The following is a 115343-nucleotide window of genomic DNA, read 5'->3' on the forward strand; positions in this document are numbered from 1 at the left end:
CTGCAAATTTACGGAGATACATCCCGTATAGCTGCCCATCTGTGGGTCATCCTGAATGCTTGCCTCAAGGAAGCCTTGACCAATGCGGTGCGTCATTCCAAAGCCAAACACGTTGAAGTATCGTTGGACGTCAATGAACATATCGTGCGGTTAAGCGTCCAAAATGACGGCGTTTTGGATTCCTCCTCGCTGCCTGGAACCGGACTCCGCAACCTAAGGCAAAGAGCCCAGGCGGCAGGCGGGAGCATCTCCACCAATACATCCAGCGGCTTTCAATTGGTCTGCGTATTACCTATGGAAAAGGAGGGCATTCGATGAACATTCTCATTGTGGATGATGATCCATTGGTATGTCAGAGTCTCCGGCTGCTTCTATCCAGAGAAGCGGATATGGAAGTGACGGCGACTGCGAATGACGGCGCAGCAGCCATTCAATGCTGTGAAGAGGTCCTGCCGGACATCGTCCTCATGGATATTCGGATGCCTGGTATGGACGGAATCCAAGCGGCAAGGCAAATCAAGCAAAAATGGCCCCAAGTCCAGATAATGATGCTGACCACGTTTCAAGATGAGCATAGTATCCGCCTGGCGCTGCTAGCCGGAGCCGAAGGGTATATGCTGAAGTCGACGCAGGTCTCCAGTATGGCACAACAGCTTCGTGCTTTTGCCTCCGGCAGTTCCGTTGTGGATGCCAATGTGCTGAAGACCTTGATGCTGCCCGAAAAAGAGAATCGTTCCGACCTTACCCCGCGGGAAAACGATATTCTCGAGCTGGTTGCCTTAGGCTGCTCGAATCGGGAAATTGCCGAGCAATTGTTTATCAGCGAAGGAACCGTGCGCAATACCCTCTCGATCATTCTGGATAAGCTGGAGCTCCGGGACAGAACCCAATTGGCGATCTATTATTGGAGGCAGTCGTTGTGATGTCTTACCCATCCCCTTTTCATAGGGCTCCTTACGTACGTTTATTCTCGGCTAACCGTGCCAAAAGAAATCTTCATATTCGGCGCGTAAGTCAACCACGAATCGCTATCAAACTTCTGGAACAGCTTGAGTTCAGCGGCATATTGGGCTTGTGCTTCCTCCGCTGTTAAACCTCTCCGTACCAGCTGCTCCATTGTCATTGAAGGTTCATCGGGCTCTTGCCCAATCCCCTCTTCTCTTAGGGATTGATACAGCCGTTCTTTGCTGGCATCGTCCATATGCCGATCCAAAAAATTCACTTTATCGCTTACTCGACATTCAACATTCCGTAACCCCAGCTGACTTAGAAGAATAGGGAGCTTTATGCCGATGTTCCCGTCTTTGCCGCTGCGGCTGGCGTCCACCTCATACAGCTTCTGTAATACGCCCAGACGGATCACTTCGGAATGCAACAATCCATCATCGAAGCCAAAATTCGCCGCATTGGCGATCCAATGGGGCTCAAAACAAATGACCCGGCCGCCGTTCCGCACACTGCCGATCATTTTTTGAAGGATATCTCGGGGATTCTTCATATGTAATAGAAACGCGTGACAGAGCGCAATGTCGTACTGCCGATGCACCTGGATTTCTTCGATATCCCCTTGAATCAATTCAACGGAATATGGCAGCTTGTCAAAGATTCCCCTTGCTTCCTTGATCAAATCTTCACCTTTGTCTATACCTGTGTAGGTTGACCCATCGGGTAAAAGCGGGAGAAGCTTTAATGCTAGATACCCATAACCACAACCGTAATCCACCATGTTAATGGGCGTATTCATTTTCCAGACGTTCTTAACCAAAAACTCCAGATAGTCGTCATTGTAATATAACCATCTGGTATTCCTCAGGTATTCGATTTTGGAATCCCAGTAATATTCGGACATTCTCTTTACGTCCTCTCTGCATCAGGAGTCTAACTCTGTTCCAGCCTTGCCTTACGGATCACTTCACGAATGAAATCAGCCTTGCCGTTCGTATAGGCTACGCGGTCGTGTTTAAATTGATTTTCGAGTGCTTTTTTCAAAGCATAATATCGATCCTTTATTTCCGGATGTTTCTTTAAATACTCCCTGAATAAAATCTGGTCAATCCACTGTTGGCCCTGGTACTTGTAAATATGCAGATGATGCGTTCCTGCCCGCCATTGCCCTCTTCGAAAGAACAGCCGCTCCGGGAACTCCGGTTTAACAACATATTCGTAGCCGATCCCAGCCAGATTCTCAATGTAATACTCATCGACTTCCTCTAGGCTAAGAACGCCAGCCATCATATCGATGGTCGGTTTGGACCCTAAACCCGAAACGGACGTGCTCCCGATATGTTCCATGTGAACGTCGAGGCCTTTCAGTGCCGACTCAATTTTCGCTTTTTCCCGGTTGTACTCATCTTTCCAGTCCGGGTTGTATGGTGTGACAATCACTTCTTCCATGGGACGTTTCCTTTCGATAGCAGATAGCAAACCTCGAATGCCTATATATTCCGTCTCAGCTTAATTTCAAACTCCGGTTTCGTGATATATTCCATATAGACGAGGGCTCGGTTAAAATCCAAATAAGCCTGGAAACGCGTACGAATGGCCGGGGCCGTAATGTATTGAAGCACTTCATCCTTATGGATCCAACGACAGTCCGTCGTTTCTTCCGAAGTCCTCAGCTCGCCGCCCGTAGGCTTACACACGAAATCCATCATCACTTTCGTTGGAACCACGGCAACTCCGCTGTGTCCCGGATAGGTTGATGTATTGGAATAGACGCCGATCAGATGAGAGACGATGGTCTCGATCCCGCTCTCTTCTTTGATCTCCCTAATCAGCGCATCCATGAGATTCTCTCCGGCCTCCACCTGTCCCCCCGGAAACACCCATCCGTTACGATCCTTCACCAATAGAATTTCACCGCGTTCATTCTCAACCACGCCGCCTACGGCAACAATATGCGTTGGCGTCATCATGACAACAGCCTCCGATAGATAAGATATCCCACAAACTATGACAAGACCCGTTAGAATTCGTTAGCGTATCCTAGAAAGATAACTTCATTAATTTATACTGCTACTTCTTCACCGCGGGCATGAGCTTTACCTTTATCTTCCTCCAAATGGAAAAGGACTATTTTTCCCTGAACGCAAATCTGCCCGTTGTTATCCGATATTCATGATCGGCAGGAATAGATCGCAATCGGTAAGAAATCATGATCCGAGTGATTTGATACAATGACATTACATTCTAGTAACTGTGATGAAGGAGTTGGGATGATGAAGAATAGAGTCCAGAAGATATCCCCTAACTTGTGGTTTGATCACCAAGCCGAGGAGGCAGCGCAGCATTACGTTTCGATTTTCAAAAACTCGGGGATCGAACGATTTACGCGATACGGCGCAGAACGCAACAATCACTCGCCATTCGCCGAAGGTGCTATAATGACGGTGGAATTTCAATTAGAGGGACAACATTTTGTTGCGCTCAACGGCGGTCCGCATTTCAAATTCAACGAAGCTATTTCGTTTATTGTGCATTGCGATTCGCAAGAAGAAATTGACTACTATTGGGGGAAACTGGCCGAAGGCGGTGACGAAAAAAGCGCAAGTATGCGGTTGGCTGAAGGACAAGTTCGGCGTATCGTGGCAGATCGTTCCGGCTAACTTAAACGAAATGATAACCGATCCCGATCCGGCTAAATCGGAACGCGTGATGAAGGCCTTACTCCAGACGAAATCCAAAATCGATATGCAAACGCTACAGCAAGCCTATGAAGGATAGGGAAGGCTGCCTTCATGGCAGCCTTTTTTATGCTTGAATGTTCAATCCATATGAGACGGGGCATCCATGATTACATCATAGCACAAGTTCATGCGTGACCAATCCGCCATCGGCAATTTCCCGAAAACCTAGATTCTTATAAAATGCAGACGCCTTGGGATTGTCTGTTTTTAATACGAGTTTCGTATAATGGCTGCTCGCCATACGAATCACAGCTTCAACCAGCCTTCTCCCGACTCCTTGACTCCGGAATTCCTTTAGTACATATAATCTGCGGATCCTGCCTATGCTTCCGTTCGCATACGGATCCCGATTTAACCCGCAAATGCCGATGACTCTATGGCCAACTCGACATTCAAACAAGGCTTCATTTTCATGATGAAAGGTATTGATACCCTTATGATACTCATGCACTAATCTATGGATATTCCTGAATCCTTCTTCCTGGCTTTCAGTCAAGAGCTCGGTAAGGTCTACTGCACCCAGATCGGTAACTTTATGAATGACCATGTTGTTTAATCTCCCTCATGAGCCTTTCGACTGTATGTTCTATTCCAGTATTTACGCACGAAATTCCGTGTTGCTTTGACAACCACCTGTTATAATCTGCCTCATTCTCTTTAGATTCGGACTCAGTTACCAGAGTGAACTCTGAAACTCTACTAGTCGTCAACTCGTCACTTCAATCCATCTAGCAATAACGGCTTTTAACTGTTCCTTTTTTTGCTCCAAATCGTCCATATCAATGATTTTCACGATGGCCCGATCATGCGACGCCCATTCCAATAACCCCGCCGCATCCTCAGTCAGAGTTCCCTTTATATCCTGGTCCTTTACCTTGGCTCCACAATGAAAAATCAAGCGAATGAAACCCTTCCCCTGCAAATTCAAAGTGATCCGGTCTTCACCCTGAACGCAAAAGCTGGGTGCATTCCATTTGATATGCTCCGTGATTCGATCATCAACACTCAGAATGAAGCTTCGGACCTCCTCGATTTCTTTTTTCAAGGGATGCTCAAGTTGCTGAAGATACTCCTCGACTTGTTCTTGACCCCGCAATTGTGCCATTCTTAACTCCTCCTTTTATACTGGATTAACTCATCCCGCCTTATTGGCCTATGTCTATGCTCCTGGCTTCCTTGCCGTAACGATCGGCTGATAAAAGCCAGAATCTGAAGGCACGTGCCACTGGATATCGATGAATCCCGCTTCCGCCAGCAAACAGCTTAATTCTGATCGCATTAATGCTCTATAGGATGTGCTGTTGACTTGGGTATGCCATGCTCCATCGATTTCTTGCATAATAAATTGGTTCGTCACATAGTGATATCCACCTTCCGCCCAGTCCCAAACTTGAAAAACCATACGTTTTCCTTCATCCAAGATTCGTGGAACCGTTGCACACTGGCGGTTCTGAATAATAGCGTCGTAGTCCCGAATGGACACTACAAGCAGACCCTCGCTACGAAGTTTGGCATACAGGTTGCGGCATGCCTGTCTTAGCTCCTCATCTGACAATAAATGAGGGATCCCATTGTCAGCAGACAATACGACATCGAAATTGCCCAGCAATATCTTGCTCTAGAGACCGAAAATCGGCGATTCCAAAATCAATGGGAATCCCCAGCTTCTCGGCTTCCTTTTTGGCCCGCTCCACCGACTTGGGACTTAAATCCGTAGCCGTTACGACAAAATCATGACGTGCCAATCCCAAAGCCTGCGTCCCTATTCCGCATGATGCGTCCAGGAGATGGAACCGAGCCTCAGGGTTCTCGTCATATAACGAACGAATAAATCGATTGAAGAATTCACCCTGCCATCTTACCGCTTCATGCCAATCCTCAAAAATCAAATGATATGTATCTGCAAGATCTTCGTAAAAATCAAAGCTGGAATCCTTCAACCGTTATCCCTCCGATGCGTGTTTTTAGTTCACTACTTCCATATGCTCCTCGTACAACTGGATAACTTCCACATCTGGAAACCTCTCCTGCAGCTTCTGGGCGAGCGATCGAACGCCGAAAATTTCGGTAAACGTATGACTGCCCACGATGAGATTCAATCCGACGAACCTGGCGTATTGAACCGTATAGAGCGTTTTTTCCCCGGTAATGTAAACATCGCAGCCATGGTTCAAGGCCTCTTTCAATTGATTCGTGCCGTTACCTGCTCCGGTTATCATACCGATCCTTTGAATCGGTTTATTGCTATTCTGCTGATAAAACACGTGTTCGCCCAAAGCGGAGGACATAGTTTCTACAAGCTCTTCAATCGAGACCGGAGACTCCAGTTCTCCAATACCTATCGAACTATTCCCATCCATATGCCGGGATGATTGGATAATATGTTCCACCCCCAATTCACGCAGCAACGAATTGCAGGTTCCAAACTCGGCATAATCCAAGGGAAGATGGATATAGAAATGAGCGATGTCATGCTCCTGCAGCAACTCTAAACACCGCTCCTTCATCCCGTACACGAAGCTCCATGCATCATGATGCGTGATAATCAGATCGACCTTTTCGACAACCGCTTGTTGGACAACCTCCGGAGTCAGATTGGTGGCGTAGCCTATCCGTAGATAGTGGTTCGATGAAAAAAGATGGTAGCCATACTCGTCGTCTTCCTCAAAATCATTCAATAACGAGCCGAAAAGCTCATGGATATAGGATTTGAATTGTATCGTATCCATCTTTACTCCTCCCTCGGTAAGCTGGATCCACCTGGTAAACCTCAATCTAATGTTACCACCTTTAAAAAGTCAGCCATCAAAGTATTGGATACACGCAGCCCCTCCTCTCTGCTGCTAGCCGGTCCGGCAATCATCATCCCACGTGTGGCCTCCCACGACTTTGTATTTGTTTCTCCATTCTCGGTTACATGTTTGGCTATAGCTACGCTGCTAAAATCCTTATCGATAAAAATCAATCCGTATGAATTCAGTTTAGGAACTCCATTGGCTGTTTCATCATAGACCAGGACTCCTCCCCCACTTAGATTAAATACGATTTGGGTATAACTTTTCTCGTCTGTAAGTCGTTTGTCATCGCTAAATAGTTTGATTGAGCCGTCAAAACGCTTCTCTCCAGTGATGGACCGTGCCAGATGACCATCGATTTCGATACGAACTGGCATGATCGTCTGCTCCGCGTTCTTTCCTAATTGAAACTCTACTGCTTCTATGTTCTGAATAATTTGTCTGGGATGTGTATACCACTTATAAGACAAAATCAAAAAAATCGAGAAAACCATGATGGTTGGAACGATCCATTTTTTCAAACCATTCAGCACCTTCAAAATTTTTTCATTCTTCGAGTGTATGTACATTGATGCTCTCGTTAGCCTGCGTACGCCCATCCATGCCTAAAGCTTGAACAGATTCGCATGATTCCTCCCGCATATAACAACAAAACCCGCCTAAGATCATTCCAATCTGAGTCGGGTCATGTGGTGTGATAGATTTTATGCCAGGTTAATACCTAACCTGTTCTTCTAGATATTTCTTAAATAATTCGGCTCTTATCTCCTCGTTCGTTTCAACCATAGAACTTATCTCAACCGATGTGTGCTGCAGTAGTTTACCATCCTTATACGTACAATGATGTTCGTAACAATTCGGATCATTCAATATCAGCTCGAGCGACTTAGGGATATTGGCTGCGATTCCGGCATTTCCTGCAGTCAGAATCCATTGCGTGGATTTCCAATCCAAAATGCCCTCGTCCGTCTTTATTGGGGTCTCATAAATGTAGTCCTCAGGTACTTCGGCAAGATAAAGGTACATTCCTCCCAAGCTCTTGCCTTCCGATGTCCAAGTGACAAGGCCTTTGAAGGTTAATCGGCAATCCTTATCCCGAATGTTCGTCTCCTCATACAGCTCACGTATCATGGAGTCTCTGGGCGCCTCGTTATATTCAAGCTTGCCCCCCACTCCATTCCAACATCCCATCCATGGTGCTCTATCACGGTTTAATAATAAAATCTCATCACCGCGTCGAACGAAACAAATATTGTATTTCATCATCGATTGTTTTCTCCCATTCTGGTTACACCGCAATCCATCATATCATCGTAAATTTCTGATTTTCTCTTCGATCGGCTTCTGTCCATCTTCATCCCAGACAATGGAGATTTCAAAAGTCCCCTCTTCAAAGTAAAGGGGGAATCTTCGTTTGAACCAGGGCTGCATAGGTAAATCCATCGCTTCTTGAATCGGTACCCAAACGAGCTCCCCTTCTGGCGGATTCGCTAAGAGTTCACCTTCGTAAGAATCTGTCAAATAGTTAAATACCATGTAACGATAATTCGTCTGGGGAACCACATACTCATCTATGCCTTTATACTCCAGGTTGTTAACAATCAGCCCGGTTTCTTCATAAACCTCACGAATTGCACCTTCCGATAGGCTCTCCGGGAACTCCACTTTTCCTCCAGGCCCAAGGTAACCGGGAAAACCGAGCTGGTCCGGACGATTAATAAGCAAAACCTTGTCGTCATTCCGAATCATGCACATTGTATACATGCCATAGGTTATTTGCGGATTTGTCATTTCATTTCTCCTTGAGCGGATCAGCAATCCGTCACTATGTAAATTGGATACAAGAACGTCAGGTAATGGATCTCATTTATTCCCTCGAATACAAAAGCGCACCGCCAGACCCCAAAATAACGAAATGTTTGCCCGACGGTGAAAAACCACATTTTATTTTTCCGTCCAGCCGGTTCAAATCAATCATCGTGGCTTGCTTCAGATACTCATAATTAGGGACGAACACCTGGTCCAAAATAACGGAAGCCCTTGGCCACCAAGGATGAATGACTTCCAGCATCCAGCCATCGTTTGTTGCGTGAATCCCATCCCCCGACTCAAATCCAAAAATCGAAATGTCCTGTCTGCTGAGCGGAATACGAAAACTTAAGTGGTCTCCGCTCATATGATCTTCCGTTAGGTCGGAATCCCGGTCTCTGTGAATGACGGTTCCGGTTATGGCCTGCGTCAAACTGTAACCGGAGCTGCTGATCAGAACCAGATTCTCATCGGCATCCCAACCGCAAGCGATGCATCCGGAAGCCGGAATGATGACCTCAGCCGTCCAGGGGCGAGGCGGTTTTGTAGGTTCTTTCGCTTGGGCAAAGCGCAGCAAGTCGATCTCAAACGTTGTTCTGATTTCTTTTTTTGATTGATTAAAAGGGTTCATATCATACACCTGCCGTTTGATAGGTTATCGCTTGGATTCATCATTATTCATTTCATGTATTCTCATATTAAGCTCATCCAGAGAACGCTGCATGCGCTCCATTCTTCTCAGGGCAGAATATTGATTGCTGATAATCCCGGCCAAGCCGACAATCAAGATAATCACAATGAAACCGATCATAGATAGCGTGCATCCTTTCCATTTTATGATTGAACTAATAATCCCTGTTATCGGGTAACATCGATGTATTCACCCAGTCTTCGAAGCTGCTGAACAACAAGGTCTTCGGCCAATCAGCCGACTCTTCATGCTTCCAGGTTAAATGCACCTGCGCATACATACCCGGTTGTTCTATTAGAGAAAACAAAAAATCATCCCGATCGCATCTTCTTGCTAATGTCTTCACTTGTACTCCAAACAATATATGCTCGCTCGAAATTTCCTTAGATAACTCATCCGCGAATCGATCCGAAGTCTCGTCTTCCCAGGGCTCTAAGTAGGTGAAATCTTCCGGTATCGTCGTCACTATAACACCTCCGCTGCTTATCTTTTCTTATACTCAACGGTCGGCCTCCAGTTTCCCTATCCCTCAATCTCCCTGTATATGCTGAGCGCTTTCTCCATCTTCTGAGTATACTCCGCGGATTGGCTTGAATTTAGCAGCTTAACATCCTGACTCCCGCTGGAGCTGAGCAGATCCTGGCCGCTCAATACTTGGATGAGTCTGTTCACGGTACCTTCGCTGCCATCGATAATTCGGATATGATCCGGCAGCAGATCCGACAAAATCCTTTTGTAAAAAGGATAGTGCGTACAGCCCAAAACGATCGTTCCATACTCATTCAGATCAAAGGCTTCAAACTTCTTCGTGAAGTATGCGTTCATGATCTCGGGGTCGAAATTCAAAGCCTCACAGTGCTCGACCAGCTCCGGTAAAGGCAGGGAATCCACGATATGCATGCTATCGACTCGCCGGACCAGGTCCTTATACTTCGACTCCTTCAGGGTCAGCGGCGTGGCAAGCACCAGGATCCGCTTCCCGCTGGCACGGTTAATTTCAACAGCCGGCTTTACGGCAGGCTCCATCCCGATAACCGGAATCGGATAGGCCTTCCTTAAATCGGAGATCGCCATGCTTGTAGCCGTGTTGCACGCAACGACGATGGCTTTGACCCCTTCCTGCATGATGGTTTCCATCGCTTGATGTATGTAAGCTTTCACGTCTTCCTTAGCTTTGGTGCCATATGGCACATGGAGGGTGTCCGCAAAAAATAAAAAGTCTTCATGGGGCAGCTTTTTCATAGCCGCCCTTAACACGGTTAAACCGCCTAAACCTGAATCAAAAAAAGCTATTCTCATTGTTTTTCACCTGTCGTTATATGTTGGTCTGTCCGTATCATTGCAATCGATGTCCTTATACATTATACTCCACTTCCCGGAAACGCGCAGAGCCATCTGAGCATTAAGCGTTTCAAAATAAACAGACCCGGCCAAGTAAGGATCTCGGGAGGCCGGGTCTGACGTGTTGTTCTTTTGCATAGGGAAGAATGATTAACTTCCTTCATGATCATGAAAAAAACGCAATCCATTTACTCAAAGCATTTCAGCAAAGCCAAAGCCTCTTCATGATCGGGCTCCAGAACGAGCGCCTCGCGCGTATATTCCAGAGCCTCCTCGTCCAGGCCAAGCTCGTAACAACAGATCGCCAAACAGTATAATACCGTTGGCACCGGCTCGTCTTCATCCGTGTCCACGGATTCCTTCAGGAAGAACTTGGCCTCCTCGTACATATCCATCTCAAACAGCACCAGTCCCGCGTCCAGAGCCAGATCATAACGCTGTTCCATCACATAATACGATGACCACATCTTGAAGATGCCTGCACGGATATCCAGCATTTCTTCGTCATTGGCCTCCGGCAGCAGATTCGAGATGCGCTTCGCGCTCTGAATGAAGAACTCGGCGTCATACCCGCCCAATCGCCAGAAGGACAAAATTTGCTGCAAGCCCATGCTTTCAATATTCCGGTCGACCCATTCCTTCATACTGAAGAATTCATCCGGTCCGAAGCGTTCGATGAATTGACGGTAAGCGAGCCGGGTATTGGCATAACTAGCCGGTGCTTCCAGCATGAGAATGCAGCCGACGTTAATATTCTTATAATGCTGCGTAGGGAACATGGCCAGTGCGCCTCGCTGTTCGAACACATGCTGCAGCGCGTGATAATTAGCCGTTAGCGAAAAGCTGCCATGGTAAATTAATTGCGGCGGCTCGGCGAATTTCCAATTATCGATGCGATGATCTCCTTTATCCGCCGTGAGGAGCATGAAACCTGACGTGGATAACCGATTCAGACGTTCCAAGCAGGTCAAGCCCACCTCCGGAAACAGGATATGCGAATCCTCCAGTTCTTGCTGGTAATGAGCAATCACATCGCGATAAGGGTAAGTATCTTCTTCGTATCTTGGTGCCCGGCGGTGCTCGTAAGCCAGCTTCATGCGTTCCAGCGCTTCAGCGGGCTTGAGCTTATGGTGCTGCTCCGGAAATTCGATGACTACATCGCTCTCATAAATCTGGCCTTCCCCGACGTAGATCAATTCTTGCGGAATGCCGTCAAAAAAATAATTGGCGACGATCAGCAGCGGCTGCTTCAAATCTCCGGGACTTATCGTGGTCTTCGACACTACCAAGTTCAATTCCGTATCATGCACGGCATCGAACCTCCCGAAGTCCAGCAGTCCCTGCTCAATATACGATTGCATGGCAGGATGCTGCTGCCATGCCGTCACATTTTTCATCGGCAAATCCGTCATGACATAGCGGAAAGGAGGCAGCGCTATCCCCGTATCATCTCTCAGCTCGCACAGCTTGTGCAGCACATGGTAACCGAGGCGTCCGGCTCCGGCGCCCAATTCCAGAATCGTCACGGGTTCGATGATATCGCCCCGATCCGCGCGATCTCGAAGGAATCCGAATATCATTTCTGCGTAAGCCGTAGCAATCATGGGGTTGCTCGTAATATACTGCGGGACCTGATCATTATTCCACGCCTTCATCCCCAGTTCTTCATAATATGTCCGCTGTAGTTCCCAGATGGGTGCTTCACTGAAACGGAAGCGTTGTTGATTATTATCCGTCATTTCTATTTAACCCTGCCCTCTATGTATCTTATTAGTACAATCTGAAACCTCGAATGCTTTTACACGGTTAGACCAAAGACCAATCCATTGTCTATAGAATGGTACCATATAACTTGGTTCTTCCCAAACCTTCGAAGTCAGGAAATCCCGCGGACTCTCTTCGCTTGATAACCGTTTGACAAACCAACGGGCAATAGGCACCTTTCCTTCCTCTCCCTAATATAGTGTAGGAGAACAGAAGGGCGGGATGTACATGGGTGCGAGCACGGAGCAAGAACAATGGGCCATTTTCCTGGCGGCGATCTGCGGACAAACCTATACACAATTCACCAGCACGGACGGCTCATTTGTCCTTCCGCTAAACTTCTCGCTGTTCGACACCATTGAAGCGAATTCCTTGATCCGCGTGTCGGAACGCTTCGGGTTTATCCTTGAATCGCCGGAGGAGATTATAATCGCCTTTCGGGGTACCATGTCCTCCACGGATTGGATCACGGATGCCATAGCCTCCCAAAAGAACTTCAAATACATCAAAGATCCCGCGCTCACGCACCGCGGCTTCACCAGCATCTACGCTTCCGCCCGCGGGCAGATCATGTCGGCGCTTGCAAGATTGCCTGTCGATAAGACCTTGTTCATTACAGGCCACAGTCTCGGAGGGGCACTTGCTACCTTGTGCGCCGTGGATGTTGCCGCGAACACGGATCACCAATCCCCCCATGTTTTCACTTATGGATCACCGCGCGTAGGGGATCCCGATTTTGCCAAGGCCTTTGCCAAATATGTTCGAAGCAGCTTTCGTATAGCCAACCTGTTCGATGTCGTCACTCATGCACCGCCCAGTATCTACAAACTGCCGAAACGGGAAAAGAAATACTATTACAGTCACGTCCATACTCATTGGCCATTGAACTTCCAGAATGGGTCGGTTAGCGGCAATCATGTAATCAGCAGTTATTATGCGGAGCTTGCCAAGCTCCAGCCGCCATTTGCCGAGCTTTTAAATTCGGCGAATCCCGGATTCTGTCCCGTCACAGAATTACCAATAGAGAAGGTGTAAGCTTATCTGGAGGGTCATATAAAGAAAGCGGATTTCCCTGAAGAGGAAATCCGCTCTTTTATGGCTTAACCGAGAATCGATTACACGCGAGTACCCGTTAGCATCGGGAACAATACCTTCATTTCAGCGTCATTCGGTCTTCGGCCATAATCCGCAATTTCGAAAGGCTCGGCATATTGTACGCCGGCTGCATACTCTTGACCATACAGCTTGGTCAGCGTAGGCAGCATTTCGTCCGACACGCGCAGAAACCGATTCCAAAACTTCAGAATAAAATCCCGCTTCTCTTCCCACGTATCCGGTACGGCATGCAAGAAACCGCCCTGCCAAGGGGCAAACTCGTAAAACTGGGAAGCATGGGCATCGCAGGCCAGCAATTTCTTCTCGATGACGCCTCCGGCATCGATGACCATATCCGGTTGATATGACGCCCGTGCCGCGTAATCCGGCATAAGCAGATAGATCGGGGATTTTTTTAATGACGGTACTTCGGGCACGGCATTAGGTACATTCGCCACAAAATCTGCGGCATCCCGCACGACCTTCCCGGCATTTCGGTTATCCACATGGCCGGGACCGTCCGGATGGAACGTGATGACGATATCCGCCTCCCAGCCGCGGATTTGACGGATCACTTCCTTGCGTACGTCCGGTGTCGGCATCAATTCGCCATCGGGTATGGGCAAAACGACATATTCCAGAACCCCAAGATGCCGGGCAGCCTCATGGGCTTCCCGTATACGACGGTCGATCAGGTCCTGCCCGCTCATTTCATGATGACCGCAGCATCCATCGGTTAACGTAACGAACTTCACCCGATGGCCCATCTCTGCGTAGGCTGCGGAGATCGCTCCTGCATAGATTTCGGGTTCATCGGGATGCGCTGCAATGACAATCACATTGAGAATAGTGGACATCTATTGCTTCCTCCTTATCGTTTCTTCAATAAACGATCGATGTATCGATTACTTCAAACGTTTCATCAATGGATGATCTTCTTTCAGCTCCAGCAAATCCCACAGGTTCCCGTACAAATCCTTGAATACCGCTACCATGCCGTAATCCTGCTCTTTCGGCTCTCTTACAAACTCGATTCCCCGCGACACCATTTCGCGATAATCTCTCCAGAAATCATCGGTATTCAGGAATAGAAACACTCGGCCGCCCGACTGGTTGCCTATAAACGGCTCTTGTTCCGGCTTGGAGGCTTTGGCAAGCAATATCGTCGTGCCCACCGACCCGGGAGGAGCAACAACCACCCAGCGTTTGTCTTGTTCGGGCTGATATGTATCTTCGATCAAAGTAAAATTCAGCTTCTCGGTATAAAATCCAATGGCCTCGTCATAGTCCTTCACGACTAACGCGATATGAACAATGGATTGTATCATGTCCTTCCAACTCCTTAAGGTTGAGTATGCAGCTAGTCTTCAATCTTTGTTACTACTTATCCTCTTGTACGATCATCATGAGATTCCCGTCGGGATCTTGAATCGTAACAAACGAAATATCCGGAAACCGCTCAATCTCTCCGATGATCGTCACGTCAATGGATTTTAAATATTCGTAGGTTTGGTCAATGTCATCCGTTGGCAGTGCGAATAAAGCTTGCTCTGCAGGCGTAAACCGACCGGATCGGTGGCTGTCCAGCAGGATCAACAGATTGTCCAGCTGGATGCTGTACATCTCCTCATAGGGACCGGATCTGAAAGGCACACCCAGAAGTTTTGCATACCATTCTACCGCTTTTTCCATATCGTTAACATGAATAAATACAGACGCTATCCTTTTCTGAATGGGCATTGGGGTATGAGTCATTATTAAATCCCTCCATCTTATAGATATAGTTCCGTTTCATAATTCACAGCTTACCTAATCCCGTCTTCCTCGTCACCAAAAAACTCTTTTTCAAGAATGGAGTAATAAAACTGGTCCGTCCAGTTCCCATTCCAACATAGTTCTTCTTTAAAAACAGCTTCTTTGGTCATCCCGATATGCTCCATTAGCGCTGCTGAACGATTATTTAGCGAGTTGCACATGCCCACCACTTTATGAGCGCTCAACTGTTCGAAAGCAAACTTCAACAATAGCTTGGCCGCCTCACTCCCGTACCCTTGACCGCTTTGTTCCGGGAGAATAGCGAAGCCCAATTCCCAACTCTTCCTAAAGCCAATATAACTCCATACTTGAGCCAGTCCGATCGGTGCCCGCATCTCATCATCAGCTAATCTGACTATAAAATCATAGGCTGTTGCTTCGCCTCCCTCATTGATTCTGGCCATATATTTGCTGCGAACGACTTGTTGATCTGACTCAATCGATTCTTCAAAATGCCATAGATCCCGATCGCATTCCATTCCGCAGATAAAATCCAGATCATGTATAGTGATTTTTGATAAAATGACGTTCTCTCCAAAGATCTCCATAAAGGCACCTTTCTTATAAGTTTCAGAGTATCAATATATTCAAAAATGCGATATTTCCCCGCTCAACCTTCCAATATTATAACGAGCCCTTTAACTCTCTCAGTCGCAATAAAATTTCAGCAACATGTCCTTTCATGCATACGCTGAGGAATAACCCTTCATTGAATCGGTCACCGCGAACATAACTGGTCATCAATTTTCTAAGGGTTACCAGATCGGCGCTGCGAATGCTGCTCCCCACAGGGTTATCTAAATCTCGATAAGCCTCATTCTCCGCTAACCATTCGCTCCAGTTAAATACCATGAGGAAGCCGACGTCATCCAAAGCTTTACGAAAACTCCCGATTTCCTTGCTTTCACATCGATATCCATTAACGTCATGGCAAAAAACGGACCCGGGATTTTGGAAATACTCGAGGTATGGGAGCAACCGCTCCACATCTGAAGCAGTTAAGTCTGAGTCATACGGCATACCATCCACCTCATTGATTTTTATTCGTCATCGCGCAAGGTACCCATGGCACCACATATAAACGCCCTGATGCCTGTTAACGCCCCCTTGAAGCCTTCCTAGCCTCGTATGTAATCATCTGACCCGCGTTTACAGGTTGATTCATCCAGCGATAGTCAGCCGACTTCGTAATCTCATCGTATCCCTGCTTCTCTAACATGAGTTCAAACTCATGCATCCCATACCAGCTTAGAGGAAACCGCTGCAGCTCGGTCTGAACCAGATGGCCTTCCTTCCATTTTTCATATTTCAGGATCGATACGATGCGCTGGTCAAGCAGATTGCATTCCGTACGTCTTTCCTCCAAAACGATGACTTCGTTATCGGAAGTTTCCCAGCTTCTAGTCGAGGTGTGATTCGCGTCGAAATCCGTAGGAATATACAAATCCACGATCAACCTGCCCCCAGGCGTCAAATTGGAAGCATAGTGTTCCAGAGCCGATTCAGCCCGCTCGCGTCCTTCCACTAACTGAAAAGATCCTGCTGGAATGATAATGGCGTCAAAGGCAGCCGCCAACGAAAAGTTATGCATCTCGTCTTCAAACAGCTTCGCCTCAAGGCTCAATTCCGCTAATCTTCTTCTGCAGGAGTCCAGCATTGCAGCCGAATTATCCACGCCTTCGATGTTAATGCCTGCTTGGAGCAACGGGATTAATACCCGGCCCGATCCGCATCCAACTTCCAGCACCTTGCCTTTAACGTCTTTTAGGCGCTCTGTATAATATTCCACGTCGCCAAACGAGAAACCTAACGGTTTGCTCAGATCATACACTTCCGTACACAGCGCTCCGTACGAACTATACATTGTAATGGCCTCACTTTCTTTAAAATGTTTTTTGTTTCCCATCCACCCGGCTGATATGATAGCCCACTACACTTCCCGCTTCTCATCCGGCCGATAGAGGATTCTTTGGTAGTCCCAATCTTTAGAATCCATATCACCCAAGTACATCCGCTCATGCTCGGGCACCCGTTCATATTTCTCTCTTAAATGTTCCCTGTAAAACTCGGTGGGATTTTCTAGATATAAATAATAAGCGTCCCTGCATTCTTCATGCGCTGATTTCACCCCGTTCAATTTCCTGTGGATGTCGATAAGTTCCTTGAACTTCTCCTCCTTGTCTGCCGCATACAACGGTTCAGACAGCGTAACCTCGCCAAGTCCCGCTATGCTAAGAGGCAGCGCTCCATCGAATGTCGTGAACAGCGTCCCGTCCTGAAACCATTCGTTTAGCTCATCGAGATGGCTGCGGACGTCAAGGGGCAGGTCGTGTACCAAGACTTGACCGTCCTGGTACACATTCAAATAAACTAAATAATTCGCACCCTCATATTTCATGAAAATGTGGAAACCGTCGCCCTCCACCGTTTGATAGAACATTTCATCCTTCACATAAAAATCAGTGGGACGAGGGGAGTGGGCCACTCTTCTGGTCTCCCATTGCTTCTGCTCACGCTCTGAAACTTCATAGATATTCACGAATTCCGGATTCATCACGCGAATGGTCTGCTTAATATGTTCATAATAGCTGTCTGGATGGAATCTCCAGTTCGTTTCCTTGACTCGGAACGCACCCAGTCCATGGATCGACAGATTTTCGCCAAGCGGAACGACAGGCGTCAGCCAGTTCGAATCGATCTTGTTTTTTAGCCCTTTGAGGTCAACCAGCTCCCAGCAATTGATCATGCCGTCTTCATAGATATCTACGCCAATATAAAAGTACTGACCTCCGTTGCAGATTATTCCCGGTATGGAAGTACCTTCAACGATTTTGGATCTCCGAATCTTTTTCATATGAATCACCTTCCGATTATAGGCAGTATATGGCTTCGTGTTTTGGTATTCCTCGAATGTGTCAGCGATTCACCCGCGTCGCTCTATTGATTCTATGAATTTCTATAGCTATGAGGGCATTCCTTACATCATATAAGAGAGCCGCAGGAAGCTCTATACCAACGATATTTATAAACATTCTCTACCAAAACCGACTCCTCATCATCCCTCTTGTAAACCTGGCATTCTTATTCTATTTTACATCCTCTTTTCCGTTTGGTAAAAATAGCAAAAGAACTCCCTGGCTCATGTGATCATGGCAGCAGGAAGTCCCCTATGTGTGGTGCGTTTAAACTACACTCTTAAAAAAGCAATATAATCCGTTATGATTCCTTTGTGTCCCAAATGCCGAAGCATGGTCGTGATATTGCCTCTATGGTAGGTTCCATGATTTACGACCTGCTGGAGAATTTCCGAAATCGAATTCTGAAATGCCTCACCCGCAGTGTTGTGATAAGTCACAACCTTCCCCATATCGCCAACCGACGCCAAATATTCATGGTGCTCGGTTTGGAGCCGGCTCAGGTATTGACGAGCTGCTGCCATATTCGCGAACGGTCTCGCGGCAAGCGACGGAGGTCTTTCCTCCTTGATTCGGGCAAACCAAACTTCCTCCGCAGCTGCAAGGTGACCGAATACTTCGGCGATGGATGTAAAGCCCAGGTTCACTTCCTGGAGAAACACGCCTTCCGGCAAGGATTGCAAATGGTCCAATAATCTTTCGTTCGCCCAAATGTGATAATCGTACAATTGAAGATACGCTTCGTTCATGTTGCACTCTCCTCTCTTGATCGCTGTATCGGTAAGCCTGAATTGACGATGCTAGCCATAGCACCTAGCCCCTAGCAGCCCACTAGAAAATTATACCATATATAACGAAAAAGCACGGAGATCAAACGAAACACAACGCATATTTTCGGATTACTCTTTGACGCTGCCAAGCACGATGCCTTTGACGAAAAAACGCTGGAGGAAGGGATACAGCAGCAGAATCGGCAGCGAGCCGATGAATATTTGCGCGGCTTTAAACGTTCGGTTGGACACTTCGGAGAGTGCCGCGGCATCGTCTGCATTGATCGACGTCAGGTTGGTCTGCACGATAACGGTCTGAAGATAACTCGACAACGGGTATTTTTCCGGAGAATTCATCAGCAACAGTCCGTCAAACCATTCGTTCCATTGGCCGACGATCGTAAACAGCGTTACGGTAGCCATGGCCGGCAGCGACAGCGGCGCGTATATTTTCCACAGGCTGGTGATGTAGCTCCCGCCGTCAATGAAGCAGGATTCCTCCAGCTCCTTGGGCAGGCCGCGAAAAAAATTGAGCAGCAAAATCACGTTGAACACAGCTACCGCACCCGGGATGACCAATGCCCAAATCGTATCGATCAGTCCGGTATCCCTTATCGTCATATACCTTGGAATAAGGCCTCCGGAGAACAGGGTCGTGAACACGAAGAACCAGGCATATTGCGTGCGGAATTTAAAATCCCGCGATTCCTTCGACAGCGGATAAGCGATGAGCAGGGTCAGCAGCATGCTGATCCCGGTCCCAAGAACGACGCGCTGCACGGTGACCCACATCGCTACCATAAATTGCGGCTTGTTCAATACGTACTGATAGGAGCTGAGCGTAAAATCGACGGGCCACAGCTTCACGATCCCTGCCGTCGCCGCGCCTTTGGAGCTGAGAGAAACCGCCAGGATATGAACGATGGGAAGAAAGCAGAGCAGCCCCAGACCGATCAGAAAAGCGTAGTTGAAGCCAAGAAAAAATTTGCGGCTGAGTGACGGTTTATGCATACGGGACACCTTCCTTCCTAAAATATTCTGTAATTGGCGAACTTGGATGCCAGGGCGTAGGACGTCACGATAAAGACGAACGAGATCAAGGATTTGAACAGGCCGATCGCCGTGGCTACCCCATACTGGGCACCCTGCATGCCGATCCGGTATATAAACGTATCCAGAATGTCCCCGCTCTCATACACCTGCGGGCTGTACAAGTTGAACACCTGGTCAAAACCGGCATTCAGCACGTTCCCGAGCGAGAGGGTTGCCAGCAAAATGATGATCGGCATCATGCCGGGAAGCGTGATGTGCCAGGTCTGTTTCCAGCGGTTTGCGCCATCGACCGTAGCCGCCTCATACAGGGAAGGATTGATGGAGGTTAACGCGGCCAAATAGACGATGGTGCTAAAGCCGAATTCCTTCCAGATGTCCGTTATGACGAGGGTATAAGGAAACCATTGGTTGCTGCCCAGGAAAAAAATCGGCTCGATGCCGAACCAGCCCAATATTTGGTTCGCGATCCCGTTCGTCGGCGACAAAATGTCGATAAAGATTCCGCCGAGGATGACCCACGACAAAAAATGCGGCAAATAGACGAGCGTCTGCACGCCCCGTTTGATCAGCTCGTTCCTCAGCTCATTCAGCAGCAGCGAAACCAGGATCGGCACGACCAATCCCCCGATGATTTTCATGAAGGCGATAAACACCGTATTCCAAATGATTTGGCCGGTTTCCGGCAGATCGAACACATAGCGGAAATTGTCCAGCCCGATCCAGTCCGAGCCGAATAGGCCTTTGAACGGAACGAATTTCTGAAAGGCCATGGCGATGCCGATCATCGGCCAATAGCTGTAGATCAGTACGATGACGATGCCGGGCAAGATCATCAAATGAAGCGGCCACTGCCGCCGAAATTTTTTGCTTAACATGGCGATCCTCCTGTCTGTCAATGTGTATCCCATTCGCCTTCAGCAGGTGGTGAAATGAGAACAGGGGCGGGTGTCAGAAACCTCCCTCCCCTGTTCCCGTTAGCCGAACTTCTTATCTGGCGGCCTTCCATGCATTAACTTCTTCCGTAATCTTGTCGCCGCCGAGCTTCTTCCAATTAGCCACGAACTCATCAAAGGCGTCGATGCTCGCCTCGCCCAAAATGATTTTGATGAACGTTTCCTGTTCCAGCCGGTCGAGCGTCGCCTTTTTGTCGGCCATGGTCTCGGTCGGAGCGCCGACATAACCGTTCGAGATGACTTTGCCCGCATCGTTCAAATCGCGAAGCTGCTTCATGGAGCCTTCCGGCCCATTGGCGGCATAGCCGGACCAGCCCATCGGGTTGTTGCCTGCGAGATATTCCTGAAATTCCTTGAACATGATCTTCGTTTCGGCGCTGGTGATGTCCGCGTCGCTTTCGGATTCTAGCGCTTTGGCCAGCTCCTCCTGCCGGATCAGGTCTTTGTTCGGATTGACGACCTCGACCAGCGAATATTTGTTGACTCCGATGGATACGCCGTCTTCGATGATTTGTCCATACTTGTCAAATTCCGCATTGTCGCTGTACAGCTTCTCGTAGTACTGGTTAGCCAGCTTGACGATGACCTCGGGATGCTCGTACCCCTTTTTGACCACGTAATATTGGGATACGGCAAAAGGCATCTGCACCGTCGCCGGACCGCCCTCCAAAGACGGGATAGGGTAGGACTTCCAATTCACCGATTCATCTTCTTTCACCATGTCCCAGAAAGGCCATGCCGGATACCAGCTTGGTCCGATCAGCATGCCGATTTTGTGGGTGGTCACGGATTCAAAGACCTTGACGGTATCCTTTACGCCGAACTCGGGGTCGATCAGCTTGTTCTTGAACATGTCCTGCAGCTTGGCCAGCGCTTCCTTCATCTCCGGCTGAATGCTGCCGAACTGCAGTTGCCCCTCCGCGTCTTCGATCCAAATTTGCGGGAAACCGCCGAAGCCGTTAAAGAAACCTACCGAAGAGCTGTTTAATCCGATATCCTTGGTCAGCGCAAGTCCGTAGGTATCCGCCTTGCCGTTACCGTCCGGATCGTGCTGGGCAAACGCCTCCGCAATGGTCACAAGGTCATCCATCGTGTTCGGTTCAGGCAGATTCAGCTTCTCCATCCAATCCTCCCTGACCCACAGCAGGGGAGCCGAGCCGCCGATTACCGGCTGGGTGGACGGGATCGCCAACAGCTTGCCGTCAAACGTCGCGGAAGGGAGCGCGTTTTTCTCGATCTCCATGACCTTCTTCAGGTCATCGCTGGCGTAATTCTCGAAAGCCGGCGTCAAGTCCGCCAATTGCCCGGCATCCGCAAGCTGGCGCAGCTGCTCCGGCGTCACCTGCATGATATCCGGGAGGTCATTCGAAGCAATCGCGATATTCATTTTGGATTCATACTGCTCCTGGCCCGTTACCACCCATTTATAGTTGAGGTTGATGCCCATTTCCTTATATAGGTCGGTCCACACGTTGTTTTTAATATCCTGTCCGGACGGGAACTTCACTTCTTCTCCTACAAACCGGACGGCATCCAGCTGAATGGGAGGATCATACTTGCCGAACGGGTCGCCCGGCTCCATGGCCGAGGCTTCGCTATCGGCGGATGAACCCGCCGCGCTGCCTCCGCCTCCTTCCCCTTTGCTGCAAGCGCTTAAAATAAACACGAAAGCCAGCATACTGATCCACAATACGGACAAGATCTTATTTCTCTTCATGTTTGCGACCTCCTTGAATTCGATGTTTGTATAGAGTATAAGGGAACAAAAAAAGAGCTATCTACTTCAAGCTCTTTACTTTGATATCTTCTCTTTACATGTTGTGAAGTTCTCTGTATTCCTGCGGCGTCAAATGGGTCGTTTTTTTGAAAAAGCGGTAAAAATACGGCGGAGAACTGAAACCCACCGCAGCGGCGATGACATGGATTTTGTCCGTCGTCTCCTTCAGCAGCTGCTTCGCTTTGGCCAGCCGTGCCGCATTGATCGACTCGGACAGGCCCTCACCGGTCACTTGTTTGTACAATCTGGACAAATACGAAGGGTTGTGTCCCACGGCCTCCCCGATTTGCGTCAAGGACAGGTCGCCTCCCAGATTATCTTCGATATACCGTTGAACTTTGGCAATCACCTCATGCTGCTGATCCTGCTTCCCCTGCTCTTTCCGGTTGAAGATGATGTCCGCCAGCCTTTCGAAATATTCGGCCGCCTCCGTCCAGGAATCATGCTCCTCCAGATGAGTCAATGTGATATAATCCACCGCCCCTTCCCCTTCCACGTTCCGGCAGAGAGCTTCCATATCCACCAGGGACGGCATCATCACGGACACCAGGCCGTAATACACTTCCATTCTCAGCAAATATTCAACCTCCGGCGGGAAGGAAGAGGTATCGGTCACCTCATGGAACAGCTCCATGAATTCCTCCCGGTCCCCATTGTCCAAACAGCCGCGCAGCAGCTCCATCCGCTTCAGATGCGAGCGAGAGCGCCCCAGAAAATGCCCCGTACGATCCGGGCGGTTGCGCTCACGGGCTTCGGTCAACAAAGATTCGTGGCCGATCCCGAGGCCGCTGTCCAGCAGCTGCTTCAGTCCTTCGAACTTGTCCGGCAGCCGTTCCCAATCGACCCACTCGCCAGCCATGGCAAACGACGTCTTCAATTTCAGAAGCGTTTTGCAAACGTCCTGAATTTGTTCCAGCATCCCGTGGACAAAACGCTGGACCCGTTCCGCCGCCGGACTTCGAACCTCCTCCGGATGCTCCTCCCCCTCCTCTTTGTGCTGCAATATCCAGATCATCTTGGCCCTGCCGAACTCCACGGCCATGCCGTCGGTCATCGGGCCGAGCAGCTCGCCGATGATATTCTGGACTGCGTACAGCATCAGCGATTGGGCCGATGGACTTTCTTGCCTTTGCCAGCCGTCCAGCCTGCATAACAGCAGCAGGCATGGCTTGCCGGGATCCAGCTTCATCTCCAGCTCCGCAAAGCGCTGCTCCAGCTCCTCCCGCCGAATAGGACCAGGGGCTTTTTGCATCAGCTCCAGAACGTACTGCTGCTGTAAAAAAGGCAGCGCCATGCGCATATTGTCCCTCGCTTTGGCAAGCAGAATGTCTGCTTTCATCTCCTGGTCAAGCAGCTCCACGGTCTTCTCGATCGCGCTCAGCACGGCATCGTTTCCCTCGGCCTTGAGAACGTAATCGACGCTTCCTTGCCGGGTGGCCTCCTGGATATAAGAAAAGTCGTCGTATCCGGTCAAAAAAATCACTTTGCAATGGGGCCACTGCCTGGATATTTCCTTTTGCAGGGCAAGGCCGTTTAACCCCGGCATTTTGATATCCGACAAAACGATGTCCATTTTCGCCCGTTTAAGCCAGCCCAAGGCTTCCGAAGAGGAATAAGCCTTATATACCTCAAGCTCGAGAAACTCCGCGCCAAGGCACAATTCCGCAAGCCCGTTCACGATAAAAGGTTCGTCATCCACGATCAGTATTCTGAACCTGCTCTTCATCCGTCTCGCTCCTTTCTTGCTTTGGCAGTGTCATATCGATTCTCAAACCGCCCAGCCGGCTTCTCGAAAAGGTCAATCCGCCCGCAGGCCCGAATTTTAATCGAAGGCGTCGGTGCACGTTGGATAAACCGGTGATCTCTCCTTTCACGTCCGAATTCTCGATCATGGATTGCAGGTTCCGCAGCCTTTCGTCCGTCAACGTCTCCCCATTATCCTCCACGACGATATGCAGGACATGCCGCTCAGCGGCGATGGTAACCCGGATTTGCCCGTCCGCCTCCTTCTCCTCAAGTCCGTGCTCGTATGCATTTTCGATTAAGGGCTGAAGGATGAGCAGCGGAACGTCCAGTTGCTCCCAATCACCGGGGATGCCATCCCAATAAGCCGATATCCGGTTATGGAAACGGATGGACTGAATGTCCACGTAAGCTTTGGCATGCCCCACTTCTGTCTTCAACGAAACTTCGTCGGCAGCGTTGCGGGTGATGAACCTGAAATATTCCCCCAAATGCCTCGTAAAACGAACGATATTCTCGTAATCCTCCATCTCTCCCATCTGATGAAGCGTAAAGAAGCTGTTATATAAAAAATGGGGGTTGATTTGGGATTGGAGCTGCTTCAGCTCGGAACGCTGCGAGCGGATTTTCTGCTCAAACACTTCGTGGATCAGTACCTGCAGGCGCTTCACCATATGGTTAAACTGCTCGTACAGATAGTGGAACTCGTCATGATGCTTATGGCGCAGCTCCACCCGGGGACTGTCGAAATCGATGTTGCGGAATGCCCTCACCATCCGCTGAAGCGGCTGATGAATTCGGCTGTAGATCCAGCCCGAGAACAGAATAACCACCAGCAGGGAGAAGCCCGACAGCCCGAAAAAGATCATGCGGTATTTCCCCAGCGGGCCCAAGAATTCGGCTTCGGGCACATACACCACCAGGTCGGCATTCAAAAAGGCGGAGCGCTCCACGCTAACCCAATAGTTGGCCCCGTCCGCCTTTACCTTAGTGTTGTAGGGAAGCTTTGAAAACTCCGTGCTTGTTAGCGCTTCCAAGTCAATGCGTTCGGCCAACCGCGGACCGATGCCGCCTCCGTCCTCCTGAGTCAGGACCCAGCTATTGTCCACGCCGATGAGAACGGCGCCCCCGTCCCCCGTGGCCAGCTGCAGGAGCGCCGTTTGCATTTTCGGAACGGAGAGCTCCGCCGCAATCGCAAAATTAGGCGGATGGCCGTTTCGCAATCGTTCCGGGTATACCATACCCAGCAGAAGCTTGTTCTTCCATTCGAAAATGACCCGTTCGGGATGCTCCTCAAGCGCCTTCATCTGCTCTGGCGGCATGGCTCCTTCGTACGACACCTGCTCAATCGTTTTCTCAATCAACGGAATATACGTTTTGGCTTCCTGAACGTATTGATTGGAGCTTTGCAGCAGCCGCATTTTGCCCTGCAGGCGGTTGATCGCCTGAAAATATTCGGAACGGCTCATGGCAGGCGCGATGGTGCTTAGCTTTTGCAGGTCGGAGTCCTGCGACAAATCGTTCATCAGCAGCACCGTTGATCGCAGCTCCTGTTCCAGCGTGCGCATGAAAAAATTAGTCCTCGCATTCAAGGACTGGGTAATTTCCTGCTCCACGCTCGCAAGCCCGGACTCGTTCATGTAGAGGGCAGCGGCGTAAACCGGCATAATGGCCAACAAAAAGCCGGCCACGATTTTGGGATAAATCGATTTGAACCACAGCAGCTTCATCGTTTTCCTCCACTTCGTTACCATGATCGCTTCGCCTTACCGATATACAGGATGAAAACGGACCATAACGGTTAAACGATTGTTCACGACCGGTTAGCCCGGGTAAAGCAAGGACATCCGACAACTTCAGGATATCCGCTTTCGCCGGGTTGAACCTGTATCGTTAAGATTCATTATGTTTGGGAGGGACGGACCGGTTAGCCTTCCACCATCAAGCTTGCGACCTCTCCTCTCGTCGAGTCGGGACCGACCTGAATGCGGAACTCGCCCGGCTCCACCACCGGCTTCAGGTCAAGGCCGATCAATTCCAGCTGCTCGCTGCCGATGGTGAACGTTACTTCCTGCGTTTCCCCGGCCTTCAGGAACACCTTTCGGAACCCTTTCAGGGCCTTCTCGGGACGGGTAACGGAGGCGGCCAGATCCGAGACGTACAGCTGAACGACTTCCGCGCCGTCCCGTGCTCCCGCGTTGGTCACGTCGATCCGGACCGTGGCTTCGCCGCCTATGGGAACAACGGCCGGCTCGACCGTCAGACGGCCGTAACGGAATTCCGTATAGCTTAAGCCGAAGCCGAACGGATACCGCGGCGCAAGATCCGTCTCCAGGTAACGCTTGCCCCGGGTCCGTCTGGCATTATAAGAGACCGGCAGCTGGCCAACCTCCTTCGGAATGGACAGCGGCAGACGGCCGGACGGGTTGATATCGCCAAACAGCAGGTCCGCAATCGCGCTGCCTCCCTCTTGGCCGGGATACCAAGCTTCGACGATCGCCGGAATAAACTCGTCGATCCACGGCTCCGTAATCGGCCGTCCGTTGATATAGACAACAATCACCGGCTTGCCGAGCTTCTGGAGCTCCTGCAGCAGCTCCAGCTGCACGCCCATCAGCGTCAGGGTCGAGCGGTCAATCCCTTCCCCGCATTCCATATCGCTCTCGGCATGTCCGGTCACGACCGAGGCACCGGTTCTCAGATCGATGGTGCCCTCCCCGAAATCCCGTGCGCTGGAGCCGCCAAGCACCATCACGATGACGTCGGCTTGCTCGGCGCATGCCAGCGCCCGAGGAAACCCTTCCCTTGAATCGCCTTGTATGCGGCAGCCCGGCGCATACAGCACGCGGCTGTCTCCCAGCCGTCGGCGGATGCCGTCCAGCACCGTTACGATCTGCCCCGGCGGCTGGGGGGAGGTATAATCGCCAAGCTGATGGTACGGCGCATGGGCGTTGGGGCCAATGACGGCAATGGTTCCGCTGCTCGAATCCAGAGGCAGCAGGTTCCCCTCGTTTTTCAGGAGCACGATGCCTTCAGCCGCCGCCTGGTAGGCCAGAGCGATATGCTCCTTGCAGCCTATGATCTGCTCTGCCCAGGCTGGATCCACATAAGGCCGATCAAAGAGTCCCAGGCGAAACTTCAGCTCCAACACGCGTCCGGCTGCCATATTCAGATCGTCTTCAGTGACCAGCCCTTGCTCCAGCGCTTGCTGAAGATGTGCCCGGAACATGGTCCCGGACATCTCCATGTCGACACCGGCCTTCAGCGACTGGGCCGCCGCCTCCACGCCCGATCCGGCCGTATTGTGACCGCATGCCAACATATGGATCGCGCCGCAATCGGTAATGACGAAGCCGTCAAAGCCCCACGCCTCCCGAAGAACGTCTTGCAGCAGGTACCCGCTGGATGTGCAAGGGACTCCGTCGATTTCATTATAGGCCGTCATGACCGACAAGGCACCCGCTTCAACGGCCTTGCGGAACGGCAGCAAATCGACCTCGTGAAGCTCCCGAAGGCCCATGTGAACAGGGGCCCCATTGCGTCCCCCTTCGGAAGCGCCGTAGCCTACGAAATGCTTCAGCGTAGCCAGCAGGCTGGTATGCGAATCCAGGCGCTCGCCTTGCAGTCCCTGCACGGCGGCAACCGCGAATTCGGCCACCAAATGGGGATCCTCGCCAAAGGTTTCTTCGGTACGGCCCCAGCGGGGATCCCGTACCACGTCCAGCACCGGCGAATAGGTGGCCGCTCCCCCCTGAGCTCTTGTCTCGGCGGCAACGGCGCGGCTTATGCTGCGGAACAGCTCCGTGTTCCAGGTGCTGCCGATCGTAAGCGGTACGGGAAACACCGTCGCCCCGATCGCCATATGCCCGTGGGAGCATTCTTCCCCGAACAGAATCGGAATCCCCAGCCGCGAGTGCTCCATCGCATAACGCTGAATCGCATTAACCGCTTCCGCCCCTTCCCGCGGGGACAGACCGTTCGCCAGCGTCACCCCGGTCCAGGGATCGGCCCGCAGCGTTCCGTACAAGGAACCGATTCCTCCCTCCGCAAGCTGCGACTTGAACTCCTCGGTTAGCTTGATCGTACCGTCGTCGCTTCTTATGTAAGCTTTCCAGCCGAACGGCTGGATCAGCTGCCCGATTTTCTCCTCGACCGTCATCCGCTTCAGCAAGTCCTCGACCCGCCGCGAAACCGGCCATGCAGCGTCCTTGTAGTCCATGGCGCACACCCTTTCCTATTCCTGTTAGATTCGTTCTTATTGATCTCATGCAACCGTTTGTTGAATGTTCCAGCATCCTATGGGGTTTCGGTTTTATGCTCTTCCCCATCGGATTCAGCGCCACACCGCCTAAGCAGCAGCCCTGCCGAAATTCCCGATGGAGGAAAAAGGCTCTCCGGCACGATCCGCTCGGCCGAAGAACCTCCCACTATGCGTATCCTGCAGAATGGCTGCACCGCACCTGGACAAACCAGATCAACGGCTAGAACCGTCTTCCAACCTTTTCATGGGCGAGCACGCCTCAAGATGGTTGGATCTGCCGGATGCGAACCTCCTCCGGCCGGTAAACCGTCTGCACTTGTCCCCCGGCATCGGTCGTAAACATCACGGTCCGCTCCCGTTCCAATTCGAAGGCGTAGACCTTTCCGGTTGCCGGGTCCTTTACCTCGACCTCTGCGCTTGCCCCATGCTCGGAGACGAAGACGTACAAGCTTCCTTGCCCGAACGTCAGCTTGCGGCCGTAAATACCCGGAAGCTCGCCTCCCTTCGGCCATTCCAGCTCAGGCGAAACGGCTGCGGAGCGGATAGCTTCCGCGTACAGCGCCTGGATCGGCTCCCAGCGCTCATTCATCTCGACCGGGAGCGGGCACCAGATGAACCGTCCCGAGCCCAAGGTCACCGTGACGGGTGCCAGCGTCCCATCCAACCGGCCCGCCGGACGATCCACCGCCAGCGCGTTAATCTTCCGCTCCCCGAACGAAACGGCGAAATGCTCTCCCGCCAGCTCCAGCGTTTCTTCCCGAAGAACGTTGGCATGGACGGTTTCGCCGATCTCCTGCTGCAGACGATGCGGTGCCGGTCCCCAATACGCATCGGTGCGAAGCGGGCCGGTCCACAAGACCGTGCTCCCTTCCCTTACCAAGTCGAGGAGCTGGGCAAAAGCGCCATCGTCGAAATTATGCGCGCTCGGCACGATGATCAGCTTGGCCGGATAGCGCTTCAGGTCCTCCAGCTGATATTCGCCGATGCCCCGCGGATGGACGTTCATGCCGAACGTCAATGCGCGCATGGCTCTCGTCGTCGCTTCGTACGCCAGCTTGCGGCTGGAAAAATCATTCGAATACGGGTAAACGACGGCGATATCCTCCAGCTGCCGTTCATCGTCGAACAGGCCGGCTGCTTCCTTCATGAAGCGGCCGAAGTCATAGGACACATCAGCCTCCGGCTTCTGCGTTCCGTCCGCCCGAAGCGCCCCGATGTTGGATTCGTTGGCATTATCCATGAAGTAGTTAATATTCCAAATCCACTGGACGGCACCCGCGCCCCCGGTCGAAAACGAATACGCGTACTTCCGCTCCAGGATGCTGCGAAGCTCTTCCTCCGTCCGCTTGGCGATGCCGTCCGGACGCTGCACGTGCATGATGCCGGTCTCCTGGATCAGATTCGGCTTGTCCGGCGTTTTCGTAAATATGCCGTCCCAGGCCAGGTGATCGTTCTGCCACCAGGAGTGGACCGTCGTGTAATCGACCGCGGGGCCATAGAACGAAGGCGACGGACGCTGGGAGCAGATGCCCTCATCCTGACCGACCGTTACCAGCTGGCGGGGATCGGAGCGGCGAATGGTGCCGATGAGCTCGGACGCCCACCGATTATGCATGTCCATGGTGAACAGCGTGAAATCGATCCACGGTCCCCACTTCTTCGGCTGCAGCACGCTGTTGAACAGCTTGTCGTCCGGACTCGGCGCAGGCGCCGACTCGAATGAAGGCAGCTCGCCCGGCGTCATGTTCCAGCGCTCCTGAAGCAGCGCCAGATCATCCCCGTGGCGCTGCCGCAGCCACTCGGACCAGGCCTGCCGCTCGAACCGGTCCCCTATCGATACCGGCCCCTCGAAGATTCGCTTCGGATCGAACAGCGAAGGCTCGTTGATCAGGTCCCAATGCACGTTGGTCGTGCCCCTGTGACGTCCGACGATGGAGGCGACGAAGCGCTTTTGCGCCTCCACCGATCGCGGATCCAGGTAGGGGTTCACGCCTTCCCAGGCTTCGGGCGCAAACGAGAAGAACGTAAACGTCACTTCAAGCTCATGCCGCTTGGCCGTCAGGATAAAGCCATCGATCGCCCGCATGACGTCCTCGGCCGCATGGCCGTCGGCAAACATGATCATCCGGTACCCCGTCCATATGCCCGTCCGGATCAGGTTGATTCCTGCCCGCTTCATCTCCGCCATATCCGCATCCCAACGCTGCACGTTCGGCAGATGGAGGAATTTGCGCGCGACGTCGGAGGTCATGTACGTCATGCCAACGATCGGAACCGTCCGCCCGCCGCGGCGGAAGTAATCGCGCCCGCATTCCAGCCGCTCTCCCGCCTGCAGCAGCGGACGATCGACGCCCCATACCGCCTGGGTCAGGGTGCGGCGCTCCCCGGAATCGGACTCGGCTTCGCAAACGATCCGGTACAAGCCCGCTTCCAGCCGTACGGGTACGGACAAGCGAAGCTGCTGCAGATCCCGCTGTTCCATGCCGGCTTCCGACTTCTCTTGTCCGGTCCAGACGGTCTCGCCGTCGGCTTCCTTGATAAGACTCACTGCAAAATGCCAGGTCTGCGCCGGGGCAGACGTCCGGGACAACGACTGCAGCTGGATCGTCAGCCGCATCTGCTCGCCCGGCTCGTAGGAGGCGTAGTTCGGCTTCAGCCACAGCTCCGTCACGCCTGTTCCCGCGTATTCGGCCAGATCCTTCAGGACGTCCATCCCTTTCGTCTCCCAGAACGATGCCCTCAGCTGCTGGTTGATCAGAATCCAGCGGCCCCCGGCGTAATCGCCCTTATGCTGCTCCAGCATGACGACCGGAGCGGACCGCTCGCGTCGATCACGGTCCATGCCGATCAGCAGCGACGAGATGACGGCGTCCATCGGACCGCATGCCCCCATCTCCGCCGGGATGTCGCTCGCTTTGGTCGGATGCAGCGTCAAGCCCCAGGTCGGCTCGATGCCGAACAGCTCCTCGCGCCCCAGCAGGATCGGGTATTCGGCGGAGGCCTTCAGCTCCCGGACGCGCGATACGTCAACCGCCAGCGCATCATGGATATCCATTCGCTGATGGTAAGTCAGCTGCTCGCGTTCGGCATGCCAGCTTCCGTTCAGCTCTCGAACCGGCCTGCGGAAAGGCACGCCACCGGCATGAACCAGACCGCCGCCGGCCTTCAGGTGGGCTTCGATGGCCGCCCAAGCCGCTTTCGGAAAGTATGGCCCGTGCAGATGAACCAGCGCGTCCCAGCCGCCTTCCGTCAGACGATCAGCCACGTCCGCGGCACCTGAGACCACCGCCCATTCCCGCAATCGCTCCAGTGCTTCAGCAGACGGACGTTCGCCTTCGTAAGGAAAATGCTCGTCGTAAAATACCAGCGTTCTCATCGCCTACTCCTTTCTTGTCCGCGGCTGGCCGTCGACGTATACGGATGTACCGCGCGTTCGCGCCCAGTCGGCGATCCGGGAAGGGTCGCCGGTCCAAAGGCGGTTCACTCCCCATGGATTGGTCTGCGGCCGCTCCTCGCATTCGATGCGGATGACCGGGAACAGCTCGGTCGGACGTTCCCGCGGCAGCCCTTCGATCCACAGCACGTCGCCTTCCTGTCGGAACGACAGCTCCTGCCCTGTTGTCAGCAGCGTCACCCGTGATACCGGCGTCACCAGATCCGCCAGCCTCAGCACCGGCCTCCCATCCCAGAAGCGGATGATGAGATACAGCTTGTTGTCTTTCATCGTCTGCCGCCCGTAGGTGATGAATTCCGTGAGGTTCCCGCCGTCGGAGCCGTAGATGGCCTCGCCGTGAACGTCCAGCCACTCCCCGATCTTCAGCGCCCGCTCCACGAACGCCGGCGGAAGCTGTCCGTCGGGCTGCGGTCCGACGTTAAGCAGCAGATTGCCGCCCACGGTCCCCCCTTTTTCCGCGCACTCGCACAGCATGTCGAGCAGAACGTCGGCCGGACGCCATCGTTCGCCGTTCGTGTACCCCCACAGCCTCCACGTGGTGACCTGGCTGGATTCCCACAGCCGCTTCTGATCCGGGACGATGACATGCTCCGGCGAGCCGAAATCGCCCAGCACCTCGGAATCGCCCGAGCCGCCGCCGCCGTCCGCATGCAGCTTCTCCTCCTCGGACAGCCCAAGACGGTTGTTTACCAGGATGTCCGGCTGAATCGACTTCATCCGTTCCACCAGTTTGATGCTGTCCAGGTCCTCCGCGGTTCGCGGCCAGACCCCGTCAAAAAAGAAATGATCGATGCGCCCGTATTTCGTGACCAGCTCTTCCACTTGGGCATGCAAATACTGCTTCATCGTCTCCCAGCCCTCGGGATCCTTCTCCGGTCCGTCGAAATAAGCCGGGATCCGCCAATCGATCCAGGAATAATATAAGCCGACCCGAAGCCCCTGGGCCCGGAACGCATCGGTAAATTCGCGCACCAGATCCCGGCCGGGCGCCTGCTTCGCGCTGGAATAATCCGTCGTGGCCGTATCCCACAAGCAATACCCGTCATGATGCCGCGTCGTTAAGCAGGCATATCTCATCCCCGCCTTGCGCGCGGTGTACGCCCAAAGCTCGGCGTCAAAGAATTCCGGATTCCACTCGCAGGCCTTCCGCGCGTATTCGGCCTGGTCCAAATGCTCCCGGAACAGAACCTGCTCGCCGCGCCCGTATTGGGCATAAGGCCCGAAATGAATAAACATGCCGTACCGGCTTTCCGTAAACCATTGCCAGCCTTCCCGGATGGCTTGTGTTTGCTTGGTCATGAACTACGTCCTCCTTATTCTGCACGGCTCTTGCCGTGCGGCCAGCCTTAATAAAGACTTTCGCTTCTGACTCTTTGAGCAGTCTCAAGGCTTCTTATGACCTTTACTCTAGCCCGGGAATCCCTGTCTTGAACACTTTACTTTTGAGAGAAAACTTTGATTTTGGCCAATATCGGAGAATTGAAGTCCTAAACGGTAACGTGGATCACTTTCGAATCTCCTTGGAGTCTCCTTCGAATTCCCTCTGTACTCCTCACGGAACGCTCCATGGCGACGCACGAAAAAAAGCAACCCCTTCCCGGTTATCAAACCGGGGAAAGGATTGCCCTGTTCCAATGTTTCTTAGCCGTTAGTGCGCTGACCTTACGACTGACCTGCTCTCCACTCATCGAATTGCCGTTTATATTCATCAACGACCTCATCGAGACCGGCGGACTTCATTGCGGCCAGCATTTTATCGTAGGCGTCCTCGTATTTCACGACCCCGTGCATGACCGGATAGACGCTGGTCTTCAGCTCGGCGATGCAGTTGGCGTACTGCGAAGCAACGTTGGTCGGATCGAAGGTGAAGCCGATCGTGATGCTGTTCACGGCGTCCTCCGATACCGTCGTGCGGCGCTCCAGTCGCGCTGGGTCCGTATTCGTTGGATAACGGTTCATTTCAACGTGGCCGAGCAGCCAGTATGGAAGCTCATAAGCCGGGGAACCGTTCTCGTTCTTGGCCAGATAGTCCTTGGTATTCTTGCCTGTATCCTTCCAATGCACATCTTTCACGCCGCTTTGGACGAGATCCATGTTCTCCTGGCTGCTGTATACCCAGTTCAAGAATTGAATGCCGGCCTCCGGGTGCGGAGACGTGGCCGAAATCCCGTTGGAATTCCGGATCGCGTAGGATCTGAATTTCGGCTGGTCGGCCAAATAATAAATATCCAGCTTCGCATCCGGGAACGTCTGAAGAATGGCATCGCTCAAGCCAACGTCGCCCGGACGGTAGAGATAACGTCCTGCCAGCTCCTCCTGGTTGATAACCTCCGTCGGCGTCGTAAGCAGATCGCTCATAATCAGCCCGCGCTTGTAAGCCTCGTTCATGAACTTCACGTCTTTTTTGAACTCCTCGGTTTCGAACCAGGACTTCACGTTCCCCTGCTGGTCGATGTAAATCATGTTGTCGGCCACGGTAAACGGATAGGTGTCGTAGGTCGTATGCAGGAAGTAGGCTGGCTCCTCCAGCATCTTGATATATACGTTCTTGTTGTCCTGCGGCCAATTCTTCTGCAGCGTCTCTGCTGCATTGAGCAGCTCTTCCGGCGATGTCGGCGGCTTCAGGCCATTTTTCTCGAGCAGATCGGTGCGGATCGTGAACATGCCATCGTTATACGCGGTATCCGCCCAGAAGTTCGGCACGTACGTGATCTTGCCGTTGATTTTCGACGACTCCCAGATCCAGTCCGGCATGGAAGCTTTCAGCTCGGTGCCATACTGATCCAGCAGATCGTCGATCGGAATGATACCGCCGCTGCCCGCAAGCACCGTCGGTCCTTTGGTATCGTGCATGATGGCAATCAGCTCGAATTCCTCGCCCGTCGACATCATGAGGTTGGTCTTCTGATCCCATACGTCCCACGCGATGTACGTCGGTTCGTAGGTAAGGTTCAGACCGTCGGCCTCCAGCTTCTCGTTGATCGCTTTGACCGCCGCATCCAAATCCTGCGGCGCGGAGCCCGGAAGCAAATACCGTACCGGCAGCTTGTCCCCTCCGCCGTTCTCCCCGCTCGCCGATCCATTCTCACTGCCGGCGTCGCCGCCGCCGGAGCAGCCAACGATCACGGAAACCATGAATATCGCGGCCAACCATAGTGCTAGCGCTTTCCTTTTTTTCATGCATGTGTCCCCCTGTCTTCATTTGGTTTAGTCATGCGGTACGATTCCTATCTTAAGGAGACAGTAGGGAAAACGTATACTTCAAAATGATGGTTTTCGCCATTTTAAAACACTGAATCTGCCCGTCACTGCGCCTTTTTCGTCTCGATCGCATGCTGGCTGCGGAACTGGGCCGGCGAGATCTGGTAGTGCTTTTTAAACAGCGTGTAGAAATAGGTCGTATTCAGAATGCCCACCTGCTCGCTGATCGATTGAACCGACTCCTCGGTGCTTCCGAGAAGCTCACGCGCCTTCTCCAGACGAACGGCATTCAGGTAATCGTTGAACGACAGCTCGCAATGCGCCTTGAACAGCTTGCCGACATAGCTGCGGGACAGCTTCACCTCGCCCGCCACCTGCTCGAGCGACATATCCGGCCTTGCATAATGCTTGCGTACGTACATTTGGATAAAATCCACCACCTCCGCATGCCGGACCGCTCCCGATTCCTCGGACAGGCTGCAGAGCCTAAGGGCAAGATCCTTCAGGGCATCCGCGGTTTCCTGCAGCGTCTGAAAGCGGGTAATCCGCCGCGTAAAGTCGAGGAAGAGATCCGCGCTTTCCCGGTTTTTCACCGTATGGACATTGAGCTGCTTGTACAGGCCGCCGATGAACTGGTTGATGAAAAACATGACTTCATGGTAGTTGTAATCGCGTATTTCCTTGATCCACTGATCGATTTCCTTCTCCAATTTATCCCGCTGCTGCAGCTTGATGGCCTCGATGATGCGCTTCTCTCGCTTGTCCGGATACTGCGCCTCGGAATGCTCCGACTCCGCGGCGATGACCGGATCGCCATGGAATATCCTGCCCTTTCCCGCGAAAAAGCGCTGCTGGAAGCAGGACTGCGCGCAATCGAACGATTCGCGCAGCTCCTCGTACGTCTGCGCGGCGGTTCCGATGCCGACGGTGACGGACACGCGGAGCGTGCGGAGCATCTCGCCCTGCAGCTCCTCCAGCATGCCCAATACATGGAGCGGAAGCCGGCTCTGCTTCATGGGGAGAATGATCGCAATGGTTCCGTCCCCCACCGTTGCCACGCTCGCTCCCTCCGGCTCCAGCATCTGCTGGGCCGCCTGGGCGACGGCCGCGCAGGTATAGGACTGCAGCTCCTCGTCCTCGCCCCCGGGCGAGCCGTCTAAGCTGTCGAGCAGAAGGACGGCCGCCAAGAAATAGGGCCCCTTGCCTTCGCGGGCCAAACGGCGGAATGCCGTCTCGTCGCCGCCTTTCAGCAGCTGCAGCACATGCGCCTGCCGGGCGACGGAAGCCTCGGACTCCATCGACTTCATTTTCTCCGTCATTTCGGCGTAAGTGGTATCCAATATGGCAAATTCGTTGATTTGCCGACGGTTTTCCTTCATTTTCGGAATGGCGCTCATTTTCTCCAGCAGGTGGCGGATCGGGTTGTACGCATGATGCGTCAGCCAGATCGACAAGAACATGCTGACGACGAAGCAGGCCAAAGCGAGAACCAGCGCCGACGTTCGGAGGGCCTGCATGTTGAACAATAGATTTTGATATTGGCTTACGCTGATAAACGTCCAGTTCATATCCTTGGATTTGACATAGGTAACCAGGCTCTTGCGGCCGTCGATGGAGCGGGTGAAGTAACCGCTTTCCGCGTCCGATTCCAGAATGGACTGGACATAGGACTCCTGCGATACATCCTCCATGAACCGGGACCGATCCGAATGGGTGATGATGGTTCCCTTGTCGTCAATGACGTGAAGCGAATCCACCGCTTCGTTGCGGTAGCCTCCGATCAGATCCTGGATGGTGTCGGTGCTCATGTTGATTACGATCGCGCCCTTGGAACTTAGCGGCGAATAATAGCTCGGAAGGAGAACGAAAGTCAGGACGTCTTCGCTCCGCTTCGCCGAAGTGGCGGAAGAGATCTTGCGCGGGAACAGATGAAAATAAGATGTATTTTTGCTGTTGATTTCCTCCAGCAGCGCCTTCTCCTGCTCCTTGGTAATCCCCTTCGTATTCAGGTACGTGTTATTCGAGCCGTTATAGATCCCGATCGAATGGATGAACGGATAGGTGGACTGGACCCGGTTAAGGGTACCGAACACGCCATATTGTTTCAGCGGATCAGCCTCTTTGTCCAATAGGGCGTTCACGATCTCCTTGTCGCTGAGCAGAAGGTTGCCCACGTTATACACCTGGTCGCGGATGACGCTGGATACGGCGCTGTTCTGCTTCAGCATCGACTCGGATATTTTTCCTACCTCCTTCGCGGTGCTCCAGGAGAACATCATGTACAGGACGACGGTTACGAGGGCAATCATGGCTGCCGTGAGCAAAACAAAGCTGAGAAACATATTTCGATACACTGCATAACGGAATAATCGCTGCCGGATCATATTCTCCCTCCTTTATCTTTCGGTCTGTATAGCAAACTGAGATCTTATCATTCTTGAATATTACTAACATTATATGTAATATTCATGTTAATTTAATGGGGTTGCTTAGCCATCCGATCGCTTGGAACGGATAGATATTTTATTCTCATCTTACATTTGCTCAGGGCATACATCAATATGAAAACGCATTCTTTATTTCCCTCCCCAAACTCCCCTTCATAGGCTTCATCGGCTAAACTCCTTATAAAATCAAGCTTTTCCAGTCATTATTCAATCCTGGCGACACTTTGCGAAATACTCAAATTCGAAGTTTTTGCCGTTTTTTAAAGCAGGCGTCCCCCCTTTCAATCCGCTCAAACTCCATTTTCATAGTTTACTGCACGCGGCAACTCTCTTTACACTCGAAACAGAACTGCTACGCTTGCAGCCCCCATCACTTACGAAAGGACGTGCCTACTCATGAAAAAAAGCCGCTTCGGCTTCCTGCGCGAAATCCGCTCGAACGGATCCGCCTACCTGCTCGTCGTACCGGCTGCCATCTATACGCTGGTCTTCGGTTATTTCACGCTTCCGTACATGCTCATTGCGTTTCAGAAGTTCAACTTCAAGACGGGACTTTTCAATTCCGCCTGGGTCGGCTTTGACAATTTCAAGTTCTTCTTCTCGTCGCCCCGGGCTTGGGAGGTCACCTTCAACACCTTGAAGCTCAATTTTCTATTTATCATCGTCGGCACGCTCGCAGCCATGGCGCTGGCCATACTGTTCAACGAGCTCCGCAGCCGCTGGTTCTCGAGGGTGACCCAATCCACGATTTTGTTCCCGCATTTCTTGTCCTGGGTTATCGTGAGCTATATCATCTACAGCTTGCTGTCGACCGACTACGGTATCCTGAACCGGATCCTGGCGTTCTTCCATATCGACCCCGTCAACTGGTACGCCTCTCCGCAATACTGGACGTGGATTCTTACGACCGCGGCGGTCTGGAAGGACCTCGGGATGAACCTCGTCATTTATCTGGCGGCTATCACGGGAATTGACGACAGTTATTACGAAGCCGGCCGGATCGACGGCGCTACCCGTTGGCAGCTCATCCGCCACATCACCATTCCGCTCATGCTGCCGACCATATCCATCTTAACCCTGCTGGCTCTGGGCAAAATCATGTACGGCAGCTTCGACATGATCTATGCCATCGTCAAGGACAACGGGCTGCTGTATCCGACGGTTGACGTCATCGATACGTATGTGTTCCGTTCCCTCCGCACCATCGGGAATCCGGCACAGGCCATGGCCGTCGGACTGTATCAATCCGTGGTCGGCTTTATTCTCGTATGGGGCAGCAACAAAATCGTGAAGAAGGTGAATCCGGACCATGCCTTGTTCTAAAGCAAGCCGGATTCATTCGGAAGGGAGCGAAATCTAGATGACGTCCAGACCTAAATTTTTCGACGCCGTGAATGCCGCGCTGATCGGCATCATCTCCATTCTCTGCATCCTGCCGATGCTGCTTGTGCTCATGGTGTCCTTTACCGACGAAGCCAGCATTAAGCAATTCGGCTACCAGCTGTTCCCGAGCGAGCTGTCGCTGGATGCCTACAAGCTGCTCCTGTTCGGCAGCACGCCGCTGTACCGGAGTTACATGATCTCGATCATCGTGACGGTCGTCGGCACGATCCTTGCGGTCACCATCACGTCCATGGCCGGATATACGCTGGCCGCCAAGCATATCCGTTACCGCAACGGGCTCGGATTGTTCTTTTTCATTACGATGGTGTTTAACACGGGCCTGGTGCCCTGGTATCTGATCAACCTGAATCTCGGCATGAACAACACCATCTGGGCCCTGATCATACCGTCCCTGGTGTTCAACCCGTTCAACCTGTTTCTTGTGCGCAACTACATGTCCCAAATTCCGCCTTCCCTGACGGAGGCGGCCAAGATCGACGGCGCGAGCGACTTCTATATCGCGTTCCGGATCTACTTCCCGCTCTGCATGCCCGTTCTGGCTACGATTACGCTGTTCTACGGCATTGCCTACTGGAACAACTGGTTCAACGCCATCATGCTGGTGGACAACGAGAAGTTGTATCCCCTTCAATACCTGCTGTTTAAGCTGAACTCCGAGATCAGCATGATTCAGCAGATGCAGAGCAGCGGTGCCATCCTCGGCAGCCAGACGCTGCCGCAAGAATCGGTGAAGATGGCCACCGCCATTCTGACGATCGGTCCGGTGGTGCTGTTCTATCCGTTCCTGCAGCGGTATTTCATAAAAGGGCTGCTGATTGGCTCTTTGAAGGAGTAAGGGTTTTATCCACATGCCATGATCTCAGGATATAAGCAGGTAACCCGGTTTTACTGAAATCAAAGAGGCTAACCGCTGGGACTGACCCCATAACGTGAGACAGATTAAAAACACCTTCAAGAGAATGCAACCATGTCGTAAGATATGGGGACAACTATGGAGGTGTTTTTGCGTTGGCAACGAGAGTCAGCTATCCAGTAGAAGTGAAAAAGAAAGCTATTGAAATGAGGTTGGATGGCATTCCAGTGAAAGAAGTCATGGACCAACTGAACATACGAAATAAGACACAAGTGGAGACCTGGATGAGATGGTATCGCAGCGGCCAATGGAACCGGTTGAAGCAACCTGTCGGTAAACAATACAGCTACGGTAAAGGCCCTGAATATGCATCAGAACTCGAGAAGGTGCAGGCGGAAAATCGGTTTTTGAAGCAACAATTAGATCTGCTAAAAAAGTTCGTGGAAATGCAAAGGAGGTGTCGCCAAAGGCTGTAGTGGAGTGGGTTGAGTCTGTTCGAGGAGAAGTCAGTGTAACTCAAGCGTGTGCATGGATCGGGCTTTCTCGCTCCACCTACTATCGCTGGAAGGACGCCTACGAGAACCCATGTAAAGATCACATGGTAGAGAAGATTCGAGAACTCTGTAGTCAGCATAAATTTCGTTATGGATACCGGAAGATCACGGCTCTACTTCGGATGGAGCGTAAGATTAACCATAAACGCGTGCAGCGGATTATGCAGCGTGAGGGGCTCCAATGTCGTGTCAAGGTGAAGAAACGCAAACCTACAGGCCAGCCAGCTTATATCGCAGAACACTTGTTAAAGCGCCAATTTGCAGCCGATGCCCCCATGCAAAAACTCGTTACAGATATTACGTATTTACCGTTTGGCGGAAAAACGTTATACCTGTCGAGTATCTTGGACTTGTTTAACGGTGAGATTGTGGCGTACAGTATTTCTGACAAGCAAGACACCGGGTTTGTCCTGGACACGCTGGGTCAGCTGCCCGCTCTGCCGGGCACCATGCTCCATAGCGATCAGGGCAGCGTCTACACATCTCAGGCTTATCAAGAAGCTGTAAAGGGAAAAGGCATTACCATGAGCATGTCCCGCAAGGGTACGCCCGCTGATAATGCCCCCATTGAATCGTTTCATTCCACGCTAAAGTCTGAAACGTTCTATCTCGAAGGTTTAACCTGTACGACGACGGCCATCGTCGAGCAGACCATTCGAGACTACATTACTTACTATAACTCAATTCGCATTCAAACAAAACTAAACAACCAGTCGCCGTTTCATTTCCGGCAACTGGCTGCTTAAACTTGCAAGGTGTTTTGATCCCTGTCTCACAAACGGGGGGCAGTCCCGCTCTCACGGTTAGCCTCTTTTTTTATATGCTGGATGTCTTTGTGGATGCAACCTCTGCCGCTTCGGATGGAACATCGTCAACAGAGTTCGTAAGCGTAACCCTGATGTTGTACATCGGGACAGTAACGGTAATCCGGTTTTTAAAAGAACAGGATGAATGCTAAAACGCCCGGCTTTTGACTTCTCCTTGATAAGCCAATGCATCCTGGGCCCTTAACCGCTGAACCTCGCTCAGCTCCGACAACTCGGCCCATTTGTATTCCGAATGCTCGGAGCTGAGCACAATTTCCTCGTGAAGCGGGATCCAACAGCGGAATATGCCGACCTGCGCGTTGATATGACTGTGATAATAAAATCCGGTCAAGACCGCATCTTGCAGGGTAAGGCCCAGTTCTTCGCGGCATTCGCGAAAAATCGCTTCATGGATCGTTTCGCCGGAATCCACCCCGCCCCCGGGCAAACTCCATCCCTTATTCCCATAGGTCCGTTTTAATAAGAGCAGCTTGCCGTCAGCGTTCAATATGATGGCATGCACACCAAATCTGTACGTGTCATGAAAGCCCAACTTTCATCCTCCCATCCCGTCAATAAATGCTCATCGGCTACCTCAAACGATCCTTCATTTCCTCCAGCACAATTCCCCACCATGAAGAGGAACGTACAGCAGGGAGATCCATCTCTTTCAGCTCCCGCTTCATTTGTTCGAAGGCTGACTTCCACTCGTGCTGCGCCTGCGAGGCGTCCGGACGGGTTCCCGGCTTGATCTCTCCTCTTCTGAACTTCTCAAGTTTCTCGCGAAATTGTTCTGCCGTCAAAATCATGGGAGGTGGATCAGGCTGCAAGCGCTCCGTTTGCTGTTTGAATCGAAGCACACGGTCCATAAAAGCGAGCAGGCTGTCGATGGAGGCGTTTATGTAGGTCGGTTTCTGTGTACCGCCCTCCGTTACTGCCCACACTCCCCCTGTATCCTTTTGGATCGCGACATGCAGCCCTTCGCTCCAGATCTCCCTTCCGATCGCGATATAGGCTCCATGAATATCCTGTAGCGGTAACGCTTCATGAAACAGAAGACCCAACGGGGGCTCCTGCGGATCAAAGACCGGCATTCCCCGTTGCACAAGCGTTTCCACCGTCTTATCGTGCATTCCCAGGACGTCCAAGCTTTCCCTCGTATAAGGCAGCACTCCGTGATCATACAGCGTATGATATTGCGGCTCCATTCTAACCCTCCCTTAAACTCCTAAACCGGTACGTATTCTGTAACCTAAATGATGCAGCGCGGTCTACAGATATTCGCCGAAATAAAACTGCAGCGCTTCAGTGGAATATCCGTCGCTTCCCTGCCACTCCGACATCGAGAAGAAATCGTCGTCCCTTCTCGGACGCGTGCGGGGCGTATCCTTCGGAACCAGCACGCCGGCATATCCCAGAATTTCCATCAGCACGTCTCGTTCATGCTTGCTTGAAGGCAGAACATCCTTCAAGCGCTTCTCAAGATGACGCGGGCTTTCTGATTCGGCGCATCCGTCGACGGCTGTCATCAGCTTCCTCAGAATGGCGATATCCTCCTCGTCCACCGTCAGGCCCTCCTCATGGCTCAACAGCTCCAGATCGAGCCAGCAGTAGAGCAGCTGATTCAAGCGGATGCCTCCCCATTTGACCCGTTCGAAATTCAGCACGTTCAGGTCGGCATTCACGTAATTCCGGTCGGACTGGAGCCCGGCATGGTTACAATCTCCGCAGCTGCTGTAATTCGGCATGGCCGAGCGTCGTTCTTCGTACTGATGCAGAGGCAGGCGCGATGTAAGCGCCCAACTGGAAAGCGCGCTTCGCAGATGCACTTGTCTCGTGGACAGGCTGTGCAGAAATGCGGCAGCAACCCTTTCTTTAGTAACCGTCTTATGTAAGCTATGAAGCCGCTGGTTCAGCTCATCATGTCCGATGGTGATGGGGTCGAACATCAGCCTCATGCTCTTCGCGTAATCAAAGTCCTCCCCGACGAACGGCAAAGGACTGCTTTTCCAGCCGCTGGATGACCAGAACGTTTGAAGTAAAACCTTTTTCGCCTTTTTGTCCACAGCTTCCACTTCCCATTTTTTTCTTGTCCCTATCATAACAAAATCTTCCTATAAAGCGAAGACGATCGAAATCTGACTGAGTTGGATTGAAGCCGTGAGACTATGAAAACTACGAGTTATATCATGTAATGAATAATGATGAATTTATTCTTAATATTTCTCCGAATAATCATTATAATGATATAATGTTTCAAATAACCCTATCCTTGTTGATCAAATCGGAATTTCGCATGACATGAAAAGAATGAAATGGTGGATGCACCCAAAATGACCATTCACAACCTCAAATCATTCATCGTATCCACTTTCACTTTCCGAATAAACTGGAATCACTTTAAGTCGAAGCTGCTCTTAAGATACGTTCTGTCTTATATTCTGATCTTCCTGATTCCTCTGACGGGAGTAACGATGTTTGTTTATGATAGCGCTGTCAGCGGGCTTCGTACCGAGATCGAACAATCCAACATCAATCAATTGAACCAGGTGTCAATGACCATCGACTCCCGTATCGCGGAGCTTCGGGAGCTTTCCGGCCGGATCGCTTACGACAGACGCTTAACCCCTTATATGGTCCGTGATGATTATTACAGAGTGGAAGCCATACAAGCTTTGGCCAACTATAAGGCAAACAGCAGCATCATTGAAGACATCTTCTTATACTATCATAACGACCCGATTATCTACTCTTACCGCGGACTGACGAATGTTAACGTTGCGTTCGACTCCTTCTATCGTTATGAGAACTGGAGTCTGGAAGATGTCACCCTTGCGCTGAACGAAACGAATCAGATGGTAATACGGCCGGCCGAGAATGTTACGATCAACAACTCCAGGCAGGAGACGATGCTGACCATCATCGTACCGATCAAGCCCAATGCCCCCTATCCGTACGGAAGCGTCGTATATATGGTGAAAGAGTCCAATCTTACCGGGGTCATGGATTCCATTCTTAGCGATTTCACCGGGAGCAGCTACATTCTCAATCAAAATGATGAAGTGCTTACAGCGAGCAATCATGGCGTAACCCTGTCTCAGGAGCACCTTGGAACATTGGCTGCGCTTGATGCCGGCATACACAATCTCTCCCTGAATAATGACAAGTATTCCGTCGTATCCGTCAAATCCGGGGAGAATGGCTGGAACTACATGACCATCATGCCAAGCTACCAGTTCTTCAGCCGGGTCGCTCATGTACAGACGCTCATTCTGCTGGTGTTTGGCATCGCCGTCATAACCGGAGTGCTTGCCGCTTTTGTGCTGGCTAGACGCCAATATCACCCGATTAAGGATTTGATGGAATTCGCCAAGCTCAGAGTTAGCGATTCCCCAGAGCCCAAAACGCGCAATGAATGGGAATGGATTCGTCAGACCCTTCACGATTACAGCACCCGGATCGATATGCAGGAGCCCTTCGTGCGCAACCAATGCATGCTGCTTCTGCTGAAGCACGGAAAGCCGGATGATCCCGAAATCGAGCGAATGATCGCCGGAGTCGGACTGGAATCTCCCCAAGAACAAGTCATTTATTTCTGTGTGATTCTGTCCTGGGAAGAAAACGATGCGGCCGAGGAAGTCGTCCAGAAGGATCGTCAGCAGGTGCATGAAATTCTCAGCCATGTTGAACCATCAGGGCTTCAAGCGAATATCTATGGCGTTGAATTCTCAGCCGATAATCAATTTGCGCTGATCGTATCGCTTCCTGACCCTGGTCAAGATTCGCTGAAGCTCCGGATGGAGCAGATCATTCGCGCGGTCCAGGGATTGATCTCCGAGAACACTCGGCTCGATCCGAGCATGGGCGTAGGTACGCCCTACCGGGATTTGGGGCAGCTGAACCAATCCTTCATCGAAGCCGCAACCGCACTCGAGCACCGAATGGTCGGCAGCAGCCGGATCACCTATTTCGACCAGTTGGCAGAGCAGAATCATCCTGTCGCCAAAGGCGTATGGCTTCCAAGAAAGTCTTTGCTCAAGCTGGAGCAAAGCCTAAAGCAAGGCAACGAGTCGGTGGCTGTGCAGATGATCGCCGAGATGATGGAGACCATCCGCAGCGAACCGCTGCAAATTCATCTGCTGCGCTGTATTTGCTTCGATCTGCTGAACGCGCTGCTTCGGTCCGCCTCTGAGGTTGGAATGAACGAAGCATTCAGCAGCATCTCGGACTATACGTCGTTTGAGACGCTGGAGGAATTTGAGGACAAGCTGTTGTCGCTCACGACAGAGGTTTGCGAGAAGGTTGAACGGAACCATGAGCAAGCAGCGCCAAAACTGATCGATGATATCGTACATTATGTAAATCAGCAGTTTGCGGACTATACGCTCAGCCTGGAGCATGTTGCCCTTAAATTTTCCGTCTCTACCTCTTACTTAAGCCGCAGCTTCAAAGAGAAGACCGGGATCAGTTTCTCGCAGTATATCTGGAAGAGGCGTACGGAGGAAGTCATTCGGCTGCTTGTGACGACAAGCGCTCCCCTGAAGGAAATCATCGAACAGGTGGGCTACCTGGATGCACCCAATTTCATCCGCAAATTCAAGAAAGAAACCGGGCTTACGCCCGGTCAGTACCGCAAACAACATCGTTCGAATAGGCTGGATATATAACAGAAGGGCCCTTTAGGAGAACTTGTCTCGAAAGGGCCCGGATGCTTCTACTTCACTCACTGCGGTTCGTTCAAGACATGCTCTACCAGCTCATCGACCGGCACGGTAGCCAGTGCAATTGCTGTGTCGGTCACACCATAATAGATATAGAGCAGACCGTCTTTGACCACGTTTCCTGTCGGGAACACCACATTCGGAATTTGATAACCGAATTTCTCGTAATAGGTTTCCGGTTCCATAATGTAATTCTTCGTTCTTGCTATGACCTTCTCAGGGTTGTTCAGGTCAAGAAGCATCGCCCCAACACGGTAAACGACCTGATCATCAACGCCGTGGTAAAGGACCAGCCAGCCTTTATCGGTTCGCACAGGCGGCGTGGCTCCGCCGATTTTCCTGGATTCCCACGCCGGATTCTCGGCTTTGGCCAGAAGCTTCGGCTCTTCCCAATGAACCAGATCCTCGGAGTACGTAATCCATATCGCCGCGCTGTCCGTTCCGTAAGCTGCACCCACGTATTCCTCCGGACGGCGCAGCAATACATACTTTCCGTTAATCTTCTCAGGGAACAAAATGTTGTCGCGGTCATTGATATCGAGCGGTGTCGTATCGGCAACGAACTCCCAGTCGATCAGATTGTCCGACTTCACGATCGAAGAGCGAGTGAGCCAGTGGCCCTCCTCCTCCCCCCAGCCGTCCGGATATTTGGGAATCGACCGCTCCGGTATCCCCGCTCCCGTCGGATAGTAACTCATGGCGCATGGCCTAAGGGCATAGTTTAGAAAGTACGTGCCGTCGATTTTGACAATCCGCGGGTCCTGGACGCTTCCATATGGAAAGCCCAGCATGTCAGGCGTCACGATCGGCTCGTCTTTCACGTGCGTAAAATTCACCCCGTCTTCGCTCTCCAGCAGTCCCAAAACGTTCTTGCAAGGCGTTAGCGAGCCTGCGGTTCGCTCAATCATGTAAAACTTCCCGTTGTCTATAATAACCGCAGGATTGAATACGGTGACTTTACGCCATTCGTACGTTCCTGGAACGACGATCGGATTGTTCGGATGTCTCGTCATTTTCATAGGCTATGCCTCCACATTTGTATAATATTCAGGAGATTTATCAGGCCCTCTATCATTCTATGTTTAGCTCGACTTCCAGCGGTCATATGCGCCTTGATAGATTTCAACAACTCGGTCGGCACCCATTTTCTTCATCGTGTTCAGATAGTTATCCCAATTGGACAACGGTTCTGCGCCGGTTATGAATTTCGCCTCCATCTGTTGTACATACGTGCTCAGATCCGAGTTCAGGCTGTTGATCTCGGTTTGCTCTTCCACGGTAAGGAACAAGGCAGGGAACGGAGGTCTTGCTCCCCGATCGAGCAGTTTCTCCTTCGTTTCCTTTTCAACCCACAGATCAAAGTCGGTCTTCAATCCTTTATTGATATCGTCCGTGTTGATGGTAGGAGCCGGAATGCCGTAGTTTGGCGTCAAAGTCGCGCGGTAATCCTCCATCTCCATGCCGTCCGGCACAGACAAATAGCGTTTCACGCGATTGGCTTCATCCGTGTACTCCCACAGCATCCCTTCCGGTCCTTTGTTGAAAAAAAGCGACCCTTCATAAGAGTAAAGGTAGTCCACCCAACGGATCGATGCTTCAGGAGCAGGATTGGTAGCCGAAATGGCAAAAGCCCCTGTCGTAATCCCTCTGTTCTTGGCGATGGCCGGCTTGTCTACCAAATCGCTTTTCACCGGAGCGAACATCGGATCCTTGGTGGACGGTTCTCCGCCTTTGGTCATGTAAGCATGCCAGTCGGAGAACAGGGCCACCTGATTGTTCTGTGCCTTGGCCTTTTTCTGTTCTGCGGTTTGCGAGAAGCTTTCATGGTCAAGCAGATCCTCTTTCCAAAGACGGTTCATATAGGCCAGATACTCTCGGAAGCCTTCTTCTATCGGGGTATAATGAACAACATCCGCATCGTCTACATAAATTTCGTCTTCATAAACGCCGAAAGCGCCAAGAAGCCAAGTACGCAAATCACGAGCATTGGTCGTAGCCGTCGATACGGAAGAGATCGGGATTTCATCGGCGACTCCATTGCCGTTCGGATCCTCTTCTTTTACCCGCTTCAGGAAGGTGTAGAGCTCCTCGGTCGTCTCCGGAAGCTTGTCGATATTCAGCGCCTCCAGGAAATCACCGTTGTACCACAGCGGGTTGCGATACCAGTGCTGGCTTAAATCGACCGCAGGCAAAGAGTAAATATGCCCATCCGGAGCCGTAATGGATTTACGAATCTCCGGAATTTCGTCCATCAGCGCCTTGAAGTTCGGAGCATATTCCTCGATGAGCTCCTCCAGCGGAATCAGAATACCCTGCTCGCCATAGTTCATCTGTTCGGCCGCGGTCAACCCTGCAGCATAGAAGACATCCGGGTAATCGCCGCTGGCAAATACGAGATTCTTCTTCGTATCAAAGCTATCCTTCGGTGCGTTCAAGTATCGGAACGAAATGCCCGTCTTTTCCTCCATCTGCTGCAGCACGACCATATCCTTCCAGTTCTGAACGCCGACATCAGGTGCCATCATGGTCAGCGTAATCGGTTCATTCATAATCGGGAAGCCTTCCTTATTCACGGCGGCTGCTTCCGTTGACTTTGTTCCGGCAGATTTCGTATCGCCGGCCGAACCGCATCCGGCGAGCAGGGACAGGGCTGTCATCCCCGTCAACACCAGCTTCCAAGGTTTGCTTGTCATCTTCATCCATGTTTCCTCCCTTTGCATACTCAAGCTCATATCTTATAAAACGCTTTCATTCATCATCCTTTTACAGAGCCGATCATGACCCCTTGGACAAAGTATCGCTGTAAAAAAGGATAGAGAGCCACAATCGGCAGAGTAGATACTACGATAACCCCGTATTTGATCAATGATGCGGTTTCGGCTTTGGAATTCATTGCCCTGGCGGCATCCCCGCTGATTCCGGCGCCGGTCGTCTCCGCCGTCATTTCCTGAAGAACCAGAATCTGCCGCAGCACCATCTGCAGAGGATACTTGCTCTCATCGTTGAGATAGATCAGAGCCGGAAAATAGCTGTTCCAGTGACTGACCCCGTAAAATAATGCCATGACTGCAATAATCGGCGCGGACAGCGGCAGAATAATGCGGACGAACAGCTTCAGGTTGGTACAGCCGTCCATATATGCCGCTTCCTGCAGTTCCTTGGGAATCGTCGTCTGGAAGAACGTCCGGGCAACGATGATATTCCATACCGATGCTGCTACGGGAAGAATGAGCGCCCCCATCGTGTTGATCAGCCCCAAATTCCGGACGACGAGATACGTGGGCACAAGCCCTCCGGTAAAGAACATCGTGAACAGAATAAATCCCAAGAACAATTGACGGCCGACCAAATCCGACCTGCTGAGGGCATAAGCTGCAGGCAGTGTCACGGCCAGGTTCAACAGCGTTCCTATTCCAGTATAGACGATCGTGTTCAGATATCCGTTCCAAATCTTCGGATTTTCGAAGACCAGCTGGTATCCGGCCCAGGTAATCTCCTTGGGAAACAGCCACATCGCACCGGAATTCACCTGCTGCGGGCTGCTGATCGATGCGCTGAGAATATAAACGAGCGGATACAGAACAACAATCAGGGCGATGCATAAATAGATATAAACGCTGCCGAGAAAAATCTTGTCCCACTTCGATTCCTTCATCGCGGTAACCAATGCACTTTCCTCCTTTCTACCATAGGCTGTTCTCGCTGGTGCGTCTGGCAATCCGGTTGACCGTTACCAATAGAATGACGTTGATCACGGAGTTGAACAGGCCAACGGCTGTCGAGAAGCTGTACTGCGCGTCGACCAGACCGGTCCGGTAAACATAAGTTGAAATGACATCGGAAGATTCCATATTCAGCGAGTTCTGCAGCAGCAGTATTTTTTCGAAGCCAATCGTAAGGATGTTGCCCATGTTCAAAATCAACAAAATGGTGATCGTTGGGAGTATGGCCGGGAGGTTGATGTGCAACAATCGTTTGAAACGACTGGCGCCATCCACAATCGCGGCTTCATGCTGCTGGGGATCGACCCCGGACAGCGCGGCCAGATAGATAATGGTCCCCCATCCGGTGCTTTGCCAGACCCCCGACAGAACGTACACGGTCTTGAACCACGCCGGATCCGACAGAAAGTTCGGCGCATCGATGCCCATCCATTTGATCAACTGGATCAGGATGCCTGTGGACGGCGATAAGAAGGTAATAATCATACCCGCCATGACAACAACGGATATAAAATGAGGCGCATACGTAACGGTCTGGACGATTTTCTTGAAGGGACCCGTCCGGATTTCGTTGAAAGCGAGCGCCAGGATGATCGGCAGCGGAAACCCGATGATCAGCTCGTAGAAGCTGAGGCTGAACGTATTCCAGAGCAGATCCCAGAAATAGTAGGAATTGAAGAAACGCTCGAAATGATCGAAGCCCACCCATGGGCTGTCCATGATTCCTTTGCTAGGGATAAAGTTCTTGAAGGCAATCTGGATGCCGTACATGGGCGCATAGTGAAATACAAGGAAATACAGTAAGGCCGGCACCAAGAACAGATAGAGCTCCCAGTTCACCCTGATTCGTTTACCAAGAGACGTTTGGTTTACACCTGGATTAGACGGCTTCGTTTCGCGATGGATGGAACGTCTTTCGGATATCACAGCAAGCAGTCTTTTTCCCTTCATGTTTCCCCTCCTTTCTTACATATCGATTCATGTCAGGTTATCTGGTTCACTCACGTACATCACGTTTCAGTGATTAACAGGTAACGCTTACATTCCAAAGTGTAGAGAAGACAGCATGACATCGTAAATGTGTAAGATGTGCATTGTCACCCGTCTGTCCGGCGAAATCCCGCTGCTGTCCTTTATTTTTCATCCGAATCTCCGAGATTTTTGATCATAGTTAATACGGAGTATGTGTAACATATGAACCTGTTATCAGGATTCATATGTTACATATTGTGCTCCATCAAGCGTTGTGCGAACATGGCCTACGAACACCGAATATGCGTTAACTCGCACGAGAACAAGGAAGGGCAGAATGAAAATGTCTCTGTCCATTTCATTCCCTTTGACCATTCACCTATCCAAATAAAAAAAACCACCAACTTTAATTGGTGGTTTTTTTATGAATTCTTTTAGTTAGTAGTAGTAGTAGCGTAGTAGCTTATTGCTGTCTTTCTTGCTTCGGAATTACTTCATCACTTTAGCCAGCTCGGTGAAAATAACCCCGAGCGCATACGCGCCCGCATCCGGGTATCCGATGCTGCGTTCCCCAACCGTGCCCGCTCTACCCATTCGGGCAACGATATCCGCCGTCTTCTGCGCGCCGAGCACCGCCGCTTCGGCCGCTTTGATCGCTGCCGGCTTCATGTCTTCGCCTTGCTCTCCACTCTGCGTCCAGGCATCCGCGAACGGCACGAGCGCATCGATCAGCGTCTTATCGCCGACGACGGCTCCTCTTCCGAAGGATCTTTCGCCCGTATCCTGGATTCCTTTGACGACGGCCTGCATCATCTCCGCAACCTCATGAACGGACAGCTCCTGTCTCTGCCCTGCATATTTGCTTGCGGCTCGGAACGCCGATCCCCAGATCGGTCCCGAAGCCCCGCCGCAGTGCTCCATAATGATCATCGAGCAGGCGTCGAGGAAATCGCCGATATCGCGAAGGTGATGGGTAAGCAGATCGTTCCACTCCGATTTTAGCTGCTTGAAGCCCTTGGCGACGCTCATCCCGAAATCGCCGTCTCCCGCATGGGCGTCGAGCTCGCAGAACGGCACCTCGTTCTCGATGATGACCTCGCTCATCTGATCGATCAGGTACACGATATTTTGCAAGGATAACCGGTTGTTCTTAATCACCGCTGCCGCGGCATCCGTATTGTTTTTATAAGATACCGTGCCTTCTGACTTCTCTTGTGGAATCACCTCGGTATAATTCACGGGCTCGAATGCGCCCTTGACCGTTAGTGCCGGCGTATCGCATGGCGCAGACAGCCACTTCTTGAGCGTCTCGTCCAGCTTCATGATCGTTACCGAGGCACCGGCCATATCGATGCTGGTCATATAGTTGCCGACAAATCCTTTGAATACCCGCTTGTTTCGAGCCGTCAATTCACTCGTCACGGAATTGTTCAGCAAATACAGCTCCTGCAGCGGCGTGCCGCCAAACCCGTTGATCAGTACGGCAACTTCGGCTTCCGAAGCATCATCCAGCTCCAGGTTATCCAGCAAAGACGTAACCATCCGCTGCGCCAGCTCATCCGCTGGAACGGCTTTCTCCCTGCGGATTCCCGGTTCGCCGTGAATGCCGACGCCATATTCCATCTCGCCATCCTCGATCTGAAACGTCGGGGTACCTTTCGCGGGAACGGTGCAGGAGCTAAACGCGAAGCCGATGCTGCGGACATGGTTGATCGCATGCTGCGCCGCTTCTTTCACTTCCGGCAGGGACAGTCCCGCTTCCGCGGCCGCTCCGGCCACCTTATGAACGAGCACCGTTCCGGCAACTCCTCTTCTCCCAACCGTGTAGAGGCTGTCTTCCACGGCGATGTCATCGTCCACCTTAACGTAATCCACTTCAATGCCGTCTTCGCCTGCGAGATGGGCGGCATTCTTGAAGTTCATGATGTCGCCGCTGTAGTTCTTGATAATAAGCAGCGTCCCCTTATCGCTGGCGGAGCTGCGGATCGCTTGGTACACCTGGATTTGGGATGGGGAAGCAAATACGTCCCCGCAAACCGCCGCATCCAGCATCCCGGTTCCCACAAATCCGGCATGGGCCGGTTCGTGCCCGCTTCCGCCGCCGCTGATCAGGGTGACTTTACCTTGATTGATCTCTTTTTTGGAAATTACTTTGTATTTAGGGTCGAACGCCAGCTCGGGATGCGCCAGTACCAGCCCATTACACATTTCCCGAACCAAGGTTTCCGGTTTGTTCATGATTTTCTTCATCTTAGATCTCCTTGCTTGATTTATATTGACGGCCCAACTGGTCAGCCGCCATAATGGCCGATGCTACCGCTTCCTCCGAAATCGGGAACGGCATCGAATGAATGGATTCCTCGGCAATGCATGCCTTCTTGGCAACCTCAAGCAATTCCTCGTAAGTGACATGCTCTACGCCGATGTCCGCCAGGCATACGGGAAGACCGATCGACAGACAGAAATCCAGCACTTCCTTCATTTCATCCTGTTCCGCATTCTCAAGCACCAATTGGGCAATCGTGCTGAAGGCTACCTTCTCGCCGTGATAATAATGGTGCGTTCCTTCCAAAGCCGTCAAGCCATTGTGAATCGCATGAATCGCTGCCAAACCGCCGCTCTCGAAGCCCAAACCCGATAACAGAATATTCGTCTCGATGATATTCTCCAGCGCAGGCGTCACGATGTTCTGATCGCAGGCCAGTTTCGCCCGATATCCGTTCTCGAGCAGGGTGTCATAGCATAGCTTGGCAAGTCCCAACGCGGTGATCGTTCCCTTGGCCTCGCCGCCGCACGGCAAACCGGCATTGACATTGGAGTACGATTGAGCCGTCGCTCTTGCTTCGAAATAAGTCGAGAGCGCATCCCCCATTCCAGCAACAAGGAATCGAGTTGGCGCTTTCGCAATAACCGTTGTATCGATCATGACGACGCTTGGGCTTTGCTTAAAATAAGCGTAATCGTCGAATTCGCCTTCGGGGGTATAGAGAACCGCCGAATGGCTTGTCGGTGCATCCGTTGCCGCAATCGTCGGAACGATAATCAGTGCCTCGCCTTCGGCTACGCATTTTGCCGTATCGATCGCTTTGCCTCCGCCGAGGCCAATCGTGCAGGCACATTGATGCTCCTTGGCCAATGCCTGCAATCTGGCAACCTCCTCCCGGGAGCATTCTCCACGGAATCCGCTTTCAACGAGCGTTATATTAAATGTCTGTTTCGTTGCGTCCAGCTTGTCTTTCACGCGGGCAACGTCATCCGGATGGGCGATCAGCAGCGCGGAATCTCCGAATGTTTTAACGAAATATCCCAGATTCAACAGTTCGTTCTCACCTTGCACATATTTTGTCGGACTGATAAATGCCCTTCTCATTTTTCATTCCTCCTAATTTGACTATATGTATTATTATAGGTTGTGCTCATTCGGGAAGCATGAAACAATGAGATCGGAATAAAGCGTTTTCTTATCGTGTTTTTTTGTCATCTAGATGGCAAATTGTATTATCTTGTCCTTTAGTAGAGTTATTCGCTATAATGATGAATAGAATTTCTATTACGTTCATAGGAGAATATCGTCATGTCCAAATCCCGGTTCGATTTAGAAGAAATCATCGATTTGGAGAAATGGGAGAAGCTGCAGGATTCCTTATCGCTTGTGACCAAAATGGCGATCCTTACGGTCGATTACAAGGGCGTTCCCGTGACCAAGCACAGCTACTGCCAGCCTTTCTGCCAAGGCGTGCGCCAGGATGGCCATCTCTCGCAGTATTGCCAAAAATGCGATGCGCGAGCCGGCATTGAAGCGGTTCGCCAGAACAAGCCATACATCTATCTGTGCCATTTTAACATTATCGATATCGCCATTCCGATCATCATCGATAACCAATATCTTGGCGCGATCATGGCCGGACAGCTCAAGCTCCGGGAGCCTGACGCGCCGATGCTGGAGCAGATCGTGTCCCGGCCGCCCAATGTGGAGTCAAACCGGAAGTTCAAGGAGCTCGAAGGGGATTACAACGCCCTGCCAGTCCTGTCATACGAGGAAGTAACAAGGTGCGTGGATCTGCTGCTGCAATTGAGCACGTATATCGTGGAGGAAGCCATTCAAAAGCATACCACGGTGGATATGTACAAAAAAGTGCTCACGTCTAACATGGACGCGCCAGTGTCGGTTGAAACGCTGAGCGAGTCCGATCGCGCGGTCCGCAGCATTCAATCCATCCAGCAGGAGCTGTCAGGGGCGCTGATCGACACCAAATTGAAGAATGGCGCCGGGCGGTTTGCTTCTTCGAATCCGGTGCTTCAGCCCGCGTTTGATTACATTTTTACGCACAAGCATGAAAACTTCAGCCTGAAGGAGATGGCCAAGCTGTGCCACATCAGCCCCAGCTATTTCAGCCGTATATTTACGAAAGAGACCGGGGAGAATTTCTCCGTCTTCATCGCCCGGCTTAAGATTGAATGGGCCAAGCGGCTGCTGGAATCCACCGATTCGCCGATCCATCAAGTGAGCGATGATCTAGGCTTTTGCGACACGGGCTATTTCATCAAAACGTTCAAAAAGTTCGAGAACCTCACCCCGGCCGTGTACCGGAACATGTATGCCCGGATATCCGCGAAGTGATCGTTCCAGGCTGTCGACCATTCATGTAAATATCCCTTCGTGCATGCACGAAGGGATTTTTGCGATGGCCGTTATCCGGCCAAGCCCCGTTAACGGGGCTTGTTCTGATTCCGGTAGTCATCCACGACAATGGAATATAATTTCAGATCTTCATGTTTGCCTTTCACGAATATCGACTGTCTTATGATTCCCTCAAAGGTCATGCCGGCCTTTTCCATCACTCTGGCTGATCCTAGGTTTGACGGCAGACAGCTGGCTTCGATTCTAACCAGCTTCATTCGTTCAAATCCATAAGAGATGATGGTCCTGATCACTTCGGTCATGTAACCGCGATTCCAATAATCCTTGGACAAGGCATATCCCAGTTCTGCTTTGTCATGATGAACGTTCCAAGCCATAAATCCTGAAGTTCCGATGACCCTTCCGGTTTCTTTGTCCACGATTCCCCACGGGGCCACGGCATGATGGTCGTATTTTTGCAGCACCTTGTTTAGATAATGGCGGGTATCTTCCATCGTTTGATGCGTCGGCCAGGAGGTATATCTCGATACCTCATCATCCGATCCGTAACGAAAGATATCTGGCTCGTCCTCGCTTCTTAATTTTCTTAAAATCGTTCGGCCTGTTTCTAATGTTGGCAGATCCGAGAAGATATCCTCTATCCGCATGTCCCTCATCCCTCCAATGCCTTCAAAATATCCTTTATCAATAATTCCGGCATCCCATCACGATTGAATTCGTTCAAGCTGATGATGCCGACTTCCTTCCGATATTTAATTGCATCTATTTCAGGGTGACTCTCGACGGGTATCGTTCCTAGTACAATCCGGCGATCACTAATAATCTCATGTACCATGCTTTGAAAAGAGGCAGACAGCATCTGCATGAATCCCATTTCGTCAATGACGATGATTTTCTTGGAGTATAAGGCTTCCCGTAATTTATGAATAGCAAAATCCTCGAATTTCTCAACATCTACGCCGTACCTGCCAATTCGAATATGGCTGGGACTTTCCACATTTGCAATCTCTACGCTTTCTCCATCGACAGCCACGCATCTGAAACCGCTTCGATCGCCTGCATTCGTTATTTCCTCCGTATAAAAACCGCCGCAAAGATCAGGGCCGACGAGATGTATGAGTTTCTTGATCAGGGTCGTTTTGCCCATCCTCGGCTTCCCCGTGAGTAAAAATGCAGTTTTGGCATTCAGCGGTTTCCCGTCCAATCTGGACAGCAGTTTATACTGAGGCGGGTTCAAATCCCAAGTCTCATAAGGGACCGAACGCTCTTCACGGATGGCGTCCAACGTACGCGATTGAATGTGGGGCCTTTTTATGTATTCATCCAGGTTGGAATCTACCAAGTCTACGAATTTCGCTTCCACAATTTCTTCGGGTTGAACGGTTATTTCTCCGCTGACGTATTCCGCATGAAAAACGACGGACAACACGTGCAGCCTCTCATTGTAGTAGACTCCTGAAATGCCTAAAGGGCGTATAACCACGCCGCCCGTCTCCTCCAGAAACTTCCGGCACACGGCTTGATCCAGCGGCTCCCCGGCATCAACGAAGCCTCCGGGCAGTTCCCACGTATCCGAACGCAAATGCGTCCGAACCATCAGCACATGTCCGTCTTTATTCTTCACTAAAGCTGAAACAGCAACCAAATGCTTTGACTGCTCAAACATCGATTAACACCGCCATTTCCATGTTTTATCTATCATTTCAATGACTGATCAAGTGAAGAATTCGTTTGAGGCATTTCTGTTTTTCCATCATTATACATTATATTCCGATCTCCAGCATTTTCGCCCTCACATGCTCAACCCTGCAATCCACATCCGTTCCGTCGTACTTGGGAAGCTTGAGTTCACTGACCATGTTCCCGTCGCGCATAAACATAATGCGCTCCGTCCGGGCCGCCACGTTAGCGTCATGCGTTACAAGCATGACCGCCGTGCCTTCCGCGTTGATTTCGGAGAAAATGTCCATGATTTCCTGCGCCGATTTGGAGTTGAGCGCGCCCGTAGGCTCATCGCCAAAAATGATTCTCGGGCTGTTCATCAGCGCCCGGCAGATTCCCGCACGCTGAAGCTGTCCTCCCGAAACCTGAGTGATGTCTCGCTTTTCCAGCTCTCCGATTCCCACCCTGTTCATAAGAGTTCTTGCTTTTTTTGTTATGGATGCAACGTTTTTTCGTTGGTCCCGCATGGATGGAAGAATGATATTATCGAGGATATTGAGGTTTTTCAGCATCGTTGGCTGCTGGAAGACAAACCCCATATGGGTCCTCCGTATATCTGAAAGCTCATTCTCCGAGGCTGCCGATAAATCCTTGCCGTCAAAAAAGACCGTTCCGCCATTCACGCCATCCGTCCCGCTCAATGCAAACATGAACGTTGATTTTCCCGAACCCGAAGGCCCCATAACCGAAACGAACTCGCCCTCGTGAATGTAGGCGGACACGCCGTCCAGAACACGGCGGTGCTCATCACCTTCGCCGAAAGATTTTACGATATCATCACAGATAATCAACTTTTTCATAAGTTACTCCTTCATATGTTCGGATATTTTGATTCGTCCCGCGCCAGAAACGCCGATCACGGTTGCGAAAAGCACCGCGCCGATCATCAACATGGGGCTGAACAGATACGCCGAAAGCGGATCGATCGCAAAATGAAATGTCGACGCTCCAAACGAGGAAATTGCGGCACCTGCAAGCATCTCACCGACCGTGTTGGCCAGAAGCGTTCCAACCATGATGCCGACAATCAGGACCAATACCGAACGCGAGACATACTGCACCTTCATATCCGAGTTCGTAAAGCCAAAGGCTTTCATGACGGCAATCGCATGCCGGTCCTTGGCAACCAGCATTTTCATAAACAGCAAGGTAACGAGAACCGCTATCATCAGCGCAACCGTAACGGCAGCGTTGGAGGCCGTTTTGACGGAGCTAATCGTCGAGCCGAACGTTTGCGATACAAAGTCGTCAACGTCCGAGATCTTTGCATAATCGAACCTCTCCGCATAGGCGGAGACCTTCTCATGGACAAGCGTTTGATCGGATAGCTCAGCGCAGACAATGCTCCACATCGTGTCCGCCGTATCGTCGGTGAATACAGCCTTTGCGGTTTTGCCGCCGTTGGTAATGTCGGAGTAGATTCCGCTTACCGTGAGGGCTTTCGCCTTCCCTTCGATCACCACCGTGATGATATCGCCGACCTTTTTGCCCATCTCATCGGCGTTTATCGCCGAAAGCGCAATCTCGTCTTCTGCGGGTGCTTTGCCCTTGGCATATGCTATAGGAAACACCGTATGGTCCCCAAGCTCGATTTTGATATTTTCCTCCGTCCCGTCTCCCGTTTTGATTTTGAATGTTTTGGTTGTAAGGACGGCTGTCTTTGTAATGGCAGGGTCGTTGTTCATCGTATATAGAATCTCGGCCGTTTTTTCCGACATTTGCTCGGTCTGCTGAATGTCAACCCGCATGTCGTAGCTTCCGATGCCCATATATTGAATAAAGCTTTTGGACGAGATCGTGTTGTGCAGGTTCTGCGGTACGATCATGATAAATGCCGAGATCACGATTACCGTCAGGCTTGTAGCGTAAAGTCTTTTCCTGGCGAGTACGTCTTTCATCCCGAGAAAAACATTGGTGCTAAACAGCCTGTTTCCGCTCAGATTAAAGCTTCCGGCGCCCGTGTTTTTCTCGGGTGAAGTGCCAAAGCGTATCGCTTCTGAAGCCGATATGGTCCGAAAGCGATTCAGAACTCTGCTTACATAGGCGATGATCGTCAGAAAGACAAGCAGTATGCCGGTGAGTCCGAACGGCAAGGCATAAGAAGAATGGCTGCTTTCTCCCATATAGAGACGTATGTTCTCAAGAAGCAATCCTTTGAAAGGCACCGAAAGGGCAAAGCCGAGAATACTGCCTGCCGCGGTAATCGCAGCATATTTCACGAGATAGATCTTTTTCATGTCGGAAACACGCAGCCCTATCGCCTTCATGACGCCGATTTCACGGTAATCGTCTTCGATTTTGGCTAAGAGGGTAAAGCGTATGCACATCAGAGATACCGCTACGACAAGAATGCTAACGAGAAGGATGACGCCGATCATCATCCCGTCGGAAAGGGCGTTCATCATTTGGAACAGCTTATAGGTAACCGTAGGTCCATTCGCTTCAAGACCCGCGGAAGCGTAGTCTGCTTCAAATGCGCCTAGCTCCGACAAATCCCTTAGTCTGAACTCAATCAAATATTCCGTACTGCCCGAGTTTTTGATCTCCGCGTAATCCTTGTCACTGACCAGAAAACGCTTGGAGGCGGAGAGCGTGGAATTCATCTGCGAATCGCGGAGGAATCCGGCAACGGTAAATGCCTTCCCGCTGATCACCGCAGCATCGCCAACCCTTGCCATATTGTCTCTCATATAATTTATGGGAACATATAACTCGCCGTCGTCCGCGTGAATGATGTTCCCGTCCAAATCAAGCAGATAATCGAATTTCTTGCTCTGTATGCTGAATCCGTTATCCTGAACGCTATGGGCAAGCGAATGCTCCCCTAACCGAATCCGCGCACCGTCCATGTTGAGAAATTCTGTCACTTGAAAATCTTCGACATTGCCGTGCTGCTCCGCAAAAGCTGCTAGCCGTTCAGTATCGATGTCACCCGAATGCATTTGCATAAAATGCGGGGTTTTGGCTTGCGTCATGAGTGTATGTACCGCTCCGGATAAATTTAAAATAAGCACGGCCGCGAGCGAAACCAGCATCGCTGCTGCCGCAACGAAGATCATGGTCATCAACATGATCCATTTGCTTTTGGATATATCCCTTCGGATGATTCTGAAATACATAAGGCCCCCCTGTGTTCAAGCATTTTAACCGATGTCTACCATAACAGCTTTCCTAAGATGAAGAGGAGAAAGGACTGCTTCTCTGCCGTCGCCCCTGCTGATGAACTTTCCTGCGCTGATTCATGCTTGGCCGTTTTCATCTCCTCCACCAAACATCCCCATAACGTCCATCAGGCTTCCGCTTTCCGCGCCGAGCAGCCTCTCGACGTTGCAAACAAAGGCCAGAACTCGCTGCCCTCGCTCCTCGTCCGTCATCGTTACCAGATCTTCATCAAAAACGGTATTCGCGTAGATCACTACCATTTCCATGCATTCATACGGGAACGGCGTGCTGAACAGCCCCTGCTCGATGCCTTCGCGGATGATGTCCGTCAGGATCGGCGGAACACCGTTAATAATGACCTTATGTATCTTTTGATGCATGAGCGCATTCTGAGGCTTGTGAATATGCTCCATGATTTCCTTGCTGCTCTCTCCATCGCCGCTTATGTTCAGCGACATCACAACGCGGATGATGCGCTCGATTACCGGTATGCTCTTGTCCAAGGCAATGGCCTGTGCCCGATCCAACAATCGGACGGTATACCGGTCAATCAGCGCATCCATGATATCCTCCTTCGACTTGAAGTGATGATACAAAGTTCCGCGCGCAATGCCGACCTTTTCGAGAATATCGTTGGTACTTGTGCCGTCAAAGCCCTTCTGACCGAAAAGCGTATCCGCTGCGTCAAGGATTTCATTCTTGCGTTCCTCCGCTTTTTTTACGATTCGCATGCTTCCCCCTCCTTTACTAGACCGACTGTCTGTCTGTAATATCATATCATGCCGCTATCCGTTGTCAAGGCCGTTGTTATCTGAAAAAATAAAAAGCGACCCATCCCGTATTAAGTGAACTGTGACCCAGTTTGTGGACAGTTTGAAATAAACCGCCTAGAGCTTAGCTAGCAAGCAGATGACCTCTGAATTCATCGGGGGTCATCTTTTTTAATGTCCACTGGTATCGTTCTGAGTTGTAGTAGCTTATGTACTCCTTCACTCGCACTCTCACTTCATCAATAGTTTGGCAATCGCTAAAATCAACGTCGTCTTTCAAGTGACCGAAGAATGATTCCATGGGAGCGTTGTCCCAGCAATTGCCTTTGCGCGACATCGACTGCTTAAATCCTGCCTCAGCCATAAGAAGACGAGTTTTAGGATGCGTGTAGTGCATCCCTTGGTCGGAGTGCAGGATCGCTTCTGGATGAATGTTTCCATCTAATCGCTCTAAAAGACCCTGTATTGTCCGCTCGACAATCGGAAGCTCGAGTGTTGCTGCCACGCTGTCGGCAAGGATCTGCCTGGTCGCCCCGTCCTTCACACAGGAAAGGTATGCCCAGCGTCCGCTTCCATAGCGCAAATAAGTGATGTCAGTGAGAAACACTTTCTCAGGTTCACCTTGGTCAAACTTTCTCTTCAGCAGGTTCGGGCATGTCTTGTGCTCTTGAGTTGCCTTAGCCATCTTGCGGTAGGGGTTCGCCTGACGGATTACGGCCACCAAACCTGCCTTTCCCATAAGTCGGCGAATCTTCTTGTGGTTCATGACAACGCCGCTTATCTGTTCCAGCCGCATCTTAATCACAAGCGCACCTGCTTTGCCGCAAAGCGCGTCAAAGTGCTGCTTGATGAGAAGGATGTCCTGCTCGTCCGCAGCCGCACGAAGTTCACGATCTTCTTCCGCTCCCAGCCACCTGTAATAGCCGCTTGGACTTACTTCCACGAGTTCGCACAGATAGCGTGTCATTCGTTTCAGGGCATATGCCCGAATGGTGCGATTTATGATCTCATAGCGCTCAGAGGGCGTCAGCGTTTCTTCTTCTGCCGCTCGAGCGCTTCGAGCTTTTTTAGCATGTCCACTTGAGCTTCAAGCAGTTTGATCTGGGCCCTAGCCCGTTTCAATTCTTCTTCTGCTGACAACTGACCGGCTGGCTTGCGCCCTGTACTGCTCTTACCGCGCCGCTCTGTAGCCAATCCTTCCTCACCGTACAGCTCGAAGGTTTCACGCCACCGTTTTAAGCTGTCTTTGGGCTTCTTATGACCAATAATGTCCAGGTCGAAGCCGGCACGAATAAAGATTTCTGAAGGTGTCTGCCCCTGCTTGTAGGCTTTCAGCGCCTCCAGCTTGAATGCAGGTGTGTATGTAATGGCCGCCTCGGTCACATGATGTACGTTTGGATTCTCCTCAAGCTTCCTCATTTGCTCCTCGGTAAAGAGTACCCGTTTCAACTTCCCCATTTCGTATCACTCCTCGTCACATACCTTGATTAAAACACAAATGACCCACAAGAAGTCACTTTTTTCAAAGTGTCCATCTTATGGGTCACAGTTCATAAGGGATGAGCCGTTTTTTTATTTGTGCTCCTGCTTTTTTTGCAAAATTGCTTATCTTACTGTCTTATGACGAGGATGTCTTGAGGCGGTCTGGCAGTTCTTTGAATTTGGGTTATTTCTGCGTCCGTAAGGTTGCGTCCTACCACAATGAACGAAGATGTCACGTTGTTGAAATTAAAGTTTTCCAAGTTCGCTACATTTTGGCTTCCTCTGAACACACGGAACGATCCCTGAAAGTTAATTCCCGAGAACAATACAAGCGTTACTTCAGAACGCTGCACCACATTCCGAAGCCGAAAACTCGAAAGAACGTTGTTAAACCGAAATGCTCCGAGGTCACGAACCGCAACGCCTCCTCGTCTGAAGAGAATCTGACGAACGGAGAAATTAGTACCTGACCAAAGCGCAAGACGCACATCACGATTTGCAATCTATATCACTCCTTAGCTGGGAATGATATAGTATATTACCAGAGTCATAGAATGGTAAAAGACAGAAACCACCGTTTAATCGTTTGTTTTTCGGATGTACCCGCGATCCAGTTTTTGATATCAACCAGAGTCCTTAGCTATTCTCTGATACATACTCTTCCCTCAACAGACCATAATGCGCAAGGTCTTCATATTCACCCCATTTTTTTACATGTTGTCTTAACAATCCTTCATGCTTCATTCCCAGCTTTAACATGACTTTGCCTGATGCAGGATTGTTCCCCAGATGACGTGCAAAAATGCGGTTTAATCGCATTTCTTCAAACGCATATTGTACGATTCCTTTTGCCGCTTCCGTACAATAGCCGTGATTCTTGTATTTTCTCCCTATCCAATATCCAAGCTCACCGTGATCAAAATTTCGATTGCAGCCTATACTGATTGCGCCAATTACGTAATTTTCTTCTTTATGTACAATAGCTAGCTCAAGGGATCGATCTTCATTGAAGTTAGCAAAATGGGACTCTATCCATTGTTCTGCCATCCCATCCTCGTACGGGTGCGGAATATATAACGTTGTTTCTGCAATATACTTATCGCCTGCCAGTTCCTGTACAACTCTTGCATCTTCTAAACTGAACGGCCGTAAAATCAACCTTTCTAATTGGATCGTCGGTAGTTTCTTCATCCATATCTCCCTCCTTCTTTCGGCAATCGAATCGTAAACGTTGTCCCTTGCGAAGGCTTGCTCTCCACTGTGATGGTGCCGTCATGAGCTTGAATCAGCTTGTAAACGATCGCCATTCCCAGTCCGGTGCCCTCAGAGGCAGCATCCGTCGTGGTCCCGCGATAATATTGCTGGAACAGATGCGCTACCGTATCGGCCGGCATGCCTATGCCATTGTCCGTAATGCGGATAGCGGCAAACTCTCCTGCGTCCGTGATCCGGACGAAAATCTCCGTAAACTCCGGATTATGAATGATCGAGTTCATCATGATATTTTGCAGGATGCGCTGCATGTATTTCGCATCAAAATCCACGTGCATGGCAGACGAATCCGTTTGAAAATGCAAAAGGTAGTTGCTTGCCTGCGGATTATTGCTGATATCGGCTACCACCCTTTTGGTGAACTCGACGATATCCTGATTCGCCTTCTGTAACGGCAGCGCGCCATCAGCCCGGTTGAGCTGCGTAACGAGGCTTAAATCCTGAATCAATTCCTCCATATGCTTCCCTTTATCGTCCATTTCCCGGATGAAAGAGATCGCCTCTTCCTTCGACCATTCGTATTGTTCATTCAATAAGAGAGCCGAATACCCCTTAATATAGGTTAGAGGTGTTTTCAAATCATGGGATATCCCCGCGATCCATTCCTGTTTGGCCTGTTCGATTTGGGTTCTTTCCGCCTCGTTCGCTTGCAGGACGCTGCCCAAGGACTGAAGATGCTGGAGCACCTCCTGATAGAGGCGGTACCGCATGCGCAGTTTCCCTTTTCGGGTAACGATTTTGGACAAATCGGCCGGTTGCTTGTAATCATCTTTCGAAAGCTGTTGAATCCAAGTCATTATGAATCCGATCGGGCCGCCAAAATACCATCCGAACAGGGCTATACATAGCAGCGTGCTGACTCCGAAGATCGCTCCTACGATAAGCCCTTCGTTATCCTCGCTGAAATGGATACCTAGCATGGGAAGAACACCTTCAAGCAGAATAACAAGAAGAATCCCCGTCCCAAGAATCCACAGAATGAGCCCTGACGCCAAATGTACCGTGAACCGAGTTTTTATTCGCATGCCAGTGCCTCGTTCGGAGGGATGAATTTATAACCGATTCCCCTTAAATTCACGATAATTGCGGGTTTGCGGGTATCATCGCCTATCTTTTTGCGCAGCTTGGAGATATGGATCGTGACCGTTTTTTCTTCCCCGAACACGTCATTCCCCCATACCAGCTCATAAAGCTGAGCCGTCGTGAAGATATGATTCGGATGCTTGAAGAAGAAATGCAGCAGCTCCAGCTCCTTGGCCGTGCAATCTACAGGTTGGCCCTTCACGATTAACGTTGCCGATTCCGGATGATATGAGAGGTGCCCGTAATCGTATGATGTGTTTTGTTGAAGTGCGTTCTCCATGATCCTTTGCCTGCGAAGAATCGCCTTGATTCGGGCAATGACCTCCAATGGATTAAATGGCTTTGTAATATAATCGTCCCCGCCGATGCCTAGCCCCGTTAACTTGTCGAAGTCGGTAGAGCGGGCGCTGATGAAAATGATCGGCGCATTCGTATGTTTCCGGATCTCCGTGCAGAGTTCAAAGCCGCTTAGATCCGGGAGCATAATATCAAGCAGGATCATGTCATATGATTTTTCTTTGACGCGCTGCAGTGCGCCTTTTCCGGATGAGACCGTGTCAATATGCGTAAAGTTTTCTTTTCGGAGCGTAATCTCCAATAACTTCAAAATACCAATCTCGTCATCGACGGCCAATATGGTTGCAGATTCCATTTGCTATTCTTCCCTCGTTTCAAACTAATCCAGAACATGTAATTCTATCTTACCTTATTTCATCGTTTACGAGCTTACACTATGTCAAATGTTACGAGTTTTTTCCGCTCCGTTTACTTTATTTTTACTTTCGTTCCTTAAACTAAATGTAGCACATCAATCAGAGAGCGGGAGGAAATCAGAGTGGAAACCATGATTCAAATCCATCAAGTAAGCAAGGTATACAAGGGTACAGAAACCATTACGAACGTCAATATGAACGTTAACAGAGGGGAAATTTACGGGTTTTTGGGTCCGAACGGTGCCGGGAAAACCACCATCATGAAAATGATCTTAAACCTGGTCAAACCGTCTTCCGGTGAAATCCGAGTATTCGATCAACCGGTTCTCCCCACATCGGTTCAATACCTAAAGAGAATAGGCAGCATTATTGAATATCCCGTGTTTTACGACCGGCTTACGGCCGAAGCCAACTTGGATCTACATTGCAGATACGTCGGATATCACAATAAGTCTGCGATTAAGGAAGCGCTGGAGATCGTAGGCCTTCACGGAGTCGGGAAGAAGAAAATCCATGAATTCTCTCTAGGAATGAAGCAGCGGTTAGGGATTGCACGGGCCATTGTGACGAAACCGGACATCCTCATTCTGGATGAACCGATCAACGGGCTGGATCCAATCGGAATTAAGGATATTCGGGAGCTCCTGCTCCATTTCAAAGCGAACTACGGAACAACCATTCTCATATCGAGCCATATCGTGTCGGAAATCGAATCGGTTGCCGATACGATCGGCATTATTCATCAGGGGCAATTATTAACGGAAGTAAAGATGGCGGACATCCGGGGACAGCATGCCGGGTCGTTAGAGGCGTATTTCATCAATCTCGTTCATGGAGGCAAACGCTATGCTTAAATTGATACAGCTGGAATGGCAGAAGAATAACCTGTCCGGATATTTCAAGGGATTAGCCATTTGCATTGCGGCTATTTTCGCCGCCGTTACGCTGATGGCGCTGGGTTCCAAAGGGGAACACGAGCCCATGAGTTATGCAGATTTCATATCGTTATCAGGTGTTTTGATTCGAATCACCTATATCATATTCTCAAGCGTTATTCTGTCCCGTTTAGTGATTGACGAATACAAGAGCAGCATGATCCAGGTGTTGTTCACCTACCCGCTGCAGCGAAAAAAAATTATTCAAGCCAAGTTATCGATTGTGTTTGGGTTCTGTTTTTTCAGCATCATCATAACAACGTTCCTGATCCATCTGTTTACGTACTTCTTGAATCCGATGATCGGTTTATTTGACGCGTCTATTCCTGTCGCTGCCATGATGGCCGCTGTTCCGGCCACGGTGCTAAACGCCTTTATGATGGCCGGCATCAGCCTCATTCCGTTATCGTTCGGCATGAGAAAAAAATCGGCGCCTTCCACGATTACTTCGGCTGTCATTATTGGATTCTTGATTAACGCATCGGTGTCCGACGGGGGAAGCTCGTCCAGCTTGTTCCAATTCATCGCCATCCCGATTGTTCTCTGCCTGCTTGGCCTGATCCTTGGCTATCTTGCTTTTTACAAAGTGGATCGAACCGATGTAGCTTAAGATTAATGCAATATGAACGGAGGAACAGCATTGTCTTGGTAGCCGTCAGCGGGTTGGCGATGGCCTGTCAAGGCATAGGGGAACAAACATTTAATCATAAAGCTTCCTTTGAAGCCAGCCTTATCGAAGAAATTGAAATCCATAAGGAAACCAAAACGGACTATTGCCGGCAAGCCCTAGCCAGGGGAAAGCCCTTGGAGCCGCACGGCAATAGCTGTTTTTCCTTTAGGATGTAACGTTCTCCCTAGACCTAAGGTGTTAAAAGTCCAGCGTTAAGGATGCGAAGACGTCTTCGAGTAGACTTCCAATGCCCGTATGACAACTTCTTCATGGATCCCGCTCATCGTATGTATTCGTGCTGCCCATTCCCCGATATCCTTCAGCCGAGGCTCCGTTTTTCTGCCTTCCTTGGAACTTAGGTAGCTTTCGTAATGATCGAATTCCCAATGAAGAACCTCCTGATCCGTAAAAATCCTCTTTTCTACAAGCGGACCGCTGAACAGGCGCTGCGTTTTTTGCCCGGCGATGATCAATGCTTCATCGGATACAGGCGTCAAGTCGAATGCTTGGCTGCTTTCCTTTCCGTTTGGCCTTCCGTAGGTTATCAAGAGACGATTAGCTCGGGTGTTCAGTTTAATGCGTGAACCTGGAAAGAAACCGTCGACAAATTCTTCCGTATACGCTTCATGACCCGGTTCCAACAAAATGGGCTCAATCCATTGATCTCCAAGATCGCAGAAATATTTATTACCCTCTTCGTTGACGGCGACCACGGCGACATGCAAATGCTCCGTCAGAACTCCATAACAGGGGCGTTTGTTCTGTCTGAATTCATCGATTAACCAAATCGCCAAATCAAAACAATTGCCCGACGTTCCATACAATGCGCGATGCTCTTTCATGACATCCGTTGTTCGTTGTTTGCATTCCGGGTCTATTAAGCTGTGCCAGGCTTTCGTTAAGGTTTCCATCGGAAAATCGTTGAACTTCCTCCATACCTGCATGATATCTTCAGTCGCTCGCATATTCCTTCCTCCCTTTACGGCTTCTGTCATCTATGATACATGTTCGGGCATCCTTCCTATTCTTTCGGATAATAAATTTCCGTTACGCCATTCGGCTGCAAGGTGTCGTTAAAGGTTTCAAATCTTGCCTTGGCAGCATTGACGCCATATTTGCTCCGATGATCGGTTTCGCAGAAATACTGCCAGAATGAACAAATATGTTTCTCCTCGAACCGGAAAACCTCGTATTCCTCTTCCGGAAGATTCAAGGATACCATGCCCTCCGGGATCTCCCCGATACGACTTACCATCAAAGCTACCGTCATCTTCGAGCCGTCATCATGGATTACCATGTACGTATTCGGATCGGCAGTTTGATGCTGTATTTCGTCTCTTCTGGATCTAAGGGTTGAAAACAAGCGCTGTTCGTCCTCATAGGATTGCGGAAGCTCATTCTGAACGCCGATTAACCATCGATTGCCTAAGCGTTCTCTTCGAACCGACCACAGATCTTCCATATGGACTTGGCTAATCTCCGTCATTTCGTATCCCCTTTCAATTTTTATTAACTGTGCATTACAGTTTCCGGATCTTTCGCATGAAGCGGCACAACCCAAATCAGCACCTGCTCTCCCTTACTACACACCATTATATTCCAAAATCCGCATGACCCCAACATGAAAAATGGCCCACTTATAATCGGGGAGAACAGGCCGCTGCACCACCACTCCTAACGAATGTAAAAAAGGCCTTGACCGGTATAAACACCGGACAAGACCCTTTAACTAAGCAATTTGTAAACTTATTGGTTGATTTGGCCGCCATCCACGGTATAAATGGATTGCGTTACATAGGACGCATCATCGGACAGCAAGAAAACAGCTACGTTGGCTACCTCTTCCGCTTCCCCGTATCGTCCGAGCGGAACGGCGGCGCCGAATGCTTTTCTTGCACCTTCGGCATCCTCAGGCACCGTATTTTTCTCGATTTGGCGCATCATGCGGGTATTGATCACTCCAGGCGCTACGGCATTCACTCTCACGCCGAACGGAGCAGCTTCTAATGCAACCACCTTCGTCATGCCGATCACCGCATGCTTGGAGCTATTGTATCCGACAAATCCGGGCGAACCGATAAGGCCTGCGCCGGAGGAGGTATTCACGATGCTGCCGTAACCTTGCTTTTTCATGACAGGAACCACGTATTTCAGTCCAAGGAAAGCACCCTTGACGTTGACATTGAAGACCATTTCAAAGGTTTCGGTCGGATAGTCCTCTACATTGGCCGTGATCCCTTCGATCCCCGCATTATTGAAAAAGCCGTCGATTTTACCAAACTTCTCGACCGTTGCATCCACATACGCTTTGACTTCCTCTTCTTTGGCGACATTGGCCAGCAGCGCAATTGCTCTGGAATCGTCCAGGCCCAAATCGGAAATCACTTGTTGGACGGCTTCCAGGTTCAAATCGACCAGCCCAAGCTTGGCCCCCTGTTCCGCCAGTTTTTTGGCGGCTGCCGTTCCGATCCCGCCTGCTGCGCCAGTAATCACGATCACTTTTCCATCAAATTTGCTCATGGTGTATGCCTCCTAGTAAGATGTCATGGTTCTCTGTATGTCTAAAGTTCACCCATTATTGGGCTGTATATCCGCCGTCAACCGTCAAGGTATTCCCCGTCATGAACGAGGAGTCATCCGAAGCCATGAACAGAACAGCCTTTGCCATTTCATCGGCTTGTCCCAAACGCTTCATCGGAGTGGCCGCTGCCAGCGCTTGCTTGCTCTCCTCCGGAATGATCGGTGTGTCGATAAAGCCCGGGCACAGCGCATTGATCCGAATATTGTGCTCGGCATACTCCAGTGCCAGGGAACGCGTCAAGTTAATGACTCCTCCTTTAGCGGCGTTATAAGCCGCGGAACCGGGCGAGCCGACCCAACCGTACATGGATGCGGTATTAACGATCGTGCCTCCGCCTGCTTTTAACATTTCACGGATAGCTTCCCGGGCGACCAGGAATACGCCGTCCAAGTCCACGTTTACGGTGTTTCGCCACTCGGAGTACTCTAGATCATGCGAAGAATGAACGCGCCCGATTCCAGCGTTGTTAAATACAACATCCACTTTGCCAAAAGCTTCCGTCGCGTGCTTAAAGATATGGGCTACTTCTTCCTCGCTGGTAATATTCGCTTTAACGAACAACGCCTCGTGATGAAGCGCCTTCAATTCGGCTTCAAACGCCTTGCCTTTGTCCTCATTGAGATCGACAAGCACCACTTTGGCTCCTTCTTCAACGAAAAGACGCGCGGTCGCCGCACCGATGCCGGATGCACCACCGGTAATTACAGCAACCTTGTTTTGTAATTTTCCCATCTTGGATACCCCCGTATAATGGATTAAAATAGTACTATATTGATTACAATTAAATTAAGATATTAAATTTAGTACTATTTTGCTTACAATTCAATTGTACTATTCTGTTCACATTTAACAATCATTAACCTGTGATGAAGTGTCGATCTAGTCAACACTTGGAACCAAACTGTCTTTTTTGGGGGCGCTCTTTTCGTGAATCATGAACAAATCGTGACATCGGCACGAAGAAATCGGACGAAAGAACATTTGAAATCCGCCTTTATTCAACTTGTAAAAGAGAAGGGTTATCATGCTGTAACGGTGAAAGACATCGTGGATAAGGCTGCTTATAACCGCAGCACCTTCTACGTCCATTACCAGGACAAAATCGAATTAGCCGACGATGTGCTGGCTTCCAAACTCCAGGGCTTGGAAGAATCGGTGGGCAAGCCCTACATACCGGGACACAAAGTGTATACGGCTAACCTCAACGCCCCGTCCTTTAATATCGTGGCCTACATCTACGAGCACCGCGATTTTTTTGAGCTGATCAAATACGAGGATACCTTGCCGGGATTGCATACGGAATTTCCTCAAACGATCGTAAAAATCTATCAGGAACGATTTATATTCGAAACGATTAACCAGATCCCGGTGAACATGGACTACTTCAAGCGGTACACCGCCTACGGCTTTCATGGGTTGATTCTGAACTGGATTCGAAACGATTTCAGGGAATCGCAGGAGGATTTCATAAAAGAGGTCATTGATCTAACGAGGACGCATATTTACTCGGTGGAGTATGTGAACAAAGCGGACGAAACCTAAATAGGCTGCCTCTAGGGCAGCCTATTTCTAATTTGTTATTTGCTGGCGGAGAGAATGAATTTCTCCAGAGCTGCCGTGTCGGTAATGCTGTGATTGCAGCCTTGGCTCTCCAGACAAACATAATGGCTTATGGCAGACAGATTATCCGCCGAAGCACCGGACGGCTTGGTCTTGACCGAGAACAAGGCGAGCTCTTGATGCCGATTGCAGAAGAGGCAGTACCCTTTCTTGTTGGTCGGGGTGATTCTCCCCTCGATCCCGATGAAGCGTCCTTCGAACGGATATACGATAAATAACCTGTTGCTGGCAATATCGACCCAGCCCAAATAGGTTACGTATCGAAAATCGATCGAGGTCAGATCCGGTAATTTCAATTTCTTATTTTTAGGAAATAACTTCTGAATCTGTTTTGGCGTAATCGTCGGAAAAGACTCCAGGTAAGGTTCCAAGTCGTTCAGATATCGCTCGAAATCCTCGGCCTTCTCGAATGTGGAGACTTGGCCCAGCATCCGCTTCTGATCCTCGGTCAGCGATGGAAAGGCATCCATGATGTTGGCAACAGAACTGAACCTGACGGTTTCCAGAACGCGTCGATCCGCAACGGTTCGCAGCGTCTTCAGAAGGAATTCCGATTGTTTTTTAATCACGTTAAACTGGTGGTTTCTAATAAATGTCGTACTCATAGCTTTCAGCCCCTTATTCTTATTCAAAGTTCAATAAGGTGCAAAGCCTGTTATTAGAAACGATAAAGTTAAGTTTGGGCGATCGAATTCATCCTATCGCACCCCACGCAAAGTATCGCCCCAGATCAGGCTTTGCATGAGGAATTCCTAGCTAATGAGCAATTCAGCATTGCCATCGGTGTAACCCCCAATCCCATTTCATACGCAAAATTATATCAGCAAGTTATGGAAGGCGCAATTAGCTGCTGCATCTATTTAATGGTGTCATACAAGTCTACTTCGATATGATTGACATCCCCATGTCCCCATTCATCTGAAATCTCCAGATGCCAGGATCTTAGCAATCTTTCATGTTTATTTTCTTTTATCCAGTTGTGAAGCTCGTCATATGTATTTCTAATTTCATAATTAGGTCCCTTATGTCGTTGGACTGCATATTTTTGTTTCGGAACTACTACAGATACCATACCTTCTGGAACTTCCCTTATGTCATTCACTTCAACACATACCCAGTAACCATCCTCCTCTTCCGTTACATCCTCAACGAAGAATGCCCCAATCAATCTTGCTGGTTGTACAACCCCAGATATCTCATTCAGCCTTTCCTTAAGTACGACAGAAGCCTTTGGAATCTCATGGACATACTGGTCGCCAGGGCATACTACTCTTATTCCTACTAAATTCATTCCATTGAGTTCGACAATCTTCATTTTTGGCATACGCCCCCTTCGGTAAATTTATTTTTTGAATATTGGTTTAGTTAGACTCGAAATCCCTAAAATCAACTCGCCAATCCGTCACGAACGCCGGGTAGTATGCCACTCGGTAAGCCACTCTTTGGGAGGCGATATTGCTAGAGATCACATCATAAGTCGGCACGCGTCCGCGATGTAATACCTCAAACGTTAAACGGTTTACAAGATAAGACGCCAATCCCATTTGGCGAAAGCCAGGGAGTACCTCGATTCCGATTTGCCACATCGCGGCACACACGTTACAAGCCCCTGCCATGCCAACAATCCTGCCATTGTGCTTGGCGATTACGGCCAATACCGTCTGATAAGGACGCCCCGGGTCGGTTACAATGGCATCCTCCAATCCCTCAAGCCCCATAAGCCTTGAAATCTCATTCTCCTCCACCACTTCATACGAAAACCCGGCCGGTGGCGGCATCGGCTGGATTCTCTCTAGATCCGGGAGAAAATGCAAATAAAGCCCCCTAATAAACGGCAGCGAAAAAATCGTATCCCTGTCTTTCCCTTGCATAAACGTTTTGGCAATCGCCAGCCGTTCCGGCGTAGCCGACACCACAATCGATTTGCCCATCGACAACATTTCGAAATAACGTTCGTTTCTCGGATACGGTCTCCGCCCTGGATTCTCTCTGGCGTCTACATAAATCACGCGGTCTTTTTCCCCGTTTAAGTCATCCACCGTACAATTCAGATCAATCGCCAGCTGGGTCTGCACGATATGTATCATTTCTTTATGCGTCATCATAGTTATATGTCCTTTCTTAGGGAGAAGCTAACCCAGTTTATTCATTATAGCTTTTAAAAACGCTCACGCCGGATATAACGCATACTAAGAATAGTAATCCTAATCTTAACCAATCCATCAGAAGCCAGAAGTCTCCGCCATTCACAATGTCTGGGCTCAAACCGTATTCATCCACAAAAATACCCATATTCCAAAATAATTTCATCGAAATAAGCAGCGACAGGAAACTCAAGGAAAATACAAGCATGGGAGATTATCCTTCTACTCACTTTCCATTCCCCTCCTTTGCCCCGAATACCACTTTCTAAGCTGATTAATATGGGCCTGATGATAACGGTTATGGTCGGCCATATGCCACAAGCCCCAGCGAAGGGTGGCTTGCTTTTCATTCTCGTGTCCAAATGTGACGATGTGTTCAAGATCCGCATCCGTTAACTGCGAACATGCATCTTTCAGCAAACTGAATACAACTTCATATTTAGATAGGAGCGTGTCCAAAGAGATCCCTCTGACCATCGGCAGCTTGTTATGTTCATCGATCATCGGGCCGTATTCGTCCTTTAACGACGGGGGGAGCGCCTCTCCTTTGATCCGATAAACCCAATTCAGATCGACGTACGTGATATGTTTTATTAATTGAGCGGCGCTATTATAATGACCACCAGGTCCCTTATAATCAACTTCCTCTTGCGACATGCCCTCGGATACGGACTTTAGCCTCTCACTGTTCTCTCTGACAGCGCCATATAACATGCCCACGATCGTTGACATATTCCCTTCACCTTGCAAATCATATAGCATCCAAACACAACCTTTCTTGTAAAAATAAGCAGCATTCCGAAACCCTCACGATTCTAGAACTCGACATAGATCGGATGTGCCGCCGGGTTTAAACACATTTCAATTCGCGCCCGAAAGTTCATAAAGTTAACCATCTGCAGTGCTTCTTCGATTGGAAAAAAACCAGTCTCCAAACTCTCTTCGGTTATGATCGGAACTCCTCCAACGGGCTTGGCCAGAAACAATGTATTGCATATACTGTCTTTCACATTATGGAAGATACCGCAAAACTGCATGATTTCTATATCGATCCCCGATTCTTCCTTTGTTTCCCTAATCGCAGCTTGTGCGGGAGATTCTCCGATCTCCACGACGCCCCCAGGCATCTCCCATCCTCGCTGCGGTCCTTTAATGAGCAAAATCTCGTCCTTTTCATTGATTACGATGGCAGCGGCAGAAACAAAATGCTTGGCTGGATTCATTTATTTACTCATCGCTCCTTATATTTTGAGTTTTTGCATTCTTTGTTTTAGACGTATCGATTTATTCAAGTGCAGAAATATATGTCTTGTCGCCGGCATGAGTACTAATCCCGCAATGGTTTTATTTCCCCAGTATTCAAGCAACCACGATGCTTCTTTCTTAACCGCATGCTGGACTTGAAGTTCATGAATTCTTCCTTCTTCAACTTTCTGCTTAAAATCACCTGGCACTAAACGGGATATTACATCCCGAGTGTTTCGCCCTACCTCCATCCGATACGCTAACAATGAATCAATATCAATAGTTGAACTTAGGTCAGCTATTTCAGCTTCTGTCATTTCATTACCGGAATGAACATAATCAATGTGAAGTTTCTTGTTCCATTGGCCTGCATGCAATACTTGAATATCGTTATTTACGAGTACGTTCATAGTCATGTCTTCAATTCGTGTGATGTGCCACACATGCCATATGATAGAGTTCTTTGTATCAGGAGCTGTGACAGGATATTGGCGAAATGTTTCCTCTAGGAGATTTTTAACTAATTCGTCCTCAAGCGTAGCTATTGGTGAATGGCTCATTCTTGATGAATGTAACAAGCGATGCTGCTGTAAGAATAAATCAACTGCTGTCTGATGTTTAGCCGGATCCAGAATCATACCGGTTAACTTTTTATGATTTTCATTCCACTGTTTTCTTTGGCTCAAATCCACAGAGAACCATCCTTTACTAGCCGCTCCCTGACACCCATAGTCACGGCTTAATTAAACGCGAAATAATCCGGTCATGCTTTTTCCGCTGTGCTCTTTTCTTTCAATTTCACCTCTAACGCCGAATCACTATCGTTCTCAAAATAACAGTTGAACAAGCAATAAATTCCAGTTACTATATATTCATCATTTCTAAGGTGGGAAACTTAAATGATGAAGAAAACTATTGTTGTTTGTTCTGTATTATTGTTGGCTCTGAATGTTACTTCTGTTAATGCAGCTGCAAAAGCGAAGTCCTATAAAAACTGTACAGAGCTAAGAAAGGATTATAAAGGCGGAGTTGCCCAATCATCCTCTGCAAAAAACAAAGGTGGTAAAACCAAACACAAGCCTCATGTTTCCAAAGAACTGTATAATGCGAATAAGAAACTTGATCGAGATAAAGATTTAATCGCTTGTGAAAAATAAGTCGTTTATTGATAAACCTTTTATCGAAAGCCAGCCTTAGGTCTTTCTCAAACTAAGGTCGGCTCTTTGTTTCGTCTGCTTGCTTTCCATCAGCGCAGACACCTTGTTATAGGATGTCAGAATCCTAAACGATTTAAAAATCGCTGGCTGCCGATGCACCGCTCTTTCTTATTCACTTTCGTCGGTTTCGCTCCAAATGGCGTCTGCGCCATAACCTAAATACTCACGCACCTCTAGAACCTCACTGCCCCGTATCACAATTTCCAGGCCATTTTCAGAATCCCACTCTGCTCCTCCACCCAGGATGGCTCCGAAAGCATGATCGTTTCGATCATAAGGATTTCGATAAAGATCAACTTGCTCTACGGACATAAACTCCAAAATATCCGCTCCATACACCTCACCTAACCCGGGAGGATAATCAGCCGTATCGCTGGACATTTTGAGGTCTTTCCACTCGCATGCTTTCTTGCATATTCCATGTACGGTTTCAGCCGGCAGCTGATTCAGCACGTCTTGTATGTAAATTTCCGCTTCCTTCGCACTCATGTCCTCCGTGCTGAAACGATATTCGACATTACATTGGAACAACGCAAGATACCCAAACCCCGACATGCCGCTATCATCTGAAGGATCCTCAACTCCAACGTTTTTCAACTGAAATCTTTCGGTCACTCTATCCCCTCCTGAATCATCCTTCTATTTTGATTTTTATATAATGTAAAATACATCAAACGATCCTTTAAATCAGGCTCTTTAGTGAATCCCATCTTCTCTAATAACCTTTGTGATTGAACGTTTTCAATTTCCGTTGTCGCTTCGATACAATCAAGTTTCATCAAATTAAACCCTATCGGAATCAGTTCATGCAAAGCCTCTTGCATGAATCCTTTCCCCCAGTTCTTCTTCGTCCTTTATCCAACAATGAAACCCACATGTTCCAATGAGTTCGTTCTTGTCTTTTCCGAACAGCCCGTACCTGCAGCCCGAATCATGGATATGAAACGTAATAATGTCCACTGCTTCATGTATGTCTTTACATGCTTCGATATCCATAAATTTTGTGACTTCGGGGTAAGAAAAGTGCATGTATATGGATTCAGCATCATCAAGTGTTAATTCTCGCATGAACAGTCTATTGGTTTCAATCATCGGAAATTCTACCATTCGTAATCGCCCTTTGCTTTAAATTAAACCTCATTGAACTTCTCCTAGTTCTTCTATTCTCGACTGCACGGCAAAAAACCTTTTGTCACGGACGTTTTCAGTCACCAATACAGCGCCCGACAAATGAAGGATTCACTACAGAACGAACAGAGGGAAAGATATGATCGCTCAGGTATGCGGTGAACGAAGGAAAGTTGACTTTTATCCATAACCATACTACGATGTGTAGTATGGGGTGAGATAGGAATGAAGATTAAGAAAATGAATATCGAAGGCGAGGGCCTGAATCGATTTTTTGGACCACTGGAGTCAAGAATTATGGATATTCTCTGGTCTTCGGAGGCACTGAGTATCAAGGAAGTGCAGTCGATCCTGAATCAGGAGAGCCCGATCTCGATCAATACGGTGATGACCGTCATGAATCGTCTTCTGGATAAAGGCCTGCTGACAAAGGCAATGACGGGAACCGGCCGGACACGGGCAGCCAAGTTCAGTCCGCTGCAGTCAAGGGAGCAATTTCTCACCGAACAGACGAAAGAAGTGTCGCAGGGACTCATTCAAGAGTATGGGAGCTTGGTCGTGAACCACATGATCGATGCGCTGGATGATGTCGATCCCGAGGTGATCGCAAAGCTGGAGCGTAAATTAAACGATATCAAACGCGGGAAAAAGCAATGAATCCTACCATACGGCTAAGATGTGCCTACGCGCTGATGATCGCATTCGTAGCTGTTGTCATGGTACATATGGGAATGCTCATTACATACCAGATTCGAAACGGAGTGGTTCAAGGCCCCGTACTGAATTACGCCTTAATCGACATTGTCATTGCGTATACCCTTGGTCAGATCATTTGGCGAAGTACCCGGCAGTTGGTTTTATCGCACAAATGGTTAAGGCACTTCCGTGCCAGCAGGCACGACAAATTAACCAAGCGGCTCAACTACAAATACCGCGACTGGGGCACGGAAATCATCGTGGTACAGGACGATGCCTTTGTGGCTCTGACGATGGGGCTTCTGCGACCGAAAATTGTCGTTTCCACTACCGTTTTAGCGATGTTTACTGACAAGGAAATAAAGGCCATTTTACTGCATGAACGATATCACTGCCGCAATTACGATGGATTAAAAATGTTTTTTTCGGCCTTGCTGGCAGACGCCTTTGGATATTTGCCGATCGTTAAACCGATTCTTCGCTACTATCAGACGTGGCAAGAGCTGTTTGCTGACCGCTACGCCATCCGGCAGATGGGTACGGAGCAGTATTTAGGCAGCGTCTTATTACAATTAGCGAAACTCGGTAAGCTTCAGCGATATGAGACAGCCGTGCATTTTGCGAATACGACATTGGAGTATCGGGTCATGCAGGTTCTTGAGCCTGATCGAGGCGTGAATGTTCCGTTAGCCCTGCTGAAGCCTTTTCTGAGATCCTGTTCCATTTTGCTGCTCCTCATGTTGGGCGGGGATTCATAATCCCTTTTTTTTGAATGATTACACTACGATGTGTAGTTCAATCGCATTGCGTTTAGACGGAAGAATTTATCAAATAGGAGATGAACATATGCACAATGAACTCATTCATATCGGACCTCTGACCATTTACGGCTATGGATTGATGATTGCAATCGGTATCCTGATAGCTTACAAGGTTGTTGCTTATAGAGCAGCTTCTAGACAAGTAGAACTATCCCATGTTTCCTCTCTGACTTTTTGGAGCTTATTAGGCGGGTTGGTCGGCGCTAAGCTTTTGTTTTGGATCACTCAAATGAACCATATCATCCAGGATCCCTCGATGGTTCTGAATTTTTCGGAAGGATTCGTGGTGTACGGTGGAATTATTGGGGGGATTGGGGTCGGTTATGCCTATTGCAAGAAGAAAAAGATAAACTTTCTAAAATACCTTGACCTTTTTGTGCCCTCCCTTGCATTAGCGCAAGGCTTTGGAAGAATCGGCTGCCTTCTCGCCGGTTGCTGCTATGGTGAAGAAACGGAGGGGTGGTTTGGGATAACGTTTCACGATTCCGAGCTTGCCCCGAATGATGTCAAACTCATTCCTACGCAAATATTAGAGAGTGTATTCAGCTTTTCTATTTTTTTCTTGCTGATCTATATCGCTAGAAGAAAAAGACCTAACGGCCTAATAGCAGGTCTTTATCTCATACTTTATAGTTTAGGTAGATTTATTATCGAATTTTTCAGAGGCGATATCATCCGAGGCCAGTTCGGTGCTCTCGCTACTTCGCAGTGGATCGCATTAGCCGTTGTTTTGATCACGTGCATCGTATTCTTAACCCGGACTCAAAAAAAGATGACGACATAGGATACAGATCATGATATTGGTATCCACTAGTACCCGACTTAATTGCATTGTGCTTTCTGACTGAGGCATAGAGAACTCGAAACAGGACGGGGCCCGGCCTTTATCAATGAAAGCCGAGCCCCGAGGGTACCTTCTGTTCGCTAGCCGAAACTGAATCCCCTGTTCACCTCATGTGTGCATTCTTCGTTCATGCTCGACATTAGCATCAAGCATACTGCTGAGGAACGGCTTCTGCTAATCGGATCGCTTATTCCTCTTATGGCTGACCTAATGATTGCGCCGTAAACCGGTAAAATGCCATGGCATCCTCCACGGTGCTAAAACCAGCTTGGGCAATCTTATCGCTGCCCCCGCCTTTTCCTCGATAATCGGCCAGATGCTGTTTGAAAAAAGCACCGAAAGCAGGTCCGCTCTCCCCTCCTTGGGCGAGAACCACCTTATGGTCCGAGTTGGACGCAAAAAGCACGATAACCTCGGCTTGTTCGGTAAGCTTGGCTGCCAAGTTCTGCATATCCTTCATCGGCTTGTCCGCAAAAACATGTTTGACCAGTCTGCCTTGGCGCTCAGCCAACAGCTTCCCGACCAGGTAAGCGTCATTCTCGGCCTTCACTGCGTTTAGTTCAGCTTGGAGCTGCTTCTGCTCCTGATCCCATTTGGCAATCCGGTCCAGAATCTCTTCCTTTGCCGTATTGAACCTGGCTGACAGGCTTCCGAGGATCTCCATTCCGGCATTAAATTCTTTCAACGCCCGATACCCGCACTTAAAATAAAGGCGCATATGTCCCTTCTGTTTCTCTGCTCTCAGCAGCTTGATCATGCCGATCTCACCCGTTGCCGAGACATGGGTGCCGCCGCATGCGTTATATTCGATACCTTCGATTTCAACGATCCGAATATCGTCGGTTACCTTCGGCTGCTTCACCAGCGGCAGGCCGGCCGCCTGCTCCCGGCTCACAACATAATTCGTTACCTGTCGATTAAGGTAAATCTGGTCGTTGACTTCCAGCTCCAGCATCATCAGCTGATGCTGAGGCAGATCCGATCGGGCGATATCGATGGTGGCATAATCCTGACCCAGGTGGAAGCTGAGCGTCTCCGCCTCGCATACCTGCAGACACATGGCCGACAGCAGGTGCTGACCGCTATGATGCTGCATATGGTCGAACCTTCTGTCCCAATCCAGCCGGCAGGTTACCTCTTCCCTCTCCGGTAAACGTTCAATTTTATGCAGTATCTCTCCGTCCTCCTGAACGACATCAAGAACCGGGATTTTATCGATCCACCCGAGATCACAGGGTTGTCCTCCGCCATGCGGATAAAAGGCCGTCTCTTCCAGTACCAGGTAGGTCCCGTCCTCCCGTTCCAGCTTCTGCGTGATTCGTGTCTCCCACTCCCGGGTATAAGCGGATTCGTAATACAGCTTCTTTGTCATCTTCATGTCCTCACAGTTCCCAAGTTATAAATTCATACTGATATCAGCTTACTATAAAACGGTCCCGCAGCGCCAAATTCCATTCAATAAAAAAAGACCGCCTGCCGGCAATGCCAACAGCACGGTCCTTGAATAAGAGGTTCGGGATTTCATAGATTCCATCCTCTTCCGCAATGTACAAATCATTCCCCATGATGAATCCGGGGCTTGCTGCATGTATTTTATTCTGCGATCATAAAGCTTTCTTCTTCCTCTTTAATAGGCAGATCAGCTACCGTCACCTTCTTTACGGACGCCCGTTTCAATGAACGCATGCAACGGACCAGAAAATCAATTTGTGACGCTTCCCCTTGAAATTCCGCCTCCACACTTCCATCCTGTAAATTTCTCACCCATCCCGTTAAATTCATTCTTCGAGCGATGCAATATATTTCCAAGCGAAATCCTACCTTCTGCACCTTACCGGAAAAAACAACTTTTTTTCTGACGATGTTGCCCGGTGTGCGTTCAGGTAACTTAACCCGGTTGGCATGCCAAATGACATAGTCATTTCTTAATTTCTTAAGTACGCTCATTTCCCCGCAGCCTCCTTATATAAATTGGGATTCCTTCACTTCAACATCGTGTGTAAACAACATAAATCACTGATGCATTAAACCACTACTTAACGCGCCTGAAAATCTCTTTTAAGTAATGCATAGATGACCGTATCAACAAATTGATTCCTCCAATAAAAGTGCTGCTTCAATGTCCCTTCTTCATTTAATCCCATCTTCTCCAGCAACTTTCTTGATGCCGTATTCTCTGGCTCTACGAATGCTTCAATCCGGTTTAATTCAAAATGGTTAAATCCGAACTCCATGATCTTCTGAATCGCCTCCGTCATGTAACCTTGCCGCCAATATTCTGGTGCCAGCTCATATCCAATCTCAGCTTTATAGTGATGTTTCATCCAACCATGATATCCGCATGTTCCAATGACTCTGCTTTCCGACCGTAAAGTGATTCCCCAACGAATGGCCTGATTGTTTTCAAACCTTTGATTCCATCTACGAATCAGTTCTTCTGCTTGTTCAATATGCGTAAAACTCTCCACATCATAAAATTTCGTAACGGTGTCCATAGAGAAATAATGAAAGATGTCTCTAGAATCCTCTGCTTTAATTTGTCTTAATACCAATCTTTCCGTTTCTATTAGGGGGAATTGAGGCATGTTGTTCTCCTTACATGTTTTGGGTCATTTCTCTAAACGTTTCTGTATCTACAAACTTATGTATTCCAATTATTAGTATTTCAATGATATGTGTTCTGGTTTTATATGTTATAATTTTCTAGTACAATAATCGGCTATAAGGGCGGTCGGCTAATCTCCCCGAAGGGAGGTGATGCCCATGGAGGTCAAAGATGCTATCTCCTTAATGTTCATGTTCGGCATGTTCATTTTGGCATTGCTCACCTACATGAAAAAGAAATAGACCGCCCTGGCTAAGGTAACGGTCTATTTCTCGACCTAACTAGTGTGGCCGACTGCTCTTTATGCAGTTATTGTACTCTGGAGTCGTGTTCCCGCACGGCTCCTTACTCATTCTTACCTCAGTATAACTCATTTTATAACGGTTTTATAGGATTTTATTAGTTTATTTTTACAGTAGCGTTTCAAATGTATTGTACGCAGCTATCTCACAAAACGTTGTTATCACGAACTCGAGAACTAATATAATAGCTTCACTGCCGGACGAGGGACGAATGTCTCGAATTAGACAAATTCGTCTTGTTTTTCATACAGAACTTACTCTAATTTAGAAAATTCGTATATATCCCTACCAGTTTGCTTAGAACCTCAACGCTTTCCGAAGCATGATTGGTCTCTAAAGAATGGTTGGCATTAGGAATTTCGATGACCTCTGTGGCCTTGTCTAGTATAACTTGGTTGGCAAGTTCATGATTAAACACTTCATCCTTCGAACCATAAACCACAAGTCCCTTAAACCTGTTGATATAGTGAATGGTGTCTTTAATCGGCGTCAAAAATAGATGTTTTATTGGAATTTCAAGTTTTTCATGAACTTCTCCAGCGACGATTGTGCCTATGCTCTTACTAATAAACACAATCTCTTTATACTTGCTTATGATTCGTTGAACCGATTCGTGGCACTCTTCTATTACTCTTTGCAGATCATGAATATCCAAATCCGTTCTCGCGGCTTGAAATCCATATTCAAGTACCATTAAGTCATAACCACTTTGAATCGCGGAAGTTCCAGCAAAATGTAGAATGGGCTTATCACAGGGATAGTTTTTTCCAGGAAACAGAACAACCAATTTACTATTGTCCTCTTGAAGTTGATAATATTTTTGTCTCATTTCCGTTTTCCAAAACGAGGGCACCGTTAAAATCTCTAATTTCATGGTCTCCATCCTCTCCGGCTTCAGGTGATTTTTCAGCTAACATCTTATCTCCGCACTTCATCAGCACCTCCATATTACGTGTATTCGCGCTCTTCGTAAATACTCCCAGCCATTGGCAGGATATCTCCTACCTCCGAGGACGCTTCTGGCCCATAGGGACCAAATCTTCAAAATCGTTCGATGTACATGTTTCATCCCTTGACAAAGTGGGTAAATGTATAAAACATATTATTGCACCGTTGCAGTTATACGGTCCTACTCAACAAGGACTCGTTGCCTGCAAACGCATTTTGCATATATCCATTTGGGCTGAGAGAAGCAGTGGCGTAGCTGCTTGATTCTCACAGGTATATCAGGATTCATGGATGAAGACACAAATGATCCTTATATACGAATAGGGGCTAAAAGGCTTGGAATACTTCCTTCGGATGGATGTAATAAGGGATTGCACACCGCTTAGAAAGCTAATATGCATATAAAGGTGGAATTTGGGGCATGTAAGTCTATGCCATAACAAAGATTGCCGGCTTAAATTGTTAATACCCGCAGGGTTTCCTCTTGGTTTTCTCCACCCCTTGATGATGCGCTTAATCCTATTCCATTTTGATTTCTTTTAGAGCTAACTTGCTTAGCTTCATTTCTGTATCTACATAACGAGGCTGCCGCCTTCCCTACTCAGCAATATACTTTTCCTCAACTCTTTTTTGGGTCCCCGATGGATGATATGCCAAATGCTCCGCATAATATGGATACTGCTTGCAAAGGGGCGATTGAATGATAGTACTGGAGCATGTGAATAAGGTTTATGATAATGGCTTTCACGCGCTGAAGGACATTAATCTCGAATTCAAAAAAGGGGAAATTACCGTCCTCATCGGTCCGAGCGGCTGCGGCAAATCAACAACCATGAAGCTGATCAACGCGCTTAATACGCCATCGTCGGGCAAAGTTCTGATTGACGGCCAGGATATCTCCAGATTGAATCCGGTTGAACTGCGGCGCAATATCGGCTATGTCATTCAAAGCGTTGGTTTATTTCCGCATATGAATATATCCAGGAACGCGGGCGTGGTTCCGCGTCTGAAGAAGTGGGATAAAGACAAAACAGATCAAAAAGTAAATGAATTGTTGGACATGGTCGGACTGGATCACACCATTTATGGCACTCGCTATCCATCCGAGCTAAGCGGCGGACAACAGCAGCGCGTAGGCGTCGTGCGGGCGCTTGCGGCGGAACCCGATATCATCCTGATGGACGAGCCGTTCTCCGCACTGGATCCCATCAGCCGCGAGCAGCTTCAGGATGAGCTGATCCGGCTTCAGCAGGAGCTCAATAAGACCATTATTTTTGTAACGCATGATATGGACGAAGCTATTAAAATCGCGGACACCATCGTTCTGATGAAAGATGGCGAAGTGGTTCAAACGGGTAAACCGGACAGCATTTTAAGGCATCCCGCAAATGATTTTGTGCGTGACTTTATCGGTTCGAAACGTCTGCAAAATGAGAATGAAAGCGCCTATGAAATTCCGCTTGTGGATGAAGTGATGATTACGAATCCGGTCACGGCATTCCCGAGCCGGGGATTGGCTGAAGCCATCAAGATGATGGAAATGAAGCGGGTCGATTCGCTGCTGATCGTGGATCGTAACCGTCAGCTTCAAGGCGCGGTTTCGATCTACCGGGTTCTCGACCAATACGGCGAGGAAGGCAAAACCGTGGCGGATGTGATGCATCCGGTCCGTTTTTCCGTGGCTTCGGGAAGCACCCTTGCCCAGGCCATCGAGATTATGGACAGCCACCAGCTCAGCAACCTCCCTGTCGTAGACAGCAATAACCGGTTCCTCGGATTAATCACAAGAGGCAGTGTGGTTAAACATCTGGCCGAAGTCTATCCAACGATGGTTCCTCCGGAGCTGAACGGAGAGGGTGAGTGATATGAATGCATTTTGGAGCTTCATCACGGATCGTTATCCGGATATTCTGAAGGCATTGCAGGAGCATCTGGTCCTCTCATTCTCTGCCGTGCTGCTCGGGACTGTGATTGCCGTACCGATCGGAATCCTGCTGGTCTACAACCGGGTCAGCTGGTTGAACAGCATCACCTTTTTCGTTGCAAATTTGTTTCAGACGGTTCCCAGCCTGGCGCTCCTGGCGATTCTGATTCCGCTGCTCGGGATCGGCATGAAGCCGGCCATACTCGCATTGTTTCTGTATTCCCTGATGCCCATCCTGCGGAATACCTATGACGGTTTTCACTCCGTGGATAAAGGCGTGCTCAATTCAGCCAGGGGGATGGGATACAGCACCGCACAAACGATTTTGAAGATTCAGCTTCCCCTATCGCTTCCTTACATCATGTCCGGTGTCCGCATTACGACCGTGTATATCATCAGCTGGGCAACCCTGGCTTCCTTGATCGGTGCTGGCGGGTTAGGCCAGCTTATCGTATCCGGACTTGGGGTCAACAAGCCCGAGATGATATTCATCGGTGGCATCGGTGCAATTCTGTTGGCGCTTGTAGCTGACGGACTGCTTGGTCTGCTGGAGGGCTGGCTGAGCAAGCACTACCATCAGAATCAAACCCGGGACGCTGCGATATGATTAACTTCAACCGTAAACAGCGGACGGGACGGAACAAGGAAGGCGTGATGAAACTGAACAAGCTGAAAAGGATACCGATGTTAGTCTGCCTGATGGCCCTTGCCGCTTTTACCTCCGCATGCGGAATTCAAAGTGACATCACCATCGGGACGCAAACCTATACCGAAACCAAGATTATTGCTGAAATGTATAAAGCGCTGATTGAAGACCAAACCAATCTGAAGGTGGATGTTATCCCGGATCTGGCATCAAGTTCATTGGTCATCAATGCGATGAAGCGAAACGACGTTCAGATGGCGACGCTATATACCGGCGAGATATTCAACAACCATTTCCCGATCAGCGGCACCAAAGACCGCGATAAAGTCTTGAAGGAGGCACAAGAGGGATTCCAGGAACACTTCGGGTTCACCTGGATGAATCCGCTGGGTTTTGAGAACACCTACGCGTTCACGGTAAGAAAGGATCTTTCCGAAGCCAACGGGTACACCAAAATTTCCGACGTCAAAAAAGACATGGCCTCCATGAAGCTTGGGGTAGATACGACGTGGCTGGAGAGAAGTACGGATGGATATCCGGCATTCTCCAAAGCATACGACATCAAATTCGGTCAGGTCTTCCCCATGGAAATCAGCCTGGTCTACAGCGCGGTAGCCAATGAGCAGGTGGATATCGTGTTGGCCTATTCCACGGATTCCCGGCTGAAAGCCTACCAATTGCAGACGCTTCAGGATGACCAGCAATTCTTCCCTCCCTATGATGCAAGTCCGGTATTGCGTTCGGACCTTTTGAAGAAGCATCCTGAAATTGAGGATACGATAGCGCCTTTAATCGGTCATCTGGATGCAGATACGATGATATCGCTTAATTATCAGGTGGATATTGAGAAGAAAAGCGAGCGTGAGGTCGCGATCGCGTACTTGAAAGAGCAGGGCTTCTTGAAAAGCTAAAGGAGGGTAAGCATGGAAAGTGAACATTTAACATTTGCCGACTTTTTGTCGTATGTATCACGAAATCAAGAATTGCTCTGGGAGTATTTCATCCAGCATATTACGATGGTGGTTATCGGGCTGGGGCTGGCATTCATCGTCGGGGTGCCGCTTGGCATCCTCTGCTCTAAGAGTAAATGGGCGGCCAAGGTCATTTTGTTTATCACCAACATTCTACAGGTGGTACCAAGCTTGGCCATGCTCGTGGTTCTCATGTTATGGATGGGGCTCGGAACGACAACGGTCATGGTGGGACTCTTCCTGTATTCCCTGAATCCAATCGCGCGGAATACGTACGTGGGGTTAAAACAGGTGGATCCCAGCTACCTGGAATCGGGAAAAGGTATCGGGATGAGCCCCTTCCAAATGCTCGTGAAAGTACGTTTTCCGCTGGCGCTGACGTACATCATGTCGGGCCTGCGTATCGCGGCCGTTATTGCCATCGGCGTGGTAACGATCGCTCCCCTCGTGGGAGGAGGCGGTCTGGGACGAGAAATTTACGCTGGACTAAACAGCAATAACTCCCTGCGGATTTTTGCAGGCGCCATTCCTGCCGCGGTGCTGGCAATCGTTGCGGATATCGTGCTCGGCATGCTGCAGCGTAAGCTGGATCTGGCCAAACGGAAGTCAGCCGGTGCGGCTCCATCGCCTGCGAAAATGCAAAATATAAACTGAGGTTTATAGAGGGTACATTCTAAGGGGCATTCCAAGAGATCTTCGATCTTGCGGGGTGCTCCTTTCTTTTAGTTGTTAGTATTATTTTTCCTTTAGATAATCCAAGACATTGTTTAAGTAACTTTCAATGGATTGCGAAGAATCAATAGTCAGATACTTTATATCTAATGGTCGTTTACTTTCATTTAAACCAGATATAAATGATTCTTCAGTCGTCTCCGATATTTGGCTTATCATTCGTTTTCGATTTTGAAGCCTGTTACTAATTTCCTTGTAATCGTTAAGGTAACATTCTATATATTTGTACTTGGCGTGATATTTCTTTGCTAATCGCAATCCTTGATCAACCATCTCCGAATATAAACAAGGAGCATCAAATATAACATCATGACCTTGCGATAAATAAAACTCGACCAAATCCCAATCAACCGTGTATGAAATTTTGCCAAGATGTTTCATTTCAATATCAAGTCCTTCTGTTGACTTTAATATTGCCGTTTTAGATATATCATGGTCAACAATGACAGCCCCAGTTATATTGGCAATTCGTCTAGCAAGCGTTGATTTTCCCGAGCCCGGAAAACCCGACATTTGGAGAAAATACACTTCAGCACCTCGCTTTACTCTTATTTCAACTAATCTAATATTGATTTTTCTCTAGGTACTGTGCTTATCACAAATTCCTCTCGATCAAAGATGGTTCAACTATATAAGTTTTTCTTCTATAGATCATTTTTTGTCCTTTCTGTTTTTCGGGAATTCCCTAACAGTTGAATTGCAAGATGTATCATATCTTAAAGTAAATAATTATTTTCTTCATTAGCCAGCATTAGCGTTCTGATTTCATATGATTTGCACCCCGATGCAATAAATGGGTCAGAATTGGCAATGTCCGTTGCTTCCATTAAATCCTCTGCTTGAATGATGACGATTCCTCCAGGATAATCCGCAAAAGGGCCACACAGCATAAGTTTGCCTTGCGATTCTAAGCCTCTTAAATACTCCACATGACCCTTAATGATTTCATGATTTAACGGTTTTTGATTGTTCATTAAATAAATAAATGTCATCTTCTTCCCCTCCTCACACATTCTCCCCACTGTAGAAGGGACAATCTTTAATATGGTCGATTCAGTTTTATATTCGCCAGTGCTTGATCTTAATAATGGCAACCCTTTCCTGATTTTATATGATTCCGGAAAAAACAACCATCCTTTATGCTGAATATGTCAAAAGCACATCAAATATGGAGGAGGAACTACGGTTTATGCAGATGAGCAGGAACATCATCAAAAAGCTTATACCGGTTATAACATGTCTGGGACTGGCTGCCACAGCGATTGTCGGCTGCAGCAGTGAGGAAATGCCAAAGGGGAGTACGGAATCCACAGAGTCAACCCAACCTTTGAGCAACTTATCGTATTGGAAACAGATGCATTCCGACGCAGCCGCCATTATGAAAAGCTATGGTGAGATTACCGCTATTCAAGAAATCGAAAATAAAACCGGTGTCAAAATCGATTACCAACACCCGGCCCAAGGCCAAGCTGGCGAACAATTCAACTTGATGATGGCCTCGAAATCGCTACCCGATGTCGTTGAGTATACGTGGAATAATTATCCGGGAGGCGCTCAAAAAGCGATTAAGGATGGTAAAATCATTCCATTAAACGACTATTTGGACGATGCGCCTAACTTCAAAAAGCTGCTGGACGAAAACCCGGAATGGAGAAGACAGGCTTCGACGGACGATGGCGATATTATCGGTTTCCCATTCATCCGCCCCGTGAGAAAACTGCAAACCCACTCCGGCCCGGTTGTACGTAAAGATTGGTTGGACAAGTTGGATTTGCCTACTCCTAGAACCATCGACGAATGGTATACCGTTTTGAAAGCGTTTAAGGAACAAGATCCCAACGGAAACGGAAAGGCGGATGAAATTCCGATCATGATGGGAGCAGGCGAGCTTGCTTTTACTGGCGCTTTTGGCATCCCGAACGGCTTCTATCACGAAGGAAATACGGTCAAATATGGCCCCGTTCAACCCGAATATAAGCAATACCTTACAACTATGAACCGTTGGTACAATGAGGGCTTGCTGGACAAAGACTTTGCAGCCAATGACAGCAAAATGTACGATGCGAAAATAACCGGCAATCAGGTCGGTGCGGCTGTTATGGCTGTAGGCGGAGGCATGGGCAGGTTTATGGATTTAATGGAGTCCAAGGAACCGCAATTCAAGCTTGTTGCCACACCCTATCCGACATTGCAATCTGGCGATAAACCAATATTCGGTCAAATGGACAATCAAATTGTAGGCATATTCACTGCTATAACCGGAAGCAACAAGCACGTTGCTGAAACTGTAAAATTCTTCGATTACTTCTATAGTGAAGAAGGACGAATGATCATGAACTTCGGTAAAGAAGGCGTATCCTATACGATGGATAACGGTTATCCGAAGTATACGGACTCCGTCATGAACAATCCGGAAGGATTGCCGCTTGCCCAATCCGTTAAAAAGCATGTCTTATCCGCTGATGCGGGTCCTTTCTTGCAGGATGTACGCTATATGGAGCAATATGCGGCCAGACCGGAGCAGCAAGAGGCTTTGACAGTGTGGGCAGAACCTTCGAATGAAAAAAGAATGCCTCCGATCACCATCGCCCGGGAAAACAATAGCCGATATGCCTCGATCATGAACGATATCGATACGTATAAAAATGAAATGATCGTTAAATTCATTATGGGCGCAGAATCGCTGGATAAGTTCGATGAGTATGTCGCTACCCTGAAAAGCATGGGTATCGACGAGGCAATTCAAATGCAGCAATCCGGATTGGAACGCTACAACGACCGATAAAACGTCTACTACACTGGAGACGGAAAGCTTGCGGCTTGCCGTTCTCCGGTATTCAAAGAAGGAGTAAACCATGCCTAATGTACAGAGAAACTCTGTGAAGACGGCAACGGGGAACCGGGCAGAGAAGAAATGGAGCATGATAAAAAAGGACATCATTCGGAACCGCTACATTTATCTTATCCTGCTGCCCGTCGTTGCCTACTACATCGTTTTTCATTACGGACCCATGTATGGTCTGCAAATCGCTTTTAAAGATTACGGACTTGCCGACGGAATTTGGGGAAGTCCATGGATGGGTTTCGATCATTTTGAAAGTTTTTTTGGAAACTACTACTTTTGGAGACTGATTCGGAACACCTTGCTGATCAATATCTATGAATTGCTGTTTGCGTTCCCCGCTTCGATCATACTTGCCTTATTGCTAAATGAGATTCGCAGGAGTTTTTTTAAACGGATCGTACAGACGATAAGCTATCTCCCGCACTTTATCTCCATCGTCGTTGTGGTCGGGATGATGATTGATTTCTTTGCCCGCGACGGTCTGGTGAATCAACTTCTTGGCATGATGGGACTTGAACCGATTGCATTCATGCAGGAGCCGGGGTGGTTTCGGTTCATGTACGTATCTTCCGGCGTCTGGCAGGGAATCGGATGGGGCTCTATTATCTATCTCGCCGCCATAGCCAACATTGATCCCACTCTCTATGATGCGGCCAGGATTGACGGAGCGGGACGATGGAAACAGACCTTGCATATTACCCTGCCCGGGATCATGCCGACCATTGTGATATTGCTCATTCTCAACATGGGATCCATGCTTTCCGTCGGGAGCGAGAAAATTATTTTGATGTACAATCCGATGACCTATGAGACGGCCGATGTCATCTCTACCTATGTATTCAGGAAAGGTATCCTGGGAGCCGATTTCGGTTATACCGCTGCCGTTGGACTATTCAATTCGGTCATCAGCTTCATTCTGATTGTACTCGCCAATTCCATTAGCAAACGAGTGAGTGAACATAAATTGTGGTAAGGGAGGAACGGTATGTTTCACAAACGCAGTCTGGGTGAATCGATATTCTCCGTCGTCAATACATGCTTCATGCTCCTGCTTTGCTTCGTCACGCTTTATCCGTTCCTTTACGTATTATTCGCATCTTTAAGCGATCCTGCAGAAATCGCCCGATTTCGCGGCATGCTGTTTTTCCCTACCGGGTTTAATCTGGATGCGTATAAAGCCGTCATGGATAATCCCATGATTCTGACCGGTTACCGGAACACCCTCTTCTATGTCGCTGGCGGCACAATCATCAACCTATTCATGACAACGCTCGGTGCCTATGCCCTTTCTCGCCGCAACGTCTATTTCAACAATTCCATCATGCTCATCATCGTGATCACGATGGTGTTCAATGGGGGGCTCATTCCAACCTTTCTGCTGGTGAACAGTCTCGGCATGCTGGATACGCCGTGGGCTCTTCTCTTGCCGGGGGCTATCAGTTCATTTAACTTGATCATTATGCGAACCGCCTTTCAAGCGGTACCCGTTAGTTTGGAGGAATCCGCGCGGATCGACGGGGCCAATGATTGGATCATTATGAGCAGAATCATTGTTCCTCTTTCGATGCCTGTTATTGCCGTTATGGTTTTGTGGTATGCAGTGGGACATTGGAATTCATACTTTAGCGCATTGATTTATTTGCGTGATCGGGAGTTATTTCCCTTGCAGTTAGTGCTCCGTGAAATTCTGATCTCGAACAGTACGGACAGCATGACGACCGGCGCAGCAGCCACAGATCGGCTGGACATCGGGATCACGATCAAATATGCGACGATTATCATCTCTACGCTTCCGATATTATGCCTGTATCCGTTTCTGCAAAAGTATTTTGTGCACGGTGTCCTGATCGGTGCGTTAAAAGAATGATCATCACACGAATCGGTCATCCAATGAAGGGAGCAAGCTTGCTCTTCCCGAAGTATATGGGACTGAGCAAGCTTTTCTATACTAGGAGTGATCGCCATGTTTTCAATCATTCGAAGAAAGAATGCCGAGAGCAGAAGAAGAAGCCTGTTCATCAGGATGCTCGTATCCAATTGTCTTCTGCTCCTGCTTCCCATCCTGATTTGGTTTGTGTTCTATACCAATATTGAACATATCATGAAATCCAATGCGGAACGGTCCAATCTCGGCATGCTGGAGCAGATGCGTCTCAATATAGACAGCCATTTCAAAGAAATTGAACAGTTATCCCATCAGATTATACTCAATCCGAAGCTGCGTTATTTATTGGATACGGAAATCAAAGACTTGTCAGAACGGTATCATTTGGTCCAGTTTACAAAAGATTATTTAACGATGCATTCGAGAATGACCAAGGATTTTGTGTACGATTTCTATATTTTTTTGGACCGAAGCGATTCTGTGATCAAACCGAATCTCGTAACCGATTCTCACAATTTTTATGATAAATATTATCGCTTTGAACATCTGACCTATGAAGAATGGCGTAAGCAGATGACTAGCTATCATAGTCAAACCTACCTGCCGTCCTCCACCTTACAACGAAACGGCTCCCTGAAGGATGACCCCATGCAAGTGATTACCTTTATGCAATCGTTGCCGGTCGAAGAAACATCCAACATGAAAGGGAGTCTAACGGTTCTGATCGATGAAACCAAGATTCACGAAATGACACGACAAATCGAGTCCGCAAACGGGAGTTCCGTTTATATCGTGAACCAAAATCATGAACTCATCAGCAGTACCCCCGGTGCAAGTCCGTTATCAAACTCGATATTGAATGAACTGAAGTCGAACTCCGGTTTACGCAATTACAATCTGAACGGTCAAGATGTAACGGTATCATTCACAACCTCGGGACAAGTCGGATGGTACTATATTGCTGTGATGCCTTTGAATGTATATTTGCAGAAAGTGAAACAAATGGAGCATCTTGCGCTGTGGCTTCTCTTGCTATGTATCCTTGCGGGGAGCGCGGCTGCATATGGAATCGCGTATAGGAACTATTTTCCAATCAAAAGAATGATAGAGGCGATTCAGGCCGGAAAGTCTCATCCACGTAAACCTGCTGTGAATGAATTTGACTACATCCTGGAAATGATGAAAATTTCCTGGGACGAGGAAAGGCATATTAAAAACAAACTGACTCAACAACTGCCCGTTCTGCGTTCTAACTATTTACATCGAGTGCTTCAAGGCTACTTTGAGCCTCCAGAGCAAATGAAACAATCGCTGGAATTTATGGGCATCCATTTTCCGTTTCCTCATTTTATCGTCATTCTCGTTCAAGTGGACGACATGACCCGGTTCGCACCGAACCAAAGTGAAAAACAATGGGCATTGGTGCGATTTATCATCTCCAATTTGGCTGAAGATACAGTCTATGAAGGGCATACGATACATACGATCGACTTGGAGAAAGACCGGCTGGCCCTGCTCGTTAATCTATTGCCGGATCAGATGGATCATCCGGCTTGCCGGGTGAAGGACATCGTATCCGGATTGCATCGCATGCTGGAGACTAGGTTCAAGCTGGAGATCAGCATAGCCATAAGCGGCGTTCATAAGGGCCAGCATCAGATTGGAGAAGCCTATTTGGAAGCGGCTGCCGCCTTGGAGTACAGGATGGTCAATGGGCAGCTGTCGACCTTTTACTATCATGATATTCGCCAGAAAAAGCTGCAGTATTATTACCCTGTCGAAACCGAGCTGCAGTTAATCAACTGTATTCGAAGCGGCGATACAGAGCAAGTGGTCCAACTGCTTACACGGCTGTTCGATCGAAATTTTCGGGACGAATCCATCACTCCGGAGCTCGGGAGATGCTTATTATTCAGTCTTGCCGGTACCCTGCTGCGTATCATGGCATCGGATTCGGATACGCTGGCCTACCGGAAGCTTACAGAAGGTGACATCCACCCCGTGCGTTTCCTGCTTTCCTGTAAAACAACCGATGAAATGTTTGAAAAAGCGAAGGACCTGTATGTATCGGCCGCCGAATCGTTCAAACTGGAACGAAGCGATCACAATGAACAGCTCCTGCTGCAAATTCAAACCTGCATTCAAGCCAATTACGCCGATCCCAATATGAGCTTGAATTTAGTGTCTGAGCATTTGCAGATCACGCCGCAATATGTTTCGCAATTTTTTAAAAGAGTGAGTGGACAGAACTTCAACGACTACCTGACTGTCGTACGCATGGATCACGCTAAGAAACTGATGTCGGATCCTGGACTGACCAACGCACAGATTGCCAAGATGGTCGGTTATACAAGCGATACGGTTTTCATTCGGGTTTTTAAGAAGGTCGAAGGCATTACTCCCGGTAAATATAGAGAGAGTATTACGAAATGTGCTGGATTAAATCAATAGGAATGTTTACTACATTATTTTACATTAGAAGCATATCTCTCATTAAAAGAAAGGATGTGCTGCTAATCGTTTTGCGCTCATATTTCTCCGAGGATTTTTATCATTGCTCCTCTATTCATCCATGGACCGTAGTGCACCATGATATGGATGCTACTAGCCGCTCCTCCGGAATAATAACCGGTTCTAATCATAAGCTTATACAAGAAAGCCATAAAAGGAGGGTTAAGTGAATTGACGAAAGTTAAAGTTAGTTTACGGCCCATCGTTAGCAAGCTGAATTTACCCACTGTGTTGAAAACAACGATTCTTCCGGGCGACTCCGTCGAAAGATTATTTGTTGCGACTCAGGTAGGCGAGATCTTTTACATAGGAAACGGAGTTATAGAGACTTTCTTAGATATTCGTCCGCGAATCCTGGAACTAGGTGGTTCTAGCGGCGGATATGATGAACGGGGACTGCTAGGGTTGGCATTTCATCCCCAATTTTATTATAATCGTCTGTTTTATCTCCATTATTCAGCAGCTGGAACCCAAGGTCCAGGGGCCCTTCCAGGTGCTCCTCCTGAATCTTTTAAGCCTAACCCGTGCGATGCTAGCACCTTAAACCTAAAGTGGGCAAATAGAGAACATCAATACGATCATATCGATACAGTCGAAGAATGGATTCTGCAATCGAATGGCCAACCTCACAAAAGGCGGACGTTACTTAATATCAGAAGGCCATTTTTAAATCATAACGGTGTCAATAGCCTAAACTTTTCCCCTGAAACAGGAAAGCTTGTTTTGACAACCGGTGATGGCGGATCAGGCTATGATCCGTTCAATTTAAGCCAAGACGATATGGAAATCGCAGGTAAAATCATCGAAATTGATGTCGTTAAGAATACGTATATCGATAATCCGCCCGTCGTTACGCGTTTTCATGAACTGCCCGTACCCATTCAGGAGACGCTTACGGTAATCGCCAAAGGCGTTCGCAATATACCCGGCATTTCATTTCAAAGGTTTTACAATCAGTATATCAAATACGTAGGGAATGTTGGACAGGATCTCGTAGAGTCGATTTTTTCGTTCGTACATTATAAACCGATACCGGTTACTCAGCTTATACAAGCTTCTTTAATGAAAACGGAACCTGACCATGAAGGATTTATTAACTTGGGCTGGCGCGGGTGGGAAGGTGCTTTTCCGACCTCGATCATAACCGGCTGCTCTGCAAATCCGGCTTTGAACGAGAAAACCATTGCTTATTACGAGGAAGCTGTAAGAACTTCCGTACGGCGTCTTCAGCCTCTGACAAGTTATTTTCATGAAGATTCCCGAACCGATAAGTTTGGAGCAACCGCACTTACAGGAGTACAGCCCTATTTGGGATGTGAAATCCCCTCTCTATCAGGAAACGTTGTGTTTACCGACCTGGCTCGAGGGCCTGAATCTCAACTTCCCGTTAGAGGAGTCTTAGCCTACACCAAGGTAAGAACGGATGGTAAGCTAAATGATTTTCATGTTATTGAAACCGATGATCCGTTTGGGTCTCAATCCGCGTATTATGTTAGTCTGGGTACGAATCTGAATCAAACCAGACTCTATTTAGGGGTTTATGGCTCGATGAAAGTGGCTGATGCTAACCAAGGTACCGTTTTTGAAATTATTCCATGATTCATAATGAACCAAATCTGGCCAGAATGATGGAAAACGTTATTTCGTTCAATAACGTATGGTTCCGGTACGATTCGCACCAGGATTGGACACTTCGGGAAATCAATCTAACCCTTGATGAAGGGGTATGGCTTACGATCGTGGGTGATAACGGTTCCGGAAAATCAACGTAAGTAAGGGATTTCTTGAATAAGACGGGACAATCTGCCAATTCATAGCCCAACACATTGCAATGACGCCCCACTCGTTAGGATCGGTACGCTTTGCGCAGCTTTGTATGGCCATTCCTCCTCGAAAACCCTCTGCCTGACCGAGGGCCGGATGGCCCCCAGCGTGAAAGAATTGCCTACACTCGATTTTTCTGTTTCCCTAAGTCTCTTCTTATCTCTGCAACTAGCTTCTTCTTCTCAACATCAGATATGGCATCAGCAGACAATTTCCTTGCTAAAATCGGTATTATCCAAGGCACTACATCATCATAAGAAATCCCCGAGAGTCTATAGTATTCGTCTATAAATATATCAATTAGATCCTCACGAATCGAATCAAACATAACTCTAGTTTCCTCGGGAAGGGAGGACGGCAATACGGCATATCGAATCATTACAATATACTCAGCAATATCTGCTTCAGGATTTCCTATGGTTGCATTCATCCAGTCTAACAAGATTGCTTCGCCGTCATCCTTGACGATTACGTTGCGTGGATTTGGATCACCATGACACAGGCATTGTTTCGTTTCTAGCGATTCTAATAAGGAAATTGCGCTCTCTTTTTCACTGGCACTCAGGTAATTAACACTCAAAATGTTTGATTTTATTATGCTTTTCTGGCAAGGCAATTCCTTACCTTCAGCTAATGCTTGGTGAACGCGAAATAGTAGTTGAGCTGTAAGCTGGACGTCCGCTTGTTTAACTTCGTTGTTATGGCTAACGATAACCTGATTAAAAAAACGCTCCATCATAGTTTTACCTGCAATATGTTCGAATACAATCCCCGGTCTTCCACTCATTTTCGTTAACTCAAAAGGCTGAGGAATAGGGAGTCCACATTCCCAAGCGATGCAATTATTCAAATACTCTCTTCTTAAAGCTTCGAAACTTGTATTCTCTTTGGCTAGTTTTATGATTCTATTATTCCCTACTTCGAAAACCTCAGAGCATCCACCTTCTCCGATTTTTTGTCCTAATGTATATAACATTAAAGGTAACTCCTGTCTTTTAGGTTTTTGTTATTTCGGCTAACGTTAATGTATTCACGATGTCCAACTCCCATATGCCCGATGCATGAATAAAATGGTATAGGTTGTACCCACCTTTTTTTCGAATATGCAGCTTATTTACTTAAGTCTATCTATAATTTCATTTATTTGATTAATATGCCTTTGTTCATGTAAGTACAGTGATTTAACCCATTCAATTAATAACATCTCTTTAAAGACTGGGTGTATAAAATGTCTTCTACTCAGCACTGACTCGTCTTCTACTGTATTTAATAGCTCAAGTAACTTCTGTCTTGAATTGTTTAGTTTCTCAATGATCTCTTCATATTCTAAAAATTCATCCGTTGGTTTAGCGATGTCAGGAGCTTCTAGCTTTTGACTTCTATCAAGCAGAAATTCGACTGATTTATTTTCTATAAACGAATCTTCTTTGCTCTTTAACCCTTTCTTTATAGCTACGACATATAATTCCTCTGTTTTAAAAAGATGTTGACAGACCTGACTAATACTCCAACTGTTTAAGTCTTTCTGTTGGTTTAATTGATCTCCGCTCAACCCAGTAAGAATTCCAAATAATTCGTCTCTGGTCTCTTTTAATTTTTGTTTGATTTCTTGAAGCTCCATAAAAAACTCCCTTTCTTTAATATTTTGCGGATATTTCCTATAACGTTCTTGTATTCACGAATCCTAACCCCTTAAAGGAGCAGAGCGACTGGCTACCATGCATTAAGGTGGTGCAGGGTTGTCTGCCTGAAATGACTTTTTCGATGTCTCTGGCAGACCAAGGAGTGTAAGCCGCGTTTCGTGAATATGGTGTTATCAGATGTCAATATCTTCTTCGAGTAATTCTACAACGCACTTCATTAGTTCCTTCATTTCACTTCGTTCTTTACATTTCTTATGTATTAAATTTAAATAATATCCCCTTTTTCTTAGCTACGAAGTGCTTAGAAAAAGGGAATGTATTCTGCTTAAAAATGCTTATTATATACATTGATAAGTCGAATATATGTTATCGCTTATAGTCAGGCTGCTCCAGAGTAATAGGATTCGGATTGCTGAGAACCCAATGCACTGCCAGCTCGCACAGTCTCGCAGGCTCATCGCTGCCATTTCCGTTGTGCAGTTCATTCGCTAATATTCCTGCCTCCTGAAGTGAAGCGGGATTTAATGGTGTACCCAAACTAAAGTAATGTATCAAACGATTGAGCATTTTACGATATTGATGATCCCAATTCATCCCGCCATTATCTAAAATTTCATATGACACTTTACCAGTAATCCGGATAACCTCACCCTGTACGGTTTTCGCATGTCCTTTTGAAGGAATGAGTAAATTCCAGAGTTCATGATGTTGTGCCTGCCATCCCTTTGTTGATACTGTAATCGAAGAGGCGCCGTCGTGCGTCTTTCGCTTTTCTACTGGAGGAACATCAAATAGCTCATATAGACGTAAAAGTGCCTCATCGGTTTGATTCAAATATTCTTTATTAAAACCTTCTCTGTGAAATTCAAAGTCGTTTCCGATTCGCTTAATAGAGTCTTGCATCTCCGGCGTTACAGTTGTTCCAGCGTTTAACAAAATATCGGCAACTTCCGCCATATTGACAATGTCCGCGTTCCTGCACATGGCCAAAGCTTTTTCTAATGGAGTCTGTCTCATTTTATTTATTGCGCTGATATTAGCGCCTTTAGCAACCAACGTGTGAACCGCTTTTGGTTTAAATGAACCTGCGGCGGCAAATAACGGTGTCTCGTTCTGATCATCAACGGCTTCCAGATCTGCACCCAAATCAAGCAGCAGCTCCGTATGACCACACCAACTCATGGCATGTTTGTGCAGAGGCGTTGCTTCGTAATTGTCTCTAGCATTGATATCAGCACCCTGTTCTACGAGCCAGCGAACCAATTCATTCGGTACTTGGTAAAAGCTCAAGGCTGTTGATTTACTGTAACCGCCACGGGCATCCAATTCGCATCGGGTAAATACCTCTTGTAATGCGGATAAATCGCCTGCTTCAATGAGTTCATCAAAATTTTTCGGTAAGGTTTTTTTCTTCTTGCCCATATGTGCTTTCTCTCCTGACGTCAGAATTTATATATCTTCTTCTTTTCGATAAAAACCCTATATTTTACCATTTTTCACTCAGATCGAGAGGAATAGCCCAATGCGTCAATATGATGCTAGTGCCTTCTCCAAAAATACTCGTATAAGTCTATCTCGGCATTAACTGAAACAAGTACAAATCATTAATATATTCCCATCAGGATCTTTAAATGTGAAATCCGATAAATCAGGGTATGTTTGAATTTCAGTTACAATCTCTGCTTCCAATTCTTTTACAAACCGATACGCTGCATTGATATCATCTGCACTCAAATTAAATAATGGTTGATTCGACGTCTTCAGTTCGTACATCTCATCAAAACAATGATTATCAAGTGTTAGCCCAGGGCGTCCAGGTCCCATATCGAAAGTATAAATTGGTCCTTGGGTTATATCTTTAACTTCGATTCCAAGGAGTTTGCTGTACCAGTCTACAGACTTCTCTAAGTCTCTTACATGAATAAAGATTGTATCTACCCTGCTTGCAATTGGACTTTGCAATATTAATAACCTCCCATGAAAAACATAAATGATTTGTTGGTATAATAAGTTGCACTTCCGAGTTATCTTCCATGATTATACATCAGACGATCGAAGGGTTTACGCCACGCCACGCCACGCCACGCCACGCCACGCCACGCCACGCCACGCCACGCCACGCCACGCGAATATTATGTTATAGATGTATCTCCTGCCTTCTTGAACTGCTAACATGATGTTTAGAAAGCGTCATAATAAATGTTTTTTATGTATTTTCGATCCCCATAACGGATTTCTTTTGGATAATCTTCGCTGCTGATCTCCAACTTCAGTAAATCATCATGACTCTCTTTTGTTTTACTTTTAATCTCTGCCCCAGAATGAATATTATATAGTATATTCCTTATCTGTTTATCATATTTAATTTCACAACGCACTCCTAATTTCACCATGTTATGCTGATCGGTAAAATCGTTAAACAAATCTATTAATATAAAACTATCCTTATCATTTTTCTTAAAAAAGACAAAAATGTCTCCCTTTCCTGCCCTAAATGGTCCTTCACCATAAGATAAATACTGGTTATACAATTCCATCTTATTAAAACTAATATCTAGTTGTCTCATTATTTCTTCTAAATTGAATACCTCGTCCGTATCATCTATCAAATCAAAAAACGGTAGATAAAAAGAAAACTCAATATATCTCTTCATACTTAATTCCTTTCATTTCCCTCGGCGCTTTTTAAATAAATATAGAGAAGTATGCTTCCAAAGAATGATATTTCAACTGCCCCGGTAAGAATCCTCATCCATCGCGTTTCTTTAAAATCAAATAAGATATGTCCAATACAGTAAACTGCCGATAGCATGATAACCCATTGAAGTAGTGACTTTTTCATTCGCCAGTCGCTCCTTTTTAGTATAAATCTCCACCTTTAGTCGATAAACCGAGTCTTTATGTGCTTGTCGTTCGTCGCTTAGCAAATACTATATTATATTTAAGTTAGACTAAATAGTCTAATAAGCCTTAATACTTGATTAAGGTAGCTTAATTAGACTGTAAAGTATGATTGTGGAATCATGGAGTTAACAAACAGGCTGCCTGCCGATACTATACATAAGCGAATAGAACGTTCATCTAAAATTACCATGCAAGACTGTGGCCATCTCCGCTTTGTCGAGACACTTCATGAATTCAATCAAATAGTACTGGATTTCCTGTCGAAATAAATGAGCCTTTTGATTCTACTTGAACTTGGATACATACAAGCATAATGAAACGGACTAGCGTGACTAGTCTGTTTGAATATTTCCAAGAAAAGTAAACGCTCAAACCATCAATGTCAACGCCGACAAAGTATTTGAAAGCATGAATATGAACTATGATCCAACTCTTGATTTTCATATCCATAAAAGCTTCAACGTAGAAATACTGGCTGAATGGCAAGCTTGCAACAGATGGGCTTTTTCATTATTAACGGTACTACAATTGGTCACCGACAATGTACTTCCAATCCTATCAACCTCTACCAACTCACCAGGTTTTCTTTTTATTGGTAATAACCTCGCTCAAAAGTCCGCCTTTCAGGGTAAAGAAAGCCGAATAGCCAGAGATTATCCATCTCCGGCTTCAGCTCTATGATATTATTATTTTCAGCACGGTGAATCACATCTCTGACCGTTCGCCAAGAATGACCGGTGGGCGGCTACGATGGTTCGTTGATTTCCAATATTATTCTTTGCTTGCAAAAAAGGTGATAAGTGAAGAATATGAGTTTTTCCCGTATCCAAGTTGATACTCAATAGATATAAATCCTTCATGTTCTAGCAAAAGCTGAAATTCTTCGATTCCGTACCAATAGAGCACAAAATTCGATATTTCCGTTTGTTGAATCTTGCCTTTTTTGAGTAGATCGTATCGATGAATGGAGCTAGTTTTTTGTTGATGCCAATCTATTCCCTGAGTCGTTGAGGTAAATAGAATGCCAGAATCATCATCAATCGAATATGGACTTGTCGAAATTTTATATGGAATAAAACCTGTTGGTAATTCTAAATCAATAATAATTTTCCCTTGTTTATCAAGATGCTGATAAAAAGAATGTAGTACTTCTTTAACACGATTTCGCGGTAACAGACAGAAGCTGCCAGTCGGCATGATTATCGCTTCGTATTTCTCTGGCAGACGAAGATTCGTAATATCTCCTTGATACAGAGTTCCTCTTACATTTGTAGCTACCATATTTGCTCTACGTTGATTTAACATATCCTCAGACACGTCTACCCCCTCTACATTAAGTCCTTTCTGGAGAAGAGGGATCATCATTCTGCCAGTGCCAACACCGGCTTCCAGAATTTTACCTTTGGTATTTTTCAAATGATCAAAATAATACTCTAAATCACCATCAATCGAATATCCGGCAGGCTTGGTTAATTGATATAGCTTGGTACTCAACTCACCATATTCAGTAAACATATCGTCAACTTCTTTCTATTCTTTTTTTATTGGTACATAAATTTCCATGATTGAGTTCTCAGAGGCATGGCAACGTTCATCATAATATTCAAATGGAAAATGAGATTCATCCAGCTCATATTTGTTCTGATCAAACCATTCTGTAAAAATATATCTCCAGGTCTCCTTAATGACTACGGATAATGGGTCTTTCTCGTATGTTGTGGCAGTTGCTAGATTGTTGATGGGCGGAGTAGTGAAAACGGCGTAAGTAGCGCTTGGGATTTCGGCAACCACCATATCAGAGGTTACTTGGCTGAAATCATTGACAATAACGCCAAATAGATAGATGGCATTTCCTTCGTTCTGATAAGGCAGCCATACTCCAACTTCACCATGTTTTGGTGGTTTCAATTGTTCATAAAGCTTTTCTTCTAAATTTGATTCATCACATGAGTCCCAATAAGCCGCAAATTGATGACTATAATTATCTGCCATGTTCGAATGCATTCCATATCCAGCTAACTTAAAAGCACCTTCAAATACGGCAAGACGTTTGTCGTCCAATTAGAACATCCACTAACCCGTGAATAATGTTCCAGCCCATGAAAAAACAGCCGAATCTCTATTAGAAACGGCTGTTTTTCTTCACTCAAGAATTATTTTTGGTTTAGGATATAGTTGACTGTCGAATACTGTGGCATTCTATTTCCGAATAATAATCGATTCGAAATCATAGTTTGACTACGTCCCAAATACACTATTAGGTCTATTGAACTTCTAGTGCTTTTTTAATTTTATCATTCAAATCTTTATCTCTCGATATAGTAATGTATTCGTCCGATTTAATAAAATAATTCTCTGAGCCTAGGATTAATAGTTGTTCTACACCATTCTCTGAAACGACATATTTATATTCCCCACTATCAGTTGCTTCCTCTACTACAATATCTATTTCCTTGCCGTTCTTATGTTCAAGATGTACAAGTTCGAATACTCCCATATCAGATTTAATGTACATCGAGTAATTAGGATTTGTATTGAAGAATGCAGTGTACTTAGAACTATGAATTTCTTGAATTTTGAGCCCCTCATTGTTTAAAAGATCAAGTATATCCTTAGCATGTTGATATTCGTTTGGTACAACTAATGGTTTTGATTCCTGTTGCGAACACCCGAGAGTCAGGGTGCTTAAAATGAACACGAAAATGATACAGATTTTTCTCAACAAAAAATCACCTCTTGATCATATACTATTAGTAATGTTAAACATTTACAAGTTCATAAGATCACTAACGACCGGTTTTTTCCTGTTTCGATATCCAGCAATACGCTACAATACCCATCAGAGCGTTGGAATTGCCTCTCGTTTCATTGGAATGGTATCTGTTACAAATAAGGTTTTACACGAGTCTTTGCGGCTGTCTAAATACTGTTTCAACCATACTTAACACTACCAAGTAAATACAGCTGCCACTTGAAGCATGCCGGCTCCACGCAATTCGGCCGTATTAAACCAAAGACCACATGATTCCTGATTAGGGAATCTTGTGGTCTTTTCGCTCTGCTTTTTTAGTTTCGGCGGTAATCTGAGAGCAAATGCTTCACTTAGAACGAATGGCTTCCTTATAACCGGGGTCTTGATGTATTCCGCATTAACTTTTAAGTTCAGGTCAATCTTCGTACCAAGCGTCCGGGATCATCTCACGCTCCAGTACCAGCAGTTCTTTGATGATCTGGTCCGAATCGCTGATGGAATTCACGAGCGGATCCGTCAGCATCGCTCTCCTCAGCTTCTCGTAGCTCTGTTCCACGACGGCCTCAGCCGTAAGCTCATGCGTATCCAGCACAAGCTCCTGCATGCCTCGGATTCCCCGCGGCATCTCGCCTACGTGGACCGGCTTCGCCCCTTCCATGCTTACGTCGCACAGCAGCTCCAGGAACGAGTCGTCGCTCATGTTCGTTACCGCCCCGCGGTTTAGCGTGTTGATGAAGAACCGCTTTCCCAGATCTCCCACCATATTCTCGATAATGTCCGTCGCATGATCCGGGCCGAAGGTGTTCATGTAATCGGCAATCGGAATGTTCCCCGAGAGAAAGTCGTCCACCTGTCGCCACATCTCGTCGTGTCGCTGATATCGGTCCTCCGTCTCCCAAATCGATAACGGCGGAATGGAGTCCTGCGTTTTGCCGAGAGCTTGCCAGTACCGGACATACTCCTTTGTATGGGCCGTGCAGGTAGGAATGTATCCGAAAATATCGTACAGTTCATACGTGATGGCGTCGTTATGAAGCGCTTTTGCGCCGTGGTCGCCGCCGTTGTTCTCTTCGCCAGCCGCCTTGCGCATGGCCTCCGCAATCGCAGGCATGACATTCTTTCCATCGAACTCCGCTTTCAGCAGCCATGTGAAATGATTGACGCCGGCGACGCGGAAGTCGAACTTCCGGTCAATCTCCGCGGTGAACTCGCTTTGGTCCCCGATAATGCCGGCCCGCACGGCATAATGGGCCTTCTTATGCGGCATATGATGGCTGTCGCACAGCGCGAACGATTTTAGCTTCGGCGCATATCGGTGCAATGCAATACCATGGACGGTAGATGGGTTAATATAGTTGATCACCCAGGCGTCGGGGCACAACTCCTCGATGTCTTTGGCGCATTCCATGATGACCGGAAGCTCCCGCATCGCTCGGAATATGCCGCCCGGTCCGATCGTATCTCCGGAGCACATGCGGATGCCGTACTTCAAAGATACTTGGCAATCGATCCCCCGATATTTCACCGACTGTTCGGCAAAGCTGAGTACAACGAAGTCGGCCCCGGGAAGCACCTGTCTTCGGTCCGTCGAGCCCTCCACCTTCAAGGAGACGTTGTTCTCCCGGGCCACCATCTGGGCAAGTCGCACCATTTTCGACAGCCTCTCCTCATCCGTATCGACCAAAGCAAGCGTTCCCCGATTCAGGTAGGGGGAGTGGACCATCTGCCATATGGACTGACGACCGAAAAACAGGCTGCCTGCTCCGATGACGACCACCTTCGGCTGCTGCATGTTGGAACCATTCATGATTAACCCTCCTCATAGGATATAAGTCCATTATAGGAGAGTGGCCGAAAAGCGGAATGTACGATGGTTTTCAAAACATGTCATATAGTATGATAATTCACATCTCATAAATTCTTTAGTATACTTGCTTAAAACTAAGAATGTCATGCGGTAGAGGAGACAGTGGAAATCCGATGTGCGCCAAGAAAATGAACATGAGTATAATCAACGAACTCTCGGAGTATATAAGCCTCCGGATGAGCTCTTATTCGGAACAAGCTCATGACCCGGGCTGGATCGAACACAAGTCGCATCCCGATTACGATCTCTGGTTCATTCAATCGGGCTCGGTGAAGATCACCATCGACGGGGTCGAACATACGGCTGTCCCGGGGGACGTGGTGTTTTTTTACCCCGATATGCCCTATATCGCCTCGACGACCGAGGATGTTTGCCGGTTCTTATACATACATTTCGATTTCGGCATCGGAGAACAACAGCGAATTTTGGGCGAGTTTCAACTCCCGGGTATTGTGGCAGGCGACCTGATCCGGGAAGAAGCAACGCTGTTCACCAAGGCCTATCATCGATTGAAGCAAAGCAGCGGGACGTTGGGAAACCAGCTCTACTTAAAGGCTTTTCTTCTCGTCGTAATGGCTAAAATTCTCGAGCTTCACGGGCATGGGGCCTACGCCGGCAAATTTCTGAATGGCAGGAAGCCGAGAAAAACAGAAGGAAGCCTGGATGTCCTGCAGGACGTATTCCAATACGTGGATGCGAACTTGCAGCGTTCCATTCGGATGAACGAGCTCGCGGCGATTGCCGGCGTCTCCGAGAAGTATTTTATCTCCTATTTCAAGAAAAGCGTGGGCATCACGCCAGGGCAATACATTTCCCAAATCAAAATGAACCGAGCAAGGGATTATCTCTATGAAAAAAAATATACGATCCAGCAGATCGCCGGCTTCCTCGGCTATCCGGATCCGTTCACATTTTCGAAAGCGTTCAAGAAATATTACAACGTGCCTCCTTCGAAATTCGAGTAGCCAGCACCCCCAGATTGACATCGGATAAACCAAGATTTATTCCAATGCATTCTAAGAGGTGCACCTCAGCTACAACTAGCTCTGAAAAGAAGCCAAGGTAGCCGTGTTCGCAACTCCAATCATCGTGATGATCAAGGTATTCACCATTGCACCGAGCCAAATGTTTCCTGTCAATTTGTATAAGCTCCGACTAATCATGGCCGCTGCAAATAATAAGAAAATAAAAGGAAGCAAAACCATCGGATAAAGTCTCGTCTCCTGCCAGAATGAATTGCCCGTCGTAAATAAAACAGCATACTGGATTCCATTGATCAACAGTTCATCTAGGGGTTCAGACCGATGACGCAAATAAAAAAGGAGATCCCCGCCTTCGCGGAAATCTCCTGGTCCTTATTCTTTATCAAAATAAACGGTTGTTCCTGTTTCTGCGGATATATACACCGCCTCTAATATTTGTGAAACAATCATCGCTTCCCTCGGTTTAACCAAGGGTTCGGTATCGTTCACGATACTGTGAATCCATTGTTTGGCTTCATAGTCGAAATCGGTCAACTCTTCTCCCCTGAATTGTTCTCGCGCATTCGGATTCACCTCGATTTTATTCAGGAACAAGCTTCCGTCCCGCTCGCCATTGATCCGCAGTTCATTTTTAGCAAAATCCGCTCCTCCCTTCGTTCCGCACAGCAGGTTGCCGCCACCTTCCGCAATGTTAAGGGCCCAGCTGGTTTCAATGATGACCGTCGCTCCGTTTTTAAATTTCACATACCCGAAGGCCGAATCCTCTACCTCGAATTCGTTTGGATCCCAGGCCCCCCATTCGTTCGCGGCATTTTCGGTATACTTCAGTTTATGGAAGACACTGCCGACGACGCTCTCCGGTTCATAGTTATCCATCAACCATAGGATCAGATCCAGGGAGTGGGTTCCAATATCGATCATGGGACCGCCACCCTGCTTCTCTTTATCCAGAAACACGCCCCATGTCGGAACGCCTCTTCTTCGGGTAGCGACCGCTTTTGCCAAATAGATATCTCCAAGTTCCCCATCGGCAATCATCTTTTTTAACAGCTGGCTTTTGGCGTTGGAACGATTCTGGTACCCGACGGTGAGCTTCTTGCCTGTTCGCAAGTGGGCTTCGTACATCGCCTTGGCCTCCGCACCTGTGACGGCCATTGGTTTTTCGCACATGACATGTTTGCCGCTTTCGAGCGCATCAATGGAAATCGTCGCGTGCGAGCTGTTCGGTGTTAGCACATGCACGACCTCAATCTCTTCCATGGCAAGCAGATCGTTGTAATTCGTAAACACCTTAGCGCCTTGCGTGCCGTATTTTTTCGCAGCTTCCTCGGCTCTTTCCGGCTTCAAGTCGCAAAAGGCCACCATCTGCACGTTGTCTAACTTGGACAAACACGGCATATGTTTGCCGTTCGCAATCATTCCGCAACCGATGATCCCTACTTTTACGGTTCTCATGGCATTCCCTCCCTCGCGTTATTTGAACTCTACCGTTCGGTTTTCCTTATGAGCGATGTATGCCGCTTCCAATAGCTCCGTCAATTTCGTTCCCTCTTCCAAACCGAAGGGCATCGGCTTGTCATGAATCAATGCATCCGCCCATTGGATGATCGGAAGCGGCTGCTCTTTAGGGAGTTGAGTGGGTGAGATCCATCCGGAAAAGGGGGAATCGAGCTTCTTCGAGATGACTCTAACGGTATCATCCGAGATCATCAAGGTGCCCTCCGTACCGTAAATCTCAAGTGCAGAAGGGGTTCTGTACGTCACAAGGCTTGTTTCGACCAGTGCGACCGCATTGTTGACGAACTCAATGGAGCACTGCGCATTATCTTCCACTGCACGATGGGTGAAATAATGAAACATGGAGGTGATTCGTTTGGGCTGACCCAACATCCAGCTGGCTAAGTACATCGGATGACATCCCAAATCCATCATCGCACCGCCGCCGGTTTGCTTCTCATCGTACCAGTATTCCGGGAGCCAATTGTTCAATGCGCCGTCGTGGCCGTTCCGAATGCGCAAAAGCGTCACGTCCCCTAATACATGGTCATCGATCAGCTGCTTCGCGAACAATTGGTGAGGCCTTGTGCGAGCCGGAAATGAAATGCAGAACTTGACGCCTGCTTTGCGTACCGCTGCAGAAATTCGATTACATTCTTCTACGGTAAGAGCCATGGCTTTCTCGGTAAAGATGTGTTTGCCGGCCTCAGCGGCAGCTACCATGACGTCAGCGTGCATGCTTGTAGGAGCATCCACCACGACCCCATCGATGTCTTCCCGCTCTAGCAGCGTATCCAAATCCGCTTCAAAATCCGTTCCCAATTGGGCAGCCCATTCGCTTCCCCGTTCAGGCTGTTCGTCCCAGACTGCCGTGAGCTTGACGTTACCGTGCGATAGCAACCTTCTTGCATAATCATCTGCATGCACATGCCACTTACTTAACATCGCAACGTTCAACATGCGTTTCCCCTCCGTCATCGTTTATATTTTTTACAAGATTTTAGTTTTCTTCAAAGGGAGGTGGCGTATAACTTGCTCCAAATGGCGCATCAGGCCTTGAAAAATCCCCCATTAAAGCTCTTCGCACAGGCGTAGTTCTTTGCATAAAGTTGACATCGTTATGAAAACGGTCCGAGGGCTTTACCCACGGAGGGCTATAGATGTAATGCATGGTATAGCGGTCGTAATCCCAATTATGTTCGTGCGCCCGATGCCATACGGCGTTGTGAAACACCAGGACTGATCCTGCAGATGCACATACCACATGGCTGATCGGCGTACCCGAATTTGCAGTCCGGATCGAATCCGGTAGTGGAACGAGACTGCGGTGGCTGCCTGGAATGAACTCCATATTCCCCATGCCGGGTTCTTCCTGATCGGTCAATAAAAATGAAGCACGGAGCTGAATAAGGGGGACTGGGTACCCCAGATTCTTAAAATCGAAAGCGCTGGATCCGTCTTGATGCCAGCCTCCCATCCTCCCCCTTGCCGGCTGCATCGTATTCCACCCGGACTGCATAATGAATCGATCGCCAAGTAAACCCCTTATCTTCGGTAAAACCGATGGATGATCCATTAAGTTTTCAAGAGCGTGTTCAGACTCATACCCTCTGCCGACTTGACCCCAACCGACCGTACCTGCCGCTTCATGAATTCGAATGATTGCCTGCAGGCATGCTTTGACCTCCTCTTTCGACAGCACATTCGGAATGACAAAATAACCCCACGATTCGAACATAAACTTATCGAGTTCAGTGAATGCGCCTGCTGAAACGACCGGGTTTAACATGAGTTGTCCCCTCTCTTGCATATTTAAAAGAAGACTGACCTAGTATTCATGAAATATTCGGGATGGCAGTGACACCATCCCGCAAACCTCTTCACTAGAACCCGACATCATCACGTTCTGCAGCTTTTTGAGCCACGAACTCCGCCATTTCTTCCACGCCGGCCGCTCTGAATTTTTCTTGAACGCTATGAAGCATATTGAGAGCTTCTTCATCTGACCCTGCAAAAAACGCTTTCTTAAATTCCTCATCGAAATTCAAACTGCTGGTTTTATCGATATATTCCTGATATTTAGGCCACTCTCTTGCAAGGTAGCTGGCGCTTACTTTGTCTATGATTTTGATAGGCATTTTTGCCGAGAAACTTTCCTCCAGCTTTTGCCACTCCGTTTTTTGATCTTCGGGCGTAGGCCAAGTGACTTCAGAGGAGAATGCTCCTATGAACCTTCCTGGAAGATAATTAAGCCCTGCGTCTCTTTTGAAGTGCCCCCCTTAGAATAGACATTGGAAAACCCCCTTGGTTATTCCGATAAATTCTAAGGGGTGCATTTTTTATGGCAAAGAAAGGTCAAAAGTATAAATCATATTCAGATGAAGTGAAAAAAGAGGCGATTCGCCTTCATGTTGAGGAAAAGTGGACATATAGGCGAATTACCGAGCACTTTGAGATTCAAGATAAAGATCGTGTAAAAAAGTGGATGCGAAAGTATCGGGAATTAGGTGAGTTTGGATTATTGGATCAGCGAGGAAGACGAGAAGAATATTTGGATCAAGATCGCTATGTCCAAAAGCTAAAAAGGGAGAATGAAATGCTAAAAAAGTGCTTGGAAATCTGGATGAAGGAGGTAAGAAAGAAAGCTTCGCCATGATCGAACAAGCAGCAAAATCAGGGCAAGTAGCTGAACTGTGCCAGTTCATTGGTGTTTCTAGAAGTGGCTATTACGCCTATTTAAAGCGTAAAGAGAACGACCGGGATGCCGAAGACAAACGGCTGATCCGCAGAGTATACAAACGCTACGAAGGAAAGTATGGTTACCGACAAATCCAACTGTTCCTGTGGCAGGATCACGGTGTGTGGATGAATCACAAAAAGGTGCTACGTCTCATGCAAGAACTTGGGCTCCAAGCTAGCATTCGCAAGAAGCGCCAATTCAACATGGTATACAAGGCCGCGGAGCGTGTGGCGGAGAATCTGCTTAAGCGTAACTTTACGGCGGAGAGACCAAACCAAAAATGGGTAACGGATATAACCCAATACCGGGTGGGTGAGCGTTGGCTGTATCTCTCGGCGGTAAAAGACTTATTCAACAACGAGATTGTGGCCTACCAGCTCAGCGAGCGTAACGACAATGAATTGGTTCTGCAGACGTTCGCCAAAGCGTTTGCTAAGCAAAAAGACGTGACCGGATTGGTCGTTCACAGCGACCAAGGGTTCCAGTACACGTCTCATGCCTATCACGACATGCTGCCAAAGGTTAGCGCCCAAATCAGCATGTCTCGCCGGGGCAATTGCCTAGACAACGCCTCCATGGAGAGCTTCTTCTCGCATCTCAAAACGGAAGGGCTCTATCCTTATGATATCCGAAATCTAGCGGAGGCACAAAGCCGAATTGAGAAATACATACGATTTTATAATCGAAGACGACCACAGCGCAAATTAAATAAACTGACGCCGGTAGAGTACCGACGCCAGTTTACAGCCTAGGTGTTTTTTCAATGTCCACTAAATGGGGTCTTGACCATTTTCAGATCCGGGTTTTCATCGAATTGTTTTTTCACATCAGAGATCCATTGGGGTACCCCGTTTTCCATCGTGTAGTGCGTTCCTTCGATTCCGAAATATGCAAGCAATCGGCCTTCTTCGCTGTTGACATAATCAATGTACCGCAATGCGGCATCGGGATCTTTGATGTTAGCGCTTAAGAAAAGGACAGGGAATCCGGAACGGCCGGGTTTTTCCACTTGCGTTCGAATCTCTCCGCTCTTATTCTTCATCGGCCCGAGTAGTTCATATTGCATTTCCGGATTCGTTTTATACAGCGTTTTTTGTAAATCAACTAACATAGGCTGGGCTCCGAATACGGCAAGCTTGCCCGTCGTCAGCTTTTCATTCGCTGTTGTACTCGTATTGTTGAAGGCTTCAAGATCAAACAAACCTTCCGTTAATAACTTTCTCATGTATAACAACCTAGCTTCATGGTCCTTGGACTGCGTCCAGTGAATCAGTTTTCCATCCACTTCACGGTAGTCCGAAATCGTGTAATCCGTCCATCCGGCAAGGAATTGGCCGTAATCCCATCCGTTCCACATGGTTCCGGCAGGGATGACCGGCTTCCCGCCAATATCCTTGAAACCGCCGTCTCGGATCTTGATCAATAGATCCACTAGTTCTTCTTGCGTATCAATATCCTCCGCTTTTACATTTAAAGCTTTCAGGATATCTCCCCTGGCAAAAAGGCCGTAATTCCAATTATGAATGCTCTCAGGGGTACCGTCCGGGGTCTCCGTAGGAATGAGATACGTCTTGCCTTCGAATTCGGGACTATTGAGATCGAACTCGGCAAAATCCTTCGCGATCCCGGTAGTCACAAGTCTTTTAATATTCGGGTATTTATCGAGATAAGGGGTTAAATCCAGAAGCTGCCCTTCCATGGCCGCCTTCTTGATGACTTGTCCTTCTCCTCCTGTCGTAGACCAGAAAGGTGCGTTAACGATATCCGGAACCGTACCGGAAGCAAAAATGGTGTTTAGCTTTTCTACTTCGCTTGTCGTGATGGATTCCAGTTTCAACGTGACCCCGGTTTTTTCCCTGATCTGCCCGGCTACGGGATTATTCTCCTGGTCCTGCGGGAAACCGGCTCCGCCACCGTTCCAAGCACTGAGGAAAGACAAGGTCACCGGTTTTATTTCTTCAGTACCTTGCTCCTTCGGACCTGTGTCAACCGTACCCGCATCCTCCCCTCCGCCTTTTCCCGTACATGCCGTCATGGTTGCTAGAAGCAGTAAAGCGATTAGTGTCATGCCAAGAACACTCCTGCGCTTGTTCTTCCTCATCCTACAATCCCCTTCCATTGGAAGTTTTTTTATATAAAAGGCATAGCCTTCTATACCGACTACTCCTTAAGAGAACCTACCAGTACGCCTTTCACAAAATATTTCTGAAGAAACGGATACACGCAGATGATCGGCGTCGTTATAATGATGACGAACGTCATCCGCAAGGCTTCCGGCGTAACGCCTCGCAGTTCCATCTGCGTTTCGGTCATGTTTTGTATGGCGGAGCCGCTATTTCCCGACGACGACGTCATCGACTGGAAAGACGCTTCGCTGATCATCTTGTTCAGGAACGTAGCGGCAGGCTGCAGCTTTTCATTCTGTATGAAAAACTGACCGGTAAACCAGTCATTCCACACGCCCACCCCGACAAACAAAGCAATGGTAGCAAGCACCGGCATCGATAGAGGCAGAATGATTCTGGCAAATACGGACAACTCGCTTGCGCCGTCGATTCGGGCGGATTCCGACAGACCTTCAGGGATCCCGTCGAAGAAGGTTTTCATGATAATCGCATTGAAAAAGTTATATAGGGACGGCAGCACCAGCACCCAAAACGTATCCAGGATGTGGATTTGCCGGAACAGGATGAACGTCGGAATCAGTCCGCCGCTGAACAACGTGGTAAAGAAAAAGAAGAATACGATGTATTTTCTTCCCGGCAAACCTTTCCGCGAAAGGGCGTAGGCTAATAAGGCCGTCAAAAATACGGAGGCAACCGTAACCACAAGGGTTCGGGTAATGGAAATATAGAAGGAATTTAGGATCAACGTGTTGCTAAAAGCTTTTGCATAGTTTTCTAATGTAAACACTCTGGGGAAAAAATAGATTCCCCCTTCATCGCGTCGTAGCCGTCATTGAAAGACAGGGCTAGAAAATAGATAAATGGATATAGCGCCGTAGCGCAGAATAAAAGCAGCGCCGCATAGTTAAGCGTCATATACATTTTGTCTGCCGGCGACAGCCTACTTGCACCCATAACACACACCTCCTCATCTTCAGTGCTAGCTGATTACCATAACGATACGTTACTCACGCGTCTGGATATATTATTGACAGCAACGATGAGCAGCAGCGAGATCGCGGATTTGAATAAACCGATGGCCGTGGAATATGCTAATTGCCCCTGTTGGAGGCCTGTTTTTAAGACATAAGTGTCCAAGATCTCCGAGACGCTTAAGGTTGCCGGGGACTGCATCAGCCAGATTTGGTCAAAACCCGCGTTCAGTATTCCGCTGAGTGAGAAAATAAGCAATATGGCGATCGTTGGCGTAAGACAGGGAAGCGTGATCTTGAATAGTTTGCTCCACCTTCCAGCCCCGTCGATTTCCGCAGCTTCATACAAATGTGGATCGATATTCGTTAACGCGGCTAAATAAATGATCGAACCCCAGCCTACGCCTTTCCAGATGTCGGATATGAGGACCAATGGATAGAATAATTCCGGCTTTCCCATAAAAAAGATGGGATCCAAACCCATTTGGTACCGAATGTCATTGATAAGCCCTACGTTCGGAGACAGGATTTTTTGAAGCAGGGTAACGACAACGACCCATGAAACGAAGTGCGGCAGATAGGAAATCGTTTGAAACACTCTTTTGATTTTTTTGTGCATGACGGCATTGAGCATTAAGGCTAGGATCAAGGGAGCTGGAAATCCGAAAATAAGTTTAAGGGCACTAATGGATAACGTATTTCGGAGCACATCGTAAAAACTGGAATCGTTTAAAAACTGCTCGAAATATTTAAATCCCGCCCACGGACTCCCCAATATCCCCAAATTGAATTTGTAATCTTTGAATGCGATGATAATGCCGTACATCGGATAGTAAGCAAACACCAGGAACCAGATGATAGCAGGAAGCAAAAATAAGTATATGTGCCTGAAATACCATATTCTAGTTAGTTTCTTATTCTTTTTTAATTGCTCCAATCCAGGGATAAGAGCACCCTTTGGTACCATTCTCCGAACACCTCCTACATCTTCGTCGTACGGTATATAGCGACTGTCTCCCCCTCCTCCATTGCAAGCGGTTTCAATTTTATAGTTTAAATATATTCAATATGGTGTAGGAATCATTCCACAATTTCCTCATTTGGTTAAAAAGTAACCTTAAGTTATAGATAAACGGGGCAAAATCCCCTATCCCCTACCTTCTTTTCAGGTGTTTTTATTCCTCGGCAAGGATACATTATATTCAATATATCCTTATGAAATGGTCTGATAAAAAGTATTATATTGAGATGTAGCGACCTGCGAATGGATGGAAGAGCTTCTGTTGGATTTCTTTATTGATTTGATTTTGGGAAACTA

Annotated in this window: 114 protein-coding genes and 3 pseudogenes (1 of these 117 cut by a window edge); 29 read left to right on the plus strand and 88 right to left on the minus strand. The window is 48.4% G+C overall.

Annotated elements, in window-relative coordinates; genetic code table 11:
* Both P0X86_RS22515 and P0X86_RS22520 read left to right on the plus strand, forming a co-directional pair.
* A protein-coding gene (locus P0X86_RS22515; RefSeq protein WP_277746499.1) for a sensor histidine kinase crosses the window boundary here: on the plus strand, positions 1-318 show its final stretch. Its footprint begins 789 nt before the window's first position; 318 of the gene's 1107 nt are visible here — the last part of the coding sequence; the start codon falls outside the window, past its left edge; it ends in the stop codon at positions 316-318.
* Positions 315-923 (plus strand): response regulator transcription factor, encoded by a 609-nt coding sequence (locus tag P0X86_RS22520; protein WP_277746500.1) that lies wholly within the window; start codon positions 315-317, stop codon positions 921-923. Before P0X86_RS22515 ends, P0X86_RS22520 begins: the two co-directional genes overlap by 4 nt.
* A gap of 41 nt (positions 924-964) precedes the next feature.
* On the opposite strand, the gene P0X86_RS22525 is transcribed toward P0X86_RS22520, so the two are convergent.
* Genes P0X86_RS22525 through P0X86_RS22535 form a run of 3 tightly spaced genes read right to left on the minus strand, consistent with a single transcriptional unit; the run spans position 965 to position 2915 of the window.
* Positions 965-1849 (minus strand): class I SAM-dependent methyltransferase, encoded by an 885-nt coding sequence (locus tag P0X86_RS22525; protein WP_277746501.1) that lies wholly within the window; start codon positions 1847-1849, stop codon positions 965-967.
* 29 nt (positions 1850-1878) lie between these two features.
* On the minus strand, positions 1879-2394 hold the full coding sequence (locus tag P0X86_RS22530; protein ID WP_277746502.1) for a GrpB family protein: 516 nt from the start codon (positions 2392-2394) through the stop codon (positions 1879-1881).
* A gap of 41 nt (positions 2395-2435) precedes the next feature.
* Entirely contained in the window at positions 2436-2915 is a 480-nt protein-coding gene (locus P0X86_RS22535; RefSeq protein ID WP_277746503.1) for an NUDIX hydrolase, read from the minus strand.
* Positions 2916-3218: 303 nt separating this feature from the next.
* Between P0X86_RS22535 and P0X86_RS22540 the strand changes: the two are divergent.
* Positions 3219-3723 (plus strand): annotated as a pseudogene (locus P0X86_RS22540) (VOC family protein).
* 75 nt (positions 3724-3798) lie between these two features.
* Here P0X86_RS22540 and P0X86_RS22545 read toward each other — a convergent pair.
* From P0X86_RS22545 to P0X86_RS22605, 13 genes are all read right to left on the minus strand, one after another.
* Positions 3799-4233: a GNAT family N-acetyltransferase gene (locus P0X86_RS22545; protein WP_277746504.1), complete on the minus strand. Its 435-nt coding sequence runs from the start codon at positions 4231-4233 to the stop codon at positions 3799-3801.
* 159 nt (positions 4234-4392) lie between these two features.
* Positions 4393-4791 carry a DUF1801 domain-containing protein gene (locus tag P0X86_RS22550; RefSeq protein WP_277746505.1) on the minus strand — a complete coding sequence of 133 codons (399 nt, stop codon included), beginning with the start codon at positions 4789-4791 and terminating at the stop codon, positions 4393-4395.
* Between the two features lie 54 nt (positions 4792-4845).
* Positions 4846-5295, minus strand: coding sequence for a hypothetical protein (locus P0X86_RS22555; RefSeq protein WP_277746506.1), 450 nt, complete (start codon positions 5293-5295; stop codon positions 4846-4848).
* Entirely contained in the window at positions 5261-5626 is a 366-nt protein-coding gene (locus P0X86_RS22560; protein ID WP_277746507.1) for a class I SAM-dependent methyltransferase, read from the minus strand. Before P0X86_RS22560 ends, P0X86_RS22555 begins: the two co-directional genes overlap by 35 nt.
* Positions 5627-5650: 24 nt before the next feature.
* The gene (locus P0X86_RS22565) at positions 5651-6415 is read right to left on the minus strand and encodes a Nif3-like dinuclear metal center hexameric protein (RefSeq protein ID WP_277746508.1); all 765 of its coding nucleotides are present in this window, start codon (positions 6413-6415) and stop codon (positions 5651-5653) included.
* Between the two features lie 41 nt (positions 6416-6456).
* Positions 6457-7002 carry a hypothetical protein gene (locus tag P0X86_RS22570; RefSeq protein ID WP_277746509.1) on the minus strand — a complete coding sequence of 182 codons (546 nt, stop codon included), beginning with the start codon at positions 7000-7002 and terminating at the stop codon, positions 6457-6459.
* Between the two features lie 193 nt (positions 7003-7195).
* The gene (locus P0X86_RS22575; protein ID WP_192571134.1) at positions 7196-7747 is read right to left on the minus strand and encodes an NUDIX hydrolase; all 552 of its coding nucleotides are present in this window, start codon (positions 7745-7747) and stop codon (positions 7196-7198) included.
* 42 nt (positions 7748-7789) lie between these two features.
* Positions 7790-8272, minus strand: coding sequence for an 8-oxo-dGTP diphosphatase (locus P0X86_RS22580; protein ID WP_192571133.1), 483 nt, complete (start codon positions 8270-8272; stop codon positions 7790-7792).
* A 76-nt stretch (positions 8273-8348) separates the two neighbouring features.
* A complete protein-coding gene (locus P0X86_RS22585) occupies positions 8349-8921 on the minus strand; it encodes a hypothetical protein (protein ID WP_192571132.1) in 573 nt (190 codons plus the stop codon).
* 24 nt (positions 8922-8945) lie between these two features.
* Positions 8946-9101 (minus strand): hypothetical protein, encoded by a 156-nt coding sequence (locus P0X86_RS22590; protein WP_176502513.1) that lies wholly within the window; start codon positions 9099-9101, stop codon positions 8946-8948.
* A 34-nt stretch (positions 9102-9135) separates the two neighbouring features.
* Positions 9136-9447 carry a hypothetical protein gene (locus P0X86_RS22595; RefSeq protein WP_192571131.1) on the minus strand — a complete coding sequence of 104 codons (312 nt, stop codon included), beginning with the start codon at positions 9445-9447 and terminating at the stop codon, positions 9136-9138.
* Positions 9448-9503: 56 nt separating this feature from the next.
* Complete coding sequence (gene murI / locus P0X86_RS22600) at positions 9504-10280, minus strand: glutamate racemase (RefSeq protein ID WP_192571130.1); 777 nt, start codon at positions 10278-10280, stop codon at positions 9504-9506.
* Between the two features lie 230 nt (positions 10281-10510).
* Positions 10511-12061 carry a tetratricopeptide repeat protein gene (locus tag P0X86_RS22605; protein ID WP_192571129.1) on the minus strand — a complete coding sequence of 517 codons (1551 nt, stop codon included), beginning with the start codon at positions 12059-12061 and terminating at the stop codon, positions 10511-10513.
* Positions 12062-12314: 253 nt separating this feature from the next.
* Here P0X86_RS22605 and P0X86_RS22610 point away from each other — a divergent pair, with 253 nt between their 5' ends.
* Positions 12315-13121: a lipase family protein gene (locus P0X86_RS22610; RefSeq protein WP_277746510.1), complete on the plus strand. Its 807-nt coding sequence runs from the start codon at positions 12315-12317 to the stop codon at positions 13119-13121.
* An 80-nt stretch (positions 13122-13201) separates the two neighbouring features.
* Here P0X86_RS22610 and P0X86_RS22615 read toward each other — a convergent pair whose 3' ends face one another.
* From P0X86_RS22615 to P0X86_RS22700, 18 genes are all read right to left on the minus strand, one after another.
* The gene (locus P0X86_RS22615; protein WP_277746511.1) at positions 13202-14038 is read right to left on the minus strand and encodes a PIG-L deacetylase family protein; all 837 of its coding nucleotides are present in this window, start codon (positions 14036-14038) and stop codon (positions 13202-13204) included.
* A 48-nt stretch (positions 14039-14086) separates the two neighbouring features.
* On the minus strand, positions 14087-14509 hold the full coding sequence (locus tag P0X86_RS22620) for a VOC family protein (RefSeq protein ID WP_277746512.1): 423 nt from the start codon (positions 14507-14509) through the stop codon (positions 14087-14089).
* A 52-nt stretch (positions 14510-14561) separates the two neighbouring features.
* Positions 14562-14936, minus strand: coding sequence for a VOC family protein (locus P0X86_RS22625; protein ID WP_277746513.1), 375 nt, complete (start codon positions 14934-14936; stop codon positions 14562-14564).
* A gap of 50 nt (positions 14937-14986) precedes the next feature.
* On the minus strand, positions 14987-15544 hold the full coding sequence (locus P0X86_RS22630; RefSeq protein ID WP_277746514.1) for a GNAT family N-acetyltransferase: 558 nt from the start codon (positions 15542-15544) through the stop codon (positions 14987-14989).
* A 76-nt stretch (positions 15545-15620) separates the two neighbouring features.
* Positions 15621-16016, minus strand: a complete 396-nt coding sequence (locus tag P0X86_RS22635; RefSeq protein WP_096775944.1) for a DUF6508 domain-containing protein — start codon at positions 16014-16016, stop codon at positions 15621-15623.
* Between the two features lie 76 nt (positions 16017-16092).
* Complete coding sequence (locus tag P0X86_RS22640) at positions 16093-16860, minus strand: class I SAM-dependent methyltransferase (protein WP_277746515.1); 768 nt, start codon at positions 16858-16860, stop codon at positions 16093-16095.
* 66 nt (positions 16861-16926) lie between these two features.
* A complete protein-coding gene (locus P0X86_RS22645) occupies positions 16927-17850 on the minus strand; it encodes a DUF7638 domain-containing protein (RefSeq protein ID WP_277746516.1) in 924 nt (307 codons plus the stop codon).
* Positions 17851-18183: 333 nt separating this feature from the next.
* Complete coding sequence (locus P0X86_RS22650) at positions 18184-18660, minus strand: DinB family protein (protein ID WP_277746517.1); 477 nt, start codon at positions 18658-18660, stop codon at positions 18184-18186.
* 150 nt (positions 18661-18810) lie between these two features.
* Positions 18811-19692 (minus strand): carbohydrate ABC transporter permease, encoded by an 882-nt coding sequence (locus P0X86_RS22655; protein WP_277746518.1) that lies wholly within the window; start codon positions 19690-19692, stop codon positions 18811-18813.
* A gap of 17 nt (positions 19693-19709) precedes the next feature.
* Positions 19710-20609, minus strand: coding sequence for an ABC transporter permease (locus P0X86_RS22660; RefSeq protein ID WP_009589934.1), 900 nt, complete (start codon positions 20607-20609; stop codon positions 19710-19712).
* A gap of 112 nt (positions 20610-20721) precedes the next feature.
* Positions 20722-22404, minus strand: coding sequence for an extracellular solute-binding protein (locus P0X86_RS22665; protein WP_277746519.1), 1683 nt, complete (start codon positions 22402-22404; stop codon positions 20722-20724).
* Positions 22405-22498: 94 nt separating this feature from the next.
* A complete protein-coding gene (locus tag P0X86_RS22670) occupies positions 22499-24190 on the minus strand; it encodes a response regulator (RefSeq protein ID WP_277746520.1) in 1692 nt (563 codons plus the stop codon).
* Positions 24156-25961 carry a sensor histidine kinase gene (locus P0X86_RS22675; protein ID WP_277746521.1) on the minus strand — a complete coding sequence of 602 codons (1806 nt, stop codon included), beginning with the start codon at positions 25959-25961 and terminating at the stop codon, positions 24156-24158. The genes P0X86_RS22670 and P0X86_RS22675 overlap by 35 nt, the downstream gene beginning before the upstream one ends.
* A 173-nt stretch (positions 25962-26134) precedes the next feature.
* Positions 26135-28426, minus strand: coding sequence for a glycoside hydrolase family 3 N-terminal domain-containing protein (locus P0X86_RS22680; RefSeq protein ID WP_192571120.1), 2292 nt, complete (start codon positions 28424-28426; stop codon positions 26135-26137).
* Between the two features lie 301 nt (positions 28427-28727).
* A complete protein-coding gene (locus tag P0X86_RS22685) occupies positions 28728-31844 on the minus strand; it encodes an alpha-amylase family protein (RefSeq protein WP_277746522.1) in 3117 nt (1038 codons plus the stop codon).
* A gap of 3 nt (positions 31845-31847) precedes the next feature.
* Positions 31848-33221 carry an alpha-L-fucosidase gene (locus P0X86_RS22690; RefSeq protein ID WP_090907846.1) on the minus strand — a complete coding sequence of 458 codons (1374 nt, stop codon included), beginning with the start codon at positions 33219-33221 and terminating at the stop codon, positions 31848-31850.
* Between the two features lie 363 nt (positions 33222-33584).
* Positions 33585-35102, minus strand: a complete 1518-nt coding sequence (locus P0X86_RS22695; protein WP_277746523.1) for a DUF3502 domain-containing protein — start codon at positions 35100-35102, stop codon at positions 33585-33587.
* A 125-nt stretch (positions 35103-35227) separates the two neighbouring features.
* Complete coding sequence (locus P0X86_RS22700) at positions 35228-37507, minus strand: helix-turn-helix domain-containing protein (RefSeq protein ID WP_277746524.1); 2280 nt, start codon at positions 37505-37507, stop codon at positions 35228-35230.
* 459 nt (positions 37508-37966) lie between these two features.
* On the opposite strand from P0X86_RS22700, the gene P0X86_RS22705 reads away from it, so the two are divergent.
* From P0X86_RS22705 to P0X86_RS22715, 3 genes are all read left to right on the plus strand, one after another.
* Entirely contained in the window at positions 37967-38893 is a 927-nt protein-coding gene (locus P0X86_RS22705) for an ABC transporter permease (RefSeq protein ID WP_009589944.1), read from the plus strand.
* A 37-nt stretch (positions 38894-38930) separates the two neighbouring features.
* A complete protein-coding gene (locus tag P0X86_RS22710) occupies positions 38931-39809 on the plus strand; it encodes a carbohydrate ABC transporter permease (RefSeq protein ID WP_009590031.1) in 879 nt (292 codons plus the stop codon).
* Between the two features lie 173 nt (positions 39810-39982).
* Positions 39983-41127, plus strand: a protein-coding gene (locus tag P0X86_RS22715) for an IS3 family transposase (protein WP_277746525.1) whose coding sequence is annotated in 2 segments (ribosomal slippage) — positions 39983-40277 and positions 40277-41127 — 1146 coding nt in all. Because the reading frame shifts where the segments join, the coding sequence is not laid out codon by codon here.
* Positions 41128-41335: 208 nt separating this feature from the next.
* Here the strand turns inward: P0X86_RS22715 and P0X86_RS22720 are convergent.
* From P0X86_RS22720 to P0X86_RS22730, 3 genes are all read right to left on the minus strand, one after another.
* Positions 41336-41740, minus strand: coding sequence for an NUDIX hydrolase (locus tag P0X86_RS22720; protein ID WP_277746526.1), 405 nt, complete (start codon positions 41738-41740; stop codon positions 41336-41338).
* Between the two features lie 37 nt (positions 41741-41777).
* A complete protein-coding gene (locus tag P0X86_RS22725) occupies positions 41778-42395 on the minus strand; it encodes an SUKH-4 family immunity protein (protein ID WP_277746527.1) in 618 nt (205 codons plus the stop codon).
* A gap of 63 nt (positions 42396-42458) precedes the next feature.
* Positions 42459-43253: a hypothetical protein gene (locus P0X86_RS22730; RefSeq protein ID WP_213579859.1), complete on the minus strand. Its 795-nt coding sequence runs from the start codon at positions 43251-43253 to the stop codon at positions 42459-42461.
* 267 nt (positions 43254-43520) lie between these two features.
* Between P0X86_RS22730 and P0X86_RS22735 the strand changes: the two genes are divergently transcribed.
* Positions 43521-45854, plus strand: a complete 2334-nt coding sequence (locus P0X86_RS22735) for a helix-turn-helix domain-containing protein (protein ID WP_277746528.1) — start codon at positions 43521-43523, stop codon at positions 45852-45854.
* Positions 45855-45910: 56 nt separating this feature from the next.
* Here the strand turns inward: P0X86_RS22735 and P0X86_RS22740 are convergent, their stop codons facing one another.
* From P0X86_RS22740 to P0X86_RS22765, 6 genes are all read right to left on the minus strand, one after another.
* Positions 45911-46927, minus strand: coding sequence for a glycoside hydrolase family 130 protein (locus P0X86_RS22740; protein ID WP_277746529.1), 1017 nt, complete (start codon positions 46925-46927; stop codon positions 45911-45913).
* 63 nt (positions 46928-46990) lie between these two features.
* The gene (locus P0X86_RS22745; protein WP_277746530.1) at positions 46991-48607 is read right to left on the minus strand and encodes an extracellular solute-binding protein; all 1617 of its coding nucleotides are present in this window, start codon (positions 48605-48607) and stop codon (positions 46991-46993) included.
* Positions 48608-48663: 56 nt separating this feature from the next.
* On the minus strand, positions 48664-49575 hold the full coding sequence (locus tag P0X86_RS22750) for a carbohydrate ABC transporter permease (protein WP_009589981.1): 912 nt from the start codon (positions 49573-49575) through the stop codon (positions 48664-48666).
* Between the two features lie 16 nt (positions 49576-49591).
* Entirely contained in the window at positions 49592-50581 is a 990-nt protein-coding gene (locus P0X86_RS22755; protein ID WP_213579320.1) for an ABC transporter permease, read from the minus strand.
* A gap of 510 nt (positions 50582-51091) precedes the next feature.
* A complete protein-coding gene (dhaK, locus tag P0X86_RS22760) occupies positions 51092-52852 on the minus strand; it encodes a dihydroxyacetone kinase subunit DhaK (RefSeq protein WP_277746531.1) in 1761 nt (586 codons plus the stop codon).
* A gap of 1 nt (position 52853) precedes the next feature.
* A complete protein-coding gene (locus tag P0X86_RS22765) occupies positions 52854-53972 on the minus strand; it encodes a glycerol dehydrogenase (protein WP_096775963.1) in 1119 nt (372 codons plus the stop codon).
* A gap of 204 nt (positions 53973-54176) precedes the next feature.
* On the opposite strand from P0X86_RS22765, the gene P0X86_RS22770 reads away from it, so the two are divergent.
* Positions 54177-55223 carry a PocR ligand-binding domain-containing protein gene (locus P0X86_RS22770; protein ID WP_277746532.1) on the plus strand — a complete coding sequence of 349 codons (1047 nt, stop codon included), beginning with the start codon at positions 54177-54179 and terminating at the stop codon, positions 55221-55223.
* A gap of 89 nt (positions 55224-55312) precedes the next feature.
* Here the strand turns inward: P0X86_RS22770 and P0X86_RS22775 are convergent, their stop codons facing one another.
* From P0X86_RS22775 to P0X86_RS22825, 11 genes are all read right to left on the minus strand, one after another.
* On the minus strand, positions 55313-55891 hold the full coding sequence (locus P0X86_RS22775) for a GNAT family N-acetyltransferase (protein ID WP_192571108.1): 579 nt from the start codon (positions 55889-55891) through the stop codon (positions 55313-55315).
* Positions 55892-55896: 5 nt separating this feature from the next.
* A complete protein-coding gene (locus tag P0X86_RS33190) occupies positions 55897-56910 on the minus strand; it encodes a nucleoside-triphosphatase (protein ID WP_347177514.1) in 1014 nt (337 codons plus the stop codon).
* Positions 56911-57007: 97 nt separating this feature from the next.
* On the minus strand, positions 57008-57766 hold the full coding sequence (locus tag P0X86_RS22790) for an ABC transporter ATP-binding protein (RefSeq protein ID WP_277746533.1): 759 nt from the start codon (positions 57764-57766) through the stop codon (positions 57008-57010).
* A gap of 3 nt (positions 57767-57769) precedes the next feature.
* The gene (locus P0X86_RS22795) at positions 57770-60085 is read right to left on the minus strand and encodes an ABC transporter permease (protein WP_277746534.1); all 2316 of its coding nucleotides are present in this window, start codon (positions 60083-60085) and stop codon (positions 57770-57772) included.
* A gap of 120 nt (positions 60086-60205) precedes the next feature.
* Positions 60206-60859 carry a TetR/AcrR family transcriptional regulator gene (locus tag P0X86_RS22800; RefSeq protein ID WP_096775969.1) on the minus strand — a complete coding sequence of 218 codons (654 nt, stop codon included), beginning with the start codon at positions 60857-60859 and terminating at the stop codon, positions 60206-60208.
* Positions 60860-61022: 163 nt separating this feature from the next.
* A complete protein-coding gene (locus P0X86_RS22805; RefSeq protein ID WP_331000348.1) occupies positions 61023-61928 on the minus strand; it encodes an IS3 family transposase in 906 nt (301 codons plus the stop codon).
* Positions 61925-62356, minus strand: a complete 432-nt coding sequence (locus P0X86_RS22810; RefSeq protein WP_235613217.1) for an HTH domain-containing protein — start codon at positions 62354-62356, stop codon at positions 61925-61927. Before P0X86_RS22810 ends, P0X86_RS22805 begins: the two co-directional genes overlap by 4 nt.
* A 152-nt stretch (positions 62357-62508) precedes the next feature.
* Positions 62509-62883, minus strand: a complete 375-nt coding sequence (locus P0X86_RS33195; protein WP_347177561.1) for a hypothetical protein — start codon at positions 62881-62883, stop codon at positions 62509-62511.
* 133 nt (positions 62884-63016) lie between these two features.
* Complete coding sequence (locus tag P0X86_RS22815; RefSeq protein WP_277746535.1) at positions 63017-63571, minus strand: GNAT family N-acetyltransferase; 555 nt, start codon at positions 63569-63571, stop codon at positions 63017-63019.
* Positions 63568-64677 carry a sensor histidine kinase gene (locus P0X86_RS22820; RefSeq protein ID WP_096775971.1) on the minus strand — a complete coding sequence of 370 codons (1110 nt, stop codon included), beginning with the start codon at positions 64675-64677 and terminating at the stop codon, positions 63568-63570. The genes P0X86_RS22815 and P0X86_RS22820 overlap by 4 nt, the downstream gene beginning before the upstream one ends.
* A complete protein-coding gene (locus tag P0X86_RS22825; RefSeq protein ID WP_277746536.1) occupies positions 64668-65387 on the minus strand; it encodes a response regulator transcription factor in 720 nt (239 codons plus the stop codon). The genes P0X86_RS22820 and P0X86_RS22825 overlap by 10 nt, the downstream gene beginning before the upstream one ends.
* Before the next feature lie 192 nt (positions 65388-65579).
* Here P0X86_RS22825 and P0X86_RS22830 point away from each other — a divergent pair, with 192 nt between their 5' ends.
* A complete protein-coding gene (locus tag P0X86_RS22830) occupies positions 65580-66302 on the plus strand; it encodes an ABC transporter ATP-binding protein (RefSeq protein WP_277749078.1) in 723 nt (240 codons plus the stop codon).
* On the plus strand, positions 66295-66993 hold the full coding sequence (locus tag P0X86_RS22835) for an ABC transporter permease (protein WP_277746537.1): 699 nt from the start codon (positions 66295-66297) through the stop codon (positions 66991-66993). Before P0X86_RS22830 ends, P0X86_RS22835 begins: the two co-directional genes overlap by 8 nt.
* Positions 66994-67265: 272 nt before the next feature.
* Here the strand turns inward: P0X86_RS22835 and P0X86_RS22840 are convergent, their stop codons facing one another.
* The 4 genes from P0X86_RS22840 to P0X86_RS22855 all read right to left on the minus strand — a co-directional run bounded on the left by P0X86_RS22840 (position 67266) and on the right by P0X86_RS22855 (position 70366).
* Complete coding sequence (locus P0X86_RS22840) at positions 67266-68018, minus strand: hypothetical protein (RefSeq protein ID WP_277746538.1); 753 nt, start codon at positions 68016-68018, stop codon at positions 67266-67268.
* A gap of 56 nt (positions 68019-68074) precedes the next feature.
* On the minus strand, positions 68075-68539 hold the full coding sequence (locus P0X86_RS22845; RefSeq protein ID WP_213579333.1) for a GyrI-like domain-containing protein: 465 nt from the start codon (positions 68537-68539) through the stop codon (positions 68075-68077).
* A gap of 260 nt (positions 68540-68799) precedes the next feature.
* The gene (locus tag P0X86_RS22850) at positions 68800-69573 is read right to left on the minus strand and encodes an SDR family NAD(P)-dependent oxidoreductase (protein WP_277746539.1); all 774 of its coding nucleotides are present in this window, start codon (positions 69571-69573) and stop codon (positions 68800-68802) included.
* A gap of 55 nt (positions 69574-69628) precedes the next feature.
* Positions 69629-70366 carry an SDR family NAD(P)-dependent oxidoreductase gene (locus tag P0X86_RS22855; RefSeq protein ID WP_277746540.1) on the minus strand — a complete coding sequence of 246 codons (738 nt, stop codon included), beginning with the start codon at positions 70364-70366 and terminating at the stop codon, positions 69629-69631.
* A gap of 195 nt (positions 70367-70561) precedes the next feature.
* On the opposite strand from P0X86_RS22855, the gene P0X86_RS22860 reads away from it, so the two are divergent.
* Complete coding sequence (locus P0X86_RS22860; RefSeq protein ID WP_277746541.1) at positions 70562-71176, plus strand: TetR/AcrR family transcriptional regulator; 615 nt, start codon at positions 70562-70564, stop codon at positions 71174-71176.
* 35 nt (positions 71177-71211) lie between these two features.
* Here P0X86_RS22860 and P0X86_RS22865 read toward each other — a convergent pair whose 3' ends face one another.
* From P0X86_RS22865 to P0X86_RS22890, 6 genes are all read right to left on the minus strand, one after another.
* Positions 71212-71859: a FusB/FusC family EF-G-binding protein gene (locus P0X86_RS22865; protein WP_096775980.1), complete on the minus strand. Its 648-nt coding sequence runs from the start codon at positions 71857-71859 to the stop codon at positions 71212-71214.
* Positions 71860-72110: 251 nt separating this feature from the next.
* Complete coding sequence (locus tag P0X86_RS22870; RefSeq protein ID WP_213579336.1) at positions 72111-72569, minus strand: GyrI-like domain-containing protein; 459 nt, start codon at positions 72567-72569, stop codon at positions 72111-72113.
* Between the two features lie 46 nt (positions 72570-72615).
* The gene (locus tag P0X86_RS22875; RefSeq protein WP_277746542.1) at positions 72616-73359 is read right to left on the minus strand and encodes a GNAT family N-acetyltransferase; all 744 of its coding nucleotides are present in this window, start codon (positions 73357-73359) and stop codon (positions 72616-72618) included.
* A gap of 261 nt (positions 73360-73620) precedes the next feature.
* Positions 73621-74160, minus strand: a complete 540-nt coding sequence (locus tag P0X86_RS22880) for a DinB family protein (RefSeq protein ID WP_277746543.1) — start codon at positions 74158-74160, stop codon at positions 73621-73623.
* Between the two features lie 53 nt (positions 74161-74213).
* Entirely contained in the window at positions 74214-74621 is a 408-nt protein-coding gene (locus P0X86_RS22885; protein WP_096775983.1) for an NUDIX hydrolase, read from the minus strand.
* Positions 74622-74639: 18 nt separating this feature from the next.
* On the minus strand, positions 74640-75335 hold the full coding sequence (locus P0X86_RS22890; protein ID WP_277746544.1) for a DinB family protein: 696 nt from the start codon (positions 75333-75335) through the stop codon (positions 74640-74642).
* Positions 75336-75545: 210 nt separating this feature from the next.
* Here P0X86_RS22890 and P0X86_RS22895 point away from each other — a divergent pair, with 210 nt between their 5' ends.
* Positions 75546-75800 (plus strand): excalibur calcium-binding domain-containing protein, encoded by a 255-nt coding sequence (locus tag P0X86_RS22895; RefSeq protein ID WP_277749079.1) that lies wholly within the window; start codon positions 75546-75548, stop codon positions 75798-75800.
* A 168-nt stretch (positions 75801-75968) separates the two neighbouring features.
* Here the strand turns inward: P0X86_RS22895 and P0X86_RS22900 are convergent, their stop codons facing one another.
* Both P0X86_RS22900 and P0X86_RS22905 read right to left on the minus strand, forming a co-directional pair.
* Entirely contained in the window at positions 75969-76475 is a 507-nt protein-coding gene (locus tag P0X86_RS22900) for a DUF6985 domain-containing protein (RefSeq protein WP_277746545.1), read from the minus strand.
* A pseudogene (locus P0X86_RS22905) lies at positions 76472-76967 on the minus strand (GNAT family N-acetyltransferase). Before P0X86_RS22905 ends, P0X86_RS22900 begins: the two are co-directional and overlap by 4 nt.
* Before the next feature lie 246 nt (positions 76968-77213).
* Here P0X86_RS22905 and P0X86_RS22910 point away from each other — a divergent pair.
* The 3 genes from P0X86_RS22910 to P0X86_RS22920 all read left to right on the plus strand — a co-directional run bounded on the left by P0X86_RS22910 (position 77214) and on the right by P0X86_RS22920 (position 79289).
* Positions 77214-77645 carry a BlaI/MecI/CopY family transcriptional regulator gene (locus P0X86_RS22910; RefSeq protein WP_036664254.1) on the plus strand — a complete coding sequence of 144 codons (432 nt, stop codon included), beginning with the start codon at positions 77214-77216 and terminating at the stop codon, positions 77643-77645.
* The gene (locus tag P0X86_RS22915; RefSeq protein ID WP_277746546.1) at positions 77642-78442 is read left to right on the plus strand and encodes a M56 family metallopeptidase; all 801 of its coding nucleotides are present in this window, start codon (positions 77642-77644) and stop codon (positions 78440-78442) included. Before P0X86_RS22910 ends, P0X86_RS22915 begins: the two co-directional genes overlap by 4 nt.
* 88 nt (positions 78443-78530) lie before the next feature.
* Positions 78531-79289: a prolipoprotein diacylglyceryl transferase gene (locus tag P0X86_RS22920; protein ID WP_277746547.1), complete on the plus strand. Its 759-nt coding sequence runs from the start codon at positions 78531-78533 to the stop codon at positions 79287-79289.
* 256 nt (positions 79290-79545) lie between these two features.
* Here the strand turns inward: P0X86_RS22920 and P0X86_RS22925 are convergent, their stop codons facing one another.
* The 3 genes from P0X86_RS22925 to P0X86_RS22935 all read right to left on the minus strand — a co-directional run bounded on the left by P0X86_RS22925 (position 79546) and on the right by P0X86_RS22935 (position 81934).
* The gene (locus P0X86_RS22925) at positions 79546-80721 is read right to left on the minus strand and encodes an alanyl-tRNA editing protein (RefSeq protein WP_277746548.1); all 1176 of its coding nucleotides are present in this window, start codon (positions 80719-80721) and stop codon (positions 79546-79548) included.
* A gap of 221 nt (positions 80722-80942) precedes the next feature.
* Entirely contained in the window at positions 80943-81296 is a 354-nt protein-coding gene (locus P0X86_RS22930; RefSeq protein WP_277746549.1) for an acylphosphatase, read from the minus strand.
* Positions 81297-81385: 89 nt separating this feature from the next.
* Positions 81386-81934, minus strand: a complete 549-nt coding sequence (locus tag P0X86_RS22935; RefSeq protein ID WP_277746550.1) for a GNAT family N-acetyltransferase — start codon at positions 81932-81934, stop codon at positions 81386-81388.
* A gap of 178 nt (positions 81935-82112) precedes the next feature.
* On the opposite strand from P0X86_RS22935, the gene P0X86_RS22940 reads away from it, so the two are divergent.
* On the plus strand, positions 82113-82196 hold the full coding sequence (locus P0X86_RS22940; RefSeq protein WP_222125850.1) for a putative holin-like toxin: 84 nt from the start codon (positions 82113-82115) through the stop codon (positions 82194-82196).
* Positions 82197-82515: 319 nt separating this feature from the next.
* Here P0X86_RS22940 and P0X86_RS22945 read toward each other — a convergent pair whose 3' ends face one another.
* On the minus strand, positions 82516-83130 hold the full coding sequence (locus P0X86_RS22945) for an alpha/beta hydrolase (protein ID WP_277746551.1): 615 nt from the start codon (positions 83128-83130) through the stop codon (positions 82516-82518).
* 774 nt (positions 83131-83904) lie between these two features.
* Here P0X86_RS22945 and P0X86_RS22950 point away from each other — a divergent pair.
* From P0X86_RS22950 to P0X86_RS22965, 4 genes are read left to right on the plus strand one after another with little or no spacing between them, the layout of a single operon-like run.
* The gene (locus P0X86_RS22950; protein WP_277746552.1) at positions 83905-85068 is read left to right on the plus strand and encodes an ABC transporter ATP-binding protein; all 1164 of its coding nucleotides are present in this window, start codon (positions 83905-83907) and stop codon (positions 85066-85068) included.
* A gap of 1 nt (position 85069) precedes the next feature.
* Complete coding sequence (locus tag P0X86_RS22955; protein ID WP_277746553.1) at positions 85070-85735, plus strand: ABC transporter permease; 666 nt, start codon at positions 85070-85072, stop codon at positions 85733-85735.
* 47 nt (positions 85736-85782) lie between these two features.
* Complete coding sequence (locus tag P0X86_RS22960) at positions 85783-86685, plus strand: glycine betaine ABC transporter substrate-binding protein (protein ID WP_481858310.1); 903 nt, start codon at positions 85783-85785, stop codon at positions 86683-86685.
* Between the two features lie 12 nt (positions 86686-86697).
* Positions 86698-87399 carry an ABC transporter permease gene (locus tag P0X86_RS22965; RefSeq protein ID WP_192571082.1) on the plus strand — a complete coding sequence of 234 codons (702 nt, stop codon included), beginning with the start codon at positions 86698-86700 and terminating at the stop codon, positions 87397-87399.
* An 81-nt stretch (positions 87400-87480) separates the two neighbouring features.
* On the opposite strand, the gene P0X86_RS22970 is transcribed toward P0X86_RS22965, so the two are convergent.
* Positions 87481-88005 carry a P-loop nucleotide/nucleoside kinase family protein gene (locus tag P0X86_RS22970; protein WP_277746555.1) on the minus strand — a complete coding sequence of 175 codons (525 nt, stop codon included), beginning with the start codon at positions 88003-88005 and terminating at the stop codon, positions 87481-87483.
* A 188-nt stretch (positions 88006-88193) separates the two neighbouring features.
* Positions 88194-88469: a YciI family protein gene (locus tag P0X86_RS22975; RefSeq protein ID WP_213579350.1), complete on the minus strand. Its 276-nt coding sequence runs from the start codon at positions 88467-88469 to the stop codon at positions 88194-88196.
* Positions 88470-88666: 197 nt separating this feature from the next.
* On the opposite strand from P0X86_RS22975, the gene P0X86_RS22980 reads away from it, so the two are divergent.
* The 5 genes from P0X86_RS22980 to P0X86_RS23000 all read left to right on the plus strand — a co-directional run bounded on the left by P0X86_RS22980 (position 88667) and on the right by P0X86_RS23000 (position 96317).
* The gene (locus tag P0X86_RS22980) at positions 88667-90262 is read left to right on the plus strand and encodes an extracellular solute-binding protein (protein WP_213579351.1); all 1596 of its coding nucleotides are present in this window, start codon (positions 88667-88669) and stop codon (positions 90260-90262) included.
* A 70-nt stretch (positions 90263-90332) separates the two neighbouring features.
* A complete protein-coding gene (locus P0X86_RS22985; protein ID WP_213579352.1) occupies positions 90333-91295 on the plus strand; it encodes an ABC transporter permease in 963 nt (320 codons plus the stop codon).
* Positions 91296-91307: 12 nt separating this feature from the next.
* On the plus strand, positions 91308-92189 hold the full coding sequence (locus tag P0X86_RS22990; protein ID WP_096776001.1) for a carbohydrate ABC transporter permease: 882 nt from the start codon (positions 91308-91310) through the stop codon (positions 92187-92189).
* 96 nt (positions 92190-92285) lie between these two features.
* Complete coding sequence (locus tag P0X86_RS22995; RefSeq protein WP_213579353.1) at positions 92286-94658, plus strand: AraC family transcriptional regulator; 2373 nt, start codon at positions 92286-92288, stop codon at positions 94656-94658.
* A 231-nt stretch (positions 94659-94889) separates the two neighbouring features.
* Complete coding sequence (locus P0X86_RS23000) at positions 94890-96317, plus strand: PQQ-dependent sugar dehydrogenase (protein ID WP_213579354.1); 1428 nt, start codon at positions 94890-94892, stop codon at positions 96315-96317.
* Positions 96318-96663: 346 nt separating this feature from the next.
* Here the strand turns inward: P0X86_RS23000 and P0X86_RS23005 are convergent, their stop codons facing one another.
* From P0X86_RS23005 to P0X86_RS23045, 9 genes are all read right to left on the minus strand, one after another.
* Entirely contained in the window at positions 96664-97518 is an 855-nt protein-coding gene (locus tag P0X86_RS23005; RefSeq protein WP_213579355.1) for a phosphotransferase family protein, read from the minus strand.
* A gap of 138 nt (positions 97519-97656) precedes the next feature.
* Positions 97657-98163, minus strand: coding sequence for a DinB family protein (locus P0X86_RS23010; RefSeq protein ID WP_213579356.1), 507 nt, complete (start codon positions 98161-98163; stop codon positions 97657-97659).
* A 388-nt stretch (positions 98164-98551) separates the two neighbouring features.
* Positions 98552-99607 carry an ankyrin repeat domain-containing protein gene (locus P0X86_RS23015; protein WP_213579357.1) on the minus strand — a complete coding sequence of 352 codons (1056 nt, stop codon included), beginning with the start codon at positions 99605-99607 and terminating at the stop codon, positions 98552-98554.
* Positions 99608-99766: 159 nt separating this feature from the next.
* Positions 99767-100147: a VOC family protein gene (locus P0X86_RS23020; protein WP_277746556.1), complete on the minus strand. Its 381-nt coding sequence runs from the start codon at positions 100145-100147 to the stop codon at positions 99767-99769.
* 218 nt (positions 100148-100365) lie between these two features.
* Entirely contained in the window at positions 100366-100839 is a 474-nt protein-coding gene (locus P0X86_RS23025; RefSeq protein WP_192571068.1) for a hypothetical protein, read from the minus strand.
* Positions 100840-101860: 1021 nt separating this feature from the next.
* Entirely contained in the window at positions 101861-102604 is a 744-nt protein-coding gene (locus P0X86_RS23030) for a class I SAM-dependent methyltransferase (protein ID WP_277746557.1), read from the minus strand.
* Between the two features lie 15 nt (positions 102605-102619).
* Complete coding sequence (locus tag P0X86_RS23035) at positions 102620-103150, minus strand: GyrI-like domain-containing protein (protein ID WP_277746558.1); 531 nt, start codon at positions 103148-103150, stop codon at positions 102620-102622.
* Positions 103151-103352: 202 nt separating this feature from the next.
* The gene (locus P0X86_RS23040; RefSeq protein WP_277746559.1) at positions 103353-103814 is read right to left on the minus strand and encodes a hypothetical protein; all 462 of its coding nucleotides are present in this window, start codon (positions 103812-103814) and stop codon (positions 103353-103355) included.
* A 442-nt stretch (positions 103815-104256) separates the two neighbouring features.
* Positions 104257-105648 carry a family 4 glycosyl hydrolase gene (locus tag P0X86_RS23045; protein WP_277746560.1) on the minus strand — a complete coding sequence of 464 codons (1392 nt, stop codon included), beginning with the start codon at positions 105646-105648 and terminating at the stop codon, positions 104257-104259.
* Positions 105649-105821: 173 nt separating this feature from the next.
* Here P0X86_RS23045 and P0X86_RS23050 point away from each other — a divergent pair, with 173 nt between their 5' ends.
* On the plus strand, positions 105822-106673 hold the full coding sequence (locus P0X86_RS23050) for an AraC family transcriptional regulator (protein WP_347177516.1): 852 nt from the start codon (positions 105822-105824) through the stop codon (positions 106671-106673).
* Between the two features lie 390 nt (positions 106674-107063).
* On the opposite strand, the gene P0X86_RS23055 is transcribed toward P0X86_RS23050, so the two are convergent.
* The 4 genes from P0X86_RS23055 to P0X86_RS23070 form a co-directional block, all read right to left on the minus strand.
* Entirely contained in the window at positions 107064-108146 is a 1083-nt protein-coding gene (locus tag P0X86_RS23055) for a Gfo/Idh/MocA family protein (protein ID WP_277746562.1), read from the minus strand.
* An 18-nt stretch (positions 108147-108164) separates the two neighbouring features.
* Complete coding sequence (locus P0X86_RS23060; protein WP_192571059.1) at positions 108165-109148, minus strand: Gfo/Idh/MocA family protein; 984 nt, start codon at positions 109146-109148, stop codon at positions 108165-108167.
* Positions 109149-109188: 40 nt separating this feature from the next.
* Complete coding sequence (locus P0X86_RS23065; RefSeq protein WP_277746563.1) at positions 109189-109977, minus strand: phytanoyl-CoA dioxygenase family protein; 789 nt, start codon at positions 109975-109977, stop codon at positions 109189-109191.
* A gap of 94 nt (positions 109978-110071) precedes the next feature.
* Entirely contained in the window at positions 110072-110326 is a 255-nt protein-coding gene (locus P0X86_RS23070) for a conserved domain protein (RefSeq protein WP_009589969.1), read from the minus strand.
* Between the two features lie 203 nt (positions 110327-110529).
* Here P0X86_RS23070 and P0X86_RS23075 point away from each other — a divergent pair, with 203 nt between their 5' ends.
* Complete coding sequence (locus tag P0X86_RS23075) at positions 110530-110844, plus strand: helix-turn-helix domain-containing protein (protein WP_277746115.1); 315 nt, start codon at positions 110530-110532, stop codon at positions 110842-110844.
* Positions 110841-111680, plus strand: coding sequence for an IS3 family transposase (locus tag P0X86_RS23080; RefSeq protein WP_277746116.1), 840 nt, complete (start codon positions 110841-110843; stop codon positions 111678-111680). Before P0X86_RS23075 ends, P0X86_RS23080 begins: the two co-directional genes overlap by 4 nt.
* A gap of 8 nt (positions 111681-111688) precedes the next feature.
* Here the strand turns inward: P0X86_RS23080 and P0X86_RS23085 are convergent, their stop codons facing one another.
* From P0X86_RS23085 to P0X86_RS23095, 3 genes and pseudogenes are all read right to left on the minus strand, one after another.
* On the minus strand, positions 111689-112996 hold the full coding sequence (locus tag P0X86_RS23085) for an extracellular solute-binding protein (protein ID WP_277746564.1): 1308 nt from the start codon (positions 112994-112996) through the stop codon (positions 111689-111691).
* A 92-nt stretch (positions 112997-113088) separates the two neighbouring features.
* Positions 113089-114008: pseudogene (locus P0X86_RS23090) on the minus strand (carbohydrate ABC transporter permease).
* Positions 114009-114041: 33 nt separating this feature from the next.
* A complete protein-coding gene (locus P0X86_RS23095) occupies positions 114042-114992 on the minus strand; it encodes an ABC transporter permease (RefSeq protein ID WP_096776017.1) in 951 nt (316 codons plus the stop codon).
* Positions 114993-115343: the final 351 nt, after the last annotated feature.

It is taken from the genome of Paenibacillus sp. BR1-192 (assembly GCF_029542445.1).
Taxonomy (GTDB): Bacteria; Bacillota; Bacilli; order Paenibacillales; family Paenibacillaceae; genus Paenibacillus_AQ; species Paenibacillus_AQ lautus_A.

What these genes read in the sequence shown, in the direction of transcription:
- P0X86_RS22865 (WP_096775980.1), bottom strand. Translation starts at nt 71,859, where the DNA reads ATGAGTACGACATTTATTAGAAACCACCAGTTTAACGTGATTAAAAAA.
- P0X86_RS22650 (WP_277746517.1), bottom strand. Translation starts at nt 18,660, where the DNA reads ATGAACGAAGCGTATCTTCAATTGTACGATTATCACATTTGGGCGAAC.
- P0X86_RS22580 (WP_192571133.1), bottom strand. Translation starts at nt 8,272, where the DNA reads ATGACAAATCCGCAAATAACCTATGGCATGTATACAATGTGCATGATT.
- P0X86_RS22910 (WP_036664254.1), top strand. Translation starts at nt 77,214, where the DNA reads ATGAAGATTAAGAAAATGAATATCGAAGGCGAGGGCCTGAATCGATTT.
- P0X86_RS22850 (WP_277746539.1), bottom strand. Translation starts at nt 69,573, where the DNA reads ATGAGCAAATTTGATGGAAAAGTGATCGTGATTACTGGCGCAGCAGGC.
- P0X86_RS22840 (WP_277746538.1), bottom strand. Translation starts at nt 68,018, where the DNA reads ATGCGAGCGACTGAAGATATCATGCAGGTATGGAGGAAGTTCAACGAT.
- P0X86_RS22565 (WP_277746508.1), bottom strand. Translation starts at nt 6,415, where the DNA reads ATGGATACGATACAATTCAAATCCTATATCCATGAGCTTTTCGGCTCG.
- P0X86_RS22935 (WP_277746550.1), bottom strand. Translation starts at nt 81,934, where the DNA reads ATGCCTCAATTCCCCCTAATAGAAACGGAAAGATTGGTATTAAGACAA.
- P0X86_RS22695 (WP_277746523.1), bottom strand. Translation starts at nt 35,102, where the DNA reads ATGAAAAAAAGGAAAGCGCTAGCACTATGGTTGGCCGCGATATTCATG.
- P0X86_RS22845 (WP_213579333.1), bottom strand. Translation starts at nt 68,539, where the DNA reads ATGACGGAGATTAGCCAAGTCCATATGGAAGATCTGTGGTCGGTTCGA.
- P0X86_RS22575 (WP_192571134.1), bottom strand. Translation starts at nt 7,747, where the DNA reads ATGATGAAATACAATATTTGTTTCGTTCGACGCGGTGATGAGATTTTA.
- P0X86_RS23010 (WP_213579356.1), bottom strand. Translation starts at nt 98,163, where the DNA reads ATGGAGCTTCAAGAAATCAAACAAAAATTAAAAGAGACCAGAGACGAA.
- P0X86_RS22800 (WP_096775969.1), bottom strand. Translation starts at nt 60,859, where the DNA reads ATGCGAATCGTAAAAAAAGCGGAGGAACGCAAGAATGAAATCCTTGAC.
- P0X86_RS22705 (WP_009589944.1), top strand. Translation starts at nt 37,967, where the DNA reads ATGAAAAAAAGCCGCTTCGGCTTCCTGCGCGAAATCCGCTCGAACGGA.
- P0X86_RS22765 (WP_096775963.1), bottom strand. Translation starts at nt 53,972, where the DNA reads ATGAGAAGGGCATTTATCAGTCCGACAAAATATGTGCAAGGTGAGAAC.
- P0X86_RS23050 (WP_347177516.1), top strand. Translation starts at nt 105,822, where the DNA reads ATGTGCGCCAAGAAAATGAACATGAGTATAATCAACGAACTCTCGGAG.
- P0X86_RS22930 (WP_277746549.1), bottom strand. Translation starts at nt 81,296, where the DNA reads ATGAGCGTACTTAAGAAATTAAGAAATGACTATGTCATTTGGCATGCC.
- P0X86_RS22675 (WP_277746521.1), bottom strand. Translation starts at nt 25,961, where the DNA reads ATGGTAACGAAGTGGAGGAAAACGATGAAGCTGCTGTGGTTCAAATCG.
- P0X86_RS22525 (WP_277746501.1), bottom strand. Translation starts at nt 1,849, where the DNA reads ATGTCCGAATATTACTGGGATTCCAAAATCGAATACCTGAGGAATACC.
- P0X86_RS22820 (WP_096775971.1), bottom strand. Translation starts at nt 64,677, where the DNA reads ATGCGAATAAAAACTCGGTTCACGGTACATTTGGCGTCAGGGCTCATT.
- P0X86_RS22535 (WP_277746503.1), bottom strand. Translation starts at nt 2,915, where the DNA reads ATGATGACGCCAACGCATATTGTTGCCGTAGGCGGCGTGGTTGAGAAT.
- P0X86_RS22945 (WP_277746551.1), bottom strand. Translation starts at nt 83,130, where the DNA reads ATGAAATTAGAGATTTTAACGGTGCCCTCGTTTTGGAAAACGGAAATG.
- P0X86_RS22855 (WP_277746540.1), bottom strand. Translation starts at nt 70,366, where the DNA reads ATGGGAAAATTACAAAACAAGGTTGCTGTAATTACCGGTGGTGCATCC.
- P0X86_RS23060 (WP_192571059.1), bottom strand. Translation starts at nt 109,148, where the DNA reads ATGTTGAACGTTGCGATGTTAAGTAAGTGGCATGTGCATGCAGATGAT.
- P0X86_RS22885 (WP_096775983.1), bottom strand. Translation starts at nt 74,621, where the DNA reads ATGAATCCAGCCAAGCATTTTGTTTCTGCCGCTGCCATCGTAATCAAT.
- P0X86_RS22625 (WP_277746513.1), bottom strand. Translation starts at nt 14,936, where the DNA reads ATGACTCATACCCCAATGCCCATTCAGAAAAGGATAGCGTCTGTATTT.
- P0X86_RS23055 (WP_277746562.1), bottom strand. Translation starts at nt 108,146, where the DNA reads ATGAGAACCGTAAAAGTAGGGATCATCGGTTGCGGAATGATTGCGAAC.
- P0X86_RS23030 (WP_277746557.1), bottom strand. Translation starts at nt 102,604, where the DNA reads ATGTTTACTGAATATGGTGAGTTGAGTACCAAGCTATATCAATTAACC.
- P0X86_RS22640 (WP_277746515.1), bottom strand. Translation starts at nt 16,860, where the DNA reads ATGTATAGTTCGTACGGAGCGCTGTGTACGGAAGTGTATGATCTGAGC.
- P0X86_RS22960 (WP_481858310.1), top strand. Translation starts at nt 85,783, where the DNA reads ATGAAACTGAACAAGCTGAAAAGGATACCGATGTTAGTCTGCCTGATG.
- P0X86_RS23085 (WP_277746564.1), bottom strand. Translation starts at nt 112,996, where the DNA reads ATGACACTAATCGCTTTACTGCTTCTAGCAACCATGACGGCATGTACG.
- P0X86_RS22790 (WP_277746533.1), bottom strand. Translation starts at nt 57,766, where the DNA reads ATGAAAAAGTTGATTATCTGTGATGATATCGTAAAATCTTTCGGCGAA.
- P0X86_RS22980 (WP_213579351.1), top strand. Translation starts at nt 88,667, where the DNA reads ATGCAGATGAGCAGGAACATCATCAAAAAGCTTATACCGGTTATAACA.
- P0X86_RS22880 (WP_277746543.1), bottom strand. Translation starts at nt 74,160, where the DNA reads ATGCTATATGATTTGCAAGGTGAAGGGAATATGTCAACGATCGTGGGC.
- murI (WP_192571130.1), bottom strand. Translation starts at nt 10,280, where the DNA reads ATGAGAATAGCTTTTTTTGATTCAGGTTTAGGCGGTTTAACCGTGTTA.
- P0X86_RS22550 (WP_277746505.1), bottom strand. Translation starts at nt 4,791, where the DNA reads ATGGCACAATTGCGGGGTCAAGAACAAGTCGAGGAGTATCTTCAGCAA.
- P0X86_RS22965 (WP_192571082.1), top strand. Translation starts at nt 86,698, where the DNA reads ATGGAAAGTGAACATTTAACATTTGCCGACTTTTTGTCGTATGTATCA.
- P0X86_RS22770 (WP_277746532.1), top strand. Translation starts at nt 54,177, where the DNA reads ATGTCCAAATCCCGGTTCGATTTAGAAGAAATCATCGATTTGGAGAAA.
- P0X86_RS23080 (WP_277746116.1), top strand. Translation starts at nt 110,841, where the DNA reads ATGATCGAACAAGCAGCAAAATCAGGGCAAGTAGCTGAACTGTGCCAG.
- P0X86_RS22660 (WP_009589934.1), bottom strand. Translation starts at nt 20,609, where the DNA reads ATGTTAAGCAAAAAATTTCGGCGGCAGTGGCCGCTTCATTTGATGATC.
- P0X86_RS23070 (WP_009589969.1), bottom strand. Translation starts at nt 110,326, where the DNA reads ATGCCTATCAAAATCATAGACAAAGTAAGCGCCAGCTACCTTGCAAGA.
- P0X86_RS22735 (WP_277746528.1), top strand. Translation starts at nt 43,521, where the DNA reads ATGACCATTCACAACCTCAAATCATTCATCGTATCCACTTTCACTTTC.
- P0X86_RS22830 (WP_277749078.1), top strand. Translation starts at nt 65,580, where the DNA reads ATGATTCAAATCCATCAAGTAAGCAAGGTATACAAGGGTACAGAAACC.
- P0X86_RS22990 (WP_096776001.1), top strand. Translation starts at nt 91,308, where the DNA reads ATGTTTCACAAACGCAGTCTGGGTGAATCGATATTCTCCGTCGTCAAT.
- P0X86_RS22685 (WP_277746522.1), bottom strand. Translation starts at nt 31,844, where the DNA reads ATGAGAACGCTGGTATTTTACGACGAGCATTTTCCTTACGAAGGCGAA.
- P0X86_RS22985 (WP_213579352.1), top strand. Translation starts at nt 90,333, where the DNA reads ATGCCTAATGTACAGAGAAACTCTGTGAAGACGGCAACGGGGAACCGG.
- P0X86_RS22955 (WP_277746553.1), top strand. Translation starts at nt 85,070, where the DNA reads ATGAATGCATTTTGGAGCTTCATCACGGATCGTTATCCGGATATTCTG.
- P0X86_RS23025 (WP_192571068.1), bottom strand. Translation starts at nt 100,839, where the DNA reads ATGAAGAGATATATTGAGTTTTCTTTTTATCTACCGTTTTTTGATTTG.
- P0X86_RS22655 (WP_277746518.1), bottom strand. Translation starts at nt 19,692, where the DNA reads ATGCATAAACCGTCACTCAGCCGCAAATTTTTTCTTGGCTTCAACTAC.
- P0X86_RS22630 (WP_277746514.1), bottom strand. Translation starts at nt 15,544, where the DNA reads ATGGAGATCTTTGGAGAGAACGTCATTTTATCAAAAATCACTATACAT.
- P0X86_RS22745 (WP_277746530.1), bottom strand. Translation starts at nt 48,607, where the DNA reads ATGAAGATGACAAGCAAACCTTGGAAGCTGGTGTTGACGGGGATGACA.
- P0X86_RS23065 (WP_277746563.1), bottom strand. Translation starts at nt 109,977, where the DNA reads ATGTTAAACCCGGTCGTTTCAGCAGGCGCATTCACTGAACTCGATAAG.
- P0X86_RS22810 (WP_235613217.1), bottom strand. Translation starts at nt 62,356, where the DNA reads ATGGGGAAGTTGAAACGGGTACTCTTTACCGAGGAGCAAATGAGGAAG.
- P0X86_RS22875 (WP_277746542.1), bottom strand. Translation starts at nt 73,359, where the DNA reads ATGATGACGCATAAAGAAATGATACATATCGTGCAGACCCAGCTGGCG.
- P0X86_RS22545 (WP_277746504.1), bottom strand. Translation starts at nt 4,233, where the DNA reads ATGGTCATTCATAAAGTTACCGATCTGGGTGCAGTAGACCTTACCGAG.
- P0X86_RS22725 (WP_277746527.1), bottom strand. Translation starts at nt 42,395, where the DNA reads ATGGAGCCGCAATATCATACGCTGTATGATCACGGAGTGCTGCCTTAT.
- P0X86_RS23075 (WP_277746115.1), top strand. Translation starts at nt 110,530, where the DNA reads ATGGCAAAGAAAGGTCAAAAGTATAAATCATATTCAGATGAAGTGAAA.
- P0X86_RS23095 (WP_096776017.1), bottom strand. Translation starts at nt 114,992, where the DNA reads ATGGTACCAAAGGGTGCTCTTATCCCTGGATTGGAGCAATTAAAAAAG.
- P0X86_RS22710 (WP_009590031.1), top strand. Translation starts at nt 38,931, where the DNA reads ATGACGTCCAGACCTAAATTTTTCGACGCCGTGAATGCCGCGCTGATC.
- P0X86_RS22530 (WP_277746502.1), bottom strand. Translation starts at nt 2,394, where the DNA reads ATGGAAGAAGTGATTGTCACACCATACAACCCGGACTGGAAAGATGAG.
- P0X86_RS22585 (WP_192571132.1), bottom strand. Translation starts at nt 8,921, where the DNA reads ATGAACCCTTTTAATCAATCAAAAAAAGAAATCAGAACAACGTTTGAG.
- P0X86_RS22815 (WP_277746535.1), bottom strand. Translation starts at nt 63,571, where the DNA reads ATGAAGAAACTACCGACGATCCAATTAGAAAGGTTGATTTTACGGCCG.
- P0X86_RS22620 (WP_277746512.1), bottom strand. Translation starts at nt 14,509, where the DNA reads ATGATACAATCCATTGTTCATATCGCGTTAGTCGTGAAGGACTATGAC.
- P0X86_RS22975 (WP_213579350.1), bottom strand. Translation starts at nt 88,469, where the DNA reads ATGACATTTATTTATTTAATGAACAATCAAAAACCGTTAAATCATGAA.
- P0X86_RS22950 (WP_277746552.1), top strand. Translation starts at nt 83,905, where the DNA reads ATGATAGTACTGGAGCATGTGAATAAGGTTTATGATAATGGCTTTCAC.
- P0X86_RS22755 (WP_213579320.1), bottom strand. Translation starts at nt 50,581, where the DNA reads ATGAAGGGAAAAAGACTGCTTGCTGTGATATCCGAAAGACGTTCCATC.
- P0X86_RS22680 (WP_192571120.1), bottom strand. Translation starts at nt 28,426, where the DNA reads ATGGACTACAAGGACGCTGCATGGCCGGTTTCGCGGCGGGTCGAGGAC.
- P0X86_RS22915 (WP_277746546.1), top strand. Translation starts at nt 77,642, where the DNA reads ATGAATCCTACCATACGGCTAAGATGTGCCTACGCGCTGATGATCGCA.
- P0X86_RS22700 (WP_277746524.1), bottom strand. Translation starts at nt 37,507, where the DNA reads ATGATCCGGCAGCGATTATTCCGTTATGCAGTGTATCGAAATATGTTT.
- P0X86_RS22825 (WP_277746536.1), bottom strand. Translation starts at nt 65,387, where the DNA reads ATGGAATCTGCAACCATATTGGCCGTCGATGACGAGATTGGTATTTTG.
- P0X86_RS22605 (WP_192571129.1), bottom strand. Translation starts at nt 12,061, where the DNA reads ATGACGGATAATAATCAACAACGCTTCCGTTTCAGTGAAGCACCCATC.
- P0X86_RS22590 (WP_176502513.1), bottom strand. Translation starts at nt 9,101, where the DNA reads ATGATCGGTTTCATTGTGATTATCTTGATTGTCGGCTTGGCCGGGATT.
- P0X86_RS22690 (WP_090907846.1), bottom strand. Translation starts at nt 33,221, where the DNA reads ATGACCAAGCAAACACAAGCCATCCGGGAAGGCTGGCAATGGTTTACG.
- P0X86_RS22665 (WP_277746519.1), bottom strand. Translation starts at nt 22,404, where the DNA reads ATGAAGAGAAATAAGATCTTGTCCGTATTGTGGATCAGTATGCTGGCT.
- P0X86_RS22940 (WP_222125850.1), top strand. Translation starts at nt 82,113, where the DNA reads ATGGAGGTCAAAGATGCTATCTCCTTAATGTTCATGTTCGGCATGTTC.
- P0X86_RS22775 (WP_192571108.1), bottom strand. Translation starts at nt 55,891, where the DNA reads ATGCGGATAGAGGATATCTTCTCGGATCTGCCAACATTAGAAACAGGC.
- P0X86_RS22870 (WP_213579336.1), bottom strand. Translation starts at nt 72,569, where the DNA reads ATGAAGATTGTCGAACTCAATGGAATGAATTTAGTAGGAATAAGAGTA.
- P0X86_RS22635 (WP_096775944.1), bottom strand. Translation starts at nt 16,016, where the DNA reads ATGCCGTATGACTCAGACTTAACTGCTTCAGATGTGGAGCGGTTGCTC.
- P0X86_RS23005 (WP_213579355.1), bottom strand. Translation starts at nt 97,518, where the DNA reads ATGTTATATACATTAGGACAAAAAATCGGAGAAGGTGGATGCTCTGAG.
- P0X86_RS22995 (WP_213579353.1), top strand. Translation starts at nt 92,286, where the DNA reads ATGTTTTCAATCATTCGAAGAAAGAATGCCGAGAGCAGAAGAAGAAGC.
- P0X86_RS22835 (WP_277746537.1), top strand. Translation starts at nt 66,295, where the DNA reads ATGCTTAAATTGATACAGCTGGAATGGCAGAAGAATAACCTGTCCGGA.
- P0X86_RS22925 (WP_277746548.1), bottom strand. Translation starts at nt 80,721, where the DNA reads ATGACAAAGAAGCTGTATTACGAATCCGCTTATACCCGGGAGTGGGAG.
- P0X86_RS33190 (WP_347177514.1), bottom strand. Translation starts at nt 56,910, where the DNA reads ATGTTTGAGCAGTCAAAGCATTTGGTTGCTGTTTCAGCTTTAGTGAAG.
- P0X86_RS22920 (WP_277746547.1), top strand. Translation starts at nt 78,531, where the DNA reads ATGCACAATGAACTCATTCATATCGGACCTCTGACCATTTACGGCTAT.
- dhaK (WP_277746531.1), bottom strand. Translation starts at nt 52,852, where the DNA reads ATGAAGAAAATCATGAACAAACCGGAAACCTTGGTTCGGGAAATGTGT.
- P0X86_RS22795 (WP_277746534.1), bottom strand. Translation starts at nt 60,085, where the DNA reads ATGTATTTCAGAATCATCCGAAGGGATATATCCAAAAGCAAATGGATC.
- P0X86_RS23015 (WP_213579357.1), bottom strand. Translation starts at nt 99,607, where the DNA reads ATGGGCAAGAAGAAAAAAACCTTACCGAAAAATTTTGATGAACTCATT.
- P0X86_RS22670 (WP_277746520.1), bottom strand. Translation starts at nt 24,190, where the DNA reads ATGAAGAGCAGGTTCAGAATACTGATCGTGGATGACGAACCTTTTATC.
- P0X86_RS22740 (WP_277746529.1), bottom strand. Translation starts at nt 46,927, where the DNA reads ATGAAAATGACGAGACATCCGAACAATCCGATCGTCGTTCCAGGAACG.
- P0X86_RS22520 (WP_277746500.1), top strand. Translation starts at nt 315, where the DNA reads ATGAACATTCTCATTGTGGATGATGATCCATTGGTATGTCAGAGTCTC.
- P0X86_RS22610 (WP_277746510.1), top strand. Translation starts at nt 12,315, where the DNA reads ATGGGTGCGAGCACGGAGCAAGAACAATGGGCCATTTTCCTGGCGGCG.
- P0X86_RS23045 (WP_277746560.1), bottom strand. Translation starts at nt 105,648, where the DNA reads ATGAATGGTTCCAACATGCAGCAGCCGAAGGTGGTCGTCATCGGAGCA.
- P0X86_RS22615 (WP_277746511.1), bottom strand. Translation starts at nt 14,038, where the DNA reads ATGTCCACTATTCTCAATGTGATTGTCATTGCAGCGCATCCCGATGAA.
- P0X86_RS22895 (WP_277749079.1), top strand. Translation starts at nt 75,546, where the DNA reads ATGAAGAAAACTATTGTTGTTTGTTCTGTATTATTGTTGGCTCTGAAT.
- P0X86_RS22645 (WP_277746516.1), bottom strand. Translation starts at nt 17,850, where the DNA reads ATGAAAAAGATTCGGAGATCCAAAATCGTTGAAGGTACTTCCATACCG.